Annotated in this window: 107 protein-coding genes and 2 pseudogenes (2 of these 109 running past the window's edge); 60 read left to right on the top strand and 49 right to left on the bottom strand. The window is 44.4% G+C overall.

The genetic code is table 11. From position 1 onward, the window contains the following. Both QWZ05_RS19895 and QWZ05_RS19890 read right to left on the bottom strand, forming a co-directional pair. Positions 1-60, bottom strand: the beginning of a protein-coding gene (locus QWZ05_RS19895; protein ID WP_264877502.1) for an amino acid ABC transporter permease. The gene continues 1,146 nt to the left of window position 1, outside the view; only the first 60 of its 1,206 coding nucleotides appear in the window; it begins with the start codon at positions 58-60; the stop codon falls past the left edge of the window. A 117-nt stretch (positions 61-177) separates the two neighbouring features. After that, positions 178-1,206 carry an amino acid ABC transporter substrate-binding protein gene (locus QWZ05_RS19890; protein ID WP_264877501.1) on the bottom strand — a complete coding sequence of 343 codons (1,029 nt, stop codon included), beginning with the start codon at positions 1,204-1,206 and terminating at the stop codon, positions 178-180. 460 nt (positions 1,207-1,666) lie between these two features. Here QWZ05_RS19890 and QWZ05_RS19885 point away from each other — a divergent pair, with 460 nt between their 5' ends. Further along, positions 1,667-2,602 (top strand): precorrin-2 dehydrogenase/sirohydrochlorin ferrochelatase family protein, encoded by a 936-nt coding sequence (locus tag QWZ05_RS19885; RefSeq protein ID WP_290300244.1) that lies wholly within the window; start codon positions 1,667-1,669, stop codon positions 2,600-2,602. Between the two features lie 112 nt (positions 2,603-2,714). On the opposite strand, the gene QWZ05_RS19880 is transcribed toward QWZ05_RS19885, so the two are convergent. The 3 genes from QWZ05_RS19880 to QWZ05_RS19870 form a co-directional block, all read right to left on the bottom strand. Then, positions 2,715-3,224, bottom strand: a complete 510-nt coding sequence (locus QWZ05_RS19880) for a fasciclin domain-containing protein (RefSeq protein WP_290300242.1) — start codon at positions 3,222-3,224, stop codon at positions 2,715-2,717. Between the two features lie 165 nt (positions 3,225-3,389). Next, complete coding sequence (locus QWZ05_RS19875; protein WP_290300241.1) at positions 3,390-3,872, bottom strand: YajQ family cyclic di-GMP-binding protein; 483 nt, start codon at positions 3,870-3,872, stop codon at positions 3,390-3,392. A gap of 11 nt (positions 3,873-3,883) precedes the next feature. Continuing rightward, the gene (locus tag QWZ05_RS19870) at positions 3,884-4,945 is read right to left on the bottom strand and encodes a 3-deoxy-7-phosphoheptulonate synthase (RefSeq protein ID WP_290300239.1); all 1,062 of its coding nucleotides are present in this window, start codon (positions 4,943-4,945) and stop codon (positions 3,884-3,886) included. Between the two features lie 228 nt (positions 4,946-5,173). Between QWZ05_RS19870 and QWZ05_RS19865 the strand changes: the two genes are divergently transcribed. Beyond that, the gene (locus QWZ05_RS19865) at positions 5,174-5,992 is read left to right on the top strand and encodes a putative PEP-binding protein (protein WP_290300237.1); all 819 of its coding nucleotides are present in this window, start codon (positions 5,174-5,176) and stop codon (positions 5,990-5,992) included. Positions 5,993-6,113: 121 nt separating this feature from the next. After that, entirely contained in the window at positions 6,114-6,590 is a 477-nt protein-coding gene (locus QWZ05_RS19860; RefSeq protein ID WP_264877495.1) for a PaaI family thioesterase, read from the top strand. Here the strand turns inward: QWZ05_RS19860 and QWZ05_RS19855 are convergent. Then, on the bottom strand, positions 6,574-7,980 hold the full coding sequence (locus QWZ05_RS19855; protein WP_264877494.1) for a hypothetical protein: 1,407 nt from the start codon (positions 7,978-7,980) through the stop codon (positions 6,574-6,576). The genes QWZ05_RS19860 and QWZ05_RS19855 overlap by 17 nt on opposite strands. Positions 7,981-8,247: 267 nt before the next feature. Between QWZ05_RS19855 and QWZ05_RS19850 the strand changes: the two genes are divergently transcribed. Next, positions 8,248-9,090, top strand: coding sequence for a CvfB family protein (locus QWZ05_RS19850; protein WP_264877493.1), 843 nt, complete (start codon positions 8,248-8,250; stop codon positions 9,088-9,090). A 344-nt stretch (positions 9,091-9,434) separates the two neighbouring features. On the opposite strand, the gene rsmF is transcribed toward QWZ05_RS19850, so the two are convergent. The 4 genes from rsmF to QWZ05_RS19830 all read right to left on the bottom strand — a co-directional run bounded on the left by rsmF (position 9,435) and on the right by QWZ05_RS19830 (position 16,706). After that, the gene (gene rsmF / locus QWZ05_RS19845) at positions 9,435-10,856 is read right to left on the bottom strand and encodes a 16S rRNA (cytosine(1407)-C(5))-methyltransferase RsmF (RefSeq protein ID WP_290300234.1); all 1,422 of its coding nucleotides are present in this window, start codon (positions 10,854-10,856) and stop codon (positions 9,435-9,437) included. Positions 10,857-10,963: 107 nt separating this feature from the next. Then, positions 10,964-13,597, bottom strand: a complete 2,634-nt coding sequence (locus QWZ05_RS19840) for a PqiB family protein (protein ID WP_290300232.1) — start codon at positions 13,595-13,597, stop codon at positions 10,964-10,966. Between the two features lie 4 nt (positions 13,598-13,601). Continuing rightward, positions 13,602-14,882 (bottom strand): paraquat-inducible protein A, encoded by a 1,281-nt coding sequence (locus tag QWZ05_RS19835; protein WP_264877658.1) that lies wholly within the window; start codon positions 14,880-14,882, stop codon positions 13,602-13,604. Positions 14,883-14,918: 36 nt separating this feature from the next. Next, complete coding sequence (locus QWZ05_RS19830) at positions 14,919-16,706, bottom strand: ABC transporter ATP-binding protein (RefSeq protein ID WP_290300230.1); 1,788 nt, start codon at positions 16,704-16,706, stop codon at positions 14,919-14,921. Positions 16,707-16,812: 106 nt separating this feature from the next. On the opposite strand from QWZ05_RS19830, the gene QWZ05_RS19825 reads away from it, so the two are divergent. The 14 genes from QWZ05_RS19825 (at position 16,813) to rmf (ending at position 37,936) form a co-directional block, all read left to right on the top strand. Beyond that, positions 16,813-17,286, top strand: coding sequence for a GAF domain-containing protein (locus QWZ05_RS19825; protein ID WP_290300228.1), 474 nt, complete (start codon positions 16,813-16,815; stop codon positions 17,284-17,286). A gap of 98 nt (positions 17,287-17,384) precedes the next feature. Then, positions 17,385-18,005: an RNA chaperone ProQ gene (gene proQ / locus QWZ05_RS19820; RefSeq protein ID WP_290300227.1), complete on the top strand. Its 621-nt coding sequence runs from the start codon at positions 17,385-17,387 to the stop codon at positions 18,003-18,005. A gap of 17 nt (positions 18,006-18,022) precedes the next feature. Beyond that, on the top strand, positions 18,023-20,017 hold the full coding sequence (gene prc / locus QWZ05_RS19815; protein ID WP_264877487.1) for a carboxy terminal-processing peptidase: 1,995 nt from the start codon (positions 18,023-18,025) through the stop codon (positions 20,015-20,017). A gap of 156 nt (positions 20,018-20,173) precedes the next feature. Further along, the gene (locus QWZ05_RS19810; protein ID WP_264877486.1) at positions 20,174-20,851 is read left to right on the top strand and encodes a hypothetical protein; all 678 of its coding nucleotides are present in this window, start codon (positions 20,174-20,176) and stop codon (positions 20,849-20,851) included. A gap of 179 nt (positions 20,852-21,030) precedes the next feature. Continuing rightward, on the top strand, positions 21,031-23,643 hold the full coding sequence (gene pepN / locus QWZ05_RS19805) for an aminopeptidase N (protein WP_264877485.1): 2,613 nt from the start codon (positions 21,031-21,033) through the stop codon (positions 23,641-23,643). A gap of 89 nt (positions 23,644-23,732) precedes the next feature. Further along, the gene (locus QWZ05_RS19800; RefSeq protein WP_264877484.1) at positions 23,733-23,951 is read left to right on the top strand and encodes a DUF2835 domain-containing protein; all 219 of its coding nucleotides are present in this window, start codon (positions 23,733-23,735) and stop codon (positions 23,949-23,951) included. A gap of 182 nt (positions 23,952-24,133) precedes the next feature. Next, positions 24,134-28,966 (top strand): NAD-glutamate dehydrogenase, encoded by a 4,833-nt coding sequence (locus tag QWZ05_RS19795; protein WP_290300224.1) that lies wholly within the window; start codon positions 24,134-24,136, stop codon positions 28,964-28,966. Between the two features lie 45 nt (positions 28,967-29,011). Beyond that, positions 29,012-30,022 (top strand): quinone-dependent dihydroorotate dehydrogenase, encoded by a 1,011-nt coding sequence (gene pyrD, locus QWZ05_RS19790; protein WP_290300223.1) that lies wholly within the window; start codon positions 29,012-29,014, stop codon positions 30,020-30,022. A 197-nt stretch (positions 30,023-30,219) separates the two neighbouring features. After that, on the top strand, positions 30,220-30,765 hold the full coding sequence (locus tag QWZ05_RS19785; protein ID WP_290300221.1) for a cell division protein ZapC: 546 nt from the start codon (positions 30,220-30,222) through the stop codon (positions 30,763-30,765). A gap of 660 nt (positions 30,766-31,425) precedes the next feature. Next, a complete protein-coding gene (gene rlmKL, locus QWZ05_RS19780; protein WP_264877480.1) occupies positions 31,426-33,561 on the top strand; it encodes a bifunctional 23S rRNA (guanine(2069)-N(7))-methyltransferase RlmK/23S rRNA (guanine(2445)-N(2))-methyltransferase RlmL in 2,136 nt (711 codons plus the stop codon). Between the two features lie 16 nt (positions 33,562-33,577). Then, a complete protein-coding gene (locus QWZ05_RS19775) occupies positions 33,578-33,823 on the top strand; it encodes a glutaredoxin family protein (RefSeq protein WP_264877479.1) in 246 nt (81 codons plus the stop codon). Further along, entirely contained in the window at positions 33,801-35,720 is a 1,920-nt protein-coding gene (locus QWZ05_RS19770; RefSeq protein ID WP_290300218.1) for an ABC transporter ATP-binding protein, read from the top strand. Before QWZ05_RS19775 ends, QWZ05_RS19770 begins: the two co-directional genes overlap by 23 nt. A 3-nt stretch (positions 35,721-35,723) precedes the next feature. Beyond that, positions 35,724-37,484: a DUF3466 family protein gene (locus QWZ05_RS19765; protein WP_290300216.1), complete on the top strand. Its 1,761-nt coding sequence runs from the start codon at positions 35,724-35,726 to the stop codon at positions 37,482-37,484. Positions 37,485-37,762: 278 nt separating this feature from the next. Next, positions 37,763-37,936, top strand: a complete 174-nt coding sequence (gene rmf / locus QWZ05_RS19760) for a ribosome modulation factor (RefSeq protein ID WP_264877476.1) — start codon at positions 37,763-37,765, stop codon at positions 37,934-37,936. Between the two features lie 137 nt (positions 37,937-38,073). On the opposite strand, the gene fabA is transcribed toward rmf, so the two are convergent. Continuing rightward, positions 38,074-38,592, bottom strand: a complete 519-nt coding sequence (gene fabA, locus QWZ05_RS19755; protein ID WP_264877475.1) for a bifunctional 3-hydroxydecanoyl-ACP dehydratase/trans-2-decenoyl-ACP isomerase — start codon at positions 38,590-38,592, stop codon at positions 38,074-38,076. A gap of 111 nt (positions 38,593-38,703) precedes the next feature. Further along, entirely contained in the window at positions 38,704-40,410 is a 1,707-nt protein-coding gene (locus QWZ05_RS19750; protein ID WP_290300214.1) for a Lon protease family protein, read from the bottom strand. Positions 40,411-40,639: 229 nt separating this feature from the next. On the opposite strand from QWZ05_RS19750, the gene matP reads away from it, so the two are divergent. Together matP and QWZ05_RS19740 are read left to right on the top strand one after the other, a co-directional pair. Next, complete coding sequence (matP, locus tag QWZ05_RS19745; RefSeq protein ID WP_264877473.1) at positions 40,640-41,089, top strand: macrodomain Ter protein MatP; 450 nt, start codon at positions 40,640-40,642, stop codon at positions 41,087-41,089. A gap of 154 nt (positions 41,090-41,243) precedes the next feature. After that, positions 41,244-41,576 carry a hypothetical protein gene (locus QWZ05_RS19740; protein ID WP_290300212.1) on the top strand — a complete coding sequence of 111 codons (333 nt, stop codon included), beginning with the start codon at positions 41,244-41,246 and terminating at the stop codon, positions 41,574-41,576. A gap of 219 nt (positions 41,577-41,795) precedes the next feature. On the opposite strand, the gene QWZ05_RS19735 is transcribed toward QWZ05_RS19740, so the two are convergent. The 3 genes from QWZ05_RS19735 to QWZ05_RS19725 form a co-directional block, all read right to left on the bottom strand. Next, positions 41,796-43,541, bottom strand: coding sequence for an ATP-binding protein (locus tag QWZ05_RS19735; RefSeq protein WP_290300210.1), 1,746 nt, complete (start codon positions 43,539-43,541; stop codon positions 41,796-41,798). Between the two features lie 25 nt (positions 43,542-43,566). Further along, complete coding sequence (locus tag QWZ05_RS19730; RefSeq protein ID WP_290300208.1) at positions 43,567-44,751, bottom strand: FIST signal transduction protein; 1,185 nt, start codon at positions 44,749-44,751, stop codon at positions 43,567-43,569. A gap of 84 nt (positions 44,752-44,835) precedes the next feature. Next, entirely contained in the window at positions 44,836-45,210 is a 375-nt protein-coding gene (locus QWZ05_RS19725) for a hypothetical protein (RefSeq protein ID WP_290300206.1), read from the bottom strand. 396 nt (positions 45,211-45,606) lie between these two features. On the opposite strand from QWZ05_RS19725, the gene ccoN reads away from it, so the two are divergent. The 11 genes from ccoN to ttcA all read left to right on the top strand — a co-directional run bounded on the left by ccoN (position 45,607) and on the right by ttcA (position 55,865). Beyond that, positions 45,607-47,034, top strand: a complete 1,428-nt coding sequence (ccoN, locus tag QWZ05_RS19720; RefSeq protein ID WP_264877468.1) for a cytochrome-c oxidase, cbb3-type subunit I — start codon at positions 45,607-45,609, stop codon at positions 47,032-47,034. Positions 47,035-47,046: 12 nt separating this feature from the next. Next, the gene (gene ccoO / locus QWZ05_RS19715) at positions 47,047-47,667 is read left to right on the top strand and encodes a cytochrome-c oxidase, cbb3-type subunit II (protein WP_264877467.1); all 621 of its coding nucleotides are present in this window, start codon (positions 47,047-47,049) and stop codon (positions 47,665-47,667) included. Positions 47,668-47,675: 8 nt separating this feature from the next. Further along, complete coding sequence (locus QWZ05_RS19710; RefSeq protein ID WP_264877466.1) at positions 47,676-47,867, top strand: cbb3-type cytochrome oxidase subunit 3; 192 nt, start codon at positions 47,676-47,678, stop codon at positions 47,865-47,867. Continuing rightward, entirely contained in the window at positions 47,867-48,844 is a 978-nt protein-coding gene (gene ccoP, locus QWZ05_RS19705; RefSeq protein WP_290300203.1) for a cytochrome-c oxidase, cbb3-type subunit III, read from the top strand. Before QWZ05_RS19710 ends, ccoP begins: the two co-directional genes overlap by 1 nt. A 91-nt stretch (positions 48,845-48,935) precedes the next feature. Next, positions 48,936-49,415, top strand: coding sequence for a FixH family protein (locus tag QWZ05_RS19700; protein WP_264877464.1), 480 nt, complete (start codon positions 48,936-48,938; stop codon positions 49,413-49,415). Positions 49,416-49,482: 67 nt separating this feature from the next. Then, complete coding sequence (locus QWZ05_RS19695) at positions 49,483-51,858, top strand: heavy metal translocating P-type ATPase (RefSeq protein ID WP_264877463.1); 2,376 nt, start codon at positions 49,483-49,485, stop codon at positions 51,856-51,858. A gap of 10 nt (positions 51,859-51,868) precedes the next feature. Next, positions 51,869-52,060, top strand: a complete 192-nt coding sequence (gene ccoS, locus QWZ05_RS19690) for a cbb3-type cytochrome oxidase assembly protein CcoS (protein ID WP_264877462.1) — start codon at positions 51,869-51,871, stop codon at positions 52,058-52,060. 2 nt (positions 52,061-52,062) lie between these two features. Beyond that, positions 52,063-52,749, top strand: a complete 687-nt coding sequence (locus QWZ05_RS19685; protein WP_264877657.1) for a sulfite exporter TauE/SafE family protein — start codon at positions 52,063-52,065, stop codon at positions 52,747-52,749. Between the two features lie 81 nt (positions 52,750-52,830). Next, positions 52,831-53,577, top strand: coding sequence for a fumarate/nitrate reduction transcriptional regulator Fnr (gene fnr, locus QWZ05_RS19680; RefSeq protein WP_264877461.1), 747 nt, complete (start codon positions 52,831-52,833; stop codon positions 53,575-53,577). 269 nt (positions 53,578-53,846) lie between these two features. After that, positions 53,847-54,788 (top strand): universal stress protein UspE, encoded by a 942-nt coding sequence (uspE, locus tag QWZ05_RS19675; protein ID WP_264877460.1) that lies wholly within the window; start codon positions 53,847-53,849, stop codon positions 54,786-54,788. 144 nt (positions 54,789-54,932) lie between these two features. Further along, entirely contained in the window at positions 54,933-55,865 is a 933-nt protein-coding gene (gene ttcA, locus QWZ05_RS19670; RefSeq protein ID WP_264877459.1) for a tRNA 2-thiocytidine(32) synthetase TtcA, read from the top strand. Positions 55,866-55,964: 99 nt separating this feature from the next. Here the strand turns inward: ttcA and QWZ05_RS19665 are convergent, their stop codons facing one another. The 3 genes from QWZ05_RS19665 to QWZ05_RS19655 are packed head-to-tail and all read right to left on the bottom strand — an operon-like array spanning position 55,965 to position 58,355. Further along, entirely contained in the window at positions 55,965-56,627 is a 663-nt protein-coding gene (locus tag QWZ05_RS19665) for a DUF2987 domain-containing protein (protein ID WP_390216145.1), read from the bottom strand. Positions 56,628-56,656: 29 nt separating this feature from the next. Then, positions 56,657-57,493, bottom strand: a complete 837-nt coding sequence (locus QWZ05_RS19660; RefSeq protein ID WP_290300200.1) for a glucosaminidase domain-containing protein — start codon at positions 57,491-57,493, stop codon at positions 56,657-56,659. Continuing rightward, entirely contained in the window at positions 57,486-58,355 is an 870-nt protein-coding gene (locus tag QWZ05_RS19655) for a DUF2189 domain-containing protein (RefSeq protein ID WP_290300199.1), read from the bottom strand. Before QWZ05_RS19655 ends, QWZ05_RS19660 begins: the two co-directional genes overlap by 8 nt. A 480-nt stretch (positions 58,356-58,835) precedes the next feature. Between QWZ05_RS19655 and potA the strand changes: the two genes are divergently transcribed. The 5 genes from potA (at position 58,836) to QWZ05_RS19630 (ending at position 64,006) form a co-directional block, all read left to right on the top strand. After that, a complete protein-coding gene (gene potA / locus QWZ05_RS19650; protein WP_264877456.1) occupies positions 58,836-59,972 on the top strand; it encodes a spermidine/putrescine ABC transporter ATP-binding protein PotA in 1,137 nt (378 codons plus the stop codon). Then, entirely contained in the window at positions 59,956-60,813 is an 858-nt protein-coding gene (potB, locus tag QWZ05_RS19645; RefSeq protein ID WP_264877455.1) for a spermidine/putrescine ABC transporter permease PotB, read from the top strand. Before potA ends, potB begins: the two co-directional genes overlap by 17 nt. Next, entirely contained in the window at positions 60,813-61,583 is a 771-nt protein-coding gene (gene potC / locus QWZ05_RS19640) for a spermidine/putrescine ABC transporter permease PotC (protein WP_264877454.1), read from the top strand. The genes potB and potC overlap by 1 nt, the downstream gene beginning before the upstream one ends. A gap of 102 nt (positions 61,584-61,685) precedes the next feature. Continuing rightward, positions 61,686-62,717: an extracellular solute-binding protein gene (locus tag QWZ05_RS19635; protein WP_264877453.1), complete on the top strand. Its 1,032-nt coding sequence runs from the start codon at positions 61,686-61,688 to the stop codon at positions 62,715-62,717. Positions 62,718-62,965: 248 nt separating this feature from the next. Further along, the gene (locus QWZ05_RS19630) at positions 62,966-64,006 is read left to right on the top strand and encodes an extracellular solute-binding protein (protein ID WP_264877452.1); all 1,041 of its coding nucleotides are present in this window, start codon (positions 62,966-62,968) and stop codon (positions 64,004-64,006) included. Positions 64,007-64,078: 72 nt separating this feature from the next. On the opposite strand, the gene QWZ05_RS19625 is transcribed toward QWZ05_RS19630, so the two are convergent. Both QWZ05_RS19625 and cobB read right to left on the bottom strand, forming a co-directional pair. Continuing rightward, the gene (locus QWZ05_RS19625) at positions 64,079-64,351 is read right to left on the bottom strand and encodes a GNAT family N-acetyltransferase (protein WP_290300198.1); all 273 of its coding nucleotides are present in this window, start codon (positions 64,349-64,351) and stop codon (positions 64,079-64,081) included. A gap of 340 nt (positions 64,352-64,691) precedes the next feature. Then, a complete protein-coding gene (gene cobB / locus QWZ05_RS19620) occupies positions 64,692-65,423 on the bottom strand; it encodes a Sir2 family NAD+-dependent deacetylase (RefSeq protein ID WP_264877450.1) in 732 nt (243 codons plus the stop codon). Positions 65,424-65,635: 212 nt separating this feature from the next. On the opposite strand from cobB, the gene QWZ05_RS19615 reads away from it, so the two are divergent. From QWZ05_RS19615 to QWZ05_RS19605, 3 genes are all read left to right on the top strand, one after another. Beyond that, positions 65,636-67,975 (top strand): AAA family ATPase, encoded by a 2,340-nt coding sequence (locus tag QWZ05_RS19615; RefSeq protein WP_290300196.1) that lies wholly within the window; start codon positions 65,636-65,638, stop codon positions 67,973-67,975. A 1-nt stretch (position 67,976) separates the two neighbouring features. Continuing rightward, a complete protein-coding gene (locus tag QWZ05_RS19610; protein WP_290300195.1) occupies positions 67,977-68,849 on the top strand; it encodes a mechanosensitive ion channel family protein in 873 nt (290 codons plus the stop codon). A 62-nt stretch (positions 68,850-68,911) separates the two neighbouring features. Continuing rightward, positions 68,912-69,172 carry a DUF2960 domain-containing protein gene (locus QWZ05_RS19605; protein ID WP_264877447.1) on the top strand — a complete coding sequence of 87 codons (261 nt, stop codon included), beginning with the start codon at positions 68,912-68,914 and terminating at the stop codon, positions 69,170-69,172. A 138-nt stretch (positions 69,173-69,310) separates the two neighbouring features. On the opposite strand, the gene nagK is transcribed toward QWZ05_RS19605, so the two are convergent. Both nagK and QWZ05_RS19595 read right to left on the bottom strand, forming a co-directional pair. After that, entirely contained in the window at positions 69,311-70,225 is a 915-nt protein-coding gene (nagK, locus tag QWZ05_RS19600) for an N-acetylglucosamine kinase (protein WP_290300193.1), read from the bottom strand. Positions 70,226-70,408: 183 nt separating this feature from the next. Beyond that, complete coding sequence (locus QWZ05_RS19595; RefSeq protein WP_264877445.1) at positions 70,409-71,194, bottom strand: tRNA-uridine aminocarboxypropyltransferase; 786 nt, start codon at positions 71,192-71,194, stop codon at positions 70,409-70,411. Positions 71,195-71,289: 95 nt separating this feature from the next. On the opposite strand from QWZ05_RS19595, the gene QWZ05_RS19590 reads away from it, so the two are divergent. Next, complete coding sequence (locus QWZ05_RS19590) at positions 71,290-72,075, top strand: sterol desaturase family protein (protein WP_264877444.1); 786 nt, start codon at positions 71,290-71,292, stop codon at positions 72,073-72,075. Positions 72,076-72,171: 96 nt separating this feature from the next. Then, positions 72,172-72,624, top strand: a complete 453-nt coding sequence (locus QWZ05_RS19585) for an NlpC/P60 family protein (RefSeq protein ID WP_373875569.1) — start codon at positions 72,172-72,174, stop codon at positions 72,622-72,624. An 81-nt stretch (positions 72,625-72,705) separates the two neighbouring features. Here QWZ05_RS19585 and QWZ05_RS19580 read toward each other — a convergent pair whose 3' ends face one another. Next, positions 72,706-73,050: a DUF3802 family protein gene (locus tag QWZ05_RS19580; RefSeq protein WP_264877443.1), complete on the bottom strand. Its 345-nt coding sequence runs from the start codon at positions 73,048-73,050 to the stop codon at positions 72,706-72,708. A gap of 310 nt (positions 73,051-73,360) precedes the next feature. On the opposite strand from QWZ05_RS19580, the gene QWZ05_RS19575 reads away from it, so the two are divergent. Together QWZ05_RS19575 and QWZ05_RS19570 are read left to right on the top strand one after the other, a co-directional pair. After that, the gene (locus QWZ05_RS19575; RefSeq protein WP_290300190.1) at positions 73,361-74,239 is read left to right on the top strand and encodes a fructosamine kinase family protein; all 879 of its coding nucleotides are present in this window, start codon (positions 73,361-73,363) and stop codon (positions 74,237-74,239) included. Between the two features lie 195 nt (positions 74,240-74,434). Then, positions 74,435-74,638: a CPXCG motif-containing cysteine-rich protein gene (locus tag QWZ05_RS19570; RefSeq protein ID WP_264877441.1), complete on the top strand. Its 204-nt coding sequence runs from the start codon at positions 74,435-74,437 to the stop codon at positions 74,636-74,638. Between the two features lie 92 nt (positions 74,639-74,730). Here the strand turns inward: QWZ05_RS19570 and QWZ05_RS19565 are convergent, their stop codons facing one another. Further along, positions 74,731-75,339 (bottom strand): riboflavin synthase subunit alpha, encoded by a 609-nt coding sequence (locus QWZ05_RS19565; RefSeq protein WP_290300187.1) that lies wholly within the window; start codon positions 75,337-75,339, stop codon positions 74,731-74,733. Between the two features lie 137 nt (positions 75,340-75,476). Here QWZ05_RS19565 and QWZ05_RS19560 point away from each other — a divergent pair, with 137 nt between their 5' ends. Both QWZ05_RS19560 and QWZ05_RS19555 read left to right on the top strand, forming a co-directional pair. Next, positions 75,477-76,847, top strand: a complete 1,371-nt coding sequence (locus tag QWZ05_RS19560) for an MATE family efflux transporter (RefSeq protein WP_264877439.1) — start codon at positions 75,477-75,479, stop codon at positions 76,845-76,847. Between the two features lie 168 nt (positions 76,848-77,015). After that, the gene (locus QWZ05_RS19555) at positions 77,016-78,008 is read left to right on the top strand and encodes a DUF3080 family protein (RefSeq protein WP_290300184.1); all 993 of its coding nucleotides are present in this window, start codon (positions 77,016-77,018) and stop codon (positions 78,006-78,008) included. Here QWZ05_RS19555 and QWZ05_RS19550 read toward each other — a convergent pair. Beyond that, positions 77,979-78,836 (bottom strand): DNA ligase, encoded by an 858-nt coding sequence (locus QWZ05_RS19550; RefSeq protein WP_290300182.1) that lies wholly within the window; start codon positions 78,834-78,836, stop codon positions 77,979-77,981. The two genes, QWZ05_RS19555 and QWZ05_RS19550, sit on opposite strands and share 30 nt — an antisense overlap. A gap of 289 nt (positions 78,837-79,125) precedes the next feature. Here QWZ05_RS19550 and QWZ05_RS19545 point away from each other — a divergent pair, with 289 nt between their 5' ends. Further along, on the top strand, positions 79,126-79,701 hold the full coding sequence (locus QWZ05_RS19545; protein WP_290300180.1) for a nucleoside triphosphate pyrophosphohydrolase family protein: 576 nt from the start codon (positions 79,126-79,128) through the stop codon (positions 79,699-79,701). Between the two features lie 249 nt (positions 79,702-79,950). Here the strand turns inward: QWZ05_RS19545 and QWZ05_RS19540 are convergent, their stop codons facing one another. The 6 genes from QWZ05_RS19540 to QWZ05_RS19515 form a co-directional block, all read right to left on the bottom strand. Further along, positions 79,951-80,706, bottom strand: a complete 756-nt coding sequence (locus tag QWZ05_RS19540; RefSeq protein ID WP_290300178.1) for an ATP-binding cassette domain-containing protein — start codon at positions 80,704-80,706, stop codon at positions 79,951-79,953. Continuing rightward, a complete protein-coding gene (gene btuC / locus QWZ05_RS19535) occupies positions 80,693-81,688 on the bottom strand; it encodes a vitamin B12 ABC transporter permease BtuC (protein ID WP_290300176.1) in 996 nt (331 codons plus the stop codon). Before btuC ends, QWZ05_RS19540 begins: the two co-directional genes overlap by 14 nt. Positions 81,689-81,717: 29 nt before the next feature. After that, a complete protein-coding gene (locus tag QWZ05_RS19530; RefSeq protein ID WP_264877433.1) occupies positions 81,718-82,749 on the bottom strand; it encodes a succinylglutamate desuccinylase in 1,032 nt (343 codons plus the stop codon). 219 nt (positions 82,750-82,968) lie between these two features. After that, a complete protein-coding gene (locus tag QWZ05_RS19525; RefSeq protein WP_290300173.1) occupies positions 82,969-83,601 on the bottom strand; it encodes a histidine phosphatase family protein in 633 nt (210 codons plus the stop codon). Between the two features lie 2 nt (positions 83,602-83,603). After that, positions 83,604-84,149 (bottom strand): bifunctional adenosylcobinamide kinase/adenosylcobinamide-phosphate guanylyltransferase, encoded by a 546-nt coding sequence (cobU, locus tag QWZ05_RS19520; RefSeq protein ID WP_290300171.1) that lies wholly within the window; start codon positions 84,147-84,149, stop codon positions 83,604-83,606. A gap of 4 nt (positions 84,150-84,153) precedes the next feature. Then, entirely contained in the window at positions 84,154-84,399 is a 246-nt protein-coding gene (locus QWZ05_RS19515) for a hypothetical protein (protein ID WP_264877430.1), read from the bottom strand. 214 nt (positions 84,400-84,613) lie between these two features. Between QWZ05_RS19515 and QWZ05_RS19510 the strand changes: the two genes are divergently transcribed. Beyond that, entirely contained in the window at positions 84,614-84,823 is a 210-nt protein-coding gene (locus QWZ05_RS19510) for a type II toxin-antitoxin system RelE/ParE family toxin (RefSeq protein ID WP_353958910.1), read from the top strand. 8 nt (positions 84,824-84,831) lie between these two features. Here QWZ05_RS19510 and QWZ05_RS19505 read toward each other — a convergent pair whose 3' ends face one another. Next, complete coding sequence (locus QWZ05_RS19505; protein ID WP_290300167.1) at positions 84,832-85,608, bottom strand: adenosylcobinamide-GDP ribazoletransferase; 777 nt, start codon at positions 85,606-85,608, stop codon at positions 84,832-84,834. Further along, the gene (gene cobT / locus QWZ05_RS19500; protein WP_290300165.1) at positions 85,608-86,639 is read right to left on the bottom strand and encodes a nicotinate-nucleotide--dimethylbenzimidazole phosphoribosyltransferase; all 1,032 of its coding nucleotides are present in this window, start codon (positions 86,637-86,639) and stop codon (positions 85,608-85,610) included. Before cobT ends, QWZ05_RS19505 begins: the two co-directional genes overlap by 1 nt. A gap of 411 nt (positions 86,640-87,050) precedes the next feature. Between cobT and QWZ05_RS19495 the strand changes: the two genes are divergently transcribed. Together QWZ05_RS19495 and QWZ05_RS19490 are read left to right on the top strand one after the other, a co-directional pair. Further along, positions 87,051-87,728, top strand: a complete 678-nt coding sequence (locus tag QWZ05_RS19495; RefSeq protein WP_290300162.1) for an NAD(P)H-binding protein — start codon at positions 87,051-87,053, stop codon at positions 87,726-87,728. Positions 87,729-87,828: 100 nt separating this feature from the next. Next, a complete protein-coding gene (locus tag QWZ05_RS19490; protein ID WP_290300160.1) occupies positions 87,829-89,085 on the top strand; it encodes a DEAD/DEAH box helicase in 1,257 nt (418 codons plus the stop codon). A 55-nt stretch (positions 89,086-89,140) separates the two neighbouring features. Here the strand turns inward: QWZ05_RS19490 and QWZ05_RS19485 are convergent, their stop codons facing one another. Both QWZ05_RS19485 and QWZ05_RS19480 read right to left on the bottom strand, forming a co-directional pair. Beyond that, positions 89,141-90,163: a metal-dependent hydrolase gene (locus QWZ05_RS19485; protein WP_290300158.1), complete on the bottom strand. Its 1,023-nt coding sequence runs from the start codon at positions 90,161-90,163 to the stop codon at positions 89,141-89,143. Positions 90,164-90,282: 119 nt separating this feature from the next. Beyond that, the gene (locus tag QWZ05_RS19480) at positions 90,283-91,452 is read right to left on the bottom strand and encodes a patatin-like phospholipase family protein (protein ID WP_290300156.1); all 1,170 of its coding nucleotides are present in this window, start codon (positions 91,450-91,452) and stop codon (positions 90,283-90,285) included. A 336-nt stretch (positions 91,453-91,788) separates the two neighbouring features. Between QWZ05_RS19480 and QWZ05_RS19475 the strand changes: the two genes are divergently transcribed. The 5 genes from QWZ05_RS19475 to cdd all read left to right on the top strand — a co-directional run bounded on the left by QWZ05_RS19475 (position 91,789) and on the right by cdd (position 96,450). Further along, complete coding sequence (locus QWZ05_RS19475; RefSeq protein WP_264877422.1) at positions 91,789-92,547, top strand: hypothetical protein; 759 nt, start codon at positions 91,789-91,791, stop codon at positions 92,545-92,547. Between the two features lie 371 nt (positions 92,548-92,918). Then, a complete protein-coding gene (gene sbcB / locus QWZ05_RS19470; protein WP_290300152.1) occupies positions 92,919-94,349 on the top strand; it encodes an exodeoxyribonuclease I in 1,431 nt (476 codons plus the stop codon). A 14-nt stretch (positions 94,350-94,363) separates the two neighbouring features. Then, positions 94,364-94,738 carry a CidA/LrgA family protein gene (locus QWZ05_RS19465; protein WP_390216143.1) on the top strand — a complete coding sequence of 125 codons (375 nt, stop codon included), beginning with the start codon at positions 94,364-94,366 and terminating at the stop codon, positions 94,736-94,738. A gap of 2 nt (positions 94,739-94,740) precedes the next feature. Next, entirely contained in the window at positions 94,741-95,421 is a 681-nt protein-coding gene (locus QWZ05_RS19460; protein WP_264877405.1) for an LrgB family protein, read from the top strand. A 141-nt stretch (positions 95,422-95,562) separates the two neighbouring features. Further along, positions 95,563-96,450, top strand: a complete 888-nt coding sequence (gene cdd, locus QWZ05_RS19455; protein WP_264877404.1) for a cytidine deaminase — start codon at positions 95,563-95,565, stop codon at positions 96,448-96,450. A 729-nt stretch (positions 96,451-97,179) separates the two neighbouring features. Here cdd and QWZ05_RS19450 read toward each other — a convergent pair. Together QWZ05_RS19450 and QWZ05_RS19445 are read right to left on the bottom strand one after the other, a co-directional pair. Next, positions 97,180-97,656, bottom strand: a complete 477-nt coding sequence (locus QWZ05_RS19450; protein ID WP_264877403.1) for a response regulator — start codon at positions 97,654-97,656, stop codon at positions 97,180-97,182. Positions 97,657-97,671: 15 nt separating this feature from the next. Then, positions 97,672-99,090, bottom strand: a complete 1,419-nt coding sequence (locus QWZ05_RS19445; protein WP_290300149.1) for an SLC13 family permease — start codon at positions 99,088-99,090, stop codon at positions 97,672-97,674. 260 nt (positions 99,091-99,350) lie between these two features. On the opposite strand from QWZ05_RS19445, the gene purT reads away from it, so the two are divergent. Then, positions 99,351-100,526 carry a formate-dependent phosphoribosylglycinamide formyltransferase gene (gene purT, locus QWZ05_RS19440; protein WP_290300147.1) on the top strand — a complete coding sequence of 392 codons (1,176 nt, stop codon included), beginning with the start codon at positions 99,351-99,353 and terminating at the stop codon, positions 100,524-100,526. A 225-nt stretch (positions 100,527-100,751) separates the two neighbouring features. On the opposite strand, the gene QWZ05_RS19435 is transcribed toward purT, so the two are convergent. Together QWZ05_RS19435 and ihfA are read right to left on the bottom strand one after the other, a co-directional pair. Further along, a complete protein-coding gene (locus QWZ05_RS19435; protein WP_290300145.1) occupies positions 100,752-101,408 on the bottom strand; it encodes a thiopurine S-methyltransferase in 657 nt (218 codons plus the stop codon). 134 nt (positions 101,409-101,542) lie between these two features. Beyond that, positions 101,543-101,839 (bottom strand): integration host factor subunit alpha, encoded by a 297-nt coding sequence (gene ihfA, locus QWZ05_RS19430; RefSeq protein WP_264877650.1) that lies wholly within the window; start codon positions 101,837-101,839, stop codon positions 101,543-101,545. Between the two features lie 584 nt (positions 101,840-102,423). Here ihfA and QWZ05_RS19425 point away from each other — a divergent pair. The 5 genes and pseudogenes from QWZ05_RS19425 to QWZ05_RS19405 all read left to right on the top strand — a co-directional run. Next, entirely contained in the window at positions 102,424-103,740 is a 1,317-nt protein-coding gene (locus tag QWZ05_RS19425; protein WP_446697399.1) for a TolC family outer membrane protein, read from the top strand. 1 nt (position 103,741) lies between these two features. Further along, entirely contained in the window at positions 103,742-104,389 is a 648-nt protein-coding gene (locus QWZ05_RS19420; RefSeq protein WP_290300143.1) for an OmpA family protein, read from the top strand. A gap of 141 nt (positions 104,390-104,530) precedes the next feature. Next, positions 104,531-104,881 carry a DUF2750 domain-containing protein gene (locus tag QWZ05_RS19415; protein WP_264877398.1) on the top strand — a complete coding sequence of 117 codons (351 nt, stop codon included), beginning with the start codon at positions 104,531-104,533 and terminating at the stop codon, positions 104,879-104,881. A 125-nt stretch (positions 104,882-105,006) separates the two neighbouring features. Beyond that, a complete protein-coding gene (locus QWZ05_RS19410) occupies positions 105,007-106,467 on the top strand; it encodes an ATP-binding cassette domain-containing protein (protein ID WP_290300141.1) in 1,461 nt (486 codons plus the stop codon). A 23-nt stretch (positions 106,468-106,490) separates the two neighbouring features. Further along, positions 106,491-106,652, top strand: a pseudogene (locus tag QWZ05_RS19405) (HAD hydrolase family protein); the annotation flags it as partial. Positions 106,653-106,743: 91 nt separating this feature from the next. Here the strand turns inward: QWZ05_RS19405 and QWZ05_RS19400 are convergent. The 10 genes and pseudogenes from QWZ05_RS19400 to QWZ05_RS19355 all read right to left on the bottom strand — a co-directional run. Then, positions 106,744-107,280 carry a peroxiredoxin family protein gene (locus QWZ05_RS19400; protein WP_264877396.1) on the bottom strand — a complete coding sequence of 179 codons (537 nt, stop codon included), beginning with the start codon at positions 107,278-107,280 and terminating at the stop codon, positions 106,744-106,746. 55 nt (positions 107,281-107,335) lie between these two features. Further along, positions 107,336-107,707: a hypothetical protein gene (locus QWZ05_RS19395; RefSeq protein ID WP_290300138.1), complete on the bottom strand. Its 372-nt coding sequence runs from the start codon at positions 107,705-107,707 to the stop codon at positions 107,336-107,338. 102 nt (positions 107,708-107,809) lie between these two features. After that, positions 107,810-109,021, bottom strand: a complete 1,212-nt coding sequence (locus QWZ05_RS19390) for an IS256 family transposase (protein WP_290296716.1) — start codon at positions 109,019-109,021, stop codon at positions 107,810-107,812. 225 nt (positions 109,022-109,246) lie between these two features. Further along, positions 109,247-110,143, bottom strand: coding sequence for an AraC family transcriptional regulator (locus QWZ05_RS19385; RefSeq protein ID WP_290300137.1), 897 nt, complete (start codon positions 110,141-110,143; stop codon positions 109,247-109,249). A gap of 120 nt (positions 110,144-110,263) precedes the next feature. After that, entirely contained in the window at positions 110,264-111,433 is a 1,170-nt protein-coding gene (locus QWZ05_RS19380) for an MFS transporter (RefSeq protein ID WP_290300135.1), read from the bottom strand. 123 nt (positions 111,434-111,556) lie between these two features. Continuing rightward, complete coding sequence (locus tag QWZ05_RS19375) at positions 111,557-112,465, bottom strand: LysR family transcriptional regulator (protein WP_264877392.1); 909 nt, start codon at positions 112,463-112,465, stop codon at positions 111,557-111,559. Between the two features lie 292 nt (positions 112,466-112,757). Beyond that, positions 112,758-113,679, bottom strand: a pseudogene (locus QWZ05_RS19370) (IS5 family transposase). Between the two features lie 192 nt (positions 113,680-113,871). Then, positions 113,872-114,558, bottom strand: coding sequence for a 7-cyano-7-deazaguanine synthase QueC (gene queC, locus QWZ05_RS19365; RefSeq protein WP_264877390.1), 687 nt, complete (start codon positions 114,556-114,558; stop codon positions 113,872-113,874). An 11-nt stretch (positions 114,559-114,569) separates the two neighbouring features. Next, positions 114,570-115,238 (bottom strand): 7-carboxy-7-deazaguanine synthase QueE, encoded by a 669-nt coding sequence (gene queE / locus QWZ05_RS19360; protein WP_290300133.1) that lies wholly within the window; start codon positions 115,236-115,238, stop codon positions 114,570-114,572. Between the two features lie 78 nt (positions 115,239-115,316). Beyond that, positions 115,317-115,343: the 3' end of an NUDIX hydrolase gene (locus QWZ05_RS19355; protein ID WP_290300132.1), read on the bottom strand. It continues 1,392 nt past the right edge of the window; only the last 27 of its 1,419 coding nucleotides appear in the window; its start codon lies off the right edge, out of view; its stop codon occupies positions 115,317-115,319.

Below are 115,343 nucleotides of genomic sequence, written 5' to 3'. Positions count from 1 at the left end.
ATTAGAGCCCGATTTCGACGCACTATTGGACGTCGAATTTTCGACATTAGTGGTTTTCATACAACTGTAACCTCAAGTCCATTTGAAACCCTCATATAAAGAGGGGACAGAGCGCTTGATAAAAGGGGCAGCAAAGCCGCCCCATATAATTATTATCTTGGCAAAACTTAAACTAACTTAGCGTAGAGGAGGCGCATACATGAAGCCGCCTTTATTCCATAACGCGTTAACACCACGCGAGATTTCTAGTGGAGAACCCGTACCAACCGTACGCTCAAAGCTCTCACCGTAGTTACCCACTTGCTTGATAACTTGATAACCCCAGTCATCACGGATACCAAGGCCTTTACCTTGAGGACCGTCAACACCTAGGATGCGTTTGATGTTTGGATCCGTAGACTTAAGCATTTCATCAGCATTTGCCGAGGTAATACCGTACTCTTCTGCGTTAACCATTGCGAATAGTGTCCACTTAGCGATATTGAACCACTGGTCGTCGCCTTGACGAACAACTGGGCCTAGTGGCTCTTTCGAAATGATTTCTGGTAGTACAACGGCTGAACTTGGGTCAGCAAGGTTTAAGCGTAGACCGTACAGACCAGATTGGTCGGTGGTTAGTACGTCACAACGACCCGCATCGAAACCTTTAGAAGTTTGCGCTGCCGTATCAAATACGACGGGTTTGTATGACATACCTTCGTTACGGAAGTAATCAGCTAGGTTCAGTTCGGTTGTTGTACCAGACTGAACACAGACTGCCGCACCATCAAGCTCTTTGGCACTAGAAACGCCAAGATCTTTTTTAACCATAAAGCCTTGACCGTCGTAGTAGTTAACGCCGACAAAGTTTAGGCCCAGTGCAGTGTCACGGTGCAACGTCCAAGTTGTGTTACGTGACAACACATCAATCTCACCAGACTGAAGTGCAGTGAAGCGTTCTTTTGCTGTTAATGGAACGTATTTCACTTTTGTTTTATCACCAAGTACAGCCGCTGCTAGCGCTTGACAATACTCTACGTCGATACCTTCCCATTCGCCTTTTGAGTTCGGGTTAGAGAAACCGGGTAGACCGGTACTCACACCACAAGAGACGAAACCCTGTTTGGTAACTTTTTCTAGTGTCGCTTCAGCCGCGAAAGCGTTTGAAGAAAGTAGAGCAGTCGAAGCCACAACAGCAGACGCAATCAAGGAGAGTTTCTTAGTCATGTGTATCCTTCCTGTTATTTCCGTACATTTCAGTGCAAGCCTGAAACAAAATCCTGAATAAATGTTGTGTGTAAGCATTAAGTATTTTTGTCAGGTCATTGCAAGTTGCATACAATGCAAAAAGCAATTTAAGCGTAGGTAAGGTTTTTGATTTTCTCAAACAACTAAATTTAAAAAGGTTTTCGAGATGTCTCACCAAAGCTGTGCAATCTAGCATGAACAATTGTTAGTGTAATGTAAATAGTGCAACATTGAACCAACATGGTGCATTGCGATCTTGCACTGTAATCAAACAGCTCTGATGAGTTTTGTTTTAGTGCAGAATATAAGACTAGAGATTAATCACGTTAAATGCTTAAAATTTGGTTGAAGATCTTTTTATAACGTACTTTTATGACAAAAAATGCACCAAATTGAACAATAACTGTTATTAGCACCTAAAGAAGGACGGTAAATTTAAATGCAGTATTTTCCTCTATTTATGAAGTTGGAAGGGAAGCCCGTATTGGTAGTGGGCGGGGGTGAAGTGGCGTGTCGAAAGATAGAGGCGTTAATCAAAGCAAGAGCTTGTATCACTATCGTCTCACCTAAGCTCGACCGTTATCTTCAAACGTGTGTTGAACAAGGGCAATGCGAGTGGGTTCAAGATGAATACAGACCTGAATATTTATCGCCGGACTTACTGCAAGTTTGGGCAACTACTAATCAAAATCAAGTGAATCACGCTGTTCATAAAGATGCGAAAAGTTTGAACTTGATCGTTAATGTGGTCGATGATCAGCCTTACTGCGACTTTATTACTCCGTCGATGATTGTGCGTGGTGATATCCAAATTGCTATCTCTAGTGGCGGAGCGTCACCCGTTTTAGTGCGGAATATTCGACAGTCTGTCGAGGCCAATTTAGCACAAAATACTGGACTACTAGCAGCATTTGGAGCGAGTAAGCGCGACGATATAAAACGTGTTTTGCCATCTGTCGATTTGCGTAGAATGTTCTGGGAACGTTTTTTTTCTGAGCCAGAAGTGCTTGCCGCAACGCAAATTGAACAGCTAGAGCAGGTTTATCAGAAACAACTTGAAGACGGACTTAAGAAGTCAGGAAGTGTTACGCTAATTGAGTTACCTGCGGCAGTTGATTTGATTAGCCTGCGAACGCTGCAAGCCCTGCAAAAAGCTGAAATGGTGCTTTACCCTACTGAATGTGATTATGCTTTTGTAGATATAGCTAGACGCGATGCCGACAGAGAGCCTTATCAAACAGAGACGGATATTGCTATGCGACTTGCAGAGTTAACTGAAAACAATGTCTGTATCTATGTGTATCCGGCAGTATTAGAGCAAGTCTCCAAGCAAATACCGCACTCACGTGTTCTCTATTCTGTAACGTGTGAGTGAATCTACGGACTCAAAAAAAGAGGACGTTCACACGTCCTCGTCTATCACCTAATCTGCTAACATAAACCATGACTAGTTTGATTAGACAGGGCAACATTTTTCCTGAGTTGGCTTACTGCGGCATGAGCACTTTATCAATCACGTGAATGACGCCATTACTGGTTACCACATCGGTTGCGACCACGTTAGCGTCGTTTACCATCACACTATCGCCAGCCACAGCTATCACGACTTCTTGGCCTTGCACTGTAGCTGCAGATGTCAGTTTAACTACGTCTTGAGCCATCGCTTTTGATGGGATCACATGGTACGTTAGTATAGCAATGAGCTTGTCTTTGTTTTCAGGCATCAAAAGCATGTCAATCGTACCTTCCGGCAGTGCGGCAAACGCCTCGTCAGTTGGGGCCAGCACCGTAAATGGCCCTTCACCTTTTAGAATCTCAACCAGCCCCGCAGCTTTAACTGCGGCCACCAGCGTAGTGAACGACCCATTTTGGGCGGCGGTATCTACGATGTCCATTTTTTTCATACCGTGGTCATGAGCGGCAATCGTAGCCGAAAAGAGTAAGCAGGTAAGAAGTAAGACTGTGGCGTTAATTTGGCGTAAAGTTCGAGAAAGCATTTTGCTGTCCTTTGTCAGTGGGATTTTAACTCCTGTGAATTGCTCTGATAATTACGCGCTTGGCCAATTAGGGATCAAAGTCGAAGGCATAGATACAAAAAAGCAGCGCTGTTGAGCGCTGCTATTCTCACCACCTCGATTCGTGAAACACGAACGGTAGACTAACTAGTCACGAAAGTTATTAAACTGGAATGGTTGGTCCAGTTCACCTTCACGAACAAGTTGCATTGTTGCTTGAAGATCGTCGCGTTTCTTACCAGTAACACGAACCTTCTCGCCTTGGATAGAAACTTGAACCTTGATCTTAGAGTCTTTAACTAGCTTGACAATTTTCTTCGCGATAGGTGTTTCGATACCTTGCTTGAAAACACACGTTTGGCTCCACATTTTACCAGAAGCGCTTGGATCTTGCGCTTCCATTGCGTTGACATCAACACCACGCTTTGTCAGGTTGGCACGCAGCATGTCACGCATCTGTTTTAGCTGGAACTCGCCCTCGGCAGAAAGCTTTGCTGTTTCTTCAACCATCTCGAAACTTGCTTCTACATTACGGAAGTCAAATCGAGTGGATAGCTCACGGTTCGCGTTTTCAATAGCGTTACGCAGTTCAACAGTATCGATTTCAGAAACGATATCAAAAGAAGGCATGGTTCTATTCCTTATTTGTGGTTACGACGTGCTTTCACACCATCTGAAAGCATATCTAACATTTGTTGCGTGTGAGCCCAGCTCAAGCAAGGGTCAGTGATCGATTTACCATATTCAAGATTATGGATATCTGCCATTGACTGGTTGCCTTCTTCGATGAAGCTCTCCGCCATAATACCGGCAACTTGGTGACTGCCGTTGGCCATTTGCTCACAGATGTCTTTTGCTACATCCAGCTGTTTGCGGTGCTGCTTTTCACAGTTCGCATGGCTGAAGTCAACGATCAAGCGTTGTGGAAGGTCAAACTCTTTGAGTTTTTCACATGCTGATGCCACAGAGGCAGCGTCGAAGTTAGGGCCCGTATCACCACCACGTAGAATCACGTGACCGTATGGGTTACCAGACGTGCGGTAAACGGTCATGCGGCCGTTTTTATCTGGTGAATAGAAGTAGTGAGACGCTTTCGATGCGCGAATCGCATCGATAGAAATCTTCACATTACCGTTCGTACCGTTTTTGAAGCCAACCGGGCAAGAGAGCGCAGAAGCCATTTCACGGTGAATCTGAGATTCTGTAGTACGCGCACCGATAGCACCCCAAGAGATTAGATCTGCAATATATTGCCCCGTAATCATGTCTAGGAATTCAGTTGCCGTTGCAAGACCAAGCTTATTGATGTCTAGAAGCAGTTTACGCGCCTTATGTAGACCCGCTTCAAGTGCGTATGAACCATCTAGGTTAGGGTCAGTAATCAGACCTTTCCAACCGACAACGGTGCGTGGCTTCTCAAAGTAGGTGCGCATAACGATGAAAAGTTCATCTTTGTATTGCTCTTGAACAGTTGCAAGGCGGTTTGCGTAATCGATAGCCGCTTCAGTGTCATGCACAGAGCAAGGGCCAACGATACAAAGAAGACGATCGTCTTCGCCGGTTAAAATTTTCTCGATTTGGCGGCGTGATAGTTCAATGCGTGCAGCAACATCATCTGTAAGAGGGTGAGCTTGACTCAGTTCCGCAGGAGCTGGCATAGGTCCGAGCGGTTGAGTACGCAATTCATCTGTTTTTAATGGCATAAAATCGCCTAATTATGTTTTTTGGAAACAGCAAAGATAACGAAAAATGGCGCTACATGAAACCGTTTAACTACAACAAAATGCGTTTCACAAACAAAAGTAGCGTCAATTGCATAATTCTTGCATTTTTATGCGTTATAAGTGAATTGGATACTTGTATTCGGTCTCATGTGTCGGTAATGTCAACACTAAACATGAAGTACATAATGCATAATGATAAGGGATAGCATGGAGCAAGGTCATCATTTCTCTCAGCAGTTGGGGCAATTCCTTCCGTCACAACAACTTGATTCAGGTACATTTTGTTATCTGTCTTTAGGCGATTGGCTGCGTCTCGCTGACAACAAAAAATTATTGAGTGACATTCAGTCTGTAGAGGCAAATACCTCGTCACTAATTGACAAGCTCGTTAACCAAATGAAATCGCAAGTAAGTTCAGAAGCGACTCTGCGTGTGAGTCTAGATAAGTTCACGAGCGATATTATCAACCAATCGACAGCCAATCTTGTTGAACCTGAAACTAACCCTTTAATGGGAGTTCGTGGCGTTGCACGCTATGCAGACAGCGATTACCAAGCTTGGTTCAAACTTGAGTGTGATTTGATTAAAGCATTAAGAGAAAATTTCTCGAATGTCTCAATCGTCGTGCCATTTGTTCGTAGCTTAGCTGACGCCGCGCGCATTATTGATAAATTAGCAGAGCAGGGGCTACCGAGAGGGCTCGAAGGGCTTAAAGTTCTGTTCTCGATTAATGTGCCATCATCCGCGCTACTAGCAGAGCGACTACTTCACTATTTTGATGGACTCGTGATCGATAGTGAAGATCTGACGCAATTTACCCTTGGGGTCGATAAGAGTAACCCTGTGCACAAGCACAGCTATGCACCAGATAATGAGTCTGTCGTTCACCTGGTCACTGCAGCGCAAATGGCAGCAGTGGCAGGTAAGAAACCTGCGATTCTGCTGACTGAAGCACTAGAGAGTAACCGAGCTTATCAAGCGTTACTTGCTGATAATAAAGAGCTATCAGTAGTAGTTACGTCGTAACTTATCCCCATCAAGCTCGACACCAATATCACAGAAAGCTGATAACTGTGTTGCACACTTGTAAAATATCGCCTTAACTGGTCATACCACAATGCTGTTGGATACCACGTTAAGGCGAATTATGTTCTCACCTCTTTTTAAAGCTAATCTCTACCTATCTCTTTTTGGTTGGTCGAAAGTCCCTCTGATTTGGTACTGCAGACCTAAAATACTGACGCTCAATGAACAGAAAGTAGAGATACGTATCCCTCTCAAACGTCGAACGAAAAATCACCTCAACAGCATGTATTTTGGGGCACTCGCCGTTGGCGCTGATATAGCCGGTGGTTTTATGGCAATGAGTAAGGCAGAGAGTCGTGGTGAAAAAATCAGCCTGGCGTTTAAAGCGGTGCAAGGGGAGTTTCTCAAACGGCCAGAAGCTAGCGTGGTGTTCGTGTGTGAGGATGGGGCGCTAATCGATAATATGTTAGATAGCGCCATTGAAACCGGTGAGCGCATTAATGAATCTGTCACCATCAATGCACTGTGCCCATCACTCCATGGCGATGAAGTCATGGCACGCTTTGTATTAACCCTTTCTGTTAAACAGCGTCGTTAAGCTTGTCTGTGCCTAAAAACTTCGGCTTAAAATCAGCAACCGGAATCGGCTCAACATCCACCACTTTGCTGCGGTTCATAACGAGCTTCCATCGATAGTACGTTGCCTCGCCCTTTTCATTGACTTCACGTGCAATGAGGTTCAATAGGTGGCGTTTTTCAACAGAGTCTTTAACCACTTGACCATTGTTAAGGCGATAGACTTTGTTTGAGCCTTTGTCCATCAAGCGGGTAAGAAAGCGCATATTGAGATAAAGGTTTTCGCGCGTTTGCTCATAGCCACTTAAAAAGCGTGAGGTTGCCATCTCGACTTCGTAACGGTAGTGGAGAATCTGCTCTTCGCGTTGTGCGACGCGTTTTTTACGTATCGACTGAATGCGATCTGGCAGTTTACTGAGTGATGTAAACTCGAGCCATTCGAGCTTTTGGCCCACCGCTTTGTTTGTAGACGGGTCAAAGTACTTTCGGCGCCATTTAGCTCGACCTTTGCGGATCCAGCGCCACATAATATCTCGCAAATCGTCTTTGAAGATCTCGCGCAGCGCGTAAACAAAAGACATCGCAATAATGAATGATGCGGTAATCTCTCCCCAATAGTCTCGTGCCACTATCGCGGTGACGGTAACAAAAACCATTACAAAGCCAGTAGCAACCCCCTTAACGATACGCTGCAAGTTAGCACCCAAAGACATCGATTTTTCTTTGAGCACGATAGGGTGCTCAATTAATCGGCGCAGTAGACGCATTTTATTGCTCATTCGTGTCGCCGATTTTCGAACGTTTTCCGAGTTGTAGTCATTGAGCTTACGGTGAGCAATCTCTTTTTCGGCAATGGTTAAAAGTCGCTCTTTTACGGTTTTATAGTCACCTTCACGAGGTAGGTGAGCCACAAGCGACAAAAACTTTTGCTCGGTGTACCAAGACAAGTAGTTATCGATATTGGCGTAATAGCGTTTCATTCCTTCATCAAACGGAACTGAGCGGCGTAACCGTTTGAGAATGTCTAACGCTAAATCAATAACATCATCGACGCTATCTTCATCAATCGCTTGTTCTTTTTCGGCTTTGCTATTGAGGTCGGCTATCGACTTATCAAGCGCAATGACGTACTGATAGGCATAAAGACTTAAGCTCACACGATATTGAGCAGAAGAGACGATCCCACGCTTTGCCAATCGACTGTGTACCAAGGGTAGGTGCGTTTTGTCACTGAAGTAAGTTCGCTTTTGGTGCAGAGAGCTGTAGTAAATTTCGTTTTCTTTGATTACATCAGGTCCGAGTCCGAGTTCTCCAGGAACAAACAGATAAAAATCGAGTTCGGTCTTTTTACTCGCCGCCATCACTTGAGATAGCTTGAGAGTAATTGCATCCTGCTTATCAACGGTAATCAAATAACACCTCTAATATGAAAATAAATTGGCTTTTAGGCTAAAACCAAGCTCGAGTTTGGGTATAATCAGCGCCAATACGTTTTTCGAAGACGAGACAGTATACTGAGGGTAGCTGTTTTAGAACGCACTGGCGATATCCAAATAAGAAGTTTGCATGAAACTTTTAAAGTATACATAAACTTATCGTTAGAGCGGTGTAAATTTATCAACTTCGTTGACGAAACCTATTCCACTATTCGCTTACAGGTTAAGCGCAAAGAGAGCACTATGATTCAAATTGGACGCACACATTCACTTGAAGTAACGAAAAAAACTGACTTCGGCGTATTTTTAGATGCAGGTGAATACGGTAGCGCCTTACTGCCAAATCGATTCTGTCCAGACAATGTTGCTGTAGGTGATCACCTTGATGCCTTCATCTATTTCGATTCTGATAACGAAATCGTGGCAACCACAGAAAAACCGATCGCTGAAGTGGGTGAGTGGGGCCTGATGAAGATTGAAGGCGTCAACTCTACCGGTGCTTTTGCAAACTGGGGCATTAAGAGTAAAGATCTATTGATCCCATTTAGCGAACAACGTGCCCGTTTTCGCGAAGGCCAAAGCGTTCTGGTTTACGTTTATACAGACAAAGCTTCAGGACGTATCGTCGGTACAACTAAGTTCAACAAGCTGTTGAACAAGACACCAGCGCACTACCAACGCAATGAACAAGTAGACCTGATTATTGCAGAGCGCAGTGACCTAGGCTTTAAAGCGATCGTCAATGGCGAGCATTGGGGCATGTTATTCCCGTCGGATGTAATTGGTAAGATTTTTGTCGGTAAGAAACTAAAAGGCTTCATCAAGAACATTCGTGAAGATGGCAAGATTGATTTAGCCTTGCAAAAGGTTGGTGTGGCAAAAATGGATGATCTCTCTGAAAAGATCATTGCCCAGCTTGAGAAGCGTGACGGCTACTTGCCACTAAGTGATAAATCTAGCCCTGAAGCGATCTTTGATATTTTCCGTACCAGTAAAGGCACGTTTAAGAAAAGTATCGGTGGTTTGTATAAACAAGGCCTGATCCGTATTGAAAAAGACGGTATCTACCTTGAAAAACAAGACTGATTCACCTGAAAAGAGTCGATAACTTATATTAAGGCGCTCAAATCGAGCGCCTTTTTCGTCACTATAGCTGGTAGTTAATGGTAAATGAGTTTGAAAGTGCTCAGTCTTTGAGACAAAAAAAAGCCCGAATCTGATCCTGATTGGGGCTTAGGGGAATGGGCTCTTTTATGAGCCTGCGCTAAGGTTAGAACGCTTACGAGTTACTATTTAGATTAGCGCAGACCGAAGAAACTTCCAGTCGATAGCAAGAAAGTCCAACTTATCTCCTACTGGGTGAGCGAATAATCAATCACTTATTCGGAAATTATTTTTCGTCTGTCAGACAAATTACAACCCGTTCAGAGCTAGAAAAGGTTTTTATCTCGCACTAATTCACGTGGTAAACCATTCTTTATACGATTGCCGACCCATTTGCCTAACCCGATGATCATGCCGTTGTAGGACACAAGAGTTTCACCACTCTGTCCAGAAAGCGCAGGGCGCACGTCTCGTCCCATGTACCATTCACGAGCCTCTTCAACCGTAAGAGCGACAACAGGGCAGTTTTCACCTGTTAACGCCATAGCCGCCTGGTGTGTCCAGCGATAGCCTTTTTTGTGCGCCTCAGCAATTTTGATTCCCATACGAGAGAACTTGAATTCACCCAACAATGGCTTGAGTGTTTCAGGGAACAGCCAGATATCATTGTCACGCTGCCACAGTCGGGTATTACTAGGTAGCGTAAGCCCGAGTATTTTGTTGAGTAGCATTTCAATTTCATTAGCTTGCTTGTTAGCGATTTCCACAAAAGGGAACTTGCCCAAACGCTTTTTCACTTTAGGTGGCTCAACACTAGCTAGTTTTTTGAACTTCGCGATGAAAAACCCCTCACTGTCATAAACTTGAGGGAAGACATGCAGGTAGCCTTCTTCTGTCAGAGCTTTTTCAGCACCAGAGAATAAGCTTTCTAAGCTCACAGTAGTGACGCTGTCACCAAAGGTATCGATTAGATGCTGACAAACCGCTTGGTTTTCTTCATGGCTCAACGTACAGGTAGAGTACACCATCTCACCACCGGGCTTTAACGTATGGAAAGCACTTTCGATAAGCTGTCTCTGGGTGTCGGCGATGGAATGAATCGAGTCCATACTCCAGTTTTTTAACGCATCTTCGTCTTTACGTACCGTGCCTTCGCCGCCGCAAGGGGCGTCAATCAGGACGGCATCGAAGGTTTCTGGTAGCCAACCACCAAATACCTGCCCATCATAATTGCTCAGCGCAGCATTGCGTACGCCGCAACGTTCGATATTCGCGTGCAGCACCTTTACGCGGCTTGATGAGTATTCATTAGCGACAAGCAAGCCCTGATTATCCATCAGAGCGGCGATTTGTGTTGTTTTAGAACCTGGTGCTGCAGCCATATCAAGAACGCGTTCAAACGCATTATCCGCATCATAATACAGCGCCACTGGTGGCAGCATCGAACTGGCTTCCTGAATGTAGAACCAACCCGCCATGTGCTCTGCACTGTTTCCAAGAGGGACTTGCGATTCATCGGCGTCAATCCAAAAACCTTCTTTACACCATGGTACCGGCTCTAATGCCCACTGATTACGTTGCGCTATTTCCAAAAAGTCCTCGATGGAAACTTTTAAGGTATTGACTCGAATACTCTTTCTAAGCGGTCGTTGGCATGCAGCGACGAAATCTTGAATATTCTCACCATTAGGAAGAATGGTGGCAATGTGGTCGATGAACTGTTGTGGAAGATAGACGTTCGGATGCACGGAAAGGTCTCTGGGCTTTTAAAAAAGGGGAGTATAGCAAATACAGCTAGGAAAAGGGGCACAAAAAAACCCTCGTTTGAGGGCTAATTACGACGGTTCAAGTCACTCTAAGGCTTAGGGATAGGCGTTCGCCATGACGTCCACTCCTCTTTTGCTTGTGCATTGAGGAAGAAGGTATAGCCAGACTTAGCCGGTGGTTTTAATTGCGACTCTTGTGGTGTTGCAAATGCGATACCACCTTTAATAATGCTATCAATGGTTCCGGCTTTGACTTTCGCGCCAGTCAAACCAATCGACACATCTAAGCCTGACGCATTCCAAAAGACACTATTTGCTCGAACCAAATAGCGATACTCTGGCTCAATCGTGATTGTTGTGATCACGCGATCGGCAAACTCACCAAGAGAAACACCAATAACGCTACCTACTTGCATCTCGCGATAGGTGACTGGCGTTCCTATTTGCACAGAACTTCGCGTTTCGCTTTGCAGGGTGAGGGTATAGTCGTAGCGCTCAATCACGTTATTCTGCAGCGTAAATTGGCTCGCTTTCGGACCTTCGCCTGGGATGACAGTGACCTGTGGGTTTAACGCACTTTTGAGATTACGTATGCCCGACAGACTCACTTCAACCGGAGCGATGTAAAACTGACTCGCGCTGCGCGCAACGGAATCCGCATACTGTGGATAGATGCGTGCACCAAACTCAAACGAGTCATTACTGAAATTCGGGGTAATATCAGTGATTTCACCGACAACGACCGAGCCATATCGGATCTTGGTTCCGACATTCAGTTCATGAGTATGACTACCGCGCAGCGTAATGTAGTGCCCATAAGATTTTGCTTTGTCCAAGCTGTCGTAGAGTTTCCAACGTTTATCGACTTTATTGCTTACACCCTGAATGCTGTCAAAGGCGATACCGCCATTAACCAAGGTTTTAAGTGGTGAAGCTTTCACTTTGATACCAGAGAAGCTCGCATCCACCTCTACCCCCGAGCGATTCCAGAACACGGTATCCGAGTCAATGAGGTAACGGTATTGATTTTCAATACTGACTAAAACATTCACACCATCTTTGCTTAGTTTGTAGTCTACGACTTTACCCACTTGCAGGTTACGGTAGAGAAGCGGGGCACCCATAGAGATAGGCGGCAACTCATCTGCAATAAGGGTGAGCTTTTGTGAGCCCGATTGATTGAACTGTGCTAGCTCAGAGTGTGATTGACTTCTAAAGAGTGTGTATTTGTCGCTGGCTTTGGCATTACCATCACTAAGAAAACTGATACTACCTTCTAGGAGTTGCTTGGCTGGAGGAACACGGACATTGAGTCCTTGCTCATCGAACTGCACGGTTGCCGTACCGGCAACAAAGAAACGATTAGTTGAGCGGATGAGTTGAGCATATTCTCCCTCAATCAATACATCAAAAATGACTGACTCATCTACTAAGTTAATGGCAGTAACAGTGCCCACCTTAATGCCACGATAGTTGATGGCTGTACCGACTTCTAATCCATACGCATCATCAGAAATGAGCTTAATTGGCAGTGAATTGGGCAATTGACGGTCGAAATCATCTTGGCGCACAGCCACAAAGTCTCGAGCGCGTTCGCCATCTTTAGGTTCAATAGTTAGGAAGTTTCCTTTCACTAGGTTGCCAAGGTTTTCTACACCAGAAAGAGAGACTTTTGCTTCTTGTAGAATGAACTGGGTTTGGTCTGTCAGCATATTAACAAAAACAGGCTCAATCGCTGCGTGAGCGATGATTTGCTCGCGGTTTTTACTTAAACTAACGCGTGTGACTTGTCCAATTTCGATGCCTCGATAGAAGATAGATGTGCCACTTGAAGCAATATTATGATTGTCGGGAAGAGTGATTTGAATCGCGATACCACGCCCGGCAGTTTTTACGTCTTTATATAACTGAAATTCGGTATCATCCATGACGGGAAGCCCACCGTCGGGTGAATCAACAGCAATCGCACCGTTAATCAGCGCACTGACGCTCTCTAGTCGCATATCGACACCATCGAGACCAATGCTGGCACCAATACCAGACACATTCCAAAAGCGGCTCTCATCTGTGATGATGTGAGCGTAGTCATCATCGATATTGGCCTTGATCATGACGTATTTTGACGTTTCATCAAGGCGGTAACTATAGACCTCACCAATCGGAATTTTGCGGTAAACAATTTGTGAGCCAACTGATACGCCACCGAGGTCACGTGCCTTTAAGACAATATTCAGGCCGTCACGAGTCCCTTGATCGGCAGGGGCAAAATCAAGCGCCGTAAATTTCGTTGCTGGCTTGCCTTCAGTATCGCCTGGTTGAATGGCGATGTAGTTACCTGACACTAAGGCATCAAGGCCAGTTACACCAGATAGACTGGCTTGAGGCTTGACCAACCAAAAGCGAGAATTTTCTGTAAGAAGCTGCTTTGCTTGAGGGTAGATGTCTGCATCTACGTAAATTTGTTCAAGATCTTCGGTCAGATTGATGTCTCTCACCATACCGACTTCTAAACCTTGATAACGAATGGTAGTTCTACCGGCAATCAAACCTTGTGCATCCGAAAAATAGATTTGCACACGCTGACCCGCATCATGAACGGCTTTGAAGACCAACCAACCAGCAAGCAGCATCGTCAATATAGGTAAGAGCCATAATGGTGATATACCACGGTTCTTTTTGATATTAGGCTCAAAGGTGTTAGATGTAGGCTCTGTTTTACTCATTCCTTCACTCATTTACTAACTGACTGTCCTTTTGTTCACCTTTACAAGGTGAATCTTGTTTATTGTGTTGGTAATTATCCCAAATCAATCTTGGGTCCAAACTATCGGCTGCCAACATGGTAAGTACAACAACTACACCAAAGGCAACAGCGCCATATCCCGGTGTGAAATCAAGGATTTGTCCGCGATCTATCAAGGTCATCATAATTGATATCACAAACAAATCCATCATGGACCACTTACCGATCCATTTAACGAAGTAGTAAATCTTCATTCTGTGACGGTGATAGACGGTACGCTGGTAGTGAATAGCCAATAACAGATACCCCAAGCCCAAAATTTTGGCCACAGGCACCACAATACTGGCGACAAAAATAATCAGCGCAATAAGCGGCATGTCGTTTGTCACCAACGAAGCAACGCCTGAAAAAATCGTGTCTTCGAGACGTTGACCATTGCTCACAAGTATAGAAATAGGAATTAGGTTAGCTGGAAAAATAGCGATAGTGGCAGCAATCAAGTAGGCCCATGTACGTTGTATAGAGTGGGGTAGTCGAGAATGTATCACTGACTGACAACGAACACAGTGCTGTTTATGATTGTGAGGTTGTGACAGGTGGCAGTTGTGACAATGTAACTCTAGCTGTTTGAATTGATAGGTTGATTCTGCTTTCCACGCTTCCCAGTAGCGGCGGATGCTCATGCGACTTAGCAGTAGAACTGTGAAAATCTGCAACGCGATCAGTCCGAATAACCCCGGCTTAACATAAATGTCGGAGTAATCTTGTAATTTAAAACATGAGATAGCGACGCTAACCAAAAAGACATCGATCATGACCCAGTGCTTGAGGTAATGCATGGTCGTCAGTGCATAGCGTAGAGCGCGATAACGGCGAAAGTGCAAGCCAAGGTGAGCGACGATGACGGATGAACAGACTAAGAACGGGGCGATAGAGCTGCAGAAGAAAACCAAAATAGACAGCAATACAAAGCCATCTTGAAAAAGTGCATAGACACCGGATGGGAGCGTGGCAGGAATCATAACGCCAAACAGGCGGATGCTAATAAAGTCAAAGAAATGCGACGGGATGAAGAGAAGCACACAAGTGACTGCGACCGCCAAATTTCCATTGAGTGATGGACTACCACCACGATAGAGCTGTGTGTTGCAGCGAGGGCAGTAAGCACTCGTCCCATGTTCAACGGGAACCACATCAACCGGCAGGTCACACCCCTGGCATAACCTTACCTTTGAATGACATTTTGTCAGGTCAACTCGTTCCATCTCTTTAAACTGTCCGTTTGTCACGCGACTGCATGACTATCCGTTACCATACAAAGTTTGATATAAGCCGTCTTGCTCGACCAACTCAGCATGCTTTCCTGCTTGAGTGATTTGTCCATCCTCAAGTACGTATATTTTGTCGGCTTGTTTCACCGCGCTCAAGCGGTGCGCAATAATCAAGGTTGTGCGACCATTGAGAAACTCACTCAGTGCGCGGTGCAGTGCGGCTTCTGTCGACGTATCCAATGCAGACGTGGCTTCATCTAAAATCACAAACTTGGGATCGCTTAATATCATACGAGCAATAGCAAGGCGTTGTCTCTGTCCACCGGAAAGCCGGATGCCATTACGACCGATTTGTGTGTCTAGCCCTTCAGTTAACTGGCGGGTCACATCCGAAAGTTGAGCGACTTCAAGCGCGTGCCATAGTTTATCATCACTATAGTGACTACCGAGTGACAGATTATGTCTTAAAGTGTCGTTAAAAAGAATAGGTTGCTGTAAAACCACTGAAATCTCTTCTCGAATCGCCTCAAAGCCGATCGATTGAGCAGGGCGGTTATTGAATAACAGCTTGCCTTGTTGTGGTTGATAGATACCGAGAAGAAGCTGAACCAATGTTGATTTTCCGCCACCGCTAGCACCGACTAAAGCGACTCGCTGGCCTTTAGGGATGGTCAAAGACAAACCATCAAAGACCTGATGCTCTTCATTGTAAGCAAATGTGACGTTTTGGACTTCGACACCAATGGTTTGTTCATGAGCGAGTGGGTTATCAATTTGCGGTTGGTTATGTTGGTCTTCTTCAAGTTCTAACAAGGTATTAATTCGGCTAAGTGCGGCCTTGGCGCTATACCAAGAAAACTGGAGGCTCAAAAGCTCTTGGACAGGCGACAGCATAAACCACAGATAGCCAAACACGGCAAAAATCTGGCCGATAGTCAGATCACTAAATAGCACCATCAGCATGGCAACGGCACGAAAAAGCTCAAAGCCAATTAAAAACATTAAGAAGGAGAGACGACCTGCGGCCTCCGACTTCCAAGCATAGCGGTCAGCATCTTCTCGAATATCATTCGCCTGACCTTTTAGTTGCTTTAAAAAGACTTTCTCTTTGTTTGATGCACGCAGTTGATAAATGCCTTCAAGCGTTTCCACTAACCGATTTTGAAACCGCTCGAACGATTGATTCTCTTGCTTCTTTAGATGCTTCACTTTGCTGCCCAGTGAGCGAGAGAAGAAGATAACGATCGGATTAACCAGAATAATAAATAGTCCTAAACGCCAGTCTAAATAGAGTAATACCCCGGCAGTCCCCAATACAGTAAGAAAACTAATCAGAAACTTGCTTAGTGTGTTACCGATAAAATTGTCGATAGTTTCAATATCTGTGACTAGGTGTGAGTTAATGCCACCGCTACCACGAGTTTCATACTGGCGAATACTAATGCGTGTTAACTTGTCTAGCATTAAACAGCGCATCTGATAAGTTATTGTTTTTGAAACCAGAGTGAATTGGCGGCTCTGCAAGATGTTAAGCCCTTGTGAGGCACTGCGGAGAAACACGACGATAAAAAAAGTGACAAATATATAGCCGGTAGGGTTATGCCACGCTTGCGGTAAGACAGTATTAAGTGCCGCTAAGCCATTGCCCGGCTGGTTTAACAATACTTCATCCACCATTAATGGCATCAATAAAGGGATAGGGACACTTAACAAAGTGGCTATCAAAGCGATAATGTTCGCCACAATGAGTGGTTTCTTGTGATTTTTCGCTTGTGTTATCAACCAAGACTGGCTAATAGTAGTCGGGTTAGTTTGCATGATGTCGTCAGTGAGTCCTTTTCTAGTAATACGCGATGTCTTGCGAATCGATGACGATTAAGAGAGAAATGCCCATTTATTCACATGGGCGATAAAGGAAGTATAAATGAATTTTGAACAATACCAGCGTCTTACTAAACAAGCTGTCGCTTTACTCGAATCAGAAAAAGACCTTATTGCGAACCTATCTAACCTTTCTGCACTGCTAAATCTAGAACTCGATGACTTAAATTGGGTCGGTTTTTACCTGATGAAAGAAGATGAGCTTGTTCTTGGTCCATTCCAAGGAAAGCCTGCTTGTGTTCGTATTCCAGTAGGCAGAGGCGTATGTGGTACTGCTGTTGCTGAAAACAGTGTGCAGCGTATCTACGATGTTCATGAGTTTGAAGGCCACATAGCATGTGACGCTGCTAGCAACTCTGAAATTGTTATCCCATTTTCTATCAACGGAAAAATTGTCGGTGTGTTAGATATAGATAGTCCATCCATTGGTCGTTTTAGTGAAGTTGATGAGCAAGGACTAGTTTTTTTGATGAAAGAAGTCGAACAGTTGCTTAATTCACATACTATTGACGTATAAATTCGCGAAAGGCAGTGGTTTTTCGCTTTTAGGTCTCTATAATAGCCATCAATATTTATGTAATGCCCGCGGACAGGCCGCACCAACCAGGAATTTTCATGGAAAACACTGAAAAGCTAAAAAACAGCAAAGAAGTCATCGCGTATATTGCTGAATGTTTCCCAAAGTGCTTTACTTTAGAAGGTGAAGCAAAGCCATTAAAAATTGGTATCTTTCAAGATCTTGCTGAGCGTCTAGCAGAAGACGAGAAAGTAAGTAAGACACAACTTCGTGCTGCTCTGCGTCAGTACACGTCATCTTGGCGTTACCTTCATGGTGTTAAACCTGGTGCTGTTCGTGTTGATCTTGATGGCAACGAGTGTGGTGTCCTAGAAGAAGAACACGTTGAACACGCTAAAGCGACACTAGCTGAAAGCAAAGCACGTGTGAATGCACGTCGTAAAGAACAAGCTCAGAAAGCGAAACAGGAAGCAAAGGCGAATAAGCCTAAAGCAAATAAGCCGAAACCACGTCGTAACCCGGCTAAAACTGCTAAGCCTCAACCTGTAGAGACGCGTCAACTGAACTCTGATGAGATGATCATCGGTAAAGAAGTGAACGTAAACATGGGCAAAGGCAACATGGGTGCGACCATTGTTGAAATCAATAAGGAAGATGTGCGAGTTCAACTGGCAAACGGCCTACAAATGGTCGTGAAAGCGGAGCACTTGCGCGCTTAAAGGAGATCCTCCTAAGCATGAAATGCCGTTCTAAAGTGACACTAATTACTGCTAGCCTTTGGCTAGCAGTTTCTCCAGCTTTAGCTCTAGAAGCTAAGATTTCTAAGGACGACCTTCCGTCCCTCACCCCAGAAGTGCAGCACGCAACGGCCAGTAAACGCATTACCAAACGTTTTACTCGTTCTCATTACAAGCACTTCACGCTAGATGATCAGTTCTCTCAGGCGATTTTTGAACGCTACTTGGGAATGCTGGATTACAATCGCAACATTTTCACTCAAAAAGACATTGATGGTTTTTATAAGGCCGCTAATGAGCTCGACCAGCAATTAAAGTCGGGTAGCAGCCAAGTCGCGTTTGACGTGTATAACTTGTCAATGAAAAAGCGTTATGAGCGTTTAAATTACGCGTTAACGCTGCTCGACAACGAAATCAAATTTGATTCAGACGAAACGATTGAAGTTGACCGCTCAGAAGCGGCTTGGCCGAAAGACGACGCTGAATTGGATGAGTTGTGGCGCAAACGAGTGAAATATGATGCGTTGAACCTTAAGCTGACGGGTAAAGAGTGGCCAGAAATTAGCGAGATGTTGGGCAAGCGTTACAACAACGCGATTAAACGCCTTACGCAGACCAACAGCGAAGATGTTTTTCAGCTCTACATGAACGCTTTTGCTCGCGAAGTTGATCCACACACCAGCTATCTCTCTCCGCGCAGTGCCGAGCAGTTCCAATCAGAGATGAACTTATCTCTTGAAGGCATCGGCGCCGTTTTGCAAATGACCGATGACTATACTGTGATCCGTTCGTTGGTTGCTGGTGGTCCAGCCTCTAGCAGTAAGCAGCTTGGCGAGGGTGACCGCATTATTGGTGTTGGCCAAGATGGCAAAGAGATAGTTGATGTCATTGGTTGGCGTTTAGATGATGTTGTTCAGCTTATCAAAGGGCCTAAAGGGACTAAGGTGAACCTGCAGATTTTACCAGAAGGTAAAGATGCAAAAAGTCACGTTGTCACAATTGTCCGCGATAAGATTCGCTTAGAAGATCGCGCTGTAAAATCTGAAGTGATTGAGAAAGACGGTAAGAAGATTGGTGTGCTTAATGTGCCGAGCTTCTATGTCGGTCTTGCAGAAGATACGGACAAACTGATTAAGGCGTTAAACGAGCAGGGCATTGACGGTATTGTTGTCGACTTACGAAACAACGGTGGCGGTGCATTGACTGAAGCAACGGCATTAACAGGATTGTTTATTGAAAGTGGTCCGGTTGTGCAAGTGCGTGACGGCTACAATCGTGTCAACGTGAACGCAGACACTGACGGTAAAATTAGCTACACCGGTCCAATGACGGTTTTGGTCAATAGATACAGCGCATCTGCATCTGAAATTTTTGCCGCTGCACTGCAAGATTATGGTCGTGCCATCGTTGTGGGTGAAAACTCCTTCGGTAAAGGTACGGTTCAGCAGCACCGCTCTCTCAATCATATCTATGATATTTTTGATAAAGAGCTAGGCTACGTTCAGTACACTATTCAGAAGTTTTATCGAATCAACGGTGGTAGTACGCAAAACAAAGGTGTCGTACCTGATATTGCATACCCAACGCCAATCGAAGCGAGTGAAACGGGTGAAAGTGTTGAAGATAACGCTCTTCCGTGGGATCAAATTCAACCGGCAAAATATGCCGTATTGAAAGATAAGCAGAGCCAAATTGCGAGCTTGACCCAAAAGCATGATGAGCGCGTAAAGAGCGATATGGAGTTCGGCTTCATTCAAGAAGATATCGTGCGTTACAAAGCGGAAAAAGACGACAACACCTTGTCGCTAAATGAAGCAACACGTATGGCTGAATCAGAAAAGAATGAACAGCGTCGCTTAGATCGTATCAATCAACGTCAAGCCCAGCTCGGTGAAGAACCTTTCAAATCTTTAGATGATGTTCCAAAAGATTATGAAGCCCCTGATGCTTACCTTGATGAAACGGTCGCTATTATGGTAGACATGATCGGCTAAAGCTTTCACTGCTTAAACCACACATTCAAAGCGAGATCCTCTGTGATCTCGCTTTTTTATTTGCTACTAAAGAATAATTTCACTGTGATATGGATCTAATTTTTAGCATTGTCTCGTATCTACTTCTAGACTCAAAGAGTAGAGGGGAGAACGCTTATGAAGTGGATAACAATAATATTTGCGGTGATTAGCTTTAACATTGCCGCTAGTGAACAAGGCAAAAGCATTGATTTAACACAGTTTGATCAGCCATTTCTTTTGGGAGATTGGTACCTGTTAAACCCTGATCCAACCAACTCTCAAGAAGATTTTGTCGCGATTAAGCTGTCATTAGATTCGAAATACAATTTTAGCATCGATATCCAAAAGAAAGACTTCACGGTTGATCACTGGGAAGGCTTTTATCACGCTAGTGAAGATACGATTATCTTAGGGTCTAATAGTAGTGACCCACAGATATACGAGTACGATCTCAACCATAACGCTTTGCAACTCAACGGTGTTATTTTCCGTAAAGCACTGGCAAACGAACTTGCTGGTAGTTGGAGTAGTGAACATTTGAGTGGCGATGATATGGCTGCTAGCGATATCAACCAGATTGAGCTGACTCTGCGCCCCGATTTCGTCTTTGATTTCAAGGTGATCAACGATGAAGGGATGGAACGTGCGCATCAAGGAGTTTATATCACAGAAGGCGAACAACTCATTCTACTCTATAAAGATGGAGAACAATCTACGCGCTACACGCTAGATTCTGATGAGTTAACCCTCAAGGGTGAAGACGGCAGTACATTTGCCGTGTTATCTCGCAATCAAATCGTTGCACCTCAGTGATATACACCGTGTTTTTACAAGATAGCAACATATACAAGCGTTCTATTTGAAGTCAAATAAAAACGCCTCGCAATTTCATCAAATACCGAGTAACGTTATGCGTTTGAACACGAGTTCAGGGCATAACGTTTTTTTATGTCCCACAACCAGTTAGATATGTTGTCGAGAGGGATGAGACAATGACTCAACAAGCAACTACACAACCTGTTGCCAAATACCGCAAAGATTACCAATCGCCTAGTCACACTACATCAGATATTGACTTGTATTTTGAATTGCATGACAGCGCGACGATCGTGACTGCAATTTCTCAAGTTAAGCAGCTAAGAGATTCAACCACAGTAGAGCTTGATGGCGAGCAACTTGGCTTGCAAACACTGCAAGTAAATGGACAAGATTGGTCTGAATACGAACTCTTGGACGGTGGCTTGAAAATTCACCAACTACCTTCAGAGTTTGAGCTGAAAATAGTCACTCAAATTGATCCTGAAGCCAATACGGCATTAGAAGGACTCTATAAGTCGGGTGGGGCGTTTTGTACTCAATGTGAAGCGGAAGGCTTCCGTCGCATTACATTCTATCAAGACCGTCCCGATGTGCTGGCGCGCTTTACGACGACAGTAGAAGCCGACAAAAATACGTATCCATATCTGTTAAGTAACGGCAACCGAATCGATTCTGGTGACTTAGACAATGGTCGTCACTGGGTTAAGTGGCAAGACCCACATCCAAAACCGGCTTACTTATTTGCATTAGTGGCAGGGGATTTTGATGTATTGACGGATCAATATGTCACGCGTTCAGGCAGAGAAGTTGCGCTTGAGATTTTTGTCGACAAGGGCAACCTAAACCGTGCACCGCATGCAATGACCTCTCTTATCAACTCGATGAAATGGGATGAAGAACGCTTCGGGCTTGAATACGATCTCGATATTTACATGATTGTTGCTGTAGATTTCTTCAACATGGGAGCGATGGAGAATAAAGGACTTAATGTCTTTAACTCCAAGTACGTACTAGCGAACGACCAAACTGCAACAGATACTGATTATCTAGGCATTGAAGCGGTCATCGGTCATGAATACTTCCACAACTGGACAGGAAACCGCGTGACTTGCCAGGATTGGTTCCAGTTGAGCTTGAAAGAAGGTCTAACCGTATTCCGCGATCAAGAGTTCTCTTCTGATCTTGGCTCTCGCGCCGTTAACCGAATCAACAACGTACGCATTATTCGCGGGCCTCAGTTTGCTGAAGATGCCAGCCCAATGTCTCATCCGATTCGTCCTGATAAAGTGATCGAGATGAACAACTTCTATACTTTGACTGTGTATGAGAAAGGCAGTGAAGTCATCCGTATGATGCACACGCTACTCGGTGAAGAGGGTTTCCAAAAAGGAATGAAGCTCTATTTTGAGCGTCACGATGGCACAGCAGCAACTTGTGAAAACTTTGTCGCTGCAATGGAAGATGCGTCAGGTGTCGACTTAAAACAGTTCCGCTTATGGTACAGCCAATCAGGTACACCAACGCTGGATGTCACTAGCCATTATGATGCTGATAAACAAACCTTCTCCCTTACTGTTGTGCAGAGTACTGAACCAACACATGAACAGAAAGAGAAACAAGCACTGCATATCCCATTCGACATAGAACTGTATAAATATACAGGTGAAGCGTATTCTCTCATTATTGATGGGAAAATCAACTCAAACGTGCTTGATGTGACTCAACCTGAGCAAACTTTCGTCTTTGAGGGGATAGAGAGTGCACCCGTGCCATCGCTTCTGCGTGAGTTTTCTGCGCCAGTGAAGCTAAATTATGCTTACAGTGATGAAGAGCTTATTTTCCTGATGCGTCATGCCACCAATGACTTTGCTCGTTGGGATGCAGGTCAGATGCTACTTGCTAAATACATCAAGTCATTTGTTGCTGATACCAATGCGGTTGTGGAATTGCCAACAGAGGTCGTGGATGCGTTTAGAGGTGTATTGCTCGATAACACATTAGAGCCAGCGTTTATTGCTGAAATGCTGACTTTCCCATCTCACAACGAGGTATCGGGCTGGTACAAGCGTGTCGATGTCGACGGTATCGCCAAAGTACTCAAATCGATTAAGCAGGTTATCGCTAACGAGTTGACTGACGAACTATCAGCAACCTATTTTGCGTTAACGCAACAAGCTTACTCGATTGAGCATGCTGAGATTGGTCAACGCTCATTGCGCAATGTGTGTCTGGGCTATCTTGCTTATACCGAACAAGGGAATACTCTAGTTGAAAAGCAATACTATTCCTCAAACAACATGACTGATACCATTGCGGCAATGTCTGCTGCTAACAGTGCACAGCTTGCTTGTCGTGAAACCTTAATGTCAGACTACAGTGACAAGTGGAAACATGATGGCTTGGTGATGGATAAATGGTTCATGTTGCAAGGGACAAACCCTGCAAGCAATGCGTTGTCAGTTATTCGAGAGAGCATGAGTCATGAAGCGTTTAGCCTAAAAAACCCGAACCGTATTCGTAGCCTGATCGGGGCATTCTTAAACAATAACCCAGTTCAATTCCACGCAACGACTGGAGAAGGCTATGGTTTTGCCGGGGAGATTCTTCGTCAGCTCAACGAAAGCAACCCACAAGTGGCGTCACGTCTCATTGACCCACTGTTAAAATTCCGTCTTTATGATGAAGCGCGTCAAGCTCAGATCAAAGCGCAGCTTGAAGCACTGAAATCGATGGATAATCTAGCGAAAGACCTGTTCGAGAAAGTGAATAAAGCTCTCGAATCATAATCGCTAAACAGGGCGGCGTTTTCGTCGTCCTGTTTCTAACGCTCTCTTAGCTAACTCGCTTTCAATTCATTACATGCGCTCTTTTTGTTATGAACCAATACTACTTTAACTTAAACATCAGCTATCAATCTTTTCTTCAGCATTATTCAGGCACAGCGAGCAACGTAGTAGTCAGTACGTCGACCGGAATGCGCATACAGTTACCCGCATCTCGCTTTCGTCCCTTTCTCACACAAATTGGGGTAAAAGGGCAGTTTCGCCTAATTACTGACCAAAATAACAAGTTTATTAAGTTAGAACGTCTATAGATAAGATAGTTACTAGTGAATGAAATTAAATCTCAATCACATTATTGAACATTGCACTAAATTCGCGTTACTAATTTGTTACTTTGTTCAAGCATTACTTTTACAATAACTCCATCATTAAAAGGTATAGACACTATGCTTATACCAAATCCTAATAAAAACAATATGTGTGGAGTGTTCTTATGTCAGAACGAGAAACCATCGTCCCCGTACTCCTAGAGAAAGTTATTCAGCTTATTCACGATAAACTGCCTGCCAGTGACACCCCTCTTGTTACCCAACTCGCCGAACATTTGTTTAGCAATGTCTCACATGATGACCTGATTAACCGTAATGAGTCGGACCTTTACGGTGCCGTACTGAGTCTTTGGCATCACCTCGGAGAGAAGCGTGCTGATGATGTGTCAGTGCGGGTGTTTAATCCAACAGTGAGCCGTCGTGGTTGGCAGTCGACCCATACCATTGTCGAGATTGTGGTGGCAGATAGCCCGTTTCTTGTTGACTCAATAAAAATGGCGCTTTCAAGACTTGGCCTAACGGCGCATTTAATGCTTCATGGCCCAACCCGAGTTGAACGTGATGATGACAATGTTATCAGCATCAATCAGACGCAAGGTGATCTCGCGTCACTGTTCCATATTGAGGTTGACCGGCTCACCTCTGATGAAGAAATGGCTCAGCTTAAACAAGAGTTGTTGTTAGTGCTTAACGATACCAACCTTGTGGTAAGAGATTGGCAGTCAATGTCAGACAAGCTTAAAGAGGTCACTCAAGAGCTTGAATCACAAAAAGAGGCAGGGTTTATTGAGGCTGCCCGTTATGATGAGACGATCCAGTTCTTACGCTGGTTAGATGATCACAATTTTACCTTTATGGGCTACAAAGAGTATGACTTGGTTACCGATGGCGATGAGATAGAGCTTAGACCTAATAGTGATGCAGGACTTGGTCTGTTTTCTCAAGCCGATAAGGTTCGTACTGTCTCCCTTTCTGAATTTCCTGACTCCGCGCGACTCGAAGCGCAAAAGCCTTATCTTCTTATTCTGACCAAAGGCAATATTCAATCAAGAATTCATCGCCCAGCCTATACAGACTATATCGGTATCAAGAAGATTGATGAGAAGGGCAAGGTGATAGGAGAGCATCGCTTCACAGGCCTGTATACATCGGCTGTTTACAACCAAAGTGTGCAAACCATTCCGCTTATTAGCCAAAAAGTTCAGCGTATTCTTGAGCAAAGCGGATACATGCACGGCTCTTATGCTTACAAAGCGCTAAACAATATTCTAGAAAACTTCCCACGTGACGAATTACTGCAAGCGAAAGAGAAAGAGCTACGTGAAATGGGCATGGGCGTCGTACAAATGCAGGATAGGGATCTTCTTAGACTGTTTGTGCGTCGAGACCCATTCGGCCGATTCTTTAGCTGTATGGTTTACGTGACGAAAGAGCGTTACAACACTGAGCTACGCCGTCAAACACAACGCATACTGAAACAGTACTTTGGCTCCGATCAAGAAGTCGACTTTACAACCTTCTTTTCAGAAAGCCCGCTTGCGCGCACACATTACATTGTGCGTGTTGATAACAATAACATCGATGTTGATGTCAAATTAGTAGAGCAGAACTTAATGGAAGCATCCTCAACTTGGGACGATCGTCTATCATCTACCATTATCGCCAACTTTGGTGAGAGTAAAGGGGTGCCACTGTCTAAGCAGTACAATTATGCGTTCCCACGCTCATATAAAGAGGATGTTCTTCCGGCTGCTGCGGTTTCAGATATTGAGCGACTAGAAAAACTCAGCGACGAACATAAACTCGGTATGCTGTTCTATCGCCCTCAAGAGTTGGCGGTCGATTCAGATGCTGTTCGCCTTAAACTGTATCATCGTAATGAGCCCATCCATCTTTCAGATGTGATGCCGATGCTTGAAAATCTTGGTCTTCGCGTGATCGGTGAATCGCCTTATGAGATCAATCGCAAAGATGGCCAGACGTTTTGGATCCTTGATTTCTCAATGCTACATAAAGGTGGCGGTGGTGTTGATCTTCGAGAGGCGCGCGATCGTTTTCAACATGCTTTTGCTTCAATTTGGTCGGGTGATTTAGAAAATGATGGATTCAACCGACTTGTTCTTGGTGCTTCACTAACTGGTCGAGAAACCTCTATTCTTCGAGCCTACGCTCGCTATATGCGTCAAGTCGGATTCCCATTTAGCCAGAGCTACATTGAAGATACGCTTAACAATCATCCCGATCTTGCAAAAGCGCTGGTGGAACTGTTCGAAAATCGATTTGATCCTAAAGTCAGCGTTAACGCTTCTGAACAACATACTACACTTGCAAAAATCACCGAGCTACTGGATCAAGTAGAAAGCCTTGATGACGATCGTATCGTACGCAGATATATGGATATGATTGTTGCTACATTGCGTACCAACTATTATCAAGTTGATGAGTTTGGCCAACCGAAACCTTGGCTGTCACTCAAGATGCAACCGATTTTGATTCCAGAAATCCCACAACCCGTGCCTGCTTTTGAGATATTTGTTTATGCACCTGATGTTGAAGGGGTCCACTTGCGTGGCGGTAAAGTCGCTCGCGGCGGTTTACGCTGGTCTGATCGCCAGGAGGATTTCCGTACTGAAGTGCTTGGTCTCGTTAAAGCGCAACAAGTCAAAAATACCGTTATTGTCCCGGTGGGTGCCAAAGGAGGTTTTGTTTGTAAGCGTCAGCCAAGTTTGAATAGCCGCGATGAGATTTTTGCAGAAGGACAACACTGTTATAAGCGTTTCATTCGTGCCTTGTTAGATGTTTCAGACAACATTATTGACGGAGAGCTGGTCCCACCAGCCAATGTGGTTCGTCATGATGAAGATGATCCGTACTTGGTTGTTGCTGCCGATAAAGGCACTGCCACATTCTCTGATCTAGCAAACTCAGTCTCTGATGAGTATAACTTCTGGTTAGGGGATGCCTTTGCGTCAGGTGGCTCTAATGGTTATGACCATAAGGCGATGGGTATTACTGCAAAAGGGGGGTGGGAGTCGGTAAAACGTCATTTCAGAGAACTTGGTGTTGATTGCCAGACAACGGATTTTACCGCTGCTGGTATTGGAGATATGGCTGGTGATGTGTTTGGTAACGGTATGTTGTTGTCTAAACATACTCGCTTGCTCGCCGCTTTTAACCATATGCACATTTTTATTGATCCAAACCCTGATTCAAGCCGCAGTTGGGAGGAGCGTAAACGTCTGTTTGATCTCCCACGCTCAAGCTGGGAGGATTATGATCACTCATTGATCTCACAAGGTGGTGGCATCTTCTCTCGTCGATCAAAATCGATTACGTTGACGCCAGAAATTCAGGAAATGTTGGATACAAACGTAGCAACAATTGCTCCAAACGATCTTATTAAGCTTATTTTGAAGATGCGCGTCGATCTTTTGTGGAACGGCGGGATCGGGACTTACATCAAATCGGATAAAGAGAGTCATTCAGATGTAGGGGATAGAGCCAATGATGCACTACGTATCAATGGTTCGGAATTGAGAGCAAAAATTGTTGGTGAAGGGGGTAACCTAGGGTTAACCCAATTGGGCCGAATTGAGTTTGCACTGAATGGCGGCCGAGTGAACACTGATTTCGTTGATAACGTAGGAGGGGTGGACTGTTCAGATAACGAGGTCAACATTAAGATTTTCCTTAATAGCGTAGTGACATCTGGAGACATGACCGTTAAACAACGCAACACGATTCTCGAGTCGATGGAAGATGAAGTAGGCGAGATTGTTCTTGATGATGCTTATCACCAATCGGAAGCGATTTCTGTGGCGCAACACCAAGGTGTTGCGGCGATGAAAGAGCTTGTTCGCTTTATTCATACAATCGAAAAAGCAGGGCACCTTGATCGACAACTCGAGTACATTCCTGATGACGAAACATTGAGTGAACGTGAAAAATTAGGTTCATCGCTCACAAGACCAGAGCTTTCTGTACTTGTTGCCTACGCAAAAATGATTCTCAAAGAGCAGCTGGTGGATGAAGCCATATCCAACGACCCATTCCACAAACAGCAGCTAGTTCAATACTTCCCAACAGAGTTACGCCGTAACTACATTTCAGCCATGGATAGTCATCCTTTGAAAGCTGAGATTATCGCGACCGCTCTCGCCAATCAAATGGTGAATGAAATGGGCTGTAACTTTGTCACCCGACTTCAAGAAGAAACAGGCTCAACGGTCATCGACGTCACAAATGCGTACACCGCAGCACGAGAAATATTTGAACTGAGTGGCGTCTACCAACAAATTCGCCAACATGACAATATCGCACCTTCAAACGTGCAATATGAAATGATTGTGGTGGTGAGAAGAAGCATTCGTCGCCTATCACGTTGGTTGCTTCGCACTCACCATGGCTCGATTAACGTTAATCAAGTGGTCGAGCGCTATAAAGCAGATGCCAATACCGTCGTATCTGTGCTTGATGAAACGCTGGTTAACAGTGAAGTAGAGGAGCACAATGAGCTTGCTCAATCATGGATAGATCAAGGCATCGACCATACATTAGCGAATTTTGTATCGAGATTGTCTAGTCTCTACTCAGTGCTGGATATATCAACAGTATCTCGAGAAATGAGCACTTCTGTCGAAGATACCGCCAAGCTTTACTTTAATTTGGGTGATCAGCTATCACTTCACTGGTTCTTGAAGCAAATTAACGGACAAGCCGTCGACAACAACTGGCAAGCTCTAGCTCGCGCCGCGTTTAGGGAAGACTTAGACTGGCAGCAACGCCAATTAACGCGACAAGTGCTGGGCTGTGGCTGCAGTGAAGGGGATGTGCTTTCGAAACTCGATGAATGGATTGCGACCAACCAACAACCACTCCACCGCTGGAACAGTATCTTGAATGAGTTCAAAGTCGGTTCAGTGCATGAATTTGCAAAGTTTTCCGTCGCATTGCGAGAATTAATGCTATTAAATTTGAATTGTTCATCAAATGAGTAAATAATAACGCCCCGTTTACCACGGGGCTTTTTATTCGGAGGCACAATGCTTTACCGTCTTGCCAGAACTGGCATTTTCCAACTTGATCCTGAAAAGGCGCATGATCTCGCGATCGACAACTTTAAGCGTTTTACAGGCACACCACTTGATCTTTTCTATCGTCAAAAACTTCCGCATCGTCCAGTAGAGTGCATGGGAATCACATTTCCAAACCCTGTAGGTCTCGCTGCGGGTCTTGATAAAAATGGCGAGTGTATTGAAGCATTTGATGCCATGGGTTTTGGTTTCGTTGAAGTCGGAACTGTGACACCACGTCCACAACCAGGCAACGATAAACCTCGACTATTTCGTCTTATAGAGGCGGAAGGCATTATCAACCGAATGGGTTTCAACAACAAAGGGGTTGATTATCTAGTTGAGAACGTAAAGAAAGCAAACTACAACTGTGTTCTTGGTATCAACATAGGTAAAAACAAAGATACGCCTATTGAGAAGGGTACAGAAGACTACCTTGTGTGTATGGAAAAGGTTTACGAACACGCGGGCTATATCGCTGCAAATATCTCCTCACCAAACACGCCCGGGCTACGTACTCTGCAATATGGCGAAGCACTTGATGATCTTCTGTCAGCGTTGAAAGAGAAACAAGCTGAGTTGGCTGAGCAGTATGGCAAGTACGTACCATTAGCACTGAAGATTGCACCAGATTTGAGCGATGAAGAGATTGAACAAATTTGTGAGTCTTTGATAAAGTATAAAATTGATGGCGTGATCGCAACCAACACAACATTAGATCGTTCATTGGTCGATGGAATGAAACACGCAAATGAAGCAGGGGGCTTAAGTGGCCGTCCAGTTCAATCTCGCAGTACTGAGGTTGTTCGTAAGCTTCATGCAGAACTTAAAGGCCAGCTGCCTATCATCGGTGTCGGCGGCATAGATTCAGTTGTTGCTGCAAAAGAAAAAATGGCAGCCGGTGCTGAATTGGTACAAGTTTATTCTGGTTTCATTTATCACGGACCGGGCCTAGTGCGCGATATTGTGAAAAATCTATAAATGGATAAAGTGATCAATTAGTGTGACGGCGTCACTAGTTAAATAGTTGATTTTTACCGAGTCGAAGAAGAGGAAATGAGAAATCATTTCCTCTTTTTTTATTGCAATCCATTCATAAACTACGTTACAGCGCACATGGAAAATTTAACGCAGCATCATGTGACTTGATAATTAGGACAGATTAGAGAGTAGGACACATGCTTAAACCTAGAGACAATTGGACATGGTATTTTGATGATACAGAAAATCACCTAATGCTTGATCTAGGTGACAACATGCTGTTCAAGACCAACCTTCCACGCAAACTTCTCGTTGATTGTGCTGTTGGCACCAATGTTTTTTGTGTCGATGATGCAAGCGATTATCAAACTTTTAAAGAATCACTTTCACACCTAGACCTCACTGAACCTCGACAAGCTGAACTGGCGCTATACTGTGTTGCCGCTAAACGTTTCCATAAACCTGTTCAACCAAAGAGCTGGTTTTTCCATGAAGGAAGGGGAACACCGTGTCGTCTGCATGAAGGCAACCTTGTGACATTGAGCAATGACCAAGGTGAAGGCCTATTTATTATCCTAGAAGTAGGCGAAAATGTCTGCTTAATCGCACCTGTAGCCCTGGAAGGCTTTACTTTGAGGGAAGGGAAGACCTTAGCCTTTGGTGAACCTATCAAAGTGATGCATGACCGCATAGGAGAAACCTACCACGCTATAATGGATGCTCCCATTGCTTTAGTAGGTTAAGTATCAAATTCGTTCCTCCTTGATGATTTCCGCCGGCAGACTAGCCGGCATTTTTTTGTCTATTACTTCTCTCCGTTTCCCCTTCAAACACCACAAATGATTAATTATTGCGCGTTAATACCGACTGTTCGAACGGAAAAGCGCCGCTTTAGACACATTGCAAGTCGTATATCACACCCATAGTTTCGTTAAAATCGCTTTGGCTCGTTTGTTTTGTGCTCACTCAAATGTGACCCAAAGAGAAATTTAAGAAAATAAATTAGCCACTCGCGAATGAATTTAGCGCACTAATTTTTCATACAAACCCATTAATTCCGCATTTAAGGGTATTTTGTACAAAAATTACAGCATACATTTTCACCTGGTATAGTCCAATTATGCAATGAATATGTATGCACTCGCTTCTCTATTAACCCTTGTGAGACAAGGAGACTTCTATGCACATGGTATTATTAAGGCCAGCAAAGTTCGTGTTAAGGCGCGAAATCGCTCGAATGAGAAGAAATGAACCTGAATGGACAGCAGGAGTGGGCGTAATTTCGCCGCGTGAATGAAATTTGACTGTTTGATAGGCAACTAAACGGCAAATCCGAGAGTAAATTTATCAATCCAGACCAATGTCAGTTATAATCTGGGAAATTTTCCTTGAAAGAATCTCTTATGCATCAATACCTCGCAGTGACATCAAACGGTCTCGAAAACCTATTGGCTGATGAACTAGCAAAACTGGGCATTGAAAACCCAAAACCGGTTCAAGCTGGTGTGAAATTTAAAGCGACACTAGAACAGGTGTATCGCTGCTGTTTGTGGAGCAGGCTAGCTTCTCGTTTTGTGCGCGTGCTTTCTGAGTTCCGCTGTCAAGACGACATGGATTTATACCTATCGGTGAATGCGATCAACTGGGCGAATCACTTTCACGGCTCGAAAACTATCGTTGTTGATTTCAACGGTACAAACCGTGAGATCCGCAACAGTCAATACGGTGCAATGAAGGTCAAAGATGCGATTGTGGATTCTTTCGAGAAGAAGAACTTAACCAGGCCATCGATCAGCAAAGATCAACCTGATCTCCGCATTCACGTGCGTCTTCACCGTGACAACGCTATTTTAGGTATTGATATGGTGGGTAGCGGCTTGCATCAGCGCGGCTACCGTACCGAATCAGGCCGTGCTCCTCTGCGAGAGACGCTTGCAAGTGCGATTGTACAGCGCAGTGGTTGGGAGTTTGATAATCCCCTTCTCGATCCTATGTGTGGTTCAGGTACGTTGCTGATTGAAGCGGCTATGCTGGCAGCTAACATGGCGCCTGGTGTGATGCGTAAATACTGGAGCTTTGAAGCGCTTGAAGACTTCGATGCTGAAATGTGGGCAGAGATCAAATCTGAAGCGTCAGTTCAAGCTCGTCGCGGCATCAAAAAGGTGACTGCGCGTTTTTACGGCTTTGATAACGACACTCGCGTATTGAAAACGGCGCGCGATAATGCACGACGTGCAGGTGTTGAGTCTCTCATCACTTTTGAAAAGGGCGATGCGGCGCTAGTGAAGCGTCCAGCTAACTTTGAAGAAGGTACTGTGATTTGTAACCCGCCGTATGGTGAACGACTTGGCACACATCCGGGTCTGATTGCGCTTTACACTGCATTTGGTGCGCAACTGAAAGCTGAGTTTGGTGGTTGCCATGCGTCTATCTTCTCAAGCTCTGATGATTTGCTCAGCTGTTTGCGCATGCGTGCTGATAAACAGTTCAAGCTGAACAATGGTGCGTTACCGTGTCACCAAAAAAACTACTCGATTACCGCACGTGCAGCAATCGAAGGTGACACAAAAGGCGGTGAAAGCAACAATAATGCTTCTTCAATCGCGCCCGATTTTGCAAACCGACTGAAAAAGAATATCGGCAAGATTGGTAAATGGGCTAAGAAAGAACAGTTAGATTGTTACCGTATTTATGATGCCGACCTGCCTGAATACAATGTCGCGATTGATATTTACCTAGATCACCTGGTGATTCAAGAATATGCAGCGCCGAAAAACATTCCGCCAGAAAAGGCGAAACGTCGCCTGACGGATATTATTCGTGCGGCAATTGAAGTCACGGGCACAGACGCGAACAAAGTCATCTTGAAAACTCGTGAAAAACAAAAAGGTCGCTCACAGTACGAAAAGCTCTCTCAACAATCAGACACGATGCACGTCAACGAATACGGCGTAAAGCTGATCGTTAACCTACATGACTATCTTGATACCGGACTGTTCCTCGATCATAAGATTACCCGACGTAAACTAGGTGAACTTGCACAAGGCAAAACCTTTTTGAACTTATTTGCTTACACCGGTTCTGCAACCGTTCATGCGGCTATGGGTGGCGCGAAGTCGACCACAACAGTTGATATGTCGAAAACCTACCTTCAGTGGGCGAAAGACAACATGGCACTCAATGGACAAGTCGGTCGTCAGCACCAATACATTCAAGCCGATTGCTTGCAGTGGTTAAACAATGAGAATGGTCAATATGATCTTATCTTTATCGATCCACCAACGTTCTCGAACTCAAAACGCATGGAACAGACATTTGATGTTCAACGTGACCACATACAGTTAATGACTAACTTGAAGCGTTTATTGACTGAGCAGGGCACGATTGTGTTCTCTAACAACAAACGTCACTTCAAGATGGACATGGATGCAATCAGTGAGCTTGGATTAAAAGCCCAAAACATTTCGCACCAAACACTGCCACTTGATTTTGGTCGTAATAAACACATCCACAACTGTTGGATCATTACGCACAAGTAAGTAGGGCGCTTCAGGGATGAAACTTAAACTATTCAGTACAGAAGGCTGCCACTTGTGTGAGCAAGCCTTCTCACTTCTCAAAGATGCAGGGCTCGACGGTTCTGTCGACATAATCGATATTGCGTTTGATGACACGCTCTTTTTGCGTTACGGCGTCACGATTCCTGTACTCAATTTCAATGATAATGAACTAAATTGGCCGTTTGACGCTGCCGGTTTAGCACAATGGTTAACAGCAAATGGCATTACTTACGATTCATAATGGCCTGTTAGGCTTTGGCGATCACCCCTTACTTGATCATGTTGATTTTGCTCTACAAGAAAACGAGCGCGTGTGTCTTGTGGGACGCAACGGTGCAGGTAAATCAACCTTAATGAAGGTACTTTCAGGTGAAGTACTGCTTGATGATGGTAAGCTGAATATTACCCAAGATGTGGTTGTTTCTCGCTTAGAGCAAGACCCACCACGTAACGAACAAGGCACGGTTTACGACTACGTAGCCAAGGGCTTGGCTGAGGTCGGCGAACAACTCAAGATCTATCAAGATCTTCTCGATCTTGTTGCGGTTGAGCCAACTGAAACTAATATTAAGCGATTAGCCAACACACAAGAGCAGCTAGAACACTCGGGTGCGTGGCGTTTTGAAGACCGTATTAAGAACGTGTTGGCTGCGCTGAAGTTAGATGGCCATACAAAACTGTCAGATTTGTCAGGCGGATGGCAACGCAAAGCAGCATTAGCGCGCGCTTTGGTTCGCGATCCAGACGTTTTGCTGCTTGACGAGCCAACCAACCACCTTGATGTAACAACCATTGAGTGGCTAGAAGGCTTCTTAAAAGACTTCCGCGGTTCGATCATTTTTATCTCTCACGACCGTACATTTATCAAATCTATGTCGACTCGTATTGTCGATCTCGACCGCGGCGCACTGAGCTCATTCCCAGGTGACTATGAAAATTACCTGGTAGAAAAAGATGAGATGTTGCGCGTTGAAGAGATGCAAAACGCTGAATTCGACAAGAAACTGGCTCAAGAAGAGGTATGGATTCGCCAAGGCATCAAAGCTCGACGAACTCGTAACGAAGGCCGTGTGCGTGCACTAAAAGCGCTGCGTGAAGAGCGCAAAGACCGTCGAGAAGTGCAGGGTAAGGCGAATATCCGAATTGATGATGCGGCTCGCTCGGGCAAAATTGTCTTTGAAGCCAATAACCTTGGCTTTGACTTTGATGGCAAAACAATTGTTAATAACTTCACGTTTAACATCATGCGCGGCGACCGTATTGCACTGATTGGTCCTAATGGATGCGGTAAAAGTACGCTACTTAAATTGCTACTGGGTAACTTAGAACCGACAGAAGGCAACCTGCATTGCGGAACCAAGTTAGAAGTCGCGTATTTCGACCAATATCGTGAGATTCTCGATCCTGAAAAAACCGTTATCGACAATCTAGCGGATGGTAAGCAAGAAGTCATGGTCGGTGGCCGTCAGCGTCATGCCTTAAGTTACTTACAAGATTTCCTATTCTCACCAAAACGTGCACGTACGCCCGTAAAAGCGTTATCAGGGGGTGAGAAGAACCGCTTGCTTCTTGCGCGTATTTTCCTTCGTTCAAACAACTTATTGATTCTAGATGAACCAACTAACGACTTAGATATCGAAACTTTGGAACTTTTAGAAGATTTGCTTGCCAATTATCAGGGTACTTTGCTTTTGGTTAGTCACGACCGTCAGTTCGTTGATAATACCGTCACTTCAAGTTGGATTTTTGAAGGTAATGGCGTTATCGAAGAGTTTGTTGGTGGGTATCACGATGCGCAGCAGCAACGCGAACAAGTAAAAGCAAGCCGCGCTGCGTATGAAAAGCCAGCGAAAGTTGAAAAGGTGGTTGACTCAACTCCCAAAACGACAGTAAAACAAGGTAAGTCCAAGAAGTTATCTTATAAACTGCAACGAGAGTTAGAAGCCTTACCGCAAAAGCTTGAGCAACTAGAAAGTGACATCGGCGAGATGCAAGAGCAAGTGAACAATCCGGAGTTTTTCAGCAAAGGTGTTGAAGTAACTCAACCGATTTTAGACAAACTAGCTAAACTTGAAGAAGAGCTGGAAATTGCGTTTGAGCGCTGGGATGAGCTCGAAGCAATGCAACAGGAAAGTTAATTAATGAGTAGTACAAAATTTAAGTTGAGTGTAGTGACGACAGCGCTACTTTCAGCATTTGCCGCTAAGGCGGAAACAGTGATACAGCCTATGTATAACGTTGTTCCTGTTGAAGTGCCTAATGATTTACAAAACAGTTATGATAGTGCTGATGTTTTTGGCGTGGCAATTCAAGCATCTTCAAGTACTGATATAAATAACATGGGGAATCTTGGATGCTTTGTATCTGAAGATTTTTCAATCCTTTGTAATGATTATGCTGCTGCGGGTGAGATTAAGAATTCGGTTGAAGGCTGGAGTATTCGAGAGGAAGTTCCTTTCGCGATGGATGCTTCATTTGGTTATATCGAAGACTACGATAGCTTCAAAAGTTATTGTTACCGTGAACGCTTATACTCAACCTGTGAAAGCTGGGCTAGTGAGTACTGGAACGCTTGGCGGGATGACGTTAACGGTGAAAGTAGCCTTATAAACCTCGCGTTTATAGAAGGAGATAGCTCAGAATATGTCAATACAGGTCATAATAACGCAATTAATTCATTAGATCAGATGGGGATTCCGATTGGGATTCAAAGTAACTCTGCTGCGAATAGTGTATCTACACCACGAAGAGATATACAATCTGTTCCAACCCTACCAGCGCCTGAAAATGAAGATGAATTGGCCACAGAAACTAGGGCTTGGTCAAAATATATAAGCGAGGAAGGTACTGTTTACATTAGTGGCAGTAGTGCTTTTGAAGCTAGTAGCAATACCAATGGTAATTTCTTCAATAGTCAAGGGACTCTTTGGCGTAGCATCGATGGTGGAAAAACTTTCGAAGTATTCGAAGTTGCAAGTTGGGGAAGTGGTAAATCTAAAGATGGAGAGCGTTTGGCTCAGGGGAACATTTTTGATTTAGTCGAAATAGACGGAAAGCTTTATGGTGTTGGCTATAACACACAAGATAGTAATAATAACTATTACGAAGCAACGGTGTTTGAATACAACGATGACGGTGACTTCGTAGGGACAAAACTTGTCAGTGGTGCCAGAGCTAAAAATTCAGATGGTGATGTTGTCCATAGTAATACACAACTTGTTTCTGTAAATGATAACGGCATTGCCATCGGTGAAGCTAAACTATACGGCAGTCGGCCCCAAAATGGTGCGGCGGCAAATAAGCCATTTGTGGTGGAAGACATAACTTCTGATGGGTTGTCTGCAACATTCCTTCAAAATTATGGACAGAGCATTTTCTTTGATGGCGTTGGTGCAGAACTTGGCTCTATAAATAATTTTAATGAGTTGGTTGGTTCAATAGATGCAACTCAAGCTCGAGAGAATGACGGACAACCACGTCGCCGTCGAGGTTTTATTTATACAGTACCTGCGGAAACAAGCTCTCGTGCCAGTCTTTATAGAAACTCAGCATGGCTGTTAGATGATTTAACCAATAGCGGCGATCCAAATAGTGAGAACAATAACTATAGAATAATCTCGGCTACAGATATCAACGACGCTGGCGTTATCTCTGCAACAGCTATTTACTGTCCCGACGGCTACGATGATACGACCCACAACTCGTACTGTGGAAATAGACAAGTAGACGAACAAGTAGTGGCGGTAAAGCTAGTCCCAAATCCAGCGTCACTGGAAACGGAAGATGGTACACCAACCATCAACCCTCGTGGCGTGAACGATCCACCAGTTGAACGCCAAGGCGCAGGATTCGGTTGGCTGTTCCTTGCGGCACTTGGATTCCTCGGGTTCCGTAGAAAATAATCTTTTTTTTCAATTAGAGCACGCTCTCACATAAATGACAGCGTGCTTTTTTTATATCTTGTATCTCGGCGGATTTTGTACGATTGTTAAAGGGTAGTCACAAAAACTTCATGAAAGTTGATGCCGATACCAAAGGGAGGTTCTTTCACTTGGTAGGTATAAAAAGGCTGCTGTGACTCAGTCTTTATTTATTGCTGATGCCAAGTACAGTGGGAGACCCGCATTACTTTGGTTGTCATCTCAACGTGAACAAACTGTACGTTAAAGAGGACGACATAATGAAGAGACAAAAGCGAGATCGCAACGAAAGAGCACATTCGCAAGGATACAAAGCTGGATTGAATGGACGCTCTTCCGAGGAATGTCCATATCAGCAAATGGAAGCGAAATCGTATTGGTTAGGTGGTTGGCGAGACGCAAGGGACGATAAAAACGCAGGCCTATACAGATAGAATACGTGTTTAATTTATAGAATTGAGAGAATCAAGGCCCCGAAAGGGGCCTTGGTGCTTTTGGCGATACATATATCTATCGTGTCGTTAGCTAATGCAATGTTTGAGCCTAACTGCAATAAGACAAAGTTACGACTTTAGAACGCTGATGTATCTTGGAAAAGACCGACTTTCAGATCTTTCGCTACGTAAATTTCTTTACCATCTACAAGAACGCGGCCATCTGCTAGACCCATCACAAGCTTACGGTTAACAACACGCTTCATGTGAATTTCATACGTCACTTTTTTCGCCGTAGGAAGGATTTGCCCGGTAAATTTCACTTCACCAACACCTAATGCACGACCTTTACCTTTGCCGCCAACCCAGCCAAGGAAGAAACCAACCAACTGCCACATAGCATCCAGGCCCAAACAACCAGGCATTACTGGGTCACCCGGAAAGTGACAATCGAAGAACCATAGGTCAGGGGTGATATCAAGTTCAGCAAGAATAAGACCTTTACCGTAATCACCTTCAGTTTCAGACATCTTAGTGACGCGATCCATCATCAACATGTTTGGCGCTGGAAGTTGAGGATAACCTGGGCCAAACAGTTCGCCTTGGCTTGATAATAATAGGTCTTCGCGGTTATAAGATTCTTTCTTGTTTTGCATTTTGCTTACTACTCCAAATGTTGATTAAGGCATCTTAGAGAACACGTGTACGCTAAACAACACCGACCAGTAGAAAAGGTGCGAAACTGTCTTATCAAGCAGGTTATTAGTTTAAAACCAACTTCTTAGGCGCTCAAATAGTGACAGTGGGTGAGAGTGTCTATCAAACGCCTCGATACGTTCGGCAATCTTACCCAATACGGTTTCTTGTTCAGAGTTTGACTCGTCAAGTTCTGATCCAGCGGCTTGTTCTTGTGCCTTTTCGTCTTGACGAAAAGGGATGTTCATCAAGATAGGTACGGCTTCGTCAACGCTTGAGACAGACCAAATATGGAACTCACCTTTACGAATACTTTCTACCACGTCGCGGTTTAACGCGAGATGTTTAAGATTAGACTTAGGTAAGATGACACCTTGATGACCAGTAAAGCCTTGATGCTGACAGACGTGATAAAAGCCTTCAATTTTCTCATTGAGTCCACCAACCGCTTGCACACGACCAAACTGATCAACGGCGCCCGTGACAGCAATTTGCTGGTTAATAGGGCAATCTGACAAGGCACTCACAAAGCAACACAGCTCTGCAAGAGAGGCGCTATCACCATCAACTTCGCAGTAAGACTGCTCAAAAACAAGCGAGGCAGAGTAGGGTAACGGCTCTTCGAGCTGCAATGCACTGCTCACGAATGCTTGCATGATCATCATGCCTTTAGCGTGAAGATTGCCACCAAGATCAGCTTTACGCTCAACATCAGAGATATCACCATCACCAAAGTGAATAACACAAGAGATACGCGCCGGTTCGCCATAAGCGCGAGGGTGACCCGGAACATCAATTACGGTGAGGCCGTTTACCTGTCCAACTTGCTCACCCTCAGTTTCGATGATCACTTGTCCGTCACGGATATCAGACAGGGCACGATCAGGCAGGTAAGACTCTCGATACAGTCTATCTTGAATAACACCTTCGATATCTTCAGCTGTAATCACGCTGCCGTTACCACGTAACGACGCTTCTTCAAGCAATGAAACATGCCATAACAAGCCGAGTGGCATATAACGTTGGTCTTCGGTCTCGCGCGCACCAGATATCATTAATGTGTGAATTGCATCACTTTCCAGCTTGGGCAGATGATAGGATTCTTGAAGCCAACGCAGAAAGCCTAAGTAAAGGGCTATCGATGTTTCACTAAGATTAATTTCAAGCTCAAGTTCACTAAAGAGTGCAAGGCCCGAGTGAATTTCATCATCTAAATACTCAAGATCGGCGAACTGATTTCTATCGCCAACAATCACCAGCTTCATGTCGCGAGAGCGTCTAGGCGCTGATTCTTTCCCAAATCGACGGTCAGAGCATAACGGGGAGATCTCTTTTCCTAGAACTAGCGCTTTCGCTGTGAGCCACTGCTGGGGATTTGCAAGCAAGAAGTTAGCACTTAAGACCAACACCCCCGATTCAATCTGCTCGATAACACCTTTCGAGTGAACTATATCACCACTTTCTGTGACGCGGTAACTACCAAAAATATCAAAAGAATCAAGGGATGAAGATGCAACTACGTCATCTTGAGTCGATAAACACACTTGTTGTACAACCTCGTTAAAATATACAGGGTTGTCAGGTGCATTAACCAATAAAATTCGAGAAACACCGCCTTGTTTACGTGCTTGTGATGGCATTGCGAATGTCTTCAATGCTTGTGAGAAGCGGCGCTGAAGGCTCATAAAGGAGCAGGGCGTTAGTGTTTCAAATGCGTCAATAGTCGACTGGTATTGATCGTACTGGGGGCAAACGGACTGCCAAGTTTCTTGATTCATAAATTCTCGAATTGAAATCACATCTTCATGTTATTGGGGCAAGATTATACCTGTATCTGCTTGAAGATGCGCGAAGTTTCCTAAACTCGCCCTGATACCGCTCACCGTAATGTAACTAAAAGAAAACTCAACAATAGTTATTGATCAGTCTCTCTTTTATTGTTTACTCATATTCACATGCTGACTATTTTGGGTTACGCTGTCACCCTTGTTTTTTGGGGAATGACAAATGAAATACCAACAGTTAGAAAACTTAGAATGCGGATGGAAATGGCAGTACCTCATTAAAAAATGGAAAGATGGCGACAATATCACGCGTTACATCGATACGAGTGAGCAAAAAGCGGCTGTTGAACAATTGCGAGAGATGGAGTCTGTTCCAACATTAGTGTTGGAGTGGATCGAAGAGCACATGTCTGAAGAGCTAGACATTAAACTCAAACAAGCTATTCGTGCCAAAAGAAAACGTCACTACAATGCAGAGCAGCTTCACACTCGTAAAAAATCTATCGACTTAGATTATCGCGTTTGGGAAAAGCTGTCGGTTAGAGCAAATGAGTTGGGTTGTACATTGTCTGATGCGATTGAATATTTGCTGTCAGAAGCATCGCGCAGTGAAAAAGCGACACAAACCGTCAGCTCACTGAAAGAAGACTTGAATAAGTTACTCATGGACTAACATCACGGTTCTCCATAACAAGTAAACACAAAATTTCCAGAAGACCTCGTAGTGATTAACACCACGAGGTTTTTTCTTATCTGCCAGTTTAAAAAACGCGATAGATTGAATCTTAAAGACTTTATAAGCGTTGTTTTAAGATAGGAAACCCAACATGCGTGCGTTACTAAACACAATCATGATTACATTACTCGTATTTACTCAAGGTGCTTGGGCCGATGATGCAGAGCATAACGCCACGGCGAGGAAGATCAAAACCAAACTTGAAAAAGCACTGCGCAAGCATACGTTCGAAGACAATACGTATTGTGATGTCATGATTGAAATGGAACACTCACACAAATACGCACGAATCAAACGAGTAAGCGCTCGAGGCGATCATCAACTTTGCAAACAATCAAAGCACTGGTTAGTGCAAGGTAAAAAATTTCGTTACACAGAGACTGAGAAGTTTATCCGGCTGCAGTTGGTCGCTAATGATCTTTAATAGGTCAATCAAGTTGTTAAACACAACCGAACTACGTTATATTTCACCCATTTTTAAGTGCGTATTATGTATATTATGTTAAATTAAGTGTTCGATTGATAAAGCATACACCTATACATTTCCCCTTGCCCTTTGTCATCGGAACTGAATTGAACATAATTGTATTTACCATAAAATACCTAATAATCAGTTAATTATCTAACGATCATTAACTGATTATTAGTGCTCTAAACACTCTTGGCTAGATTTGTTTTCGTCTAGGATGTTATCAATGACAGACAAAATTTCTTTTTGTCTGATTGGTTTGCACACAAACTCATCCATACCACACGTTAAACATTGGTTTCGGTCTGTTGATGCTGCATGGGCTGTCAATGCCACGATCGGTGTGTGTTGATTAAACTCTCTAATCTTCTTCGTTGCGGTAATACCATCCATGACTGGCATTGAAAGATCCATAAGAACAACATCAACCTTCTCAGCAGTTTTTTTCATGTAATCTACGGCCAATGCACCGTTATCGAGTGTCGACACTTTAAAACCGTTGTTCTCCAGGATGAGTTTCGCGACAACTTGGTTGGTTTTGGTGTCTTCTACCACTAGTACGTGCTTGCCATTGGCAATAACATGTTTATGAGGGTTCGTTGTAACGAGATTATCTGCTCGACGTGTTTGCAGAGGTATTCTGATTGTAACTGAAGTACCTTCGTTGACCTTCGAGCTTAACTCAATTTCCCCGCCCATCTGTTCAACGATATGTTTGGTGATACTAAGCCCCAATCCCGAACCGCCAAACTTACGTGTGATACTTGAATCTGCTTGGACAAACGGCGTGAAGAGTTTTTCTATATTACATTGTGCAATGCCGATACCAGTATCTCGGACGTTAATCACCATTACATCGCGTTCTAACCAACTACGCATATCTATCTTACCTGAATCGGTAAATTTCACCGCGTTGCCGACAATATTGAAAATAATTTGCGACAAACGGCTGGAGTCCATAAACACATCATGGCTGTTGTCGGTATCAACATGCGCACTAAAATCTAGCCCTTTGTTCTCCGCCAAAGACTGATGATAAGCCAAACTGTTGTTGATTGCTTTCTCAAGGTTTATCCAACGGCGGTTGAGAGGAAATTTACCACGTTCAATCTGTGTCACTTCGAGAATGTCGCCAATTAAGGCGAGCAACATCTCTGCAGATGTCGTCATTTGGGATAGGATTTGCTGCGATTCGGCGCAATTTAACTGATTAGAAAGTACATCGATGTAACCGAGAACTGAGTTCAGAGGCGTTCTAAATTCATGGCTCATCATAGCCAAGAATTTTGATTTTGCCTCGTTCGCTTCGATGGCTTTTTTCTTAGCAAGCTCCAACTCAATCGTACGCTGCTGCACAAGGCGTGTTAGCTGCTCTTTGTGTTCAATGTCAAAGACCGCCCTTTCCAATAACGGTCTGAAACGGGTCAGGGTTTCTTTGGTATTGAGTGAAAACTGCCCTACTTTGTTACCCAGTAACAGAATGACAGCGTCGGACAACTCGCTGCAAACACCCACCAATAGTGCTGAGCGGATTTTCGGTTCGACACAAAGATTGAGTGTTTTGATTTCAGCAATACGAGTCGCATCAAACAGAACGATAGTTTCGCCATCGAGAACGCGAGAGAATTTAGGGCCGTCGTGCCACTGAATTGAACTTAACTTGGGATTAGTGGTGAGTAAACAAGTGTAACTATTTTGGGTTTTGTTTTTACTCAGCACCAAGAATTCATCAAAGTCGATGTATAAAGACAGAACTTTACGCAGTTCCTGAAAAATCTGCTCTTTATTAGCCGACCCCGTTATCGAAGAAATCGCATCGAGTATCGCGGCATTCTCTTTTAAGAGCATGGCCTCTCTTTCACGACTTCGGTTTAACTCAAACAACGCTTCTCTCAGTTGTTCTTGGTCCCTATTTGACATCCTTTTGCGTCCTTTCTTTTCAAATCTAATGATGAAACACTGCCGATGTCACCATCAAGTTTGCATGCGCGATCTCCCCGCCAACAAACCGCCCCTGCTCGCCAAAAGTGAACGGTGAGAGGAATGGTGTCGGTCCTATCGCTTTAACTAAGTGTTGTTGAAGTTCATTAATGTCATCCTTTAAGTACAACATTGGACCAGCACATATCACTAAGATCGCGCTTAAAGGGCTAAATTCATCAGGCTTTCCTAGCGAGACGTCTTTTACTACGCGCGCTGGCCTGACGATCATTTCCTGACGATTTCCATCCATTAGCGTGACAGTGTCACCCTTGCCAATGTCAGTAAATAACAAGATTGCTCCTTCCTTACTACTCACACGAATCGGGTGTGAGAGTTTGAAGTAGCTCTGATTAAAGACTTCCCCAACTTTGCGCCCGAGTGAATACTGGGTTACAAGGTCAAACTCAAAATGAATAGGTACGTTCACTTGCGCATGTTCAGCAATCCACTTTCTATAAACTTCCTGTGCTGGCTGGCCATCTATTTCAATTAAATTTCGACCGCAAGCTTTGGTTACTGTGCCAGCAAACTCGGTTTCAGTATATCCTGCGCTAAAAGAATGTGTGCACTTGGTCTCTGTATAAAATAACATCATTACGACCCCTTTATCTGCCGTCAACTCTTCGCTAAACAGTGACCACTGTCCTTTGATGTGATTATCAGAAGCGCTGCCTCCAACAATGGGAACGGGGGATTGAAAGTAGTCATCAATCGCCGAAACGACCTGTTCTTCAATCCCCGGGGTCGGATGGCATAAAATAAAGGATGGTAACTCTCCCACTCTATCAAGCTCAATTAACGCATCATCTAACGCCTTCTTGGTTTGTTGGGCCACATTTTGTTCTTTGCCCACCTCTGCTATCGCCGTTCCAAACACCGACGGGCTTTCATCATAGATAGCCATAAGACCAATAACGGTTCCAAAATGGGTGCCTTTATCACTTATCACACCGCGACATGTAGAGCATGCAATTAGAGGGATATTTGGGAAATGTTGCGTGTAGGCCGCTTTAAGATCGTCAGCAGAATAGTCCTGTGTGTAATAACAGATGAGACTAGAGGGAGCTCTGCTCGGCAGCTGTGATTTTAGTTCTTGGACAGCAAGCTCCGGAGAGATTAAGTGACTTATACTGGTAATAAACTTCATTACGATCTGCCACTCATAAAGCAGCTTAATTCTTCTTTAAAATGGTCGTTGTACGTATAGTAAATTAAGTTTACTCGCAAATCATTAGTCTAAGTCAATCATTACTCTGATGTTTTGCGACTGAGACTTGTTCATAAACACGAGCTCTAGCTGATCTTGTTCAGTGCTGGGTAAATCGAAAGTAATGCTTGAATCATTAGAATGCATTGGCAGTGCATTTTTTACGGTGACGCGCCAACCTGAAGTCACCCCATCCAACACCAATACATTATTTTCGACCCTAAGTTGAACATTTGTTAACATTTCATGAATGTGACACGTAGAACCGATATCACAACTAACTATCTTTGAACCAGTATCGTTGTGTTCAAAGGTTCGCCACCAAAACGCACTAATGAGTAAGGTCATCATGACCAAAATCTGACCAATACGGCCTTTAGTAAGCTTTTCTGCTGCCATTGCCTTGTTTACCCCATGTAACAAACTTCAAAGTTTTGAAATAAATGATCTATTCCCGACTAACGGCAAGGTTACTGCCCTGTCATTGAAATGTTAATTGCAGTATAGTTGCCAACGAAAATATCACTTTTATAAAAATCATCAGGGAAGGTGGTCAAAGTTACACTTTAAGGCTCTCTTCCCCCAAATGATTTTGGTGGTATTACGACGCAAGTCGTGTTGGAAGTAAAGTGTAGTTTATACCGATTACAGTAGGTTGAAGTTCACTGTCTCTTATTAATATCGCTAATCGCGTTAAAGCTGGTAAGTATAGATTCCGCTTCATAGTGCTTAGCAATACAACTCAGGGATGAGAACGGATGTCACTTGGTATATTTTGAAATTGGAAGCATGTAAATGAGCCAAGAAAAGCAGCTTGAACAAAACTACAACTATACGGTCGTTCGTCAATTTACCCTAGTCACCGTGCTATGGGGTATTGTTGGTATGGCTGTTGGTGTTTTGATTGCCGCTCAATTAGTTTGGCCACAGCTAAACTTTGATACGCCGTGGTTGACGTACAGTCGTTTACGTCCATTGCATACTAATGCGGTAATATTTGCGTTTGGTACTAGTGCATTGTTCGCGACTTCGTATTATGTCGTGCAGCGTACTTGTCAAACTCGTCTATTTGGTGGCCCTCTGGTCGCATTCACCTTCTGGGGATGGCAAGCCATTATCCTAGCAGCAGCCATATCTTTACCTTTAGGTTACACCTCTGGTAAAGAGTACGCTGAGCTAGAATGGCCTATCGATATTGCAATTACTCTTGTATGGGTAGCATACGCAATAGTCTTCTTTGGAACTCTTGTAAAACGTAAGACGTCACATATTTATGTGGCAAACTGGTTCTTCGGGGCATTTATCCTGACCGTTGCGGTGCTTCACATCGTTAATAGTATGGCAATCCCTGTCTCTTACGGTAAATCTTATTCCATATACTCTGGTGCTGTTGATGCCATGGTTCAGTGGTGGTATGGACACAATGCGGTAGGCTTCCTTCTTACTGCAGGCTTCCTAGGTATGATGTATTACTTTGTCCCTAAGCAAGCTGAACGCCCGGTTTACTCTTATCGTCTATCCATTGTTCACTTTTGGGCCCTTGTATCGCTCTACATTTGGGCAGGTCCTCACCATCTGCACTACACTGCACTACCCGATTGGACCCAATCTCTTGGTATGGTGATGTCTTTGGTTCTGTTTGCTCCTTCATGGGGCGGTATGATCAACGGTATTATGACTCTATCTGGCGCATGGCATAAATTGCGTTACGACCCTATTTTGCGCTTCCTCATCGTGTCATTGTCTTTCTACGGCATGTCAACGTTTGAAGGGCCAATGATGTCGATCAAGACCGTGAATGCGCTGTCGCACTACACAGACTGGACAGTAGGACACGTTCACTCTGGTGCGCTTGGTTGGGTTGCGATGGTTTCCATTGGTTCGATCTACCACCTCGTTCCGCGCCTATTTGGTCAAGAGCGCATGTATTCTGTTGGCCTAATCAACACGCACTTCTGGCTCGCTACGATTGGTACGGTTCTTTACATTGTTGCAATGTGGATCTCCGGTGTTATGCAAGGTCTGATGTGGCGTGCAGTAAACTCAGATGGCACGCTAACCTACAGTTTTGTTGAATCTGTACAAGCCTCTTACCCGTTCTACACGGTGCGCTTCATTGGTGGCTTTATCTTCCTCGCAGGTATGTTCTTGATGGCTTACAACGTTTATAAAACCGTTGTCGCTCCTCAAGGCAGCCTAAAAGCTCAACCTCAGCCGGCATAAGGAGATCGTAGAATGAGTTCAAATTCTAACAATCGCCACGAAATCGTGGAAAAAAACGTCGGCTTGATGGCTATTTTGATTATTTTTGCCATTAGCTTGGGTGCGTTGGTGGAGATCACGCCGCTGATTTTCCAAAAGCAAACCACTGAGCCCGTAGACAACCTGCGTGCCTACACTGCATTAGAGATGGAAGGACGAGATATCTACATTCGTGAGGGCTGTAACGTCTGTCACTCACAAATGATTCGCCCTTTCCGTTCTGAAACAGAGCGCTACGGCCACTACTCTGTTGCGGGTGAGCATGTATGGGAACATCCATTTCTTTGGGGTTCAAAACGTACTGGTCCTGATCTTGCCCGTGTTGGCGGTCGTTACTCTGATGAATGGCATCGCGTTCACCTTCTTGACCCTCGCGAGCTAGTACCAGAGTCCAACATGCCCGCGTTTCCTTGGCTAGAAGAGAACGTGTTAGACGGCAAATTGACGCAAAAGAAACTAGAGATCTTTAAGAATCAATTTGGCGTACCTTACACTGACGAGCAAATTGCCAACGCACAGAGTGATGTTCAAGGTAAAACAGAGATGGATGCCATCATTGCTTACCTTCAATCTCTCGGCCACGCGATGAAATAGGAGTCATTATGGATATTGGTACTATTCACAGTATATGGACCATAGTGCTCTTTGTTAGCTTCATCGGTGTCGTCTGGTGGGCATACGGAAAGAGTCGTAAGTCTCGTTTCGAAGAAGCAGCAAACTTAGTTTTTGCTGACGAGCCTATCAAAGACAAAGAAGCAACATCAGAGCAATCAGAACAAGGAGTGAAGAAATAATGACTACTTTTTGGAGTTTATGGATCATTATCATCACGATTGGCACGTTGGTTGGCTGTGCAGTGATCTTGTTCTGGTGTCAAAAGGACAAGATGGGTGTCGAAGAAGGCCAAGATATGGGGCATGAATATGATGGTATTCGTGAGCTCAACAACCCTTTGCCTAAGTGGTGGTTTTACCTTTTTGTTAGTACGTTCATCTTTGCTGCGGTTTATTTAGCCCTCTACCCTGGTTTAGGCAACTATAAAGGCCTTTTGGGCTGGCAAAGTTCAGATCAAACGGTGAAGTCTATTGAAGAGTCAAGAGCCTCAATTGCCCGCGCTCAAGCTGACAAGCAGCTAGTGCAATATGCAAAAGAGTTGGATGACGCTGATAGCTACTTTGGTGAGAAGTTCAGTCAACTTGCGAACCAAGCGGACGGTTCAGGTCTTAAGCCTCTCGAACAAATCGCGATGGATTCTGAGGCGCTGAAAGCAGGTCAAGGCCTCTTCTTGCAAAACTGCTCACAGTGCCATGGTTCGGATGCTCGCGGCCAAAAAGGCTTCCCTAACCTAACGGACAACGCATGGTTGTATGGCGGTGAGCCGCAAGCGATTGTCACTACGATTATGGAAGGTCGTATTGGTCAGATGCCAGGTTGGAAAGACGCTCTTGGTGAAGACGGTGTTCAAGAAGTGGTTTCTTACACACTGAGTTTGTCAGGACGCTCTGTCAATGCAAAAGAAGCGGAAGCTGGCAAAGCGCGCTTCGTTGTTTGTGCAGCTTGTCATGGTACGGATGGTAAAGGTAACCCTGCAGTAGGTGCGCCTGACCTTACGGACCAAAACTGGTTGTTCGGCGGCTCGAGAGCAGACGTTACAGAAACAGTTATGAATGGACGTTCGGGCGTCATGCCTGCGTGGAAAGACATTCTCGGTGAAGAGAAGGTTCAGCTCGTTTCTGCGTATGTTTGGAGTTTGAGCAACAGCGATAATTAAAACGTAACAAATCTATAACAGCCCCTATCTAAGGGGCTGTATTTCCTTTAGATTTTATCCCACACTTTCATTTCTTTTAGAGAACTTTTTTATGGAAAAGCCTTGGTATAAGCAGTTCTGGCCGTGGTTCCTTATTATTCTTCCAGGTACTGTCGTTGTATGGACTATCATCACTGTAATCATCTTCTCACAGAACTCTGTCGACTTAGTGACCGAGGATTACTATAAAAAAGGGAAAGGTATTAATATCGACCTTTCGAAAGTAAACAAAGCGAAAGAGCTGGGTTTAACGGCGAATATCTCGCAAAGCGATCAACAAATGATATTAAGCCTTAAGCAAGGCCAACTAAGCCACTTCCCTGCTTTAAAGGTCATGTATGCACATCGAACTCTGCCAGACCAAGATTTTGAAATGCTGGTGACAGCTGATGCACAAGGCACCTATCGATTTACCCCTCCAGCAGAAATCTCTGGCCCTTGGTTCGTTGAAGTAACACCTCATGATGAACAGTGGTTAATTCAGGGGCGTGTATCTTTCCCGCTCGAACAAGCTGTTCCACTAACGAATTAAGCTACCGTTGACTCGTATCAAGAACATTCATCAAGACCCAAAACCAACCATTTAGCGAAGACTCTTTATGTGTAAATCGTGTTACCACTGCGGTGAAGTTGTACCAGACAACACGAATTTTAAAGTCGAGATCTTAGGCGACATCCGAACGATGTGTTGCCTAGGATGCGAAACCGTCGCACAAACCATCGTAGACAGTGACCTTGTCTCCTATTACCAATTTAGAACAGCGCCTGCTGAACGTGTCGAACTGGTACCGGAACAGCTGAAAAGCTTGATTCACTATGACAACAAAGAGGTTCAATCAGAATTTGTTCGTCATTCTGAACATGCTTCAGATGTGACATTGTCACTAGAGGGCGTTTCTTGCGCGGCCTGTGCATGGCTGATTGAAAAGCAAGTCGCTGCACATAACGGCGTACTTTCAATAAGTGTTAACACAACGACGTTACGCGCTGCTCTGTCGTGGGATGATACCCAAACTCAGTTGAGTGAAATTTTGGCGATAATTCATCAACTGGGATACAAAGCGGCTCCATTTGAAGCAGATAAGCACGAAGCTGCTTATCATCGTTCCATGAAGCAATACCTATATCGTTTAGGGATTGCCGGACTGGCGACGATGCAGGTGATGATGCTCGCAGTCGCCTTATATCTAGAGGTGTTTGGTGATCTAGAAGAAGAGTTCAAACACTTTTTCCGCTGGGTCAGCCTGATCTTCGCTACGCCCGTACTCCTCTATTCTGCGCTGCCCTTTTATCTCAACGCATGGCGCAGCTTGAAAAGCTTAACCTTGGGGATGGATGTCCCCGTTTCTCTAGCGCTTATATTTGCCTATGTTGCGAGTGTCGTCGCGACGGTTCAAGAAAAGGGCGAGGTCTTCTTTGAGTCCATCTCAATGTTTACCTTTTTCTTGTTGGTTGGTCGTTTCTTAGAGATGCGTGCAAGAAGAAAAGCCGCTGCCGCCAGTGGTAATTTACTTAAGCTGATACCCGCGATTGCACACACGCTTGACGGTGAGGAAGTGCCCGTCAAAACACTGAAGCCAGGCGATAGAATTCGTGTTCTTCCCGGCGAGCATATTCCCGCAGATGGTAAAGTTCTTGCTGACATTAATATTCTGATTGATGAGTCGATGCTTACCGGTGAATCTTTACAAGTGACTAAGCAGCAAAATGATGCCGTATACGCGGGAACACTTAACGGTGATGAGTCGTTTGATCTCGAAGTCACAGCTGATAAACATAACTCGGTGATCAACAATATCGTCCGTCTACAAGACTCTGCAGAGCTTGCAAAACCGCGCATTGCCGAGATTGCGGATATTGTTGCTCGTTACTTTGTCGGTGCGATACTCATTATCTCAGCTTGTACTTGGCTGTATTGGCATCAGTCACGACCGGATGATGCATTTTGGATCATGCTTTCAGTACTTGTCGCGACTTGTCCATGTGCGCTATCTCTGGCGACACCCACAGCACTCACTTGCGCTACCTCTCGCCTGGGTAGCTTGGGGATTTTATTGCGTAAGAACCATGTCTTCGAGACTCTTTGTAAGGTCAATCATCTAGTCGTTGATAAAACCGGTACTCTTACCGAGGGCAATATTGCGATTAAAGATATACAAATCGAAACAGGCTTCGAAACACAATCGTGTATCGATATTGCTAAAACTCTTGAATCACATGCAAACCACCCTATTGCTAATGCCTTTAAAGGTCTAGACGGCCTTATTCTACCAGCGCTACACACAGAGAATAAAATTGGCCAAGGCATTGAAGGGGTAATCTCTGGTTTCAATGTAAAAATTGGTAGTGCCCGTTATATAGGCTTTGAATGCGAGCAGAATGAAACTAAGGCCAATGCTGTCTATCTATCGATTGACAATCAGCATGCCGCAACGTTTTATTACCAAGATCCGGTTAGAGATGAAAGTCGAGACTTTATCCAGCACTTTATCGAGTCGGGTGCAAAAGTCACCTTGCTGACGGGCGATACATTACACAATGCACAGCCCGTTGCAGAAAAAGTTGGCATCACTGAGATCGTTGCCTCGGCCTCTCCAGAAGATAAACTTGAGTTTCTAAAATCAGTCAAAGATAGCGATATCACGATGATGATTGGTGATGGTATCAATGATGCACCTACCCTTGCGGGAGCGCACCTTTCAGTCGCTATGGGTGGCGGCACAGATGTCGCAAAGGCTTCTGCTGATCTTGTGTTATTGGGTGATAAACTTGACCGAGTTCTGAAAGCGAAAGAGCATGCCATCAAAACGCGTAAGATTATTCGAGAGAATCTCGCTTGGTCGCTTGGCTACAATCTGGTCATCTTGCCGCTCGCGGTTGCTGGGCTTGTCGCTCCATACATTGCTGTATTGGGCATGTCAGCCAGCTCTGTTATTGTGGTAACGAACTCGTTACGCTTGCTCAAAAACTCATAGGTGATATCACATGGAAAGTATCTATATCTTGATCCCTATCGCCATAGTACTGGTTGCCATTGCTGTTGTTGTCTTTTTATGGGCAGTAAGAACTGATCAATTTGAAGACCTTGAGCGACAAGGGCATAACATTCTGTTTGATGATGATAAGCCGCAAAGCCAACAAGCTAATAAACAAACAGACCAAGAGCCAAAAGCATGACCATGAGCCTCGATCTTATTGGCGCTTTTATGGTTGGGGTTGTAGGCTCTGCTCACTGCATTGGTATGTGTGGAGGGATTGCTTCACTCATCTCGATTGACCCTAACGTACCGAAACTGAACTCAAAGAAAATCACCAATATTGTCGGTTATAACCTAGGCAGACTATCGAGTTACGCTCTATTAGGTGGGATTCTCGGTGGTGCACTGGCTTCTTTAGTAGAATTATCTCAACTCACTCAACTGCTGACCGGCCTTCGGATTGTTGCTGCGATACTCATGATTGCGTTAGGCCTATATATTGGGCAATGGTGGTTTGGGATACTCAAAGTTGAGTCAATTGGTAAAGGGATTTGGCGTTATATTTCTCCACTTGCACAAAAATTGATACCGATAAAACACCCGCTCCATGCCATACCATTAGGCTTCCTCTGGGGCTGGCTGCCATGCGGCTTAGTTTACTCCATGCTTTCTTGGGCCATTGTTTCTGGCAGCGCGCTTGCGGGAGCTGGCACTATGTTAGCCTTTGGTCTTGGTACCCTCCCTTCTATGTTAGCTTTTGGTGTCGGTGCGGCATTTATTAATCAACTAAAAAGCTCTTCTCTATTTAAGCGAACCGCTGGTGCCTTGTTAATTATTTATGGTTCTTACACATTGATACACGCTGTATCAATGTTTATAGCTCATTGATGTGTTGATTGTTTTTTTACTACCCCTAAGTGGCATATAATGGTAAAATATTGATGTATATCAAATTGTGAAGCGATTGTTATGATTTCGGAAAAGCCTTCTGCAAAACGTATCCAGTCTGGTGGCTGTGCCATTCATTGTCAGGACTGTAGTATTAGTCAGCTATGTATCCCTTTTACTCTAAACGAGTCAGAGCTTGATCAACTCGATGAAATTATCGAGCGTAAAAAGCCTATTCAGAAAGGACAAGAACTGTTTAAAGCTGGCGATGAATTAAAATCACTGTATGCCATCCGTTCAGGAACAATCAAAAGCTATACGATTACTGAGCAGGGTGATGAGCAGATCACCGCATTCCACTTAGCGGGTGACCTTGTTGGTTTTGACGCAATTACCGGTGATCTTCACCCGAGTTTTGCGCAGGCATTAGAAACCTCAATGGTTTGTGAAATACCATACGAAATTTTGGATGACCTTTCAGGAAAAATGCCAAAGCTACGCCAACAAATTATGCGTTTGATGAGTAATGAAATCAAAGGCGATCAAGAGATGATTTTGTTGTTATCGAAAAAGAATGCGGAAGAGCGTTTGGCTGCATTCCTTTATAACTTGTCGACTCGCTTCTCTCAACGTGGCTTTAGCCCACGAGAGTTCCGCTTAACAATGACTCGTGGTGACATCGGTAACTATCTTGGTTTAACCGTAGAAACTATTAGCCGACTGCTTGGTCGTTTCCAGAAATCGGACATTTTAAGTGTTAAGGGCAAATACATCACGATTCTCGACCATGATGCGTTAATGGATCTTGCCGGCGTAAGCAAAAAATAATTACGACAAGTGTTCGCCTATTTGAATACGTAAGAGTGCCCCACATTGCTGGGGTGTTTTTTTGTCTATATATCCTCGTCGAACGACAATGACACACGGTCATACGCTTACTTGTCATTGTTTCGCAACAAGTTTTTAACTCGAAAGCCAGCTTTTCGTCCCAATAATGAGCTGAATCATAATTCTTCACTCATCTCACCTGTTTTTGTAAACCTTATTCGATGGTTGGGCTACATTAGAGATAAGTCCTACGATAACGGGTGCTGAATATGAGTATTTACAGTAAAATCTTAGTTGTTGCTGACATCAATCATGAAGAACAACCCGCTCTCGCGAGAGCGATGCAGCTAGCGTCTAAATGTACGACCAAAAGCAATGTGACCTTCTTCCTGTCAATTTATGACTTTTCCTATGATATGACCTCAATGCTGTCACTTGATGAACGCGACGCCATGCGTCGTGGCGTGATCCAGCAACGAGAAGAGTGGATGCGCAAAGTTGCAGGGCCTTATGTCAATGATGGTGTCGACTTTGACGTCAAAGTGGTGTGGCATAATCGCCCCTATGAGGCGATCATCGCTGAAGTGTTCGGTAGCGAGCATGATATTGTGATTAAAGGGACAAGAAAACACGATGTGCTGGAATCTGTTCTCTTCACACCAACCGACTGGCACTTGCTGCGTAAATGCCCTAGTCCTGTTCTCTTGGTGAAAAACTCTGACTGGCCAGCGGATGCCAATATTATGGCATCTGTACACGTCGGTTCTGAATACGACACGCATTTAGACTTGAACGATCGAATGGTAGAGCAACTGCAGAGTCTTTCACAAAGACTATCCGCCAACCCATACCTCGTTAATGCCTACCCTGTCACGCCGGCGAATATTACGATTGAACTGCCCGAATTTGACCCAAACACCTACACCGATGCGGTTCGTGGCCATCATCTCACGTCAATGAAGGCGCTTAGACAAAAACATGGTATTGACGAAGAGCAGACTATCGTTGAGCAAGGCTTGCCTGAGGATATCATTCCTGATGTTGCTAAACGCCTCAACGCAGCCATGGTCATCTTGGGCACCACTGGCCGAACAGGTCTCTCAGCGGTGTTCATCGGTAACACGGCTGAGCATGTTATCGATAAGATTGATTGTGACGTTTTGGCACTGAAACCTAATGGCTTTATCAGCCCTTTAGAGCCTAATGGCTAATACCAATCACGAAACTCACAGGCGAACCAAGATGGTTCGTCTTTTCTTTGCTTGTTCATCGCAAAATTATCAGTATCATACGCAGTTCATTTTTACCTTGTGAGCGCTGTAGACACATACAGCCAAACTGAGCGAACTGTCTTTATGAATGAGCAAACCTCTGAGCTAACTAAAGCTCAGCAATACAACTTTAACAAGTTACAAAAGCGTATCCGCCGTAATACCGGCCAAGCCATTGCTGACTTCAATATGATTGAAGATGGTGATCGCATAATGGTCTGCCTGTCTGGTGGTAAAGACAGTTTTACTATGCTCGACATTCTGATGAGCCTACAGAAAAGTGCTCCTATCTCTTTCTCTCTGGTTGCGGTCAACCTAGACCAGAAACAACCCGGTTTTCCAAGCCACATTCTGCCTGAATATTTAGAAAGTCTTGGTGTAGAATACAAGATTGTTGAAGAAGATACCTATTCGATTGTTCAAGACAAGATTCCAGAAGGTAAAACGACTTGCTCGCTTTGTTCTCGCTTACGTCGTGGCATTTTGTATCGCACAGCGAAAGAGCTAGGTGCAACGAAAATTGCACTTGGCCACCACCGTGACGATATTCTTGAGACACTGTTTCTGAATATGTTCCACGGCGGAAAAATGAAAGGTATGCCACCTAAACTCGTTTCTGATAACGGTGAACACGTTGTGATTCGTCCTCTTGCTTACTGTCGAGAGAAAGACATCATCAAATATTCAGATATGCGAGAGTACCCAATCATCCCTTGTAACCTATGTGGTTCACAACCGAACCTTCAGCGTCAAAACATCAAGCAAATGCTTAATGAATGGGATAAACGTTTCCCAGGACGTATCGAGTCGATGTTCCGTGCAATGCAAAACGTTGTACCAAGTCACTTGGCTGATTTTGAGCTATTCGACTTCAAATCTGTCGATAAAGACTCTGGGGTTATTAACGGCGGCGATATTGGCTTTGATAAAGAGACATTGCCAGAATCACCTATCGCTCCTGATGTCGATGTGCAAGAGTTCGATCCAAGCTTACAGCTTAATGTAACAAACATTTAGTTTGCTCTTTGAGTAACGTTTGACAAAACACCATATAAAAAAAGAGAGGCGCTTAATCAAATAAGCGCCTCTCTTTTACTAAATATGTGTACTAACGCTTCAGCCTGCCTTTGGAATATAAGGCATTACACGCAAAGTTTCATATGGAAGTTCAATGCTATCACCCCGTGCAAGTTTGCGAATATCAACGCTAACACGATGATTTTCGATGGGTAGAGTTTGACCGCTACTAAGTGTAATCTTCCCTTGAGACTCGGCGAATTCCAATGTCACGCCTTCAACATCAGGTGTAAACCAGCGGGCGAACATACCACCGAGATCACCCAGCAGCTTTTGCATATCCGATTGCAACGTGATCAGTTGTTGATAATCTACACGACCACTCAACGCACTCTTACTCATCACTACCATCGAAAAATCACACTGAACCTCTTGTTCAATTTCAATAAATACCAAAGGGTTTGCTTGTCGAAGGTGGCTATCAATAGGAAGCTGCAACTCACCATTCGCCGCAACCTTTAAAACTTCGTACTTCTCTTCCTTTTCCATCCAGGCTTTATCAAGCTCGCAGGGAAGGCCGTTTTCTGCACTGACAAAAAACACCCCTACTTTTGCACTATCATGACCTTCTTCAGCATTGTGCTTAAGCTGGGTATATAGCTTTGAGTAGGTAAAACGATAATCTTGTTGATACGCATGTGCGGGACTTTGCACCATCCCAGTGATGACTATTGCCGTGGCGCTCATACATGTACGACGAATCCATGTCTTAAAGGCACTCATTATTATCCCTATTCTTCTATCTGTGATTTTTGCCAAAATGCATCGTTATGTCGAATCATTGCGCGAATATCATCTACATAATATTGACCGCGTTCTGAATAACGAATTAGGCCACCAGCCAGTTCCAAAGCGCTATCCACACTCAAAACATCAGTACCCTGCTCTCGTAACTTGAGGCGAAGTTCACGCAGCTCAACATATGCAGGGTTACGGTTAACGTTCATAAAGTAACGATGTGTTGACTCTGATGCATCGGAAAACTTCGCAACTTCGTGAGTCATGCCTGGTGGACGTTTGTTGGGAATCAATCCGCAGCCTTCACTGTAACACCATTGCCCGAAGTAGTTGCTGGCTTCAGTAGCAAAACGAGACGTGCCCCAAGCGCTTTCATTCGCAGCTTGCGTCAGCACCAAAGCTTCTGGCAAGAAATCGACACGCTGCTTCATGAATTCAAACCAACGCTCCGTGCTTTCTCCTTCAGGAGGAAAGGCAAGGTTATAAGACTCTCCAAGTTCAGATAATGCAAGGCGTTCTTTCGCAGATAACGTATCTTCCTTGGCAAGAGCAAATATTAGCGCTTTCTCCTGTTCGATACGAAGATTCTCTAACTCAATGCCAGGTCTTAGATAATCAAAAAAGGCCTTTTTCTTAGTTGGAATATCAGAAATTTCAGCAAAGTTAGGCTTAGAAGTTGGCAGTTCTGGCGTTTTGCGCTTTTTCGGTTGTGACTTCTTTTCTTGCTCTTCTGTCTCAACGACGACTTGAGTCGTCGTTTGGTAGTTAGTACAACTGACAACAGCAACAGCGGTTGCACCTAGCAGCGCAATCAACTCTTTTTTAAGCATTAAATACCTTACCATTCGCATCATTTGAATCGTTTTCATCAGACCCGTTTGAGCCAGAATCATCGTTGTTGTCATCACGGTCAGACTGATCGTTATCATCATGGCGACTATCTTGAGACGCGACCACTTTCAAACGGATTCCAAACATCTCACGATAGATAATCGCTTTGACATGGAAAAACAGTGGAAGCACAAAAATAAGACCGATTCCGTAAAGCATTGCACCAGCAACAAATAAACACATCATCGTGATGTAAATAGCAGCGAGTGGCAGAATCTTCTTGTTGACCGCACGTAACGATAACCAAAGAGAACTCATTGGCGGAACACGCTTCTCACAAATAAGCAGGGTTGAGTTAGTAAACGCCAGAGAAAGATAGAGTGATACAAACGGCAGCAGCATACCGGCTACGCCTTGTAGAACCAGCCCCGCTAACGTTGCCAGTATTACAGGAATCGTAAATTGAAGACCCTTAGCAATATGTCGAGTTTTCGTTTCTAGGCCAGCGGCATGACTCATTGCCATCAAGCTCACGCCGGCAAAAAACGGCGCACTGATCACCTCGTAACTAAAATTTGCCATAAATATCGCTTGCACGACATTTGCATCGACAGAATCTGGGTCTGTAACCATGTCTAAGATGACCGAAAGATCACCCACTTGAAGTTTTAGCGCGATATAGAAAATCGCTAATTGAGCAACGAGAAGCAGCAAAATAGCAGGCGTAAAGCGCATGAAATGTTTGACGGTTAGGCTCGTCGCCTCTCGTAATACTTCCCCGGTACGCAAGCTGTAGTCTCCAGACAGTGCTCTCTCAAGGTTTCCGCCAACGTTAAATTCTCGTTTAATGTCTTTTGTCATCGTGGTTCCAAGCCCAAGCGGGCAAACATTTCCAGCATAAACCTCTGATTATACGCTCTTAGCGCGATTATGCAGCAAACTATTGAATGGATAGACCAATTAGGCACACTTCGATGGACAATTAGGTATCTCATATCGCTAGACTTTGCAACTTGATGAGCATCCATCTCCACTTTCTTAATGCGCTCTTAGGGTCAGGATTCCATTGACACATTACAGAAAAACACAAGCACAAAGCCACCAATTTTCAGTCACCTATAAAGATTTAGTCATGCAGAAACTGTCATTTTTTGTTGGTAATCATCTATGCTTTGTTTAACGTGCTCAGATAAATACGACACATCCAGAAAAATGGCGAATAATTTCATTACAAATTGCTTTGCAAAATCTGAATCACTCTATATGATTCGCGCCGAAATGTTATTGGTTGTTAGTAGCATGTAAACCTCAACAAGGTGTTGAGCTTGTTCACTCTTTTTAATGCATGGAGACCGACAGACTTTGAACAACAAAGCAATCCATCAGGCACCCGTCATCACCATTAGAGGACTCGATAAGAGCTTTGACGGAAAATCGATCATCAACAACTTTGATCTTGATGTTAATCATGGTGAGTTTTTAACCATATTAGGTCCATCAGGTTGTGGTAAAACCACCATTTTGCGTTTAATCGCCGGCTTTGAAGATGCTGATCTCGGCACTCTTACATTGGATGGTGTTGATATTACGAAAGTGCCTGCGGAAAAACGCCCGGTGAATACCGTGTTCCAAAGTTATGCACTCTTCCCACACATGACTGTGTTTGACAACGTGGCGTTTGGCTTAAAGATGCAAGGTACTCCTGCCTCTGACATTGAGCCTCGAGTCATAGAAGCGTTGCGTATGGTACGCCTAGAGAATATGGCTCAACGAAAACCTCACCAACTGTCAGGCGGGCAGCAACAGCGTATCGCGATTGCTCGCGCCGTAGTGAACAAGCCTAAAGTTCTATTGCTTGATGAGTCACTTTCGGCATTAGACTACAAACTTCGTAAGCAGATGCAGATAGAGTTAAAGCAGTTGCAACGCCAGTTAGGCATTACGTTTATCTTTGTTACACACGATCAAGAAGAAGCGCTATCAATGTCTGATCGCATCATCGTGATGCGTAATGGTGTTATCGAACAGGACGGGTCTCCTCGAGAGATCTATGAAGAGCCTAGTAACCTGTTTGTCGCTCGTTTCATCGGGGAGATAAATGTGTTTGAAGCCAAAGTACTGTCACGCCTTGATGACAAGCGCATCAGTGCTGAAATTGAAGGTGTCGCAAGTACTGTTTTCTTCGATAAAGAGATTGAAATCGGCGAAACGCTACAGGTACTACTCAGACCTGAAGACCTGCGCTTAGAAGAGATCAAAGAGTCGGTAGAGAAAGGCATTACGGGTTACGTTGCAGAGCGTACCTATAAAGGTATGACACTCGACTCTGTAGTTGAGCTTGAATCTGGACAACGTGTCATGGTCAGTGAGTTTTTCAATGAAGACGACCCTGACGTTGACCACTCACTAGGGCAAAAAGTCGCTGTCACTTGGGTAGAAAGCTGGGAAGTGGTGTTGAGAGATGACGAGCAAGTTTAATCTACAAAATTCGATTATCTTAGTCATTGTTGGTTGGCTATCACTCTTTGTGCTAGTGCCTAACGTGATGATTATTGGAACGAGTTTCCTAACTCGTCATGAATCTGACCTAATCGAGTTTACTTTTACTTTAGACAATTACATTCGTTTAGCTGATCCGCTATACGCTAAGGTCCTGCTGCATTCGTTCTACATGGCGATTGTCGCGACGGTAATCTGTCTATTTGTCGGTTACCCATTCGCCTATATCGTCGCAACGATGCCAGAGCGCTGGCGTCCTATTATGCTGTTTTTGGTGATCGTGCCATTTTGGACCAACTCATTGATTCGTACTTACGGCTTGAAAATTGTCCTTGGTACACAAGGGATATTAAATAAATCACTGCTGTATTTAGAGATCATCGACAAACCAATGCGCATTATGTACACAGAAACAGCCGTGATGATTGGTCTGGTCTATATCTTGTTGCCCTTTATGATTTTGCCGCTCTACTCGTCTATCGAGAAGCTCGACAATACCTATTTAGAGGCGGCCAAAGATCTCGGTGCAAACAAGTTTCAGACATTTACCAAGGTGATTCTACCGCTCACTATGCCCGGTATCATTGGTGGTTGCCTACTGGTTCTGTTACCGGCCCTAGGTATGTTCTACATCTCTGACCTATTAGGCGGGGCTAAGAACCTACTCATTGGTAACGTAATTAAGAGCCAAGTGCTTAATGCTCGAGATTGGCCATTTGGCGCTGCCACCAGCATCGCCTTAACACTGGCAATGGCCGTCATGCTGTTTGCTTACTATCGCGCCGGAAAGTGGCTCAACCGTAAAGGAGAACTCGAATAATGAAGTCGACCATTCGCTTCTCTTTCATGAGTTTGGTTTACCTGTTTTTGTATCTGCCAATTATCGTGCTAATTGCAAATTCATTTAACGCTAACAAATTTGGAATGAAATGGGGTGGGTTTACCACCAAGTGGTATGAAACCCTTATGAATAACGACAGCTTAATTCAAGCTGCCTGGCACTCATTAAACATCGCCCTATTTTCAGCAACAGCAGCAACAATTATTGGCAGCCTTACGGCTGTAGCACTCTATCGCTACAATTTTAAGGGTAAGGGCGCCGTGAATGGCATGCTGTTTATTGTGATGATGTCACCGGATATTGTCATGGCGATTTCGCTACTAGCACTATTCTTGGTTATGGGTGCACAACTCGGTTTCTTTACCTTGTTGATTGCCCACATCACCTTCTGTTTGCCCTTCGTTGTGGTATCGGTCTACAGCCGACTGAATGGGTTTGATGTCAAAATGCTTGAGGCCGCGAAAGATCTCGGCGCGAGTGAATGGACTATACTCAAACAGATCATTTTGCCATTGGCGAAACCCGCTGTGGCTGCAGGCTGGCTTTTGAGCTTCACGCTTTCATTAGATGACGTGATTATCAGCTCGTTCGTCACGGGGCCGACCTATGAAATTTTGCCGTTGAAGATCTATTCGATGGTAAAAGTGGGGATTTCACCGGAAGTGAACGCGTTAGCGACACTGATGCTGGTGCTATCTCTGATCCTTGTTGTTCTTTCACAGGTTGTAGGCCGTCAAAAGATCAACTAAAAGTACGGGCATTCGCGAGCATAAATGACGACGCGGTGCCCTCTTGCCTAATTGCCAGAGCTGTATGACGGTGATGGCCACGTTTAGTTTGGAGCTAACGTAATGAAAAAGTGGACTACTCTTTTAGCTGGTAGTGCATGTGCAATATCACTACTTTCTCAACCGGTATTTGCACAAGATAAAGAATTGGTATTCATGAATTGGGGGCCGTACATCAATAGCTCTCTACTCGAACAATTCACAAAAGAAACTGGTATTAAGGTTATTTACTCAACCTATGAGTCAAACGAAACCCTTTATGCCAAGCTAAAAACCCACAATCAGGGTTACGACTTAGTAGTACCTTCTACCTACTTTGTTTCAAAGATGCGCGACGAAGGAATGCTGCAGAAGATTGATCACTCAAAACTAGCGAACTTTTCAAATCTAGACACAAACTATCTCGACAAGCCTTACGATCCAAACAACGAGTATTCGATTCCACACGTGGTTGCGATCACGGGTCTTGCGGTTAATACCGATATGTATGACCCAGAAGAGTTTCAAAGCTGGGCGGACCTTTGGAAGCCAGAGCTAGAAGGTCAAGTTATGTTAATGGACGATACTCGAGAAGTATTCCATATTGCTTTACGTAAGTTGGGCTATTCAGGCAACTCTGTTGATGACGCGCAGATTGACGAAGCCTATGCACAACTGCAGCACCTAATGCCTAACGTTCTAGTATTTAATTCAGATAACCCAGGTGCACCTTATATGTCAGGTGAAGTGGGTGTTGGTATGCTTTGGAATGGATCAGCAGCGGCGGCGCAAAATGAAGGGCTTCCTATTGAACTGGTGTACCCAAAAGAAGGTGGCATTGGCTGGGTTGATAACTTTGCGATCAGCTCAGGTGCGAAAAATGTCGACGCAGCCCATAAGATGATTGATTTCTTACTTCGTCCAGACGTTGCTGAACAAATCACTCGCGATACGGGTTATTTGACTGCGGTAAAAGCATCGAACGACAAGTTCCAACACTTAGAAGCGTTGTTCCCAAGCCAAGAAGATTTGGATAACGTGGAGTGGCAGTCTGCGGTTGGCGATAAAACTTCGCGTTATGAAGAGTACTTCTTAAAGCTAAAAGCGGGTCAATAACCTGCTGCCTGTTTAACACGCAAGCCTCGTTATCACGGGGCTTTTTTTATGTGCTAGCGACGACTCGTCACGGGATTCAACTAGACCGCTAGTAATTTTTTTTAGTTTGGCAGTGAATTGTTAGTCAGCTAAGACCGACTGATTTACAACAAAGTTTTCACAATGTGATTTTTTGTCTACAATAATCGCAACCATCCTCTATATGTTTGTTTATTCGATATATTCATCATTTACTACATGGAGTTGTAATGATTAAACGCCCTATTTTTACCCTTGCAGCATTAACCACATGTTTACTTTCTTACCCTGCGGTAGCCGAAGACAAAGAACTGTACTTCTACAACTGGTCTGAATACATCCCGGCTGAAGTTCTTAATGATTTCACCAAAGAAACCGGCATCAAAGTCATTTATTCGACCTACGAAGCCAATGAGACCATGTACGCTAAGTTGAAAACGCAAGGCGGCGGTTATGATTTAGTGGTCCCGTCGACCTATTTCGTTTCAAAAATGCGTAAAGAGAACATGCTACGAAAGATCGATAAATCGAAACTGTCGAACTTTTCCGGCTTGGATGAAAACTACCTCTATAAATCCTTTGACCCAGAGAATGACTACTCTATCCCATACATTTGGGGCGCGACCGGTATCGGTGTGAATACTGATATGATTGATAAGTCACAACTGTCTCAATGGGGAGACCTTTGGGACGAACAGTGGCAAGGGCAATTGATGCTGATGGATGATTCGCGTGAAGTTTTCCATATTGCATTGACGAAACTTGGATACTCGCCAAACACAACCAATCCTGATGAAATCAAAGCAGCCTATGAAGAGCTACGCAAGCTGGTACCAAACGTGCTGGTGTTTAACTCTGACTTCCCAGCCAACCCTTATCTCGCAGGTGAAGTGTCATTGGGTATGCTGTGGAATGGTTCAGCCTATATGGCTCGCGAAGAAGGCGCACCGATTGACATCGTATGGCCAGAGAAAGGCGCTATTTTCTGGATGGATAGCTTATCGATTCCAGCTGACGCTAAGAACGTCGACGCTGCTCACAAGATGATTGACTATCTACTTCTCCCAGAGAATGCGGCTAAAGTTGCACTAGAGATTGGCTATCCAACGCCAGTTAAAAGCGCAATGCCTCTACTTCCTGACTCCTTTACCTCCGATGAAAACATCTTTCCTCCGCAAGCCATTATGGACAGTGGAAGTTGGCAAGACGAAGTAGGTGAAGCTAGTGTGCTTTATGATGAATACTTCCAAAGGCTAAAAGTCGACAATTAAGTCCGAGTAAGAACGCTCCTCTCAAATGGGAGGAGCGTTAGAGCGATAATCTTTATATCAATACCCAAAAGCCTATTCAGCCAACAGGTGCTGCCACTGGGGATGACGGTTAATATAATGCGCAACATAACTGCACGCTGGTATCACTTTATAGCCATGTTGCTCAACATCCGGCAGAATCGCTTCCATCATCACCTTGCCATACCCCTTCCCTTGAACTTCATCGGGTACACGTGTCGAATGAATGGTCATAACGTTACTATCAAGAGAATACTTTGCCAGTGCGACATAAGGCCCTTCCAGCGTGATCTGGTACTCTCTGTTCTCTTTATCATTAACTAACATCTTCACCTCCTACATCCTGTTAATAGGATTATATACCTTAAATCGTGTTTAACGACGTCTTCCATCAATTTTGAGTATACGGGCTTTACAAAGTACACTAATCTAAATGATACTTATTATCGACAAGCCAATACAGCGAGGCTAATGAGATGGAAGGCACTATTCAAATCGAGCTTTCGATAGAGAAAGTAACAGAACTAATTAAGCAGGGGCATTTGTGTGCTGGGCAGATTCGATGTCTAACACCAGAGTCAAAACAGGTGATATGGCGACTGTGTTTAGAAACGTGTGGTAACACTACCTGCTACGAGGCAGTGAATCAAACCAGACATCCTCAAAATCATGAAGCGATCGACAACTCGCCACGTAAAAGCTCAGCGACGATTTTCGGCACTTCGACACTCGCCAAGCCATAGCGCTTTTCTGCAAACTCACTCTCTACAGCGCTGGGCTCAAGGTTTATCTCAACCGTATGAGCACCATGCATGCGCGCATCATGAACAAAGCCCGCAGCAGGATAAACGACACCAGACGTCCCTATTGAAATAAACAGATCAGACTCTTGAAGCAGAGAGTATATCTCCCCCATCTGCAACGGCATTTCACCGAACCAAACAACATGTGGGCGCAACTGATTAGGAAGCTGGCAACAATGGCAGTGATCGCCCATTTTTATGTCGTCATGCATTTCAATCACCTGATTGCTCTCAGGACAGCGAGCTCTGAGTAACTCACCGTGCATGTGAATGACATTTTCTGAGCCGCCGCGTTCATGCAGATTATCAATGTTTTGCGTCACAACCGTTACCTTACCTGAGAATTTGCTCGCTAACTCTCCGAGGGCTAAGTGTGCAGCATTGGGTTTGATACTTGGGCGCTTTAAACCGGCACGACGTTTATTATAAAATTCTTGTACTAACTCGGGATTACGTTCGTAACCTTCTGGCGTCGCAACTTCTTCGATACGGTGATTCTCCCATAGTCCATCTTGAGCGCGAAATGTCTGAATACCTGACTCCGCAGATATCCCAGCCCCCGTAAGAATAACGATATTTTTGATTGGCTTTTCCATGCTACATCCCTGTCAACCGTGTGGCTTTTAGCCTAACACTTAGTGAGTAAAATACCACCATCGCTATGTTAGACATTGGTCTAACTCCTAACTACAGAATCACTCACATGTTATTTATGTCGATTTCAGCACAAATTTATCGTGACTGACTTTGAACATTTTATTGTTTGCTAAACTCATTGATATCACAGTAAAAATGGATGTATGTTTGCATGAGATTAGGATGGATTCTACTGCTTGCTTTGTTAAGCCACACCGCCCATGCTCTAGGGCTGCAACAAATAGAGCAGCCAGTGCTCTCAAAAGCGGCTGTCGATATTGAGCAACAAGTCGTCAGTTTCCCTGAACCGCTTTTTATGGAAGGAAGTCACTACACTCTCGCAAAGCAAGTCTTAATTACTACACTTGAGCAAATTAATACTGAAGCGGCACAATTCCAACAAACTTTGGACTCTTATCGCGCCTATAGAGACGAAGAGAGTTGGAAACAGGCCAGGCAGAGCTTTTACAATTTACAAAGCCTTAATCAGAGTAAACAGAAACTTATCGATATTGTCAGCTCAAATGTCAGAGATGAGGTTACCGGCTTTGGCCCTATTGGTGTCACACAGGTCAAAAGTGAGCTTCACCTGATTCGCCTCAACGCCGAGTTCATGCTCTATTATCAACTAGGCAGCTTCAAGGCGTTTATCAATGATTTGTTAATATCCCCTATTCCCATCATTTGGGTTGCCCTCAAAGTCTTGCTGGTATTTTGGGTACTTATTTGGTGGCTAAGAAATCGTGAAAGGCTCATTACTAAATATCGCGAAGTCTATCTCGATAACCAAACGAACCCGCATGTTATCCATCGTGCAATTTGGTATGTCACTAAGGCTGATAAATCATTGGCTTGGCTGGTGGCTCTCACACTGTCCTTAAGAATCATTTCAGCTCTCCCTAGCCTCCAGCATCTCGTGTTCCTCGAAATATTTACTTGGTGGATATTGGGAGGCTCAATTGCCGTCAGTTTGTTACTTGAAGTGACCTATCGGCACAGCCGGCACACGAGCCCGGAACTTAAAGCGTTGCGCTTAAGTACCATCCGTTATTATGTGTGGACGTTCATCATCACAGGTGTCGTGCTGCAAATCTCAATGCGTACCCTTGGTAAAGGCACTATCTATCATTGGATTGTTTATGCCTTTATCGCTTGGTTTGGTTTCATTACCCTATTAACACTCAATCGTTGGCGGTATGTCGTGTTTGAACGCGTCGCATCACTAAGTGGGAAACCCAATGCTATCTTATGGGCAGAAGCTCAATATAAACACTGGCTAATGCGTTTTCCCGCCACCTTTTTAGCAATCTGTTGGCTCATCTTACATCGATTTAAACACCAGTTAGTGTCATCGCTTTCTAACTATGCGGTGTTTAGCCAAGTTCTCGCTTATTTGTTTCGGGTTGAGGTCGCAAAGCAATCTGGCGATGTGTCCACCGACAGCAACTTTGCCCGTTTGAAAGGCAAAGAGGTGTTTAACTATGTCACCCCTGGTAATGAAGAGAGTGAGTTGATCGATTATGGCAATGAGGAGCTGAAAAAACTGGCTCAATACCTGCTTACAGACAAGCCTGCCTTTTGCATCATTAGTGGCGAGCGCGGTATTGGCTCGACAACGATACAAAAACAACTCTTGCACCGAGTGAAAAACGCCACACCCGTTTACATTAATTGTCCTTATGATGGCTATCGCGAGCTTCTCGCTGAGCTGGCGAAACAACTTGAGCTTTTAGAGACAACGGAAGATTTCGAAGCAGCGATTTATCAAAATCTATTGCATCGAGACACACCCGTTCTGATCGTGGTGGATAATGCCCAACGTTTAGTCAAGCCCAAAGTGGGTGGGCTTGCATCGCTGATCAAACTCACTCAGTTATTACGCAGCACAGGTCGAAAGCACCGCTTCCTCTTGTCGATTGAAAAAGCCAGCTGGCGTTTTGTCGATAGAGCACGGGGTGAACGGTTAATCTTCGACTGGGTCACGTTCTTGCCTCGATGGAGTGAAAAGCAGATCCATACACTGCTTGAAACTCGTGTCAATCAATCAAATGACAACTCCATCTCTTTTGAAGGTATCGTGGTTCCTAAACAGTGGGAGCAGGATGACACCAGTGAAGAGCAGCGAGCAAAACAAGGTTTCTACCGAATCTTATGGCACTACTCTGATGGCAACCCTACCGTGGCGCTGCGATTTATGCGCTATTCGCTGCATCGCGACAAAACTAACAATGAAGTGGTTGTTCGGCTCTTTAAAGCGCCAAGTTCAGATGAGTTAGAGAAGATGCCCAAACCGATGCTTGCTGTCTTACGCTCGATTGTTCAGCTTGAAGTCGCTGCGCCAGATGAGGTTGCCGAGTGCACTCAGTTAAGCTTGGTAGAAGTGACTGGCGTATTGAGGTTTTTCCAAAGCCGTGGGCTGATCGAGTTCAATGAGCAGCAAGCACGCATTTCCGATCACTGGTTTAGATACATTACCAATGTCCTCGACCGTCAACATTTATTGGTGAAGTAATATGGCGCGTATTCTAGTTTTAATTCTCTTTACCGTTAGCTGCTTCGCAACTGCTAACGAAGACAAACCTATCACTGATATTGAACAGTTCGCTTCCATGGTCCGCTGGAGCGGCGTGATGTTCTCGGTGCTTGTTATCGCAGCCACATGGCTATTGCTCAAATTCATGAACTCAATTGTCGAGTCAATTGGTAGTCAATTTGCGCAGTATCGAATGATGCTGCAAAAAATCCAATCCTTCCTGCAATTTTTCATCTACCTCACCGCAGCGCTCGTGGTGTTTATGATTAGCTTCCGAATCAATGATCATATTCTAGCGCTCATTGGTGGTACACTCGCGGTCTCTGTCGGCTTTGCGCTGAAAGATTTAGCCGCCTCATTTATCGCCGGATTGACGGTCATGATCGATCGGCCGTTCCAAGTTGGTGACCGCGTCACGTTTGAAGGTAACTACGGTGATATATTGGCCATTGGTTTACGCTCTATTAGAATGAGAACTTTAAGTGATGACATCATCACCATACCCAACAACAAGTTTCTCAATGAAGTGGTCGTCAGTGGCAACTATGGTGCGCTCGATATGCAAGTGGTGATCCCCTTCTATATTGGGCTCAATGAAGACATCAGCTTAGCGCGTGATCTGATTCAAGAGGCAGCTTCTTCGAGCCGCTACATCCATCTACCTAAACCTGTCGTTGTTTTGGTTAAACAGACAATTACCGATAACTACCTCGCCATCACCCTCACCTGCAAAGCCTATGTTGTGGATACGGCTTACGAAAAATTGTTTGAAACAGATGTCACCTTAAGAGTGATGAATGAGTTTAAAAAGGCTGGGATTAACCCGCCGCAAATCGCGGTGAAAAGCGGATAATTTTGCGTGACAATAGGCTCGCTAACGTTCACAATCAGCGGCCAAGAATTTAAGGAGTTACCATGGCTAGAACCATTATCTATACCTACAAAGACGAAGAGAAGCGCTTGACGTTCTCATATCAGCAACACCGTAACATTCATGAAGCGGTAGCCGAAGCTGAAGGTATCGATATTTCAGATTTTCTGAAGATGGAACAACAAATCGAAGCAATTTCTGACACTAAAGCCGTTCGTAACTACCGTGATAATCACTTCCGAAAGCTTGGGTTTGGAAAAATCACCCTCGAGCAACGTGAAAATCGTGGTGTTGGCAAGAAGTAGCCGCCCCGTCTGATAAGCGTGCCAAAGCTGAAAGGTCGCGGCTAAGCCCGCACACGCTCAGCGTACAAAAACGTAAAAAAGCCCCGAATAGCGCTATTTGGGGCTTTTGTATTGAGGAACACTGAGAATTGAGCGTCGCTACTTTATGTTCAAGAATGCCGCGCCACGCACGCCGCCTGAGTCACCGTGTTTCGCTTTAACGATTTTCGGACACTTCGCGACAGAAAGCAGGTATTTAGGAATACGTTTTGGCATCTCTTCGTAAATTAGTTCGAAGTTAGATAGACCACCACCGAGTGCGACCACATGTGGGTCATTGGCTGTAAACAAGTTGGCAAAACAAATGGCTAACAGCTCCATGAAACGCTCTACGTGTTCAATCGCTTTCTCACAACCGGCTTCTCGCGCTTTGATGATATCAATCGCTTTCTTCTCTTCACCGAAGTAGTGCGTGTAAATCAGTTCAAAACCACGCCCTGATAGGTAGCTATCTTGACAGCCTTGTTTACCACAACCACAACCTAACAGAGGCGCTTTACCGCTGTCACCGAGATGGAACCATGCATCTATTGGAAGGCGCATATGGCCAACTTCACCTGCGACATTGTTGCGACCAGAGAAAACTTGACCGTCGTAGATCAAACCACCACCAAAGCCAGTGCCTAGGATCAATCCCATAACTGAAGGCGCATCTTGTAGCTCTTCATCCCAGGCTTCAGAAAGTGCGAAACAGTTGGCATCATTTTCAATCTTCACAGGGCGACCAATCTTGGCTTCAAGATCTGCACGTAGTGGTTTACCTTTCGCTGCTGGAACATTGACGGTCAAAACTGTTGCATCGTCCGCATCTTCCATACCTGGCAAGCCAAGACCGATTTTGCCTTCACAGCTCAGTTCAGCATCATACTTTTCTACCAAACCAGCAATGGTGTTAACTAACAGCTCATAGTCATCGGTCGGTGTTGGTACACGTTCAGTTGCTACACGCTCTAGTTGGTCGTTGAACGCACCAAACTCGATCTTTGTTCCGCCTACATCAAAGCCGTAATACATTGAATTCTCTCCTTAAAAAACCAGCAAAATGGGTATTATCGCCAGCAAATTTTCTTAACTGAGGCCATTATCCATATACCTACGCCTACAAACCGTGATGAAGGGCGAATTATTTTTCGTCTTAGGTCCGTTTGGATAAAGCTTCATCACCTAGATTGTAAAACTGGGAGTGAATTCTCGTATTTAGTTGGTTGACTCAAACCCGATGAAATCTTTCCATGCCTGCAGAGCAGGTCTGGTTGGGTCGGATTTATAACGCGTTTTGCTCAGCATATAAGTCTCTCTAAAACACTCAAACCACAGTTTTAGTGCTCGCCCTGCAGAGGGTTGCTCTAGTTGCTCTAAGACCAGCGAAGCGACTTCTGCTGTCGACAGATGCTGCTCATTGTCAGAGCTACGCATTAAATACTCGGATATTTGTTGTGGTTCAATCGAAAGTACCGGTAGACCCGTTAGGTAGTCAGAGCGGCGAAACATTTTTCTCGCCTCTCGCCAACTTCCATCAAGAAAGATTGGTAATAGTGTTGGCAGCGATCGCTGTTCATCATTGGCTACTTGAACCCTTGCGGCTTTATGAGATAACCGAAGTAACTCAGCGCTCTCGACCAATCGCGCCTTTTCGTCCACATACTCATCAGGAAATACCACAAAGGGTAGATAGTCGTTATTATTAATAAGCGCTATCAGCTCAGCCTGAGGCTCTGTTCTATTCCATGCAAACACATGGGTTTCTTCCACCACATCAGCAATTAATCGCCCGGTGTTGCTCGGCTTAAATGTTTCATTGTCCGAGACCAAGATTAATGCAGCGATCTCACAAGCGACCTTTGGCTGAAGTTCACACAAACAGTTCTTCTCTGCGACGAGACAATAGCGACAACGAGACACTTTAGCGCCTCGGGCATTAAAAGGTTTCGTTGACGTCTTTAGACGTTCTTCACGTAAAAGGTGGAAAGCGTGTATTCTCATGACTCACACAGTGTTATCTTGGCAGGGGATGCGCATTTTACACACCTCTCTTAACGGTGTGAAGCAACGAAATAACGAAGGAGTTTGTTAGTGCCATGAGTGCGGAAATAGTCAGATTGTCATTTTTTATCGGGATACTGTTGTTTTGCACAGTATGGGAAATTTTGGCACAACGACGCGCGTTAACCCAGTCGAAATCTTATCGTTGGTTAAATAATCTTGGCTTGGTGGCACTCAACGGTCTAGTACTAAAATTCACGCTACCGATTCTTGCTATCGAACTCGCCGTAACTACCAGCCATGCGGGCGTTGGACTGTTCAATTGGCTCTCCGTACCCATGTGGCTTTCAGTAATGGCAACGGTAGTTATCTTAGATCTCGCTATTTACTGGCAGCATCGCTTGTTTCACCGAATTCCTATTCTTTGGAAGCTGCACCGCATGCACCATAGTGATCAGGATATAGACGTCACTACAGGTGCTCGTTTTCATCCGATTGAAATCATACTCTCGATGTTAATTAAGATGGTGGTAGTGGTTGTGATTGGCGCACCTGCCCTAGGCGTACTAATCTTTGAAATAATTTTAAATGGCAGTGCGATGTTTAATCACAGCAATGCTCGACTGTCTAATAAGGTTGACCAAACCCTTCGTCGTTGGGTGGTCACACCAGATATGCACCGCGTTCATCACTCGACCTTGAGGCATGAATGTGACTCAAATTTTGGTTTCTTTTTATCAATATGGGATCGCTGGTTTAAGAGTTACATTTCACAACCGAAACTCGGCCATCACGATATGACCATAGGGATAGATAAATTTAGGCGCGCATCAGAGCAAAGAATCGATAAGATGCTGACTCAACCCTTTAGAAAGGGCTAGGTAGTATGAAATGTGGTGTCTAATATCAGTTTCTATTTAGTAACGATTCGTTTTTAGTGAGCTGTCAATAAACACAAGTAGGATAGGATATTGGGATTGAATTATAAGGTTTTTCTCATTGCAGCCTTGGTTATGCTTTCAGGGTGCTCTAGTACACCACCTAGAGATACACAGCACAACACATCAATGAGCATGAGCTACCAAGCGCTATACCAAGAGTGGCACGGCGTCCCCTATCAACTGGGCGGCAACTCGAAGCGCGGAGTCGATTGCTCCGCCTTTGTGCAAATCGCTTTTGAAGAGCTGTACAGGGCTAAATTACCCCGCACTACCCAAGAGCAGAGCCAGATTGGTAACAAAATTGCCTATGGTCAAGCCAGTGAAGGTGATTTGGTCTTTTTTAAAACAGGTTACAAAACACGCCACGTTGGTATCTATCTTGGAGGCAATCAGTTTTTGCATGCTTCAACCTCTCGTGGCGTTATTATCTCTCGTCTCGATAACCCTTACTGGGCAGACAAGTTTTGGCACTTCAGAAACGTGATGTAACCAAGGTCATAAAGTCGCTCTAAAGAAAAAGATTAAGGCTCCCAAATGGGAGCCTTAATTGTAATTCATCATAAAGGTAAATTAATCAAATTGCGCGACTGCTGAGTCAAACAAATTTTTCACTAAACCCACATATTCATCGAGGAAACCAATTTGTTCATTGGTTGCAGGCTTTGCCCATACGCCCGCTAACACCTCGCCAAGGTCAGCCACTACAGAATCCGCTTCCTTGAGCAACTTAAACCGAACGCTTGCATGTAGCTCTGGGTTTTGTTCAAAGATTGCCATGATGTTGGTTGCAATAAGATCCGTCACGACATCTTCGACGCTTTCTGCGCCTGTGTCATCGGTACTATTTGAGAATAAATCTAGATTAAACGTCAAATGTTCAATTAGTGCGAGATAACCATCCGTCTCTACAACCACACTATACTCCTACGTCATACTCAGTGGTTATGTGCCACCATCGATGATCTCAAAGATCACCTTGTAGTGAGACCGCCTCACCGGCACATATTGATATTCATATAGTAAGTAGGTCGAATCATCACTTCAAGTTAATACCTGTATTTATTAAGGATTTTTTACTGGGTGAAGGTGAATATTGGTGACTATTCTCACAATTCCCCATTACCAGACTGATTTCTTTACAAAAAGTGATACTTCTCTGAGCTTGTATGTGGGATTCATCTACACTTAGGAGAAATCCTCTGTAAACCGTGATGGAGATACCTCTATGTGGCGAGCAATTGAACACGCAATTTCTGAGCACTTCGATACCCCGTTTATCATAGAGGAGCACGAAAAGCTGACGGGTGGCGATATCAACCAGGCCTATGTTATCACCAGTGGTGAGCAACGTTTTTTTGTCAAAGTGAATGATAAAAGTCATTCTGAACGCTTTCAAATTGAAGCCGAACAACTTGCTCTGCTCAAGCAATCCGACACGGTCAATACACCTAAGGTCATCACCTTTGGTCACAGCAAACAACATGCCTTTTTAGTGCTTGAATTCCTCGTACTCAAACCTCTAGACAGCACAGGGGGGTCATATGAATTTGGTCAACAGCTGGCCAAACTCCACCGCTGGGGCGATCAAAAAGAGTACGGTAACGATTTAGATAACTTTATTGGCGAAACACTACAACCAAACACTTGGATGAAAAACTGGTCTCGCTTTTTCTCAGAGCAGCGTATCGGTTGGCAACTCCAGTTGCTCAAAGAGAAAGGTGTTCATATCGTTGATATTGAGGAGTGTATTGAAGAAGTTCATCAGCTACTGCTGAATCACGCTCCGCGCCCTTCTCTATTGCACGGAGATTTATGGCACGGCAATGTCGGTCAAAGCGTTCATGGCCCTGTTATCTATGATCCTGCAAGCTATTGGGGGGACAGAGAGTGTGATATTGCTATGACTGAGCTGTTTGGTGCGTTTGATCATGACTTTTATCGTGGATACAACGACGAATGGCCACTAGATAGCCAATATGAATCCCGCAAGCCTGTGTATCAGCTTTATCACGTACTTAACCATTTGAATTTGTTTGGCGGCCAATACCTGTCTCAAGCAGAGAGACTGATCGATACCATAATGCGGGAACAGTCACCCACGTAACACGCAGTGTAACAAAAGTATCATAATGCCCATCAATCTCACAATTTGTACTTAATTTAGCACCTTAAGCAACTTATGGCGCTAAACTATTTGTATGAGTATTGATGCACACGAACATCAGTACTTACCTTCTGCACTTCCCCCTCTACTCACCGGTGCAGAAGAGTATCTCAGATAAGAAGTAAGGAGATAATGATGCAAACTTATACGGAGAGACGCGTAAACTGTCCGCACTGTAACCACTCGATTGATGTCACCATCGATGCCTCCAATGGTAGCCAGCAGTATTACGATGACTGTCCAGCATGCTGTCATGCTATCCACATGAGTGTCGTTGTGGATGAAGTTCATGACACCATTGAACTATTCTCAGACGCCGATGACGAGCAAATATTCTAGATAGACGGAAGCCGCCCCTATCCTCTCTTTTTAGACAGAATAGATCAGCGGCTTTAGTCGCCTTATTCGGTATCCTTGTTCAACTCCGTAAATCAGGATCGTTGCGCTAGTACTCGTTCAACGGTATCAACGATTGCTTGTGTTTGTGGATCAATTTCTAAATTGACAGTATCGCCAACCTGCTTCCGCCCAAATAAGGTACGTTGTAACGTTTCTGGAATCAGGTGGACACAAAAGCGGTCATTCTCCACACTACCAATGGTTAACGAACATCCATCGAGACCAACGTAACCCTTTTCTAGAATGTATTTTCGATGACTTTCACTGACTTCAAACCACAAGGTAACATTATTTTCAGACTCTTCTCTTGCCACAACATGTGTCATGCCGTTGATATGACCAGACATACTATGGCCGCCAATTTCGTCACCAAACTTAGCAGCTCGTTCAATGTTGACCAAACATCCTACTTCAAGCTCTCCAAGATTAGTGACTCGTAGTGTCTCTTGCATCAAATCAAACTTAACCAAATCACCGGTTATTTCCGTTACTGTTAAACAACATCCGTTATGCGCAACCGAAGCACCGAGTTCAAGGCTCTCGCCCATCTTGCCTGACAGTCGCAGGGTATGAGTTTGAAAATTCTCTTTTTTGTCAATGGCAACGACTTCTGCCATCCCTAACACTATACCGGTAAACATTGAAGGCCCCTTTCTTCTTTCTAGCAGACAGTTTTACTAGCAGATAGTGTGACATTTCTTTATCATCACGCCAATAGTCTTACGATTTCTGTGTCAGACCCTCTCCTTTCACCCCTTTTAAGTAAAAAGGAAAATTTGTGCATCGATATAAAGAAGAAGCCTCACGGCTAATCAAATTAGCCACTCCTGTCTTAGTTGCTTCGGTCGCACAAACCAGTATGAGTTTTGTTGATACAGTGATGGCGGGGGGCGTGAGTGCGACGGACATGGCTGCTGTGTCCATTGCTGCGAGTATTTGGTTACCTTCAATCTTATTTGGGGTAGGACTCCTGCTTGCACTTGTTCCCGTTGTCGCTCAACTAAACGGCTCGAGCCGTAGACATAAGATCGCAAAAGAGGTGCACCAAGGTGGATACTTATCTTTTTTGATCTCGATACCCATTATTTTGATTCTTTTACAGAGCCAAAGCATTTTAGATGTGATGGATGTAGAGCCGTTAATGGCTGAGAAAACCAATGGCTATATGAATGCCATCATTTTTGCCGTACCTGCTTATCTACTGTTTCAAACGCTGCGTAGCTTTACAGACGGCATGTCGTACACCAAACCCGCGATGGTGATAGGTTTTGTCGGCCTGCTGATCAATATCCCGTTAAACTGGATTTTCGTTTACGGTAAATTTGGCGCACCAGCACTCGGTGGTGTTGGATGTGGTGTGGCCACGACCATCGTCTATTGGGCGATGCTGCTAATGCTCTTTGGTTATGTCTTTACAACCCAGCGCTTTACAAGCGTTGGCCTATTTGAACAGTTACACAGACCTGATTTTAAAGAGCTTAAACGCCTATTCAAGCTTGGCTTCCCCGTTGCTGCTGCCATGTTTTTTGAAGTGACCTTATTTGCAGTTGTTGCGATACTTCTTGCTCCACTCGGCCCGATGGTCGTCGCATCACACCAAGTGGCAATGAACTTCTCTTCACTCGTGTTCATGCTGCCGATGAGTATTGGTGCTGCGGTAAGCATTCGTGTTGGGCACAAGCTCGGTGAACGCAGTGTTGAAGGTGCGAAAATTGCTTCTCATGTCGGTATAATTGTTGGTGTGGCTATCGCTGTATTCACCGCTGTGCTGACGGTTGTTTTCAGAGAGTCCATTGCGAGTCTATATACAGATAACCGAGAAGTGATTGATGTTGCCATGTCGCTATTGATCATCGCCGCTATTTACCAAGTCACTGACACCATCCAAGTGATTGCCGCTGGCGCGCTTCGAGGCTATAAAGACATGACCGCGATATTCTACTGCACCTTTATCGCTTATTGGTTACTTGGTTTCCCTATCGGTTACATCTTGGCTTTGACAGACTGGATTGTCGAACCGATGGGCTCTTACGGTTTTTGGATTGGATTCATTGTCGGGCTTTCAAGCGCTGCGTTCATGCTTGGGGTTAGACTGTTTTGGATTCATAAACAACCTGAGAGTGAACAGCTCAAGTTTGTTGAGACTTAACTCGATATAGTGCGCAACGAACCATCACGGTGCTTGACTGACATTGGTGGTCGACTGACAAGCTCTAATTTGGTCTATTTTTACTTAGTGTCGTAAATAGTTGTTGATTCAACGAAACCCCTAACATAAGGGAAGCTACTCACAAAGCAAAGGATTAAAAGAGCTGCTGTGAAAATTTGGCGCGCTATCGTAACACTAACTGTAATCAGCTTTTTGCTCGGGTGTGAGTCTGAGCAAAAAGCGATGTACGAACGTTACTCAACCCGGCTTGGTAATGTCCTTGATATTTCACTCGGTGACATGCCCGATACAGAGGCCGTCACCCTTGAAGATACTCGAGACTTGCTGCGCAGCCCCACCGCGATAACCATAGGCTTGCTCGATAGTTATTCCTTGCGCAAATGCGGTTTATTTCAGCTCATCGCGGACAAAAATTCGATTCTCGGTAAAGTTGCCGATCCCTTCCGTGAGTTCGATTATCAAGTTCAATTTATTCAGCAGGCACAACGCTGTATAGAAGACGACAGTATTGACATTGATGTCGCGCAGGCGCTTCAAAGTGCGCTAGTCACAAAGCAAAACGAACTCATTGATGTGTACTTATCCAATGTGCTTTGGACGTCTCAGGCAATGCGAACTCAGCTGTCTGCGAGTGATTGGCTAACAGAAGCTGATTTTCATCACAGCGCGGCTACCATTACTGCTCTGAAGCATTTCAACACAACACTAGCAGACACTCATCACCAGCGCTGGCAGGCCATTAAGCCGATTCAACCGGAGCAAGAAACACTTGAGAAGCAACCTATCGTTGGACCGCTGATATTCTCATTACACAACAGCACGGTAATGCTCAACCATATAAACCGTCATCTACAGCAACACTTTCCGCACGTCAGCTGTGGCGAAAACCGAGACAATACCCAATTCCGATATCTAACCAACGTACTCAATCAACAGTATATCGATGTTATTCAAATATATAGCGCCGAACTCAATCAAGTGTTTTATCAAGTATCACTTCATATCGATTTCTTAACTGAAGATGTTATGCCACAGGTTATCGATCTAATGCACTACCACCAGAAGTTCCATGAGGCTAACCTACAACACGTGCAGCTATGGCAATCGCTGTCAAAACGCTGCGGGGCGCTCACGCAATAGTCGCGGATATTTGGGTTTACCATACTGCGTTAAGCCATTAAAACGATACGTGACGGTTGTGCCGATAGAGGGGGGTGTTTCACGCTGCACATCACTCAGCCCTGATCCAAGGTAAAACTCTACGCCGTCTAAGTTTCGCACTAACAATGCCCCAACTTGGCCTTGATACTTCCCCTTACCCATCTTGTAACCTAAAACAATCGCCTCTCGGTCTTGGTAAGTTTTCAGTTTAAGCAGGGCTTCACTTCGACCTTCAATGTAAGGCGAATTTATCAATTTAAGCATGAGTCCTTCCGCCCCTAGCTCACTGAGCGCCAACAGCTTTTCTTCAAGTTCAAGGTGTGACTCAATCGAGAATTGCTCCACTAAATGAAGGTGAGAATAGCGCCCTTCATTCTCCAGTGCGATCAACCACTGCTCTATTGTTTGATATCGACTCTGAAAACTCCCAGCCGCATGGGGCATATCGAAAATATGGAAACCGATCTGACGCCACGCTTCATCATCCGCCTGATCATCAAGAACGGTAGTTTGTACTATGTGGAACTGCTCACGTCCAGCCCATAACTCACCTTCAAGAGCAAACACAGGTAACGGTTCAATAAACCAGTCAGGGGCATGAATAACGTGGCCTGTGCGTGTTTTTAGCGTCGAGCCGTCCCAATAAGCGCGGATCCCGTCAAGCTTTTCACTTACCCAGTACTGATTAATATCGACAGAAGAGTGATAGCTTTTTGCCAGCATAACCGGTCGGAAATCGGTAGGCTGAGCGTGAGAGGAGAAACAAGTGCTTATAGCGATGGTGAGAATGGTATGGCGAATGTTCATACTTTACCCTTTTGATAGAGCGTCTATCCAACCGACGTGTCGGTAAAGCATGGATGTTAGCGAGTTTAGCAGATCGATGTTTTCACATGTTCTGCAGAGTGCTGACCATAATATCGATTCACAAATACCCTGATAGCCTAAACCTTAGGTTATGCGAGGGAGTTAGAGTTGAGCGCTTAACAAGCAAACAAACCTTGATAAGCTTCGCGATCCAAGTCACTCGATGACATCTCACGAGAGTGTCTGATATGATGATTCACTCTAGCAATCACTCAACAACAGTAGAACTATGCATCTTTCAAAACTGACGCCTGAAATCTTTGCTCACCTATACCGCGACATTACTGAGTTTCGTACCACTTTCGATCTACCGGTTGCGCAGCCCAACACACTGGATGAAAAAGCAGATACCTTACACACCTCTCTGATCATAGAAGAACTGACGGAGCTTGCAGAGGCCCCTGATAAAACAGAGCGAGCTGATGCGATTGTCGATAGTGTCTATGTTTTGATGGGCCGACTAGTCCACCTTGGGCAAGATAAAATTGAAGATAACCTCTCTATTAACTACATGATCGATCTGCTACTGAACGTGGCAACAAACCTATCTATCGATTTCTTGCCTTGCTGGGATGAAGTTCATTCAAGCAACATGAGCAAAGTGTGTCGTAACGAGCAAGAGTTCGCTGACACCGAAGCACACTACGCCAAACAAGGCATCGCCCTTCAAGCCGTTGTCAATGGTGACTACATCATCGCTAAATGTGCCGAGGATGTGGTAACAGCTGAGAAAACTATTCGTCAGGGTAAAGTTCTGAAGTCTGTCTATTACCGAGCTGCGGACCTAGTCCCACTCACCAAATAACAGGCAAAAAAGAGGCCACCGGAATGGTGGCCGCTGCCAAAAATAGCTTAATAAAGATAAGAACGAGAATGTATCACTTTACCTATTGCTAACAACGTGCCAAGATACCACTTTCGAGTGATATATATTTTAAATCATTAAAAATCATCACCTTAAGAGAACGATAATGGTAATTCTATTATCAACATCTAAACTCTGCTCGCTGAAACCCGCCCCTTAAGCAAGCATCCTGCCCCACTTTAGCGCAAACTATTCAAAGACAAACAATGCTTGTCCGTCAATTTCATGCAGCTTAACGGGCGTTTTATAGACTTCGGCAATTCTCTCTTGCGTCAAGGTTTCTCCAGCCGCCCCCCAATACTTTAATACTCCATGACTCATTAGCATGACGCGATCTGCATGTCGTAAGCTACGATTAAGATCATGGTTAGCTACAATGACAGCTAACCCCATCTGTGCGAGTTGCGTTATCAACTGATGCAGCTTGCCATCAAAACTAATATCAAGGGCCGCTGATGGCTCATCAAACAAAACAAATTTTGCATGTTGGTTATACTCAGGCCAAACCTGTAAGCATGTCGCGACAATACGCACCCGTTGCCACTCACCACCTGAAAGTTGGCCAATAGGTTTGCGTAACTTGTCTTGCAAATCAAAATGCGTAGTTAGGCGCTCAAAGGTCGCTCTAAATACTTCGCTGCCTTGTTCAACCCACTTCGGCACCGATACCTGTAAATACTTAAACACCGGTACATTAAACGCTGGCCGACCAGATTGCGGCAAGTAGCTTCTCAATTCAGACTGCTGTTGCATAGAGTCTGATGATAATATTTGTGTATCAATTTGGATGCTTCCCTGATAAGCGATATCGCTTGCCAGTGCTGAGATCAAGGTACTTTTGCCACTGCCATTAGGCCCAACAAGGTGGAGGACCTCACCTTTATGGACAGAGAAGCTACACGGCAGAAGTCGGCTTTCAACCGCAAGATCTTTAACGGTAATCATGGTTCTTCACCAACATCCAAATAAAAATTGGCGCGCCAATCGTTGTTGTCACCACACCAACGGGCAACTCTCCAGAGCTAAGACTCATGCGCGCTACAAGGTCAGCTAATGCGACTAACCCTGCCCCAGCCATTGCACTGAGGGGCAGCAAATAGCGGTGGTCATAGCCAAATTTGAGTCGTATCAGGTGAGGAACAATCAAGCCAACAAAACCAATCACCCCGCCTAACGCTACAGAACTGCCCACCAGCAAAGCGGCACAAATGATCATCAAGCGGCGCATTTTTGTGATGTCCAACCCCAATTGTTTCGCATGAGATTCACCAAGCATTAGCTTATCTAGGTTGGACGCTTGAGAAGTAAGCCAGACTAAAACTGGCAATACCAGAATCACAACAAACAGTTGATACCATTGGTTGCCTGCCAAGTTACCCATGAGCCAATAAAGCAATTGACGCAAATTCATGTCATCACTGAAATAGAACGCCCATGTCACAACCGCACTCGACAAGATACCTAGAGCCACACCGACAAGGAGCAAGCGTGACGTATTTAGTTTGAGCTTGCTCGCCACAAAGACTAATAACAGGGTAAATAGCAGCGCTCCGAGAAATGCCCCAACCATAAAGCCGAGTGGCGTAGCAAACCAAGGCAAGCCAAACATGACTACCACCATGCCTAAGCTTGAACCGCCCGATATCCCAATAATACCCGGTTCTGCTAGGGGATTAGCAAGAAGCGTTTGCAATATTGCACCAGCAACAGCAAGTGATGCACCGATAGTGAGTGCAGAGACGAGACGTGGCATTCTAAGTTGTAAAAGAAGTTGCTGTTCAATATCACTCAACTGCCAAAAGGGAAAGATGGTTAACTCACCTAGCGCAAGATAGAAGGCTGAGATGACCGTCAATAGTGAGGCAAAAATAAAAAAAGCGCGTCTCCAACGTACGCGCTCTGTTGCAATAATTTGGTTTAAATCCATTCTAAGAATTTCATTCGTCTAGGTGAGGATCAATCGTAGACCAATTGATCGGCATCATAACGGGTTCTCACGGCACAAACCATCAAAGCAGCCCGTTGACCAATAGCGACATTGCGATTTGGGAAGACCACCGCTTCCCCTTCATTTTTAGCCATTAAAGGTTTCTCCCCGTCATGGCCAAACACCTCACCATGTTTGAACTCGGTAAAGTTTTCTACATCATCACCAAACATAAAATCAAAATCATCATGCATACGCACGATTGTGCGGCTAACGCGATAGTGAACAACACGGCGTGGATGGTGCTCTGGCTCGATGCGAGCGAGCAGATCGCGTAACGTCATATCAAAGGCCATGAGCTTATCGAGTTGGTTGTCGCCAATTTTTGCCACCTGCCCTAACTCAATCGTCATCGCTTGAGCGGCAAATTTCTCGGCAGAATACCAACTAAATGTGCTCGATGGCGCGTTAGAAAGCAATACCGCTTCCACATGACACAACTCGATAAACTCGAACAGCGCTCTGCTACGAACCGGGTGACGCGTTTTAGGGCTGACTGCAAACGAGTAATGCTTCGACAGACGGATCGCACAGTGCAGATCTAAATGCCAACGATTGTCTTTTGGCGTGTCCTGGTAGAAACTTGTGAGCACCTTCTTGAGATTGTCAGCAATTTGCGTTTCCGTCGTCGCTGGGCGAGTTTTGCTATCGAATAGTCGATTGAGGTTTTCATCGACAAAACGCTGGTGTAAGTTCGTCGCTTCTGGGTGAGCAATAATGAACAGCGTACGCTCTTTGATGACTTGGAAGCCGCTCGCAATATCTTCAACGATTTTATCGATCAGTTCCAACGGCGCGGTTTCATCACCATGAATACCAGTAGATACAATAATGTGCTTACCGGTTTCGTGATCAAAATTGGCTGGAATGCACTCGATGACACCACGTTGTAATAATTTCAGCGTTGTACCATTGTCTAACTCCAACATTTTGGGGTCGATGGGTACAGCCAGATCCAACGTGTCTTTTAAGAAGGATTGCTGAAATGGTGATGATGTCATGCGTTACTCCTTGACCTTACGCACCAACGGGATTGGATTGTTGCTCTTGATTGGTATTCTCTACTCGTTTCCCTAATGTTTTCAATACGTCATCAGAAAACATTAGGACGCAATGATATACGTAATCGAGCAAGAACTTGCGACATCTTACCATGATTTTGTTGGTTTTGTGACGTTAAACGGTAATCTGAAGCTATGTGATTACGTCTGCATCAACTTTCAATGATAATCGCCTATATTTGGCGCAATATCTGTGAGTGAGAGGCCTATACTCTTGACTGTTACCCACCCATCAAACTTTGGCAAGGTCTCAAGGTGTGTCACGCTAGCATTTGCAATTTGAAGACGCTGGTATAGCTCGGGCGCTTTCCAGTTCATCTTCAGAGTGTGAGCTAAAATCACTCTAATCACACCACCGTGTGTGATTAATAACGTATCTTCATGTGTATTTTGCACTAACCGCTGCCATGCGCGAATCACCCTATCATAGAAAACACTCAGAGTTTCCCCGTTTGGCAATGGACTATCAATCGGTGAACGTGAAAACGCATCCAGCGTATCGCCGAGTTGGTCTAATTCTTCAAAGGGAACACCATCGAGATCGCCAAAGTTCATCTCCATAAACTCAGGCGCTACGTGTAAAGAAAGCTCAGAATTGCGCTCGACTAATTGCTTGGCAAGCTCAGAGCAGCGGATGAGAGGAGAAGTCACAACATGGCTAAATGAGAATTTTGCTTCTACCTTTTCAGCCAACACACATTGAGTATGGCATTCAACAGATACATCTGTATGCCCATAAAGCGCTGGCGCACCAGAAACCTTACCATGGCGGATGAGATAGATATTAGCCATAGTTACGCTTCACCTTTAAGCGCAACTGGTAGGCCAGCAGCGACAAACACCACATGATCTGCAATCTTGGCAATCGCTTGATTCATCCAACCCGCATGGTCGACATAACGACGCGTGATTTCACCGAGAGGCATAACTCCCAGTCCCACTTCATTTGACACTAATACCACGTTGGCTTGTGTTGTTTTGAGGGAAAGCACCAACTCTTCGACTGCGTGACGAATTTGACTATCGGCCTCAACAGGAGTGACACCGTCACCAATGTTGACAATCACGTTAGTGAGCCAAAGTGTCAAGCAGTCAACTAATATCCAATCGCCCGATTTGGCTTTATCTAAACGGTGTGCTACCTCAAGCGGTATTTCCTCTACCACCCAATCTTTGTCGCGATGCGCTTTGTGGTGTTCAATTCGACGACTCATCTCATCGTCTAAGCCTTGTGCAGTAGCGATATAATGCATCGCATCAGCTGGTGACTGCTCTAAGATCTTTTGTTCGGCATAACTGGATTTACCAGAGCGTGCACCGCCTAAAACAAGCGTAATCATGCACTTATTCCTTTGGCAAATGGCCCGTCTTCTTCGCGAGATCTTGCATTGCCTCGGCAAAAGTTGTGGTGCCACCTTTCGCTTGTACCTGCACCACTTTATATCTCATATTTTCAAGCGCTTGACGCTCAGCCAAAACGCCTGCGTCATCGGGTTCACTGCCCGATACTGGCTGATGAATGTAACACCCTTCCAGTTGCCCATCTTCGACTAATTGGTGGTGTTTCAGTGCATTAATATCAAAGTTCATAATGATTGTTTTCTTTTGAGATAGGGAGTATCTGTGCCAATAGTCGCAAATACTTGTCATGTTGTTTGTATCATAAGGCATTTTACGCCACAAAAGCTAACGCTGATATGGTCAAGCAATCGCATTTACACAATGAAGTAAAGATAACGAGCACAGAACAAATAAACCTGTTTTGAATTCAAGACAAAAGAAACGATACCGCTCTGCATCATAAATGCAAACAGCTATGCAATTAATTACCGCCATTCAATATTGCGACAAATTGTCGCACAATGCATTCAAATGTAACCAACTCGCTTTGCTCGGGTACTCTTGGGTTGAAAATAAGCTTGAAATCTATTTACTCCATCTCGATTCTCACGAGAACTTTTACCAAAAGCTCAAAAGTCAGCGAAAAACTGATTTGAAATTCATTGACTCTTAACAACAGCACTATTGAATCATCATGAGCATGATGATGTACAACGTCAGTTCAGACACTTGTTGAACCGCACCTAAACAGTCACCAGTAAAGCCCCCTAAGCGTTTGTCTAACCAGATTTGGAACAATACCCGTAAGATCATCATCGAAACCAGCATGATGGATGCTGGTACTGGAGGAATACCTATCAAAGGCGTGACACCAATGGCTATCGCGCACCAAAACTCAGCCAGAGTTTGCCTTTGGGCCAACGGCTTACTTTTACTGCCCGCACTATCCGTTACATACTTCATGTCATAGATAAGCGTGACAGCGACTGCGCGACTTAACCCATAGCCAATAAGCAACACTAACATTGGGCTAATGAGGCCTGAACCAAAAAGTGTCACCAACAATTGCCACTTTAAGAACAGCGCCAATATGAGGGTAATCGTACCATACGTCCCCAAGCGACTGTCTTTCATGATCTCTAAACGGCGCTCAACCGTCATGCCTCCACCGATGCCATCGGCCATATCTGCAAGACCATCTTCGTGAAACGCCCCAGTCAATAGTACGCTCAATATCATTGTGAGTAGCACTGCCACCTCGATTGGCAGCACATAACTAAACGCCCAATAGCCAGCATAAACGATCGCACCAAGCGCTAAGCCTACCAATGGAAAATAACGCCCTGAGCGGTTCATGCGCTCTTCAGAGTACGGCGTTGATTGAGGTATTGGAATGCGAGAAAAAAAGCCCAACGCGAGCCAAAACAGTTCCCATTGGTACTTTAAAAATTTAACCATTAAACAGTAACTCCAGCTTGTTCAAAGCTTGCCATAGTGTTGTAAAACTCTGCGCTTGCTCTCAATAAAGGTAAAGCAAGAACGGCGCCGGTCCCCTCTCCTAATCTTAGCGCTAAATCAAGTAATGGTTTAGCTTCTAAAAGTGCAAGTAACAGCTGATGCCCTGACTCTTGAGAGCAATGCGCAAAAATCATTTGCTCTAAGCACTCTTCACGCATCAGGGTCGCAACATAGGCAGCAACCGACACAATAAAACCGTCGACAAGCACAATCATGTTGTGCTCTTGGGCGGCGAGAAACGCCCCCACTATTTGCACAATTTCAAAGCCGCCCACTTCAATCAGTGCTTGCTTAGGTGTTGCCTCTGATACCCTGATAACCGCTTGCTCGATTAACGTTCGCTTAAGCGCCAGCTGTTGATTACTGACCCCTGTCCCATAGCCAACACATTGCTCGACAGGTTGCTTGGAGAGCACCGCTAATAGCGCAGCGGCACTACTTGTATTACCAATGCCCATCTCACCAAACATCACTGTATTACACCCTTGATCAGCAAGGCTGTGTACCCGTTCAGCTCCCAGTTTAAGGCCACGTTCAACCTGTTCTAATGTCATGGCGGCCTGTTGCGAGAAATCACGCGTTCCTTCTCCTAAACGCTGTTCAAAATAGTGTTCGGCCTTTGAAGGTACAGGCGCAATCATCCCACAATCGACAATTTCCATCGCAACATCATTGGTTCGACAAAAACAGTTCGCCGCAGCGCCTCCTGCTAAAAAGTTTGCCACCATCTGCTGAGTCACAACACTAGGTGCAATACTCACCCCCTGCTCGGCAATGCCATGATCCCCAGCAAAAATGATTAGCGTTGGCTTTTTCACCAGAATGGACTCTGGTGCTGTCTCTGCTCCTTTACCTTGAATCACAGCCATCTGCAGCGCGACTTGTTCAAGTTGCCCCAGTGCACCAAGTGGCTTAGTTTTGCTGTTGATCTTATTTTGAATATCTTGGCTCAGTGGTGAGTTAAGCATCATAACGTCCTTATTGTATCGGTCTGTTAGCACTGAAGGTTGCTTTGAGAAAAGCCTATTCTTGACAGTTTTTCATGAGTTTAGCGTGCTTGACTGTCTACGGCTACAACGAAGCTAAACGGGAAGGTCGGCAAAACGTTGCTGCCTGTGATCGTCTAGAACCGCCATTGTCTATAATGTAAAGACATCAAACGTTGGCTGACAAAACAATATATAACAAGGAGTCCATATGTTTGCTAATCAACAGTCGAAGAAACGTGCACCCGCTAGGAAACCTAATAGCAGTAGAAAAGTCCCACTTTCAATGACATAAGGTGCGCAATAAGTGATTCGGTGATATTTTACTAACCAAGCATAGGGAGCAATGGATTACTCCCTTTGCGGCACCGTTTAATCACTCATTGGAGTAAACTCATGACCTCGCAACAGGAATACACAGCGGTTATCGCTGGCGCGACTGGCTTAATAGGCGAAGAGTTGGTCAAGCTACTGTTAGAAGATAAAAACTGCAAAGCCGTGTTAGCTTTATCGAGGCGAGAACTCCCCTATCGAGATAAGCGCTTAATTCAGTGCCTAGATCCAAAACTAGAACTGGATACCCAGCACTTGCCGACATTAGCACAAGCGCCAATGTATGGCTTCATCGCACTAGGCACGACACTTAAACAAGCCGGCTCAAAAGAGGCACTTGCTGACGTTGATTTGCACCTTGTCACCAAGGTTGCTCAGCAACTCAAAACCGTTGGTGTCGAACGACTGGCCGTAGTGTCGAGTATTGGGGCGTCATCCACCAGCTTAGGCCACTATCTCAAGTGCAAAGGCCAAATGGAAGATAACCTTTCTGCTCTGAACTTCGAACATTTGAGCATTTTTAGACCGGGGCCCTTAGAAGGATTGAGAGAAGAGCAGCGTACCAACGAACTCATCACTTCCGCGGTGCTTAAAGTTATACAACCGATAATGAAAGGCAAACTTCGAAACTATCGCCTTATCCATGGTAAAACCGTGGCACAATCCATGCAAATCGCCATTCAGTCAGACAAGAAAGCGCAAGTTCTGTTTAGCCGAGATATGGAAAGATTAGTTCGGTAAAAAAGGGTCAGAGTCAATTAACGCTAAGCGTTAATTGACTCTGACCCTTTTTCCTGCCCGTCAAATAGACTAAGATACACGCCCTTTTTGTATCAGTATCGTGACTTTAATGACAACACCAACCTCCTTTGCCAATCTTGGCGTGATTTCTCAACTTCTTGAACGATTGGAAGAGCTTGAGTATCGCGAGCCCACTCCGATCCAAACCGAAGTGATCCCACACATTCTTCAAGGCAAAGATCTGATTGGTGGTGCAAATACTGGCTCTGGTAAAACGGCGGCGTTTGCTCTTCCGTTAATTCAACAGCTACTGAAAGAAAGTGTATCTGACAAGGCATCCAGCAGAAAGGGTGGGAACTTTGTTTCTCACCTAGTCCTTGTTCCTACACGCGAGCTCGCCTCTCAAGTGGCATACAACATCAAGTCTTACTCATATCACCTAAGAAATCAGATCAAGACCGTTGCTGTATTTGGTGGCGTTTCTGCGAACTCTCAAATGCTTGCACTGCGCGGCGGCGCCGACATTATTGTGGCGACACCAGGCCGTTTGCTTGACCTAGTATCAAGCAACGCTATAAAGCTAAACAAAGTAAAAACGTTAGTGCTAGACGAAGCCGATCGCATGTTAAGCCTAGGCTTTACTGAAGAGCTAAATCAGATACTGTCACAGCTACCTAAGCAAAAACAGACTCTGCTATTTTCTGCGACATTTCCAGAAAAGGTCAACACTCTGACTGCTTCGCTATTGCATAACCCAGTTGAGATTCAGTTACAAAGCGCTGATGCTAGCACGCTTGTACAGCGTGTTTTCACCGTCAACAAAGGTCAAAAAACAGCCGTTCTTGCTCAGCTAATCAAACAGAATCAATGGCGACAAGCGCTTATTTTCGTCAACGCCAAGAACGCATGTAACCACTTGGCACAAAAGCTTTCAAAGCGGGGTATTACTGCTGAAGTGTTCCACGGTGACAAAGGCCAAGGCGCTCGAACTCGTGTTCTCGACGGGTTCAAATCAGGTGAGATTGAGGTGTTGATCGCTACAGATATTGCAGCTCGTGGTCTTGATATCGATAAGCTACCTGTCGTGATTAACTTTGATCTGCCACGCAGCCCTGCTGATTATATGCATCGTATCGGTCGAAGTGGTCGTGCTGGCGAAATTGGTCTGGGCATTTCTCTGATTGACTACGATGATTACCATCACTTTAAAGTCATCGAAAAGAAAAACAAAATTCGTCTAGAGCGTGAGCAAGTCGAAGGATTTGAAGTAGATGAAGACTACAGCGAAGCCTACTTCGCGCCAATGAAGCCTCGAGCAAAACCTGCTGGGACAGGTAAGAAAAAGAACAAGAAATAACGAAAAAGGGTCAGAGTCAATTAGGTGAAATTGACTCTGACCCTTTTTCGATTTGCTATAATGTCCGCTCTACCCGCTGCAAGTTTGCATCAATTTCCTGATCCCCTTTCAGGCGCTCCCACAAGGTATTCAGATGCTCAAAACCACGTTCACCAGGGTATCGTTGGGTTGATTCAAGCAGTGCCCACTCCCCAACTTCGTCTCGTTCAGCAAATGCAAATTCAAATGATAGGTTGTTCGCCATACCAAGTCGTAGGTCAGATACGATCAACATACCGCTCTCTTCTCGATAATTGAGATACCCGTGCGAGAATGCACGCAGCCCCATTAACGTCGTTGGTTCCTCTTCTAAAGGCCATGCGCTGAGAGGTCGATTTACGAATTCTATATGACTATCTTGATCGAAGAGAGAAGCCAATCCTTCCCAGTATTTTCCGTCATCCATCACCACTATGCGCCACAACACAGTATTAAACGGGGTTGGCGTAATCAACACACGCTCACTCGGTATCGCTTGCGCAGCAAGATTGGCCTCTACACGCTTAGCGACGACTTGCTGAGCGGTATAGCCCCATCCGAGGTACAAGGTGGATATCAATACGACTGCCTGACACCATCGCCCGCCGTGTTGCTTGGCAAAACAGGCTACACCAATAGCGAGCATAAGAGGCAATGTATATAAGGGATCAATAATAAACACATTGCGTAGCTCGAAATAACCATCCAACGGCCACAATAATTGAGTGCCATAGGTTGTCATTGCATCAAGCAAGGTGTGCGTGATCAAAACGCTAAGGGTGACAAAAGAGACACGCTTAAAAGACCAAAACGTATCCGGTCTAAAACGGCTATATAACCATGAAATCAGTAACGCTAAGGGCGGCAGAACGAATAAAGAATGGCTGAACCCGCGGTGCTTAATAGTGTTGTTCACCGCATCACCATAATCGAGAAATACATCGAGATCGGGTAACGTACCCAGTAAAGCGCCTACCAGCAGAACCTTTGCATTGCAACGCTTACCCGCTATCGCACCCGCGACCGTGGCACCAAGCGCCGCCTGTGTAATTGAATCCATATATTATTTAAGCCGTGTTGAATGAGTGACGAAAATTATTATTTCCCCAAGTCTGTGTCAAATTGTACGTTGCAAATCTTGTCTAGATTTACATAGTTTTACCAACCCCTTTTTCAAGATTAGCGCCGAGGTGGATACAAAAAACGAATCGATGGCGGCACTGATTCCCAAGCCACATCATTGACTTTTTTGCGGTACGAATATTGATAAAGCCTTTGCATATAGTCTTTCCCCATTGGGTCTTCTCCTTCAACCTCGGGAAAGTCTTGTCCAATATAAGCTAAGTTAAAATTGATATTGTTGCCTTGCGCATAGTGAAAGATAAACTCAATATCCCCTACTCCTTGACTCAATAAAAGCGTATCCATCGACCGGGCAGAGATATCAAAGAAGCTGATCTGGGTGGGCTTGTATTTTGGATGAAGTGTACCATTTCTAAGCACATAGAGGTTCTGTTTATCCCCACTGGCCATTGTTTTTATATCAAACCATTGAGGAGCGAAAAACACCTGACGCACAATACCACCATCAACATGCAGCTCATCAAATGTCGTTCCCTCTATATTGAGTTCAATCTTACGCACAGGAAATGCGCCTGGAACTGAACTGCTGGCAATAATAAGGTCTTGGATAAGCCGTGTTGCTTTAGGAGAACCATATTCGGCTATCCGGCCAATATCCCAAATCGCAAGTCTTTGATGATCAAGGTCAGCAGTGCCAATAAATAGTTTTCTGCCAAGGCGACTTTCAAAGGCTATCTCTGTCACCAGTTGATCGTTAATGATGGACTGAACTTTGGCTTCAAACTTAGAGTTATCAAACAGCGCCTTCTCACTAAAAATAGAGAATACATTGTTGGTTTCAAACAGATCGTTAAAATCCGTCTCTGTATAAAGCTCTTTAAGTACATGGTCATAATCACTGCCCAGAAAAGCAAAGATAGACACGATAGCCCCAGTAGAAACACCTGTGACAACATCAAACTCTGGTCGTGTGCCTTTTTCTGTCCACGCAGTTAATATACCGGCCGAAAATGCACCATTAAAACCACCACCAGAAAGTGCGAGATAGTTGACTACCCCATCTTGATTGAGGCGATTTTGGAAATGCTCTCTGCTGTAGCGATTAAATAATGCACTATCAAAACTGTTCGCATCACCATCCCATGTTCGAATAAACTCACTTTCTAAAGGCGCGTAGTCATCCGAAATCTCAATGGCCTTCCTTTCGGTGGAAGAACAAGCCACCAAAGTCAACAAACTCAATACTGTCCATAAGGTTTTACGCATCGTCGATCATCCAATAATCCTTTACACCCAGTACCTGATTCAGTGACTCGTATTGTGAATAGAATATTAATAGACGATGTGCCACCGAGTTGTGAAGCACTTTAATGCTAAGAAATTATGACAACCATTGTTGCTAAGCTCAGGAATCGCCTGTCAAAGCGCGGAGCTGCACACATCGACTAACTTGTATATAAAACCTTCCCTTTTGCTCTCATTGAGAATCAATAACCGCGAGTACCTTTAACCTCACTATGTCAATCATACCTATTCTCAATGGCAAACTTGCAACCCACTTTGCCTATGCAAGACTTATAGAAACAGCGATAACGGAGGTATATGATGTTTTATGTTAATCGCATCGCAGTTGTTTTCTTTTTGGCACTCGTTCTTTCCGGATGCAATATCTCCATTGTGAGTGGAGGCGCTCGCTGCACAACTGTCGACAATCGTGACATTGATGGTTCATTTGGTACTCGAGATGTCTATCGAATCGACACGGGTAGAGAAACCAGAATTGGATACAGCCAATTTGGGCGTCAGGTTTTACACAGTGAATGCGCCCCCGCAAGAACCACATACCGCGCGACTGAAACACTTTATGAATGGTTTGAGTTTGGTCAGCCCATAGAGGAAGACGGTATTCTTTCACTCAGGTTTTACACCGCGAACAATAGAACCAACTTGCATGCAATACGTAAAGTTCGTCTCGGCATCGCGACAGAAGAGTTTTCTGACAAGTCACTGAGCAGCTCCAGCACACCTACGATGAGGAAAGCTATCTTTTTAGGTGAGTTTCCCTTCGATCGTATTGAGGTCGTCAACAATTTTGATTTCGACAACGTTAAACAGGTAAGCGCCACTATCGGAACGAGTAATAAGACAAAGCGTTGGAATGACAATACTCAACAATATGATTGTGTTTACACTTCGCCAACGTCTACCCGTATTGATAATGGTTGTGAGAACGAAGTCTCTTTGGATGATCAGTTTTTGGACCAAAGTGCTCCGTTAGTTGATTACTTTGATGCCCTGTCTGGCTCCTTCCGCTACAACACTAACGAAAGTACTTATCAGCGCCAACTCAACCTGTATTAAGCAGTATAAAGAAAGCGTCGGCCACGAGTTTCCGTCGGCGCATGCTACCCCCCGATAAATTGGCAGAATCCTCTCACTCACTTAACTTTCTAACGTACGTCCAAGCTCCCTTAGCTAAAGCATCTTTTTGTGAATAGTCCTTGCTTGCTTTGGGTTAATTGTCGGATACTTAACATCGATATTGTGAGTTTGACTGTATCTCTCTGATAAACCGAATTTTAGTGTCAGCCATAGAGACTTTTAGACGTCAAATGTGTGCTTTAGTATCAAGCTCAAACTGGGCATAACAAAGCAAGATTAAACAAATGAGACTCATAATATTGACAAACCAGTAGAAATACGCCCCAAAACATCAAGTACCGGACTCGCTTATGCCCACAGAGAATCAACCTACATTCTTCTTCTTTGATTACGAAACCTGGGGCACTAACCCCGCAACAGATAGGCCTAGCCAGTTTGCGGGGGTTCGTACTGACGAGAACTTTAACGTCATTGGTGAGCCGTTAGTTATCTATTGCCAACTGCCTTCTGATTATCTTCCGTCACCGGAAGCGGCATTGATTACTGGCATTACTCCTCAAAAAGCCAATGCAGAGGGCTTGCCTGAGCCAGAGTTCATTCGTCGTATCCATGAAGAGCTTTCTAAACCGAATACCACTAGCTTGGGTTATAACAGTATTCGCTTTGATGATGAGGTGACGCGCTACACTTGCTATCGCAACTTTATCGACCCGTACGCTTGGAGTTGGCAAAACGGTAACTCACGCTGGGATCTCTTGGATGTGATGCGTGCTTGTCATGCGTTAAGACCCGATGGGATTAACTGGCCTGAGAATGATGAAGGCTACACTAGCTTTAAGCTTGAACATCTTTCGGTAGCGAATGACATCGAGCATGAGAATGCACACGATGCGATGGCAGATGTGATTGCGACCATTGAAATGGCAAAGAAACTCAAGGCGGCGCAGCCTAAGCTGTTCGACTTTTTCTTGCAGTATCGACACAAGCGAAAGCTTAACGAGCTGATAGATATTGTCGAAATGAAGCCCTTGATGCATGTGAGTGGCATGTTGGGCCGTGAATGCCAATACACGAGTTGGATTGTGCCTGTGGCTTGGCACCCGACCAATAAAAATGCGGTCATTGTAGTTGACCTAGCCAAAGACGTGTCACCTATTTTAGAGCTTGATGCAGAGAGCTTACGTGAACGTTTATACACTAAGCGTTCAGATCTTGAAGCACAAGACTTACTACCAGCGCCGATCAAACTGGTTCAACTGAACAAATGCCCTATTCTCGCGCCAGCCAAGACACTGACGGCTGAGAACGCGGCCAATATCGGTATCGACCGTGAAAAGTGTTTAGCGAATTTAGCACTACTTCGTCAACACCCAGAGATCCGTGAAAAACTCCTTTCTATTTATCAACAAGAAAGAGAATACGACTCTGCATCGAAAAACGTGGATAGCATGCTTTATGATAGCTTCTTTAACCCAGCCGATCGCGCGGCAATGGATGTTATCCTTAGTCAGTCTCCAGAAGCACTCGGCAGTTTAGATATTACCTTTGATGACCAGCGTATCGCGCCACTTCTGTTCCGCTATCGTGCTCGTCACTTCCCATGGACATTAACTGAAACAGAGCAACAAAAATGGATGGCGCATTGCCGTGACTATTTTGAATCGCGTTTACAAGATTATACCCTCAATCTTGAGAACTTAGTTCATGAGCATGAATCTGATGAAAACAAGATGCGAGTATTAAAAGCGGTGTACGATTACGTTGCCAAGTTGGTCAACTAGGGGCCTATCGCGTGATTGCTAAGACATTGTTCCTCACAATTTTTGAGTATGCTCGTTCGTTTGCATTGATTGGCTTCGCCTTGATGCTGGGGATCACACTCCAAACCGTATTGGGTGTATCAGTACCAGGCAGTATTTTTGGGATGCTCATTCTGTTTTTCGCACTGGCTCTTGGGTTAGTGCCCGTTGAATGGGTTAGGCCTGGTGCGAGCCTGTTTATTCGTCATATGATCTTTTTGTTTGTCCCAATCAGTGCCGGATTGATGGTGCATTTTGACCTTCTGCTGGATAACTTGTTGGCGATCATTGCTAGTGTCGTTGCGGGCTCAGCCATCGTTTTGATAGTAATGAGCTACTGCATCGAAAAACTCGTCAGTAAGGACATATAACGATGTGGTTCGTATTCACTCTGATCATTTTTGTCTTGGTACGCAAAATCTGTATCAAGATTCGTTCCCCACTGTTTAACCCGTTACTCGTGAGCTTAATGGTCATTATTCCTATTCTGACCCTGCTCAACATACCTTATGAAACCTATTACGCCGACAATGAGTGGGTGACTTGGTTACTGCAGCCAGCGGTGGTAGCGCTTGCGTTCCCATTGTATGAACAGTTACCGCAAATCCGACGAAACTGGAAGCTGATTATTCTCAGTTGTACCATTGGTAGTTTGATGAGTATGCTTTCTACGGTCGGGTTTGCACTGCTGCTCAATGTGGACTTTGAGTTGCTTGCCAGTTTAATGGGGAAATCTGTTACAACGCCTATTGCGATGGAAATCGCGAGCTTTCTTGGTGGAGTCCCTGCTATCGCGGCAATTATGGTACTCATCGCCGGGCTATTTGGCGCTATTCTGGCCTACCCTATTTATCGCCTTCTCAACATTAAAAGCCCAATATCACGAGGGTTAACCATGGGATGTGTCTCGCACGCGCTAGGTACTGCTACCAGTGCGGAGAAGAACAACCAAGATGCAGCGTTTAGCTCGCTGTCTCTTGTCATCTGCGGTATTGTCACCTCTATTGCTGCGCCGATGATCATGTCTATGGCAATTTGGCTAACAACCTCGTAACCCTACCCTTGACGCTTCAGTGATATACATCACTATATTTGTGCAATTTTGGTAAATTGCAGCACATTGCAGTGACAAAGATCACTGCAATGACGTCACGATGAATTACAATGAAGGCATAATTAATTTCGAGGATGAAAAATGTCGACTCGTTTTGAACTGGCTCTAGCACAGATTCCTGAGCCTCAACGTCATTCTTTTTCTGCGCTATTCAATAGTGAATCATTTGATGGGGTGATTACCCCACAGCAGTTCAGCGAACTGCAACAAGCCACTGCACTAACAGTCAGTGAACTCAAAGTCGCGCTACTGCCCTTTGCTGCCGCATACTCTTATGCGCCAATCTCTGAGTTTTTTGTTGGTGCAATAGTACAAGGCACGTCTGGTAATCTGTACTTTGGCGCAAACATGGAGATCCTTGGGGCGCAGCTCGCCCAAACTGTCCATGCAGAACAATCAGCAATCAGTCATGCATGGATGAAAGGCGAAACCGGTCTTTCAGACATTACGATCAACTACAGCCCTTGTGGTCACTGTCGTCAGTTCATGAATGAGCTTTCTACCGCTCAGACGTTAACCGTTCAGTTACCGCAACGTGATGCAAAAACACTGCAAGAGTATCTACCAGAATCGTTTGGCCCGAGTGACTTAGGTATTGAGTCGGGCTTAATGACACCTGTCGATCACGGCTACGATTTATCAGACGTTGATACACTGGTGAATGGTGCTGTTGAAGCGCTGAACCAGAGCCATGCACCCTATACGGGCAACTTAAGTGGTGTCGCAATTGAAGTGAACGATGGTCGTATTTTTAAAGGCGCTTATGCCGAAAATGCGGCGTTCAACCCGAGCCTGCCTCCACTGCAAGTAGCTATCGTACAGCTTCTTATTGCTGGCTTGAGTCTTACTGACATCAAATCCGCAGCACTAGTGGAACTTGCGAGTGGTAAGATTAGTCACTTACCGGAAATGCAATCAACTTTAGAAACGATCAATCCCGAAATCACGGTTGAGTACGCTGCAATTTGATGGTTGCTGTAAGGCTTCAGAATTCAATAAAGCGCATCACGATAAACTGATGCGCTTTTTTGTTGCTTGACGTCTTACTATCGACGGTTTATTCGAGGTGATATTTAACACCCTCTAAGCACTTTCCCGTGACCGAATATGTTTGACTAAAAAGGATTCTAACGGTGGCATGGCTTCATCAATCAAAGGCCGACGAGTGGCCGAACGCTCACTACTATAGGGCGTGCCATGACCGCGGGGGTTCGGTTTCTCCAAGCCTTTTCTTTGACGTTTTTTAGGCTTGATAAACTGGCTCAATGCGTTTTGCATATGTCACTTTACCTGTTTCACAACACCCTATTCCTTCAGGTTAATGACGTCCTTGCTAGATTAATAAATGATGAGAATGACCGTCAAAGCAATCATAAGCGCCAAGACAAAATCCCTTAAACCCAAAGGCTGGGTAGCCGATGGATCGGATTGTTCGATGAGTCGCTGCAAACGTTCCTGTTTAGTCTCACGATTTCGATGGAATAGTTGCATTTATACGATCTCGAATTGCGTGTCTTGCCACTCTTTATTCAGTGCAGACGATTTAAGTAAGAAAATAGGTTAGGCAACTTGCGGGATTCTGAGTAGGTCATTTCATGACAACTGAGTCTATGCCGTCTTTTGGGTAGGTAAAAACAAGAAGCGGCTCACAAATCGCTTTGTGAGCCGCTTTAAATCTAACTGTTGTGATTGAAAGGGTTAGCCTTTCATTTTTGTAAACATGGTTTGTGGATCGAGGTGTTCTACCAGCGGCAAGTGGTCAAGCTTACTATCGAAAACAAACTTGGTCGCTAATACCCGTACCGTATTCACTAGTTTTTCTGCATCCCAAGGCTTTTCAAAGTAGTGCTCTACCCCAGCATCATTGATTGCTTCAATGGTGTCGCTGTGTGTGGCCTGTCCGGTTAACAACACTTTTTTGGTTTGGGTAAAGCGGCCATCTAAGTGGATCTCTTTGAGCAACTCAACCCCGGTTTTGTCCGGCATAACATGGTCAGAGATCACAACTGCAATGTGCTGACCTTCAGCATCAAGCTCTTCCATTAAGTCAAAGGCCTCATCGGCAGATTCACAGTCTTCGATTGTAAGCCAATCACTTAATGCTGCCATATCTGCGACAACAGCACTTAATACCTCACGCTGATCATCAACACAAATTACATACAATGATTCCATATCTTCCTCCGTGAACTACTGAATAAAGCCAATAATATTAAGAATCCAAACCATAACGAAACTTAGGGCAACACCAATCAGCCCCAAAATAACGCCAACGCGCGCCATCTGCTTTGTGTTAACAAATCCAGTGGCGTGAGCTAATGCATTCGGTGGTGTACTGATTGGCAGTGACATACCCAGTGAAGCCGCAAACGTCACCACTAAGATAAGAGTCATGATGCCACCCAATGGCAGAAGCCCTTCCATCGATAAACCAAGCGCTGCCATAATTGGCATCAACAAGTTAGCCGTTGCCGTATGTGACATGAAGTTCGCCATTAACAAACAGAGGGCAGCTGCACCAACTAGCACCGCGTATGGTGACAAAATGCCGAATGGAATACTGCCTACCACCAACTTGGCCAACCCTGTTTTATCTAGCGCAAGGCCCAATGCGATACCGCCTGAGACTAGCCATAACACATCCCAAGAGATCCCTTTCAGATCTTCTTTATTAATTATGCCTGTCATTGAGAACACAGCCACCGGGATTAAAGCAACGGTATAAGAGTTCATTCCATGAGATGATCCCATCAGCCATAAAAGGATGGTTAAGCCGAAGGTGATATATACCGTGATGGCTTTTGGCGTTTTCAGGAACTTACCTTTGATATCTAGGTTAACTGTCTCTTGATCTGATGGATACAACCTACACATCAACACCCATGCAATGGCCATCATCACAACAACGAAAGGAATACCAAACGCCATCCACTCCCCAAATGTAATGGTGTGTTCATCGACTAGGTATTTAAGTGCAATCGCGTTGGGCGGCGTGCCGATCGGCGTACCAATCCCACCAATGTTTGCAGCGACAGGAATACATAATGCGAGTGCTATGCGCCCTTTATCTTCAGCGCCAAACACGGCAATCACTGGTGCAAGGATAGAGAGCATCATCGCCGTGGTTGCTGTATTCGACATAAACATCGAGAACACACCAGTAATCAACATTAAACCGAGCATCACATATTTAGGTTGGTTGCCGAACGGCTTTAACATCACTCGCGCTAAGTTAACGTCGAGTCGGTATTTGGTTGCTGCCATAGCCAAAAAGAAGCCGCCGAGAAACAGCATAATGATCGGGCTAGAAAACGTAGCCATCAAATCTTGATAAGCAAGCAGCTCACCAAACTCTGGTTCGCCTTCCCCACTTCTAAACCACAGTATGCCCTTATCGGAGAGTAACAATAGCTCTAGTACAATCACCACTACTGAAGTAGCGTAAATTGGAATGGGTTCAAATACCCAACACAAAGCAGCAAGAAAGAAAATTGCGATTACACGTTGTTGAATAATCGTCAGTCCCTCAAAAGGAAAAGCACTTGTTGGTAGCAACAAGATCATCAGCGGTATAACGAGGGGAATAACGAATTTTAACGACAGTTTCATAGCGTCTCTAATTCCATTTAAGCGTTCCATAAACAAATAGCGTTTACTTTCAGTAAGTAAACGCCTAACTGCATCATTTTCGCTCAATGTAACATTTAATTACTTAGCGTTAGATCAATGAATAGTCAGAGTTTTCGCTTGATCCCACCAATAACGAACAATCCGTAAGCGAACGCGCGCAAACGTTTGCTTTTCATCTAAGATACAGTATTATCCGCAGCTATTAATCATGATCGCGAAAGCACTAAGAGGATTATTCTATGTTTGGTACTGCGACGGCGAAGAGTGCAACAAAAGTATTGCTACTCGGTTCTGGTGAGTTAGGTAAAGAAGTGGCGATTGAATGTCAGCGCCTAGGTTTTGAAGTGATTGCTTGTGACCGTTACGAAAACGCACCTGCGATGCAAGTGGCTCATCGCAGCTACGCGCTAGATATGCTTGATGGTGATGCACTCGCAGCGCTTATCGAAAAAGAGCAGCCAGATTACGTTGTGCCAGAGATTGAAGCGATCGCGACTGATACATTGGTTGAGCTAGAGCAGCAAGGTTTGAATGTCGTTCCAACAGCGAAGGCGACGAAACTGACGATGAACCGTGAAGGCATCCGCCGCCTTGCGGCTGAAGAGTTAAGCCTAACAACGTCCCCTTACCAGTTTGCTGACGACTATGACGCGTTTGTTGCTGCGGTTAATGAAGTGGGCGTACCTTGTGTTTGTAAACCGGTAATGAGCTCTTCTGGTAAAGGCCAGAGTGTGATTAAAACACTGGAAGATGTCGACCAAGCTTGGGAATACGCTCAAGAAGGCGGCCGCACAGGTGCTGGCCGTGTGATTGTTGAAGGCTTTATCGACTTTGATTATGAGATCACTCTACTGACCGTTCGTGCAGTTGATGGCGTTCACTTCTGTGCACCTATTGGCCATCGCCAAGAAGATGGTGACTATCGCGAGTCTTGGCAGCCACAAGCGATGTCTGATACTGCCTTGAAAGCCGCAGAATACACGGCAGAACAAATCGTTAATGCACTTGGTGGTTACGGTATCTTTGGTGTGGAGCTTTTCGTAAAAGGCGATAAAGTGATCTTCAATGAAGTCTCTCCTCGCCCACACGATACTGGACTTGTAACTCTGATGTCTCAAGACATGTCAGAGTTTGCATTGCACGTTCGTGCATTTACTGGCCAGCCTATTTCTGCCATTACTCAGTTTGGCCCAGCAGCATCAGCGGTCATTTTGGGCCAAGGCACGTCTCAAGACATTCAGTTTGATGGTATTGCCCAAGCAGTTGCGCAACCACAAACGCAAATTCGTCTTTTCGGTAAGCCAGATATTGATGGTCGCCGTCGCCTTGGAGTGATTGTTACACGCCGCAACTCTATCGAAAAAGCAGTAGAAGACGCTGTGGAAGCGACTAAACAGGTTAAGATCAGCTACTAGGCTCGTTCAGTGAGTTTAAATTAACGGATAGCGTGATTTTACAGGCCCGTTAATACGTTCAAAGCCCTTACTTCCTTATTAATACGCATGGATAATAAGGGCTTTGTTGTATTCAAGCGTTAGTAACTATCAACGCTAGTAGCTATCCACGTTAGTTACAATCCGCATTAGTGACTATCCGCGTCAGTCAAAACCCAATAGCTACTCGATAGGCCACGTCAATGATCATACGCTCGGCTTTTGTAACAGGAAGACGCTCTCAGCAAAATGACTCAAGCCTTTTTCTGCACGTTTAGGATGCTGCTCATCGGCTACATCGGTTGCAAGTCGCTCGATGGTGTATTTCTTAAACAGAGTTTGAATTTCATTCTCTAATACTGCGAATGGAGGGCCTGCTATTTCCGATTGGTCATATTCAAGAGTCACCAGAAGAATTCTCCCGCCAGGCTTTAACAGTGCATCAATACGCTGAGCATATTCCGCTCGCATCTCAATGGGCAATGCGATAAGAGCGGCTCGATCGTAGACTAACTCTACAGGCTCTATAGGTGCTGTAAAAAAGTCGCCCGTGTAAATAGACAGCTCATCAAACTGGTACAGCTCATGTTGCCCAGAAATAGAAGTCACCATCGGCGTGTAAAAATGCTCAGAAAAAAACGCTCGCACCGCGATTTGACTCAACTCGACACCCTGAACCTCATCATGCTGCGTAGCCAGCCAAACCAAATCTTCACTTTTTCCACACAGCGGCACAAAGACTTTGTCTTCTCGATGAGGGTTGAGTTTATCCCAATGAGAGATGAGCAGAGGATTCACATCCTCCAAGTGAAATCCAATTCGATTTGACGCCCATTTGTTGTGCCAAAATTCAGGGTCCTTCATTTGCTTTCCATACTATTGAGTGATGACGCAGTATGATAAATGAAAATAGGCGGATTGGAACCTGCGATAGCCGTTCACAAATAAATGGCAACAAAAAAGCGACCTTGCGGTCGCTTTTTCTGATTTGAGAGGGTTTATCCTTCAACCTTTATACTCTCAACGCGAGACTTGAGCTTCTGCCCTGGGCGAAACGTCACCACACGTCTTGCGGAAATTGGGATGTCTTCGCCAGTTTTAGGGTTTCGACCCGGACGTTCGTTCTTGTCACGTAGATCGAAGTTTCCAAAACCCGACAGTTTGACTTGCTCGCCGTTCTCGAGAGCCTTGCGAATTTCTTCAAAAAATACTTCAACCGTTTCCTTGGCGTCCCGTTTACTGTAATCCAGTTTCTCGAACAGGTTCTCTGCCAAATCGGCTTTAGTGAGCGCCATAAAACTTCCCTCAAAGCTGTGTTTATTCATCACTGCATGTGCAGCACCTAACTTTTGTTCAGTCTTTCAATGACCTACAGACCAAACTACGCAAAGTGTAAGCCAACCTTATGATTTTCGCCAACTTTTTACATGACATTGTTCAAAAATCATCAAAACCATTTGTATAAACATGACAACAAACAAAGCAATAATCCATAAGTTAGAAAACTTATAGAGTTTAATCCTAATATTCAATCAAAAATTTCGCAATACAGGATAAAACGCCTATTTTACAATCTTTGCTGGTCAAACCAAAATAACAGTATCAAATTAGTTAAATCTCTAAAATTCATAAACTTACATAAGTACCTGACAGATTTGTCAAGACTGTTTTGATGCGACTCTCGAAAATGAAACTCTCTCAAAATTAGTACTTTTTAACAATTGATCAATTAATCTCACATTTACCTTTAAATCAAAGATCTTTGAACTATGCTTTTTAGGTAGTTGGTCTAAATAATAAAAAATCATGATTTTCTGATACTTAGCTTAAACAATTTTTGTTTAAGGTGTCGTCCTCAAGACGTCAAAGGAGAGACAAGGTGAAGTGGAACAATAAATTGGCGCTAAGCATGATCGCCTTTGCCACCAGCTCAGTTCATGCTCAAACATTAGAGCAAGCTGTCGCACATACGATAAAAACTAATCCGACCATTAAAGCTCAATACAACGAATTTATTAGTAAACGTTATTTGAGAGAAGCATCAGGAGGGCAATACCTCCCTAGTATTGATTTAGAAGCGGGGATTGGCTACCAAGACATAGAAAATCCTAGTAACACGCAAAACTGGGATTTTGGTGATTATACGGGCAATGAAGTAAGAGTTTCTCTTACACAATTACTGTGGGATGGCAACGCCACATTAAACGATATGGATCGAACTGCTGCGGATGCCGAATCCGTTCGCTTGCAACTTTTAGCCGATGCTGAAGATATTGCATTAGAAGTGGCCAGAATCTATCTCGATGCAACAAAAGCCTTCGAGTTACTTACTTTATCTGAAGGTAACTTGCGCACCCATAAAGAAATATACAGCGACATAAAGAAACGAGTAGATTCCGGCATTGGTTCTACAGCTGACTTATCGCAAGTTGAAGCTCGTGTGGCCAAAGCGCACGGTAACCTGCTTGCCGCACAGAACAACTTATATGATGTTCATACAGAGTTTACTCGCATCGTCGGGCAAGCTCCTCAGGGCTTGATTTATCCTAGAGCCGACAACAACTTCATTCCTCGCTCACTTCAAGACGCTATTGATATTGCATTCAAAGATCACCCTGTGATTCAGGTCAGCCACGCCGATGTTGATTCAGCTAAGTTTCAATACAAACAATCGAAAGGCGTAAACCTACCCACTTTTACCATTGAAGCATCTCAATCTTGGCGAGACGATATGGATGGAACCGCTGGAAGTGATGACGAAACCTCCGTGATGCTACGCATGCGTTACAACCTTTATAACGGCGGCTCTGATGTAGCCAATCAAGACAACTTCGCCTACCAGCTCAACAAAGCCAAAGACTTACGAGATAGTTCATATCGCCAAGTCGAAGAAGGCCTTCGTTTGGCTTGGAGTGGGTTAGAATTAACACAGCAACAAAAACTCTTCTTAGCTGACCACGTCGATTCTGCATCAAATACCGTTGTCGCGTATGAGAAGCAATACAAAATCGGTAAACGTACCCTCCTTGATGTACTGAATACCGAAAACGAGCTGTTTGAAGCACGCAAGTCATTCCTAGACGCAAAGTATGGTGAGCAATACGCTAAATATCGCATCTTAAATGCGACGGGCGTGTTACTTGACTCGTTAAGAGTCGAATCGCCAAATGAGTGGCAAGAGAAGATGGAGTACTAATATGAAGACACGTTTATTATCAGTCGCCATTTTAGGTGCTTTACTTTCTTCACAAGCATTGGCTGATGCGGTTTATTACGAGAAAGATACTAACGATGAGTACGATTATCGAGATACTCCAGTACCAAACCAGACTTTTGATCTTCTAGACGATGACAAAGATGGTGTTATCAATGCTCGTGATATGTGCCCTGGCACGCCGATTGGCGCAGAAATTGATAACGAAGGTTGCGGCACCATGTCGGCTTCACGATCTCAGATGCAAATTTACATTCTGTTTGAAAATGATTCCGACGAGATTGGCGTTGCTTTTATGAATCAAATTCGTGATATGGCGATGTTCCTGAAAGATTTCCCTCAAACGTCTATTGAACTGAAAGGCTATACCAGTAAAGTCGGCAGTGATGAATACAATCTGGACTTATCTAAACGCAGAGCAGCAGCAGCTGAAAACGCACTCAAGAAATACGGCATCACTGACGATCGTATTCGTATCATTGGTTTTGGTGAATCAGAGCTTGTTGCCCAGGGTGATGAAGAGGTCAGCCATGCTCAAAACCGCCGAGTTGTCGCGACAGTTGTTGGATTAGAAAACGTGGTCGATATGGAGTGGAATATATTCACTACCCTCCCCAATAAACGTCCTTAGACGACTTTCTTCAACAAGCGCTCCTTCGGGAGCGTTTTTGTTTTCTAGATTCGATAGTTTACATATTCGCATAAAGCCAAAAGTGCTATAGTGTTCAACGTATTGAAGAATCATCTTCTAACTATTATTGAGATTTTCATAATGACTAAACTGACAGATAACATTGACGCTAACCTAGAGCTATTTATTAGCGAAACTAAAGACACCGCAAAAGTATGGGGTCTGCGTAACGAAGATGGTTGGTTGGCTGTAGATTCAACCGAATTTGAAAACTCTGAAGTGATGCCATTTTGGTCAAATGAAGCCGATGCAAAACTTCACAACGTTGAAGAATGGGCTGATTTCGAAGTGTTGGAAATTCCACTTGATATTTTTGTTGAAGATTGGCTAATCACACTCGACGAGGATGGTGTGCTTGTGGGTCCTAACTGGAACGACAAGCTAGAAGGTAAAGAAGTAGAGCCAGCAGATATGGCGAAGAAATACCTTTAAGGTCTATTTCCTTCTTTCTATAAAGCCCAGAGTCGGTTTATCGACTCTGGGCTTTTTGTTTGCCTACAGTTTATATCAACGCTCATCCTTGATATAAATAAACCAAAGGATGAATGGAAGCACTTATGGAACTAATTTTTAAGGACGTTACGTTAACATCCCCTACTACACGATTGTCTATCAAGGATTGGAAAATCCATCACAAAGAAAGCTGGGTTCTGTTTTGTACTGATGGTACTTCCATAAGTGCTTTGTTTGATAACTTGGGCAAATCTGACGATGAAACTATCGTAGACGGAGAGATAGACAACCCCTATTCATGGGTGCAGGTCTCTCTTAAAGAGCAGCAGCGCTTACTTGAAGATGAACTGGCTAAAGATGATACAGACTTTCTAGATAAGATTGACCAAGGCAGTACGGTTGCTGAATTGATTTCAATCAAGGGTATGACTTCAACCAAACGCCAGCAACTACTTGAGCAGCTAGACCTTCAGCACCTAGCAAATACTGGTTTCCGCGCCCTGTCTACGGGTGAAAGCCGCAGAGTCATGCTGGCCAGAGCAATTGCCCTCAATCCCGACGGGTTGTTACTCGATGACCCTTTCGCTGGCCTAGATATTCAACATCGCCAATCGCTGCAGCACTACTTAGCGACATTGAGCACTACCATGCCGATTCTCTGCGGTATTTCTCGTTTTGAAGACATGCCAGCCTGGGTCGATAAAATCGCCCTATTTGGTCATCACTCCCTAGTCGATACCTTCTCCTTTGGTGAATGGCAAGAGCACCGCGTAATCAAACAACTCACCTCACAAAGCAAACGGCAATCAGAAAAAGTTCAACCGTTGCTGGATAAACACAAGCACCTCTCAACGGATGGCGACACCATATTCAAAATCCAAGACGGGCATGTTGCCTATACCGATAAAGTCATCTTTACCGGCCTAAATTGGCAGATAGACCCATTGCAACACTGGCAGATAAAAGGACCGAATGGCTGCGGAAAAAGTACGCTACTTGGACTCATTTTTGGTGACCATTCCCAGTGTTATAGTAACGATATCGTCATCTTTGGTCGACAGCGTGGCAGTGGTGAAACAATCTGGCAAATTAAGCAGCAGATTGGAATGGTCTCTTCTGCGTTGCACCTTCAATATCGTGCAGGCTGCAGCACTCTTGAGGCTGTCATCTCAGGATTTTATGATTCTATCGGTCTTTATAGAAAGCCAACAAAAGCACAAATTGATGAAGCGCTTGAGTGGTTGGAGATTCTTCATTTATCGGAATATCGAAATACACCATTTCGTCAACTCGATTATGCACAGCAACGCCTGGCCTTACTTGCTCGTGCACTGATCAAACACCCCAGATTGCTGATCTTAGATGAGCCCTATCAAGGTTTAGATTATTTGGGCAGAATGCTTTTCAAAAACACAGTAAGTTATCTCGTCAGTAAACAACTATGCCAAGTTCTATATGTGTCTCACTATGATGAAGACAAAATCTTAGGAATAGATAATGTACTTAGCTTTCATTTTGATGAAGGATTACAATGTTATCGAGCAAAAATTAACACCGTGGCATAAACCATCGACTTTTGAGTATATCAATGCAAACACCTGACATTAAGTTTATCGCCTCCGACATGGACGGCACATTACTCGATCAATACGGTCGTCTAGACCCAGAATTATTCGAAATCATCTTACAGCTTGAAAGCAAAGGTATACTTTTCTCTGCCGCTTCTGGCCGTCAATATTATAGCCTGCGGTCCTGAGCCTTTTTAGAACCACACAAACACGAAAAGGGCTTCAATGACGAAGCCCTTTTTAGGGTTTATTTCGTACCATAAATGATATGGATTAATATTTTACTGTACCTCTGATAGGGTAGTTTCCTTGCGCTCTAACGAAAGTTAATCCTTTAACAATAGCACTAAGTTCTGGACGGAAGAAAGGTGCATTTGAAATGTTAATCATTTGCAATGTGCCATGTTGGTTAATCACAAATAATGCTGGCTCAGAGAAATTGTGGTCTGTTTCTTGTTCTGAGCGTGGCGTAGAGATATAAACACCAAGCTGCTTCATTTGCTCTTCCGTTAGTCCATAAGCTATCGGGTAAGTAATTTCTAATTGATTTAGGTGCTGTTCCAATTGAGCTTTGGAATCAGCAGAAACCGCAGATACACTGATCCCAATCGCTTTTAGATCTTTCAAATACTGCTGCAGTTGATTCAAGTAACGAGTACAATGTGGACAATGACGACCACGATATACAACGAGTAACTGCCAATCTGCGCCACCATAAGCCTCATTTAAGTTGATGGAAGAGCCATCTAAGAGAGTTGCTTGCATTGCAGGAAAATTATCGCCAGTTGACAGCTTTATTGATTGTCTCATGATTACCTCATTAAATTATTAAAATTACCCATACCATAAGTAGTCTGATTATTAGTTACTTGTCGATGCCAAATAAAGCAAGTGCTTTGTCTTTCTCTAAATATTTGAAGCTAACAAAAAATTGGAATGCTGCGACAAATAGGAAAATCACTGACAATTGAACCAGAAATGCGACTGGCTCTGGTCTTACAAAGTATTCGTGGAACAAGGCTCCAATACAAACCCCTGTCAACAAAAAATAAGACACATAGATGGCATAAGCATTTTTTGCTCTATCAGCAATAAAAATATTTACAATCAGCAATAAGCCAACTCCTAGCTCTAACAAGCCCACGAATAATCGATAACTGTCTCCATCTACTGGCAGTACAGTGGCAAAGTAGTCAAATGTTTTGATGCTTATTGGGTTACCAACTAGCTTTGGCATTGCAAACTTCATCATAAAGATGAAACTAAAAAGATGTAAGAGATTAGAAAGTATCTTAATTGAAATTGACTGAGGCTGTAACAGATTCTGTGTAACTGCCGTTTAGTTAATGTGTTTCTCCAGGCGTTCCTCGAACTCGATAATAAACCGACTCATAGCTTGGCGCCAGTTTTGAATAGGCATTGTCCATTTCTTACTGGCGTCTTTGATTGCTAGATATACCATTTTGGTTGCGGCCTCATCATTCGGGAAGATCTTACGCTTTTTAAGTGCCTTGCGGATCACGCTATTGAGGGACTCAATTGCATTGGTCGTGTAAATTGCTCTACGAATATCTTCTGGGTAGCTAAAAAGGGTGTTGAGATTTTGCCAGTGATTGCGCCAAGACTTGGAGATTTGCGGATACTGGCTATCCCAGACTTCACCAAAGCGCTCCAGTTCAAGTAGAGCCTCATCTTCGGTAGCAGAGCGATACACTCGCTTCAGGTCGGCTGTGACCGCCTTGTAGTCCTTCCAAGACACATACTTCAATGAGTTCCGCACCATATGGACGATGCAAAGCTGAATATGTGTTTGCGGGAAGACGGTGTTGATCGCATCGGGAAAACCCTTCAAGCCATCGACACAAGCGATAAGAATATCTTCAACGCCACGTTGATTGAGTTCGGTTAGAACGCTCAGCCAAAACTTAGCCCCCTCATTTTCGGCTATCCACATGCCCATGAGTTCTTTCTGACCATCGGTGTTAATGCCTAAAGCAAGGAAGATCGATTTATTGATAATGCGTTTGTCTTGGCGGATTTTGACCACAATGCAGTCGAGGTAAACGATAGGATAGATGGCATCAAGCGGTCTAGATTGCCACTCCACGATTTCCTCCATCACTGCATGTGTGACGCGCGAAACTAGGCTGGGTGATATCTCTGCTCCGTACCACTCGTCAAAAGCATTCACTATATCGCGTGTGCTCATGCCCTGCGCATAGAGCCACAAGATCTTGTCATCCATAGAGGTAAATCGTGTTTGATGCTTTTTGACTAACTTGGGGTCAAAAGAACCAAGACGGTCGCGAGGGGTATCGAGTTCAAATTCGCCGTCTTCTGTTTTTACACGCTTGGTGCTCTTTCCATTACGGCTATTTTGGGATTTTGAGGGTTTGTGCTTTTCGTAGCCAAGATGCTCTTCCATTTCAGCGTTGAGCGCCGCCTCAACAGTGATCTTTTTGAGCATCTGGCTGAACTCAGTTAAGTCATCGGGAGTTTTAATTCCCTTTGCAGCTTCTTTAGCAAAAGCTTCAAGTGCTTTCTTATCCATGTGCCTATCCTTAGCCATTAAGGCTTTAAGTTTAGACAGTTACACAGAATTTAGGACAGTCTCAATTGACTTAACCATTTGTATACCTATTGAATAATGACTAACATTGTTTACCTTTAATAGGTTAAATCACAAAGCTGAACTTATTAATGCCTCACAGTTCCCGAGTTATGCTTCATCGTTCACACACTCACTACAGTACCAATAGAACGACTGTGACGAGTATTATCTTTTAGACGCTCTTACCTCTCCAGGGCCTATACTAAATGCTTTTTTAAAAGCTCGAGAAAATGCTGCTTCAGAGCGATAACCAACCAATGATGAGACAGCATAAATCGTTTCCCTATCAACGAGCCTTGACCATGCAACCTGCATTCGCCACCAAGTAACATATTCCATTGGACTCCAAGCCGATGTGTTCTTAAAATGAGTCGCGAAGGCTGTTCTAGACATCGCACATTCTTTGGCTAATCGCTCCACCGTCCACGGGGCTTCAGGAGCATTTTGTACGGCTAGTATTGCATTGGACAACTTTACATCGGCCATTAGTCTCAAAATACCTACTTCAAAGTGGCCCATTTTGATAAAAGAACGTATGGCTTGTATAAGCAAGGCTTCAGTGAGTTTTTTTATAATTAAATCACTCCCTAAATTATGCTCTTGGCTCTCAAGTTGAATAAGGTTAATCAAAGGCTCAACCCATCGTCTTACATTGCTATCATTACGAATAACCAGTACATCTGGGAGTGCTCTCATCAAGCTTTCTGCTTTGGTATTTTCATATGCAAAAGAGCCACATAAAATCCCTGTAGCACTAGCAATAATGCCTTGATTTGGAGAAATTCGTTCTTCTTCTTTTGATGAATTAAAACTTGGTTTCAAAGTGTGATGTACTTTACGCATGAAAATAATTAGATCCCCACGTGAAAGGTATTGGAGAGGCTTATCATTTAGCTCCAGAATACACTCACCGTGAGAAATTAAATGGAAGGATTTTTCATTCGTTTTATGCCCAAGCAACCATCCACCACAAAACTGTGCGTTCACTGAGATAGCAACCTTTAAGTTGAGTATGGACAGCATGGCAGATAGTGGGTCTTGGTAGTTTTTAGAATTAAGCATATAAAATCTCTGTAACGGAGGGTGAGTTTACACTATCGATAACCAGCTATTGCGATATCGTTCACTACCGACATAGGAACGTTTGGGGTTTCAGTCAAACATGAATAACGCTGACTAAGTCTATTTTTCGCTTGCTCGGTTTACAATAAAGCTCAGCGTTACAGCGACAATACTGAAGCCCACTACACCTCCCCAACCTGCTAGTTCAAACGATTGAATACCAGCATATGAACCAAACGCACCACCAAGATAATAGCCGAGCATATAGATACCATTGATACGGCTCTGAGCTTGTGGGTCAATAGAAAACACTCGGACTTGATTCGACACTTGAGCACTGAATACACCGAGGTCGATTAAAATAATACCGACAATTAAGCCAATTAAGCTATCAGCAAACAATCCTGAAATAATAAAACCAACCACGATAATGCTTAACGCCATACTAATCATATTGCGAGAGCCAAATCTACTGACGAGTGAACCTGACACCTTTGCTCCAACGACACCAGCTAATGCAATAACACCAAACATACCCGCTTGCTGAGCATTGTAGTTAAATGGTGATTCACTAACATGTAGAGCTAGCGTTGCCCAAAGCGCGTTGAATGAGGCAAACCACAGTGCCCCTGTTAATGCAGAGCTACGTAGAGCCGTGTGTTGCTTAATCAGGGTTGCCATACTTGCAACAAGTTTAGGGTAAGGGATCTTTGATGTTGGCGTATTTGTCGGTAAAAAGACATAGAGGAAAACACCAAAGAGAGCAGCAATAGTTGCAGACATCACAAAGACTGCACGCCACCCAAATTGTTCACCTACGAAGCCACTCACGGTACGTGATAGCAGAATACCAACGGTTAACCCCGTCATTAGAGTGCCGATCACTTTACCCTTTGTTTCAGGAGTGCTGAGTGATGCTGCAAAAGGGATTAACTGTTGAGTAATATTGGCACTTAGACCAATCGCAAAACAAGCCATAACCAGAGCAATCAAGCTTGATGCCGAAAATGCGACTAAAGATGAAAGCACCAAAAGCACAGAAAGGATTGCGATAAGACGCTTGCGTGGCAGAGTGTCTCCCAATGGAGATAGGAAAAGCAGTGCGGCAGCATAACCAATTTGTCCCGCAGCAGGCACAGAGCCAAGCTGTTCACTTGTTAAGCCAAGTTCTGCGCCAATCTTAGGTAGAATCGGTTGGTTGTAATAAAGATTCGCAGCAGTTGCCGAGACTGCGCTCGACATAAGAAACAAACGTCCTGTGCTCAGGGTTTCAATTTTCGTTTTAGACATAGTCAGACCTTAAATTGGCTCATCATTGAGATGTTTTATCGGAATGACTAAATTCTAGGGTAGGCAATTAAATAACAAAAATATTCATTTCATCTAGAATTAATACAAAAAATGTATAGATGGTTATTTCATTGCGAGTGCGATGCCATGTATCTGACTTTTTATCAATTCAGAGAAAGCTAGAGTTGATGGCGATTGAGAATGCAAATGGTGTGTCATGACCAATGTAATTTTCACATCAATAGAGTCAAGATCGAGAAAGCAGCAACCCTCACTTCTTAAATCTCTTATAGCATAAGGTACGATTGATACACCGAGCCCAGATGCAACTTGGGTCAGCACTGATTGCATGCTCTGTGGCTGTTTCTTTATCTTAGGTGAGAAGCCTGCCATACCGCATTGAGTAATGATGGTATCAAACAACCCTACAGCTTGTTCGCGTTCAAACAAGACAAAAGCGTCATCTTCCAACTGCTTCAAATTAATCGAGGACAGATTAGCAAGAGTATGGGTAATAGGGACTACTGCCATCAATTTATCAACATAGATATTGGTTGAAATATAGTCTTGTGACACAGCATCTGGTAAGGGACGAGAGAAACTGATATCAATGTCGCGCTTTGATAAGGCATCAGCCTGCTCAGAGGCCGTCATTTCGATAAGGTCAACATCTATATTAGGATTCTCTACAATATACTCCCGCACGAGTCTAGGTAAGAAGCTAAGCGTAGCACCACCAAGGTAACCAATCTTTAAACTTCCTATTGTCCCTTTAGATGCTTTAATCACCGCTTGTTTGGTTTTCTCTGTTTGAGCTATGATTTTAACGGCATCTTTTAGTAACTGCTCACCTGCTGCTGTAATGATAACTTCACGTGAGGTTCGAAAGAACAAGCTCGTACCGAGTTCATCTTCCAAGCTTGTAATATGGCGACTTATCGCTGGTTGCACTGTATGCAGTTCTTTTGCTGCTTTTGAAAAGCTGCGATGTGTCGCTACCGCGATAAAGCTTTTTAATAGTTTCAGTTCCATGTGCTCTCTACCACAACAGGGGGCTAACTGAGAACATTAGCGTGGGAGATTTCAAATATCAATTTTTCAGAATGCAGAGTACTAATGACTGTCTCAACTAACGAAGTTATTGCTAGCACGGCAATGGACAGATCTGCGTTACGATGACCTACCCGTCAGCACTAATCTGGATACAAATGAGTTTCGACAATCCAAGCATTAGCAAATCAAAAACTAGCGCAGATTAGGGGTCCATATGGGCTTTGTTGCGTAATTCGAACAGGAAACCAAACCGCCTGAAATTGAGTGATTCCTATACAACATACTGAGTTTCAGGCATACCAAGCCCTGTAAGCTTGTTCAGCGCTTTAATCATCGCGTAAGTCTCGCCAACCTGAGCATTGTAACTTCTTAAGCTTAATTTCCCCACCTAGTAGCTGTTTTACTCGGTACATTACTGTCTCTGATAGCGAGCGCTTATGATAGCCATACCGCTTTTTCCACTTCTTGTTGGAGCCGTAGAGCTTTTGGCAACCTACCGCTAAGTTACGAGGATGCCCTTGTTCCCAGAAGGCTGCTCCCTCTCTTGGCGGGATGAGCGCAACAGCTCGCTTGATCCGTATGGCATCATGGCAATTCCTTGTGTAATAAGCACCATCGCCTGATATCTCAATGATTTTACGACGTGTCTGCTTAAGCAAGTTGGGAAGTACTTCGGCATCGGTTACGTTAGATAAGCTCAGCTCTGCTGCGACTATTTCGTGGGTGCTAGTATCTACTGCGATATGCAGCTTACGCCAAACCCTACGCTTCCTGTCAGTACCATGCTTCTTGACCTTCCATTCACCTTCGCCATAAACCTTGAGACCTGTGGCATCAATGGCTAGGTGTTGTATCGCACCTCTGGTTTTAGTTTTAAATGAAACCTCAACTTCCTTAGCTCGACGGCTTATACAGGTGTAGTGCGGACAAACTAGCGGGGTGTTAGCCAGCTTAAATACCGAGTCTAGAAATCCTTGCAGTGCTCTCAACGGCATAGAGAATATGCGTTTCACCATCAGTGCCGTGGTAATGGCTAAGTCGCTGAATTGGCGAGGTCTGCCGCGCTTGCCTTGTTTGTTTTGCTTCCACTCAGCTATCGCTTCCTCATCAATCCAAAAGGTCAGAGAACCACGGTTTATTAAGGCTTTGTTGTACTGCGTCCAGTTAGTTGTTTTGTAACGAGGTTTAGGCATGAGGCTACGACGATTAATGGGTGTAGCCGATCAGATCGTAGCTTCTTGATTTAGTTCCATCGATTTAAGCAACAAAGCCGCACCAAGCAACAAAGATGCGGGTGTCGTGAAGACGATTAAATCACTACTACTGTAGATAAACGCTTTAGCTGAAAAGAAAAAGAGTCGCTGGTGCGACTCTTTTCGTTTTTGTTATTGGCTTTTAGACTCTAAGTCTGCCATCACAGCTTCTTTATTATCTAAATAACTATTAAGACCTTCAGAGCGTAGATGACATGCAGGGCAGTCTCCACAGCCATCGCCAATAATTCCGTTGTAACAAGTTAGAGTTTGCTCTCGAACTAATTGTAAGGCGTCAAACTTATCGGCTAGAGCCCACGTTTCGGCTTTGTTGAGCCACATCAGTGGTGTCACGATGTCTAGTTGACGATCCATTCCTTTAACTAGCGCGTCATTCATCGACTTAACAAACTCATCTCGGCAATCAGGGTAGCCAGAGAAGTCCGTCTCACAAACACCGGTAATGACTGACTGCGCGCCAATCTGGTAAGCGTAGATCCCCGCAAGCGTTAGGAAAAGAATATTGCGGCCAGGTACAAACGAGTTCGGCAAGCCATTTTCTTGCAGCTCATGGGAGACAGGAATGTCATCACGAGTTAGAGAACTGATCGCCAGTTCGTTCAATAGGCCCACATCCATTACTTTATGTGCTTTAACGCCTAAGGAGGCTGCCAGCTTTTGTGCTACTTCAATCTCTTGCTTGTGGCGTTGGCCATAATCAAACGTGATTGCATGTACTTCATCACACTGCTTTAATGCTTGAACAAGGCAAGTGGTCGAGTCTTGTCCACCGCTGAATACTACAACTGCTTTTTTCATTTCCCCTCTCCTTATGCAATGCTCAAGTATTTGTGAGTTTGAATCGAAAGACGCCAGTTTCTCTTAATACAGGTATCAATGCACAACTCTGTCGCGCGTGGCTTTTGACTGATTGGTTGTAAGGCGATAATCACATCTGAACGCAGCTCTACACCTGAGAGCAATTCATCAAGCTGCTCTATGTCTTTACTGGTGCCAACAGGATGCTTAATTTCATTGGCACGGCGCAGTGCTGATTCTAATACTGGCAGTTTACCTTTCATGGCAATCTTTGGTGACACGGTCACGTAAGTAGAATCTGTCGTACGTACTTCGCTGGTACCACTTGTTTCAATTTGGCAACGACACCCAATAACTTCAAACGCGAGTGCGAGTTCAGTCAAGTCGTAGATGCATGGCTCACCACCCGTAATGACAATGTGCTTAGCATTAAAGCCTTGCTGTTGATAAATCTCAACTAACTGCTGTGCTGTGGCTTGACACCAAGTTTCTGAATCCTGCTGCTTTGCAATCACTTCACCAAAATCGGTTTCATTTTGCGGTTCCGCTTCCCAGGTTTGCTTAGTGTCACACCAAGAACAACCTACAGGACACTCTTGTAATCGAATAAAAACAGAAGGCACGCCAGTAAAGCTGCCTTCCCCTTGGATTGTCTCGAAGATCTCATTGAGCTTGTACAAGGCTCACTCCGTTCATACATAGTTTAATTGCCTGCACCTTAATAGAGCTGGTAAAGAAGATCAACTCACTGCAACCTGTCACTTAGGTTTATCGTTCAACTTTCG

The organism is Vibrio agarivorans, assembly GCF_030409635.1.
GTDB lineage: Bacteria > Pseudomonadota > Gammaproteobacteria > Enterobacterales > Vibrionaceae > Vibrio > Vibrio agarivorans.
The sequence above is the reverse complement of the archived record's forward strand: the minus strand, read 5'-3'. Positions and strand labels throughout refer to the sequence as shown.

Excerpts from the sequence above, each read along its gene's own strand:
- QWZ05_RS19775 (WP_264877479.1), top strand. The coding sequence starts at position 33,578 with ATGAAACTTAAACTATTCAGTACAGAAGGCTGCCACTTGTGTGAGCAA.
- QWZ05_RS19390 (WP_290296716.1), bottom strand. The coding sequence starts at position 109,021 with ATGGATAAGAAAGCACTTGAAGCTTTTGCTAAAGAAGCTGCAAAGGGA.
- QWZ05_RS19725 (WP_290300206.1), bottom strand. The coding sequence starts at position 45,210 with ATGGCAGCAGAAAAGCTTACTAAAGGCCGTATTGGTCAGATTTTGGTC.
- QWZ05_RS19825 (WP_290300228.1), top strand. The coding sequence starts at position 16,813 with ATGAATTTTGAACAATACCAGCGTCTTACTAAACAAGCTGTCGCTTTA.
- QWZ05_RS19830 (WP_290300230.1), bottom strand. The coding sequence starts at position 16,706 with ATGCAAACTAACCCGACTACTATTAGCCAGTCTTGGTTGATAACACAA.
- QWZ05_RS19515 (WP_264877430.1), bottom strand. The coding sequence starts at position 84,399 with ATGAACTTTGATATTAATGCACTGAAACACCACCAATTAGTCGAAGAT.
- QWZ05_RS19785 (WP_290300221.1), top strand. The coding sequence starts at position 30,220 with ATGCTTAAACCTAGAGACAATTGGACATGGTATTTTGATGATACAGAA.
- QWZ05_RS19735 (WP_290300210.1), bottom strand. The coding sequence starts at position 43,541 with ATGTCAAATAGGGACCAAGAACAACTGAGAGAAGCGTTGTTTGAGTTA.
- QWZ05_RS19630 (WP_264877452.1), top strand. The coding sequence starts at position 62,966 with ATGATTAAACGCCCTATTTTTACCCTTGCAGCATTAACCACATGTTTA.
- QWZ05_RS19860 (WP_264877495.1), top strand. The coding sequence starts at position 6,114 with ATGTTCTCACCTCTTTTTAAAGCTAATCTCTACCTATCTCTTTTTGGT.
- ihfA (WP_264877650.1), bottom strand. The coding sequence starts at position 101,839 with ATGGCGCTCACTAAAGCCGATTTGGCAGAGAACCTGTTCGAGAAACTG.
- rlmKL (WP_264877480.1), top strand. The coding sequence starts at position 31,426 with ATGCATCAATACCTCGCAGTGACATCAAACGGTCTCGAAAACCTATTG.
- QWZ05_RS19885 (WP_290300244.1), top strand. The coding sequence starts at position 1,667 with ATGCAGTATTTTCCTCTATTTATGAAGTTGGAAGGGAAGCCCGTATTG.
- QWZ05_RS19495 (WP_290300162.1), top strand. The coding sequence starts at position 87,051 with ATGACCTCGCAACAGGAATACACAGCGGTTATCGCTGGCGCGACTGGC.
- QWZ05_RS19450 (WP_264877403.1), bottom strand. The coding sequence starts at position 97,656 with ATGGAATCATTGTATGTAATTTGTGTTGATGATCAGCGTGAGGTATTA.
- QWZ05_RS19865 (WP_290300237.1), top strand. The coding sequence starts at position 5,174 with ATGGAGCAAGGTCATCATTTCTCTCAGCAGTTGGGGCAATTCCTTCCG.
- matP (WP_264877473.1), top strand. The coding sequence starts at position 40,640 with ATGAAATACCAACAGTTAGAAAACTTAGAATGCGGATGGAAATGGCAG.
- QWZ05_RS19635 (WP_264877453.1), top strand. The coding sequence starts at position 61,686 with ATGAAAAAGTGGACTACTCTTTTAGCTGGTAGTGCATGTGCAATATCA.
- QWZ05_RS19570 (WP_264877441.1), top strand. The coding sequence starts at position 74,435 with ATGCAAACTTATACGGAGAGACGCGTAAACTGTCCGCACTGTAACCAC.
- pyrD (WP_290300223.1), top strand. The coding sequence starts at position 29,012 with ATGCTTTACCGTCTTGCCAGAACTGGCATTTTCCAACTTGATCCTGAA.
- QWZ05_RS19545 (WP_290300180.1), top strand. The coding sequence starts at position 79,126 with ATGCATCTTTCAAAACTGACGCCTGAAATCTTTGCTCACCTATACCGC.
- QWZ05_RS19605 (WP_264877447.1), top strand. The coding sequence starts at position 68,912 with ATGGCTAGAACCATTATCTATACCTACAAAGACGAAGAGAAGCGCTTG.
- QWZ05_RS19550 (WP_290300182.1), bottom strand. The coding sequence starts at position 78,836 with ATGAACATTCGCCATACCATTCTCACCATCGCTATAAGCACTTGTTTC.
- QWZ05_RS19540 (WP_290300178.1), bottom strand. The coding sequence starts at position 80,706 with ATGATTACCGTTAAAGATCTTGCGGTTGAAAGCCGACTTCTGCCGTGT.
- QWZ05_RS19395 (WP_290300138.1), bottom strand. The coding sequence starts at position 107,707 with ATGCCAAAGCTAGTTGGTAACCCAATAAGCATCAAAACATTTGACTAC.
- QWZ05_RS19510 (WP_353958910.1), top strand. The coding sequence starts at position 84,614 with ATGCAAACAGCTATGCAATTAATTACCGCCATTCAATATTGCGACAAA.
- cdd (WP_264877404.1), top strand. The coding sequence starts at position 95,563 with ATGTCGACTCGTTTTGAACTGGCTCTAGCACAGATTCCTGAGCCTCAA.
- QWZ05_RS19685 (WP_264877657.1), top strand. The coding sequence starts at position 52,063 with ATGAGCCTCGATCTTATTGGCGCTTTTATGGTTGGGGTTGTAGGCTCT.
- ccoO (WP_264877467.1), top strand. The coding sequence starts at position 47,047 with ATGAGTTCAAATTCTAACAATCGCCACGAAATCGTGGAAAAAAACGTC.
- rmf (WP_264877476.1), top strand. The coding sequence starts at position 37,763 with ATGAAGAGACAAAAGCGAGATCGCAACGAAAGAGCACATTCGCAAGGA.
- QWZ05_RS19765 (WP_290300216.1), top strand. The coding sequence starts at position 35,724 with ATGAGTAGTACAAAATTTAAGTTGAGTGTAGTGACGACAGCGCTACTT.
- QWZ05_RS19660 (WP_290300200.1), bottom strand. The coding sequence starts at position 57,493 with ATGCTTAAAAAAGAGTTGATTGCGCTGCTAGGTGCAACCGCTGTTGCT.
- QWZ05_RS19575 (WP_290300190.1), top strand. The coding sequence starts at position 73,361 with ATGTGGCGAGCAATTGAACACGCAATTTCTGAGCACTTCGATACCCCG.
- ccoS (WP_264877462.1), top strand. The coding sequence starts at position 51,869 with ATGGAAAGTATCTATATCTTGATCCCTATCGCCATAGTACTGGTTGCC.
- QWZ05_RS19740 (WP_290300212.1), top strand. The coding sequence starts at position 41,244 with ATGCGTGCGTTACTAAACACAATCATGATTACATTACTCGTATTTACT.
- pepN (WP_264877485.1), top strand. The coding sequence starts at position 21,031 with ATGACTCAACAAGCAACTACACAACCTGTTGCCAAATACCGCAAAGAT.
- QWZ05_RS19810 (WP_264877486.1), top strand. The coding sequence starts at position 20,174 with ATGAAGTGGATAACAATAATATTTGCGGTGATTAGCTTTAACATTGCC.
- QWZ05_RS19610 (WP_290300195.1), top strand. The coding sequence starts at position 67,977 with ATGGCGCGTATTCTAGTTTTAATTCTCTTTACCGTTAGCTGCTTCGCA.
- prc (WP_264877487.1), top strand. The coding sequence starts at position 18,023 with ATGAAATGCCGTTCTAAAGTGACACTAATTACTGCTAGCCTTTGGCTA.
- ccoP (WP_290300203.1), top strand. The coding sequence starts at position 47,867 with ATGACTACTTTTTGGAGTTTATGGATCATTATCATCACGATTGGCACG.
- QWZ05_RS19590 (WP_264877444.1), top strand. The coding sequence starts at position 71,290 with ATGAGTGCGGAAATAGTCAGATTGTCATTTTTTATCGGGATACTGTTG.
- QWZ05_RS19710 (WP_264877466.1), top strand. The coding sequence starts at position 47,676 with ATGGATATTGGTACTATTCACAGTATATGGACCATAGTGCTCTTTGTT.
- QWZ05_RS19525 (WP_290300173.1), bottom strand. The coding sequence starts at position 83,601 with ATGGCTAATATCTATCTCATCCGCCATGGTAAGGTTTCTGGTGCGCCA.
- QWZ05_RS19380 (WP_290300135.1), bottom strand. The coding sequence starts at position 111,433 with ATGTCTAAAACGAAAATTGAAACCCTGAGCACAGGACGTTTGTTTCTT.
- QWZ05_RS19615 (WP_290300196.1), top strand. The coding sequence starts at position 65,636 with ATGAGATTAGGATGGATTCTACTGCTTGCTTTGTTAAGCCACACCGCC.
- QWZ05_RS19385 (WP_290300137.1), bottom strand. The coding sequence starts at position 110,143 with ATGCTTAATTCTAAAAACTACCAAGACCCACTATCTGCCATGCTGTCC.
- QWZ05_RS19870 (WP_290300239.1), bottom strand. The coding sequence starts at position 4,945 with ATGCCATTAAAAACAGATGAATTGCGTACTCAACCGCTCGGACCTATG.
- sbcB (WP_290300152.1), top strand. The coding sequence starts at position 92,919 with ATGCCCACAGAGAATCAACCTACATTCTTCTTCTTTGATTACGAAACC.
- nagK (WP_290300193.1), bottom strand. The coding sequence starts at position 70,225 with ATGTATTACGGCTTTGATGTAGGCGGAACAAAGATCGAGTTTGGTGCG.
- QWZ05_RS19400 (WP_264877396.1), bottom strand. The coding sequence starts at position 107,280 with ATGAGACAATCAATAAAGCTGTCAACTGGCGATAATTTTCCTGCAATG.
- QWZ05_RS19480 (WP_290300156.1), bottom strand. The coding sequence starts at position 91,452 with ATGCGTAAAACCTTATGGACAGTATTGAGTTTGTTGACTTTGGTGGCT.
- QWZ05_RS19875 (WP_290300241.1), bottom strand. The coding sequence starts at position 3,872 with ATGCCTTCTTTTGATATCGTTTCTGAAATCGATACTGTTGAACTGCGT.
- QWZ05_RS19475 (WP_264877422.1), top strand. The coding sequence starts at position 91,789 with ATGATGTTTTATGTTAATCGCATCGCAGTTGTTTTCTTTTTGGCACTC.
- QWZ05_RS19750 (WP_290300214.1), bottom strand. The coding sequence starts at position 40,410 with ATGAATCAAGAAACTTGGCAGTCCGTTTGCCCCCAGTACGATCAATAC.
- QWZ05_RS19655 (WP_290300199.1), bottom strand. The coding sequence starts at position 58,355 with ATGACAAAAGACATTAAACGAGAATTTAACGTTGGCGGAAACCTTGAG.
- QWZ05_RS19410 (WP_290300141.1), top strand. The coding sequence starts at position 105,007 with ATGGAACTAATTTTTAAGGACGTTACGTTAACATCCCCTACTACACGA.
- QWZ05_RS19460 (WP_264877405.1), top strand. The coding sequence starts at position 94,741 with ATGTGGTTCGTATTCACTCTGATCATTTTTGTCTTGGTACGCAAAATC.
- QWZ05_RS19530 (WP_264877433.1), bottom strand. The coding sequence starts at position 82,749 with ATGACATCATCACCATTTCAGCAATCCTTCTTAAAAGACACGTTGGAT.
- ccoN (WP_264877468.1), top strand. The coding sequence starts at position 45,607 with ATGAGCCAAGAAAAGCAGCTTGAACAAAACTACAACTATACGGTCGTT.
- queC (WP_264877390.1), bottom strand. The coding sequence starts at position 114,558 with ATGAAAAAAGCAGTTGTAGTATTCAGCGGTGGACAAGACTCGACCACT.
- ttcA (WP_264877459.1), top strand. The coding sequence starts at position 54,933 with ATGAATGAGCAAACCTCTGAGCTAACTAAAGCTCAGCAATACAACTTT.
- cobT (WP_290300165.1), bottom strand. The coding sequence starts at position 86,639 with ATGATGCTTAACTCACCACTGAGCCAAGATATTCAAAATAAGATCAAC.
- purT (WP_290300147.1), top strand. The coding sequence starts at position 99,351 with ATGTTTGGTACTGCGACGGCGAAGAGTGCAACAAAAGTATTGCTACTC.
- QWZ05_RS19695 (WP_264877463.1), top strand. The coding sequence starts at position 49,483 with ATGTGTAAATCGTGTTACCACTGCGGTGAAGTTGTACCAGACAACACG.
- QWZ05_RS19800 (WP_264877484.1), top strand. The coding sequence starts at position 23,733 with ATGAACCAATACTACTTTAACTTAAACATCAGCTATCAATCTTTTCTT.
- QWZ05_RS19835 (WP_264877658.1), bottom strand. The coding sequence starts at position 14,882 with ATGGAACGAGTTGACCTGACAAAATGTCATTCAAAGGTAAGGTTATGC.
- QWZ05_RS19625 (WP_290300198.1), bottom strand. The coding sequence starts at position 64,351 with ATGTTAGTTAATGATAAAGAGAACAGAGAGTACCAGATCACGCTGGAA.
- QWZ05_RS19700 (WP_264877464.1), top strand. The coding sequence starts at position 48,936 with ATGGAAAAGCCTTGGTATAAGCAGTTCTGGCCGTGGTTCCTTATTATT.
- fabA (WP_264877475.1), bottom strand. The coding sequence starts at position 38,592 with ATGCAAAACAAGAAAGAATCTTATAACCGCGAAGACCTATTATTATCA.
- QWZ05_RS19730 (WP_290300208.1), bottom strand. The coding sequence starts at position 44,751 with ATGAAGTTTATTACCAGTATAAGTCACTTAATCTCTCCGGAGCTTGCT.
- QWZ05_RS19505 (WP_290300167.1), bottom strand. The coding sequence starts at position 85,608 with ATGGTTAAATTTTTAAAGTACCAATGGGAACTGTTTTGGCTCGCGTTG.
- cobB (WP_264877450.1), bottom strand. The coding sequence starts at position 65,423 with ATGGAAAAGCCAATCAAAAATATCGTTATTCTTACGGGGGCTGGGATA.
- QWZ05_RS19435 (WP_290300145.1), bottom strand. The coding sequence starts at position 101,408 with ATGAAGGACCCTGAATTTTGGCACAACAAATGGGCGTCAAATCGAATT.
- QWZ05_RS19890 (WP_264877501.1), bottom strand. The coding sequence starts at position 1,206 with ATGACTAAGAAACTCTCCTTGATTGCGTCTGCTGTTGTGGCTTCGACT.
- QWZ05_RS19840 (WP_290300232.1), bottom strand. The coding sequence starts at position 13,597 with ATGAGTAAAACAGAGCCTACATCTAACACCTTTGAGCCTAATATCAAA.
- QWZ05_RS19850 (WP_264877493.1), top strand. The coding sequence starts at position 8,248 with ATGATTCAAATTGGACGCACACATTCACTTGAAGTAACGAAAAAAACT.
- btuC (WP_290300176.1), bottom strand. The coding sequence starts at position 81,688 with ATGGATTTAAACCAAATTATTGCAACAGAGCGCGTACGTTGGAGACGC.
- potB (WP_264877455.1), top strand. The coding sequence starts at position 59,956 with ATGACGAGCAAGTTTAATCTACAAAATTCGATTATCTTAGTCATTGTT.
- QWZ05_RS19795 (WP_290300224.1), top strand. The coding sequence starts at position 24,134 with ATGTCAGAACGAGAAACCATCGTCCCCGTACTCCTAGAGAAAGTTATT.
- proQ (WP_290300227.1), top strand. The coding sequence starts at position 17,385 with ATGGAAAACACTGAAAAGCTAAAAAACAGCAAAGAAGTCATCGCGTAT.
- QWZ05_RS19565 (WP_290300187.1), bottom strand. The coding sequence starts at position 75,339 with ATGTTTACCGGTATAGTGTTAGGGATGGCAGAAGTCGTTGCCATTGAC.
- QWZ05_RS19415 (WP_264877398.1), top strand. The coding sequence starts at position 104,531 with ATGACTAAACTGACAGATAACATTGACGCTAACCTAGAGCTATTTATT.
- QWZ05_RS19445 (WP_290300149.1), bottom strand. The coding sequence starts at position 99,090 with ATGAAACTGTCGTTAAAATTCGTTATTCCCCTCGTTATACCGCTGATG.
- potC (WP_264877454.1), top strand. The coding sequence starts at position 60,813 with ATGAAGTCGACCATTCGCTTCTCTTTCATGAGTTTGGTTTACCTGTTT.
- potA (WP_264877456.1), top strand. The coding sequence starts at position 58,836 with ATGCATGGAGACCGACAGACTTTGAACAACAAAGCAATCCATCAGGCA.
- QWZ05_RS19420 (WP_290300143.1), top strand. The coding sequence starts at position 103,742 with ATGAAGACACGTTTATTATCAGTCGCCATTTTAGGTGCTTTACTTTCT.
- QWZ05_RS19375 (WP_264877392.1), bottom strand. The coding sequence starts at position 112,465 with ATGGAACTGAAACTATTAAAAAGCTTTATCGCGGTAGCGACACATCGC.
- QWZ05_RS19880 (WP_290300242.1), bottom strand. The coding sequence starts at position 3,224 with ATGCTTTCTCGAACTTTACGCCAAATTAACGCCACAGTCTTACTTCTT.
- cobU (WP_290300171.1), bottom strand. The coding sequence starts at position 84,149 with ATGATTACGCTTGTTTTAGGCGGTGCACGCTCTGGTAAATCCAGTTAT.
- QWZ05_RS19485 (WP_290300158.1), bottom strand. The coding sequence starts at position 90,163 with ATGGATTCAATTACACAGGCGGCGCTTGGTGCCACGGTCGCGGGTGCG.
- QWZ05_RS19770 (WP_290300218.1), top strand. The coding sequence starts at position 33,801 with ATGGCATTACTTACGATTCATAATGGCCTGTTAGGCTTTGGCGATCAC.
- uspE (WP_264877460.1), top strand. The coding sequence starts at position 53,847 with ATGAGTATTTACAGTAAAATCTTAGTTGTTGCTGACATCAATCATGAA.
- fnr (WP_264877461.1), top strand. The coding sequence starts at position 52,831 with ATGATTTCGGAAAAGCCTTCTGCAAAACGTATCCAGTCTGGTGGCTGT.
- QWZ05_RS19595 (WP_264877445.1), bottom strand. The coding sequence starts at position 71,194 with ATGAGAATACACGCTTTCCACCTTTTACGTGAAGAACGTCTAAAGACG.